Genomic DNA, 113481 nt, shown 5'->3' with positions numbered 1-113481 from the left:
AGGTCGGGGTGGGCCCCGGGTCCATCTGCACCACGCGGGTGGTCGCCGGCGTCGGCGCCCCGCAGATCACCGCGATCCTGGAGGCGGTGGCGGTGTGCGGCCCGGCGGGTGTGCCGGTGATCGCCGACGGCGGGCTGCAGTACTCCGGCGACATCGCCAAGGCGCTGGCCGCCGGTGCGTCGACGACCATGCTCGGGTCGCTGCTGGCCGGCACCGCCGAGGCGCCCGGCGAGCTGATCTTCGTCAACGGCAAGCAGTACAAGAGCTACCGCGGGATGGGGTCAATCGGCGCCATGCAGGGCCGCGGCGAGGGCAAGTCGTACTCCAAGGACCGCTACTTCGCCGACGACGCGCTCTCCGAGGACAAGCTGGTGCCCGAGGGCATCGAAGGCCGCGTGCCGTTCCGCGGGCCGCTGGCGACGGTGATCCACCAGCTCACCGGCGGGCTGCGCGCCGCGATGGGCTACACCGGGTCAGCCACCATCGAAATGCTTCAGCAGGCGCAATTCGTCCGGATCACCGCGGCGGGCCTCAAGGAAAGCCACCCGCACGACATCACCATGACCGCCGAAGCGCCCAACTACTACGTGCGGTGACCGGGTCCCTTAGCGCCGAGATCGACGTTTCGCAGGTCGCTTCTCGGACTTCTCCTGCAAAATGTCGATCTCGCAAAGAAACGAGGGTGACGTCCGATGCGTGACATGGTCGAGATCGGCTTGGGCCGCACCGCCCGCCGCACCTACGAGCTCGCCGACATCAACATCGTGCCGTCTCGGCGCACCCGCTCGTCGCAAGACGTGTCGACCGCCTGGCAGCTGGATGCCTACCGGTTCGAGATCCCCGTCATCGCCCATCCCACCGACGCGCTGGTGTCCCCGGAGTTCGCCATCGAGCTCGGCCGGCTCGGGGGGCTCGGCGTGCTCAACGGCGAGGGCTTGATCGGCCGGCACGCCGACGTGCAGGCCAAGATCGCGCAGGTCATCGAGGCGGCGGAAAAGGAGCCCGAGCCGTCGGCAGCGATCCGGCTGCTGCAGCAGCTGCACGCCGCGCCGCTGGACCCCGAGCTGCTGGGCGCCGCGATCGCCCGCATCCGCGAGGCCGGGGTGACCACGGCGGTGCGGGTCAGCCCGCAAAACGCCCAGACATTGACCCCGTCGCTGCTGACCGCCGGGGTTGACCTGCTGGTCATCCAGGGCACGATCGTCTCCGCCGAACGCGTCGCGAGCGACGGCGAGCCGCTCAACCTCAAGACGTTCATCGCCGAGCTCGACGTGCCGGTGGTGGCCGGCGGGGTGCTCGACCATCGCACCGCGCTGCACCTGATGCGCACCGGCGCGGCCGGCGTCATCGTCGGCTACGGATCGACGCGGGGGGTGACCACCAGCGACGAGGTGCTCGGCATCAGCGTGCCGATGGCCACCGCGATCGCCGACGCCGCCGCCGCCCGGCGCGAGTACCTCGACGAGACCGGTGGGCGGTACGTGCACGTGCTGGCCGACGGCGACATCCACACCTCAGGCGAGCTGGCCAAGGCCATCGCCTGCGGCGCCGACGCGGTGGTGCTGGGTACACCGCTGGCCGAGGCGGCCGAGGCGCTCGGCGACGGCTGGTTCTGGCCGGCCGCCGCCGCGCACCCGTCGCTGCCGCGGGGTGCTTTGCTGCAGGTCGCGTTCGGCGAACGGCCGCCGCTGCGGAAGGTGCTGAGCGGCCCGTCCGACGACCCGTTCGGCTCGCTGAACCTGGTCGGCGGCCTACGGCGCTCGATGGCCAAGGCCGGGTACTGCGACCTCAAGGAATTCCAGAAGGTCGGCCTGACCGTCGGCAGCTGACCCCGGCGCGGCCCGCCGAGAGTGAACCTAGGTTCACGTTGGGGCCCGTGTGTGAACCTAACTTCACGCTCGAGCGCGTGGGCTGAGAGCTAGGCTGGCCGGGTGGAACCGGATTACGACGTCCTGATTATCGGTTCGGGTTTCGGGGGCAGCGTCACGGCGTTGCGGCTGACGGAAAAGGGATACCGGGTCGGCGTGCTTGAGGCCGGCCGCCGCTTCGCCGACCACGAGTTCGCCAAGAATTCCTGGCACCTGCGCGAGTTCCTGTGGGCACCGAAGCTCGGCTGCTACGGCATTCAGCGCATCCACCTCCTGCAGAACTGCATGATCCTGGCCGGCGCCGGGGTCGGCGGTGGGTCGCTGAACTACGCCAACACGCTCTACGTGCCGCCGGATCCGTTCTTCAACGACAAGCAGTGGAGCCCCATCACCGACTGGCGCGCCGAGTTGATGCCGCACTACCGCCAGGCGCAACGGATGCTCGGCGTTGTCACGAACCCGACCTTCACCGACGCCGACCGCGTGGTCAAAGAGGTCGCCGACGAGATGGGGGTGGGTGACACGTTCGTGCCCACACCGGTCGGGGTGTTCTTCGGGCCCGACGGCACCAAAGCGCCGGGCAAGACGGTGCCCGACCCGTACTTCGGCGGCGTCGGGCCGGACCGCACGGGCTGCCTCGAATGCGGGTCCTGCATGACCGGATGCCGCTACGGCGCCAAGAACACCCTGGTGAAGAACTACCTCGGCCTCGCGGAAACTGCTGGGGCACAAGTCATTCCGATGACGACGGTGACCGGCTTCGAGCAGCGGCCCGACGGTATGTGGGAAGTCCGCACCGTGCACACCGGGCGCTGGGTGCGCCGCAAGAGGCGCACCTTCACCGCTAAATATCTGGTGCTGGCCGCCGGCACGTACAACACCCAGAAGCTGCTGTTCAAGATGCGCGACAAGGGGAAGCTGCCCAAGCTGTCGGATCGGCTGGGCGAGTTGACCCGGACCAACTCCGAATCGATCGTCGGCGCCGGGCGCCTGGAGGTCAGCCCCGACCTGGACCTGACGCACGGGGTGGCGATCACGTCGTCGATCCATCCCACGTCGGACACCCACATCGAACCGGTCCGCTACGGCAAGGGCTCCAACGCGATGGGCCTGTTGCAGACGCTGATGACCGACGGACCCGGCCCCGAAGGCACCGACGTGCCGCGGTGGAAACAGCTGCTGGAAAACGCCCGGGAAGACCCGCGCGGCACATTACGGCTGCTCAATCCGCGGCGGTGGAGCGAGCGCACGGTGATCGCTTTGGTCATGCAGCATCTGGACAATTCGATCACCACGTTCACCAAGCGCAACCGGCTCGGCATCCGTCGCTATGCCAGCAAGCAGGGCCACGGCCAGCCCAACCCGACCTGGATCCCGGTCGGCAACGAGGTCACCCGCCGCATCGCCAAGAAGATCGACGGCGTGGCCGGCGGCACCTGGGGCGAGCTGTTCAACATCCCGCTGACCGCGCACTTCCTGGGCGGCGCGGTCATCGGCGAGGACCCCGAACACGGCGTCATCGACCCGTATCAGCGGGTGTACAACTACCCGACGCTCTCGGTGCACGACGGCGCCGCCATCTCGGCGAACCTCGGCGTCAACCCGTCGCTGTCGATCACCGCGCAGGCCGAGCGGGCCGCGTCGCTCTGGCCGAACAAGGGCGAGGACGACCTGCGGCCGCGCCAGGGCGAACCGTATCGCCGGCTGGACCCGATCGCGCCGAAGAACCCCGTGGTGCCTGCCGACGCTCCCGGTGCGCTGCGGTGGGAGCCGAGCGAGCCGACCCGTTCGGCCGGCTAGCTTGCGGCGACGGTCTCCAACGGCGCGCCGCTGACCACCCGGCTGCGCTGCCCGTGCACGTCGACGGGCACATCGCCCATCAGGGTGACCCGGTGCATGAGGCGGTGCTGGTCGTCGTAGTCGTCGACGGCGCGGTGCTGGGTCGCCCGGTTGTCCCAGATCGCGACGTCGCCTGGTTCCCAGTTCCAGCGAATGGTGTTCTCCGGCACGGTGATTCGCCGTTGCAGCAACTCCAGCAGCACGTGTGACTCATAGCTGTCCACGTCGACGAAGCCGCGCACGAAATCGCCCGCGACCAGAGTCCGTTCACCGGTCTCCGGGTGTACCCGCACCACGGGATGTTCGGTGCGAAAGTCGTTCTGCTCGAACGCCTCTCGCAGCGCACGCTGCTGGTCGGTGAGCGTGTCGGCATTGGCGGCGACATAGTCATAGCGATTGCTGTGCAGCGCCCATAGATTCTCGGCCAGGTGCTTGAGTGGTTCGGGCAGCGCCGTGTAGGCGGCCGCGGTCGAGGCCCACAGCGTCGAGCCACCGTAGCTGGGCAGGGTGACGGCGCGCAGGATCGACGCCGCCGGGTAGTTCGCCACAAATGTCACGTCGGTATGCCAGCGGTTCGCCTTGCCGTATTCGGAATCGATCGGCGTGATGACCGGTGCGTTGTCCGCCTTGATGGCCGGGTGGCCGATCGGAGTGCCCAGTAGCCGCGCGAAGGCCAGCTGTTCGGCATCGTCGAGGTGGTGCTGGCCACGGAAGAAGATCACCTTGTGGCGCAGCAGTGCCCGATGAATCGCGTCGGCCGCGGCGGCGTCGAGGTCGCCGCGCAGCCGCACCCCGTCGATCCGCGCCCCGATGCGGCTGCCCAGCCTGGTCACGGTCAGCGTCATTGAAGTCGTCCTCTCGATCCGATGTGTAGTCAACTGACTACACCAACGATGTACGCTACTGTAGTCGCATGACTACAGCCGGGTCAAGGGCCAAGCGCAAGCGGTCGCCAGTCGGCCGGGAGCAGGTGGTGCCCGCCATCCTGGACGCCGCGTCGGACCTGTTCGCCGAGCGCGGTCCGGCCGCGACGTCGATCCGCGACATCGCTGCCCGGTCGAAGGTCAACCACGGCTTGGTGTTTCGCCACTTCGGGACCAAGGAACGACTGGTCGGCGCCGTACTCGACCACCTGGGCGCAAGTCTGACCGAGTTAGTGGCAGACCGGGCCTCGGCCGAGGAGGTCGACCGCGCCGTCGACCGGCATCTGCGGGTGATGGCCCGCACACTGCTCGACGGCTACCCCGCGGGCCAGCTGCAGACCCGCTTTCCCAACGTGGCGTTACTGCTCGAGCAGGTGCAGCCGCGACACGACAGCGACCGCAGCGCGCGCCTGGCGGTGGCCAATGCCGTTGCAATGCAACTGGGTTGGCGTCTGTTCGAGCCGTTCCTGCGTTCGGCGGCCGGCATCGACGACATGTCCGACGACAGCTTGAAGCAGGCCGTCGGCGCCGAGATCGCGCGGATTCTCGAACCGCACTGACTCGCGTTACGGTCCCATAGGCGGGCTGGCCACCTGCACCCGGGCCAGTGTGCGTCGGTGGGTGGGCTCGCGGCCCGGCGGCTGAGAAGGCGGCGGCAGCAGCGGCTCGCAGGGATGCAACTCGATCGTCGTCGGCGACTCCGTGCTGAGCTCGAGCTCCTCGCCGGCGTGCCGGATGGTCAATGTCCCGTCGGGCCCGTCGCGCAGGGTGTAGGTGACGTCGTGGTGGGTGATGCTCACGGTGAGCCGAGATCCTCTCCAGCGCACCCGAAACCGCAGACAAGCGATTCCATCGGGCAGGTGCGGGTCCAGCGACAGCACGCCCTCGTCGTCGCGCAGGCCGCCGAAGCCCGCCACCAGCGCCGTCCAGGCGCCTGCCATTGACGCCATGTGCAGGCCGTCACGGGTGTTCGCGTGTAAGTCGCGTAAGTCGATCAGCGCCGCCTCGTAGGCGTAGTCGTGGGCCAGCTCGAGGTGTCCGACGTCGGCGCACATCACCGCCTGGGTGCACGCCGAGAGCGACGAGTCACGCACCATGCGCCGCTCGTAATAGTCGACGTTGCGCGCCTTCTGCTCGCGGGTGAACGCGTGGCTTTGCCATTGCATGGCCAGTACCACGTCGGCCTGCTTGATCACCTGGGCCGGGTACAGCCGCACATAGGGCGCGTGCAACAACAACGGATAGCTGGTGTGCGCCTCAAAGTCCCACTCCGCCAACGTGGTAAAGCCTTCGCACTGCTGGTGCACGCCCAGTTCCTCGTCGTAGGGGATGTGCGCGTCGTCGGCCGCGGCTCGCCACGCGGCCATCTCCTCGGTGCTGACGCCCATATCGTGCGCGGCCAACGGGTGACGGGCGCACGCATCGGCGGCGACCCGCAGATTGTGCGCCGCCATCAAATTCGTGAAGACATTGTCGCGGACCACCGCGGTGTATTCGTCCGGTCCGGTGACCCCGTCGAGATGCCAAACACCGTGCCGGTCATGGTGTCCCAGTGACAGCCACAGCCGGGCGGTTTCGACCAGCACCCTCAGCCCGCACTCCTCCTCCAGCGAATCGTCGCCGGTGACGATTCGGTACCGCTCGAACGCCATCGCAATGTCGGCGTTGACGTGCCAGGCCGCCGTGCCGGCCGGCCAGTAACCCGAGCACTCCTGGCCGCGGATCGTGCGCCACGGAAACGTCGCCCCCTCCAGGCCGAGTTCTTCCGCCCGCTCCTTGGCCAGATCCATGGTGGATGCGCGCCATCGCAGCGCGTCGGCCGCCGCGTACGGCGCGGTGTAGGTGAGCACTGGGAGAACGAAACCCTCGGTGTCCCAAAACGTGTGGCCGTCGTAGCCGCTGCCGGTCAGACCCTTGCCGGGAATCGCGCGACGTTCGGCACGCGCGCTGGCCTGCAGCACGTGGAACAGCCCGAAGCGCACGGCCTGCTGGATCGCCGGATCGCCCTCGACCTCGACGTCGGCGCTGTCCCAGAACTCGTCGAGATACTTGCGCTGGGCGTCCAGCAGCCCCTGCCATCCGCTGTAGCGGGCGCCGGTCAACGCGGCCGCCGCCTGATCGCGCAGCGCGGGCCGCGAGCGCAGACTCGACCATCCGTAGGCCAGGTACTTGACGATGCGCAGCTTCTGGCCGGGGCGCAGCCCGCAGATCACCGTGGTGCGGGCCACGTCCGCCCGGGCCTCCGTGGAGACCTCGACCCGGCCCGGCACGTCGACCTCGTGGTCCATCACCGCGGCCATCATCAGTTCGCTTGCCTTGGTCCGGTGCATCAGCAGCGAGCGGTGTTCGGTGTGCTCGTGCTCGACCGGTTCCAGCGGGTGCTCCAGGATGGCCGCCACCCGCGGATCCCCGGATGTCTGCGGTTGGTCTTCGTTGGCCACGAGTTCGGATTGCACTGTGACACGGACGAATTCGTCGAGCGCCTCGACGACGTACTCGATGGCCGCGACGCTGCGCTGGGCCAGCGACACCAGCCGGGTCGACGTCACTTTCACCTGCTTGTCCGCCGGCGAGCGCCAGTGCGCGCGGCGGGTCAGCGTGCCGGCGCGCAGGTCGAGGCAGCGCTCGTGGTCGATCAGCTGGCCGTAGCGGACGTCGAACGGCTCGTCGTCGACCATCAACCGGATGAGCTTGCCGTTGGTGACGTCGACGACGGTCTGGCCGGCCTCGGGGTAGCCGTAGCCGGCCTCGGCGTAGGGCAGCGGCCGCACCTCGTAGAACGAGTTCAAGTAGGTGCCCGGCAGCCCGTACGGCTCGCCTTCGTCGAGATTCCCGCGCAGCCCGATGTGGCCGTTGGACAGCGCGAACAGCGACTCCGATTGCGCCAGCACGTTGAGGTCGAGGCGGGTTTCGCGTACCTGCCAGGGTTCGACGGGGAAGGCTTCCTCGGTGATCATTTGAGCAACTCGGCCAGGTCGGTGACGACGACGTCGGCGCCGTTGCGGCGCAAGTCCTCGGCTTGGCCAACCCGGTCGACGCCCACCACGAAGCCGAAGTTACCCGCCCGCCCGGCCGCCACCCCCGACAGGGCGTCCTCGAACACCGCCGCGGCGGCCGGCTCGACCTCGAGCAGCTGCGCTGCCCGCAGAAACGAGTCGGGCGCCGGCTTGCCGGCGATGTGCTCCTCGCGCAGCGTCACCCCGTCGACCCGCTGGCTGATGAACCGGTCCAGCCCGGTGATCTCCAGCACGTCGCGGGTGTTGGCGCTCGACGACACCACCGCGGTGGCCAGCCCCGCGTCGGCCACCGCCTCGAGATAGCGCCGCGACCCGTCGAACACCTGGACGCCGTCGTCGTGCAGCGTCTGCTGGAACGCGTCGTTCTTGCGGTTGCCCAGGCCGTGCACGGTCTCGGCGTCGGGCGGGTCGTCGGGATCGCCGTCGGGCAGCTCGATGCCGCGGCTGGCCAGAAACGACCGCACACCGTCCTCGCGTTTCTTGCCGTCGACGTATTGGCGGTAGTCGCTTTCGGGATCGAACGGGACGAACGGCTCACCGGTGCGTTCGGCTCGCTGCTTCAGATACGCGTCGAACATGGCCTTCCAGGCCTTGGTGTGCACGCTCGCGGTGTCGGTGAGAACACCGTCGAGGTCGAACAGACACGCGTGCACCGTTTCCGGCAAACCCAGCACAGCAGACCCCCTCGTTTTTTGGCAGTACTACTCCACCATGTCCGTTGTCGGCTCGCCAATAGACTGTTCCGGTGGACTCAGCATCGCCCCGCCCCGTGCTGGTTGTCGATTTCGGCGCGCAGTACGCCCAGTTGATCGCCCGCCGGGTGCGCGAGGCCCGGGTATTCTCCGAGGTGATACCGCACACCGCGTCGATCGAGGAGATCAAGGCCCGTGATCCGCAGGCGCTGGTGCTCTCGGGCGGCCCGGCCAGTGTTTACGCCGACGGCGCGCCCCAGCTTGATCCGGCGCTGTTCGACCTGGGTGTGCCGGTGTTCGGCATCTGCTACGGGTTTCAGGCCATGGCCCAGGCGCTCGGCGGCACCGTCGCGCCCACCGGCACCAGCGAGTACGGCCGGACCGAGCTGAAAGTCCTTGGCGGCGAACTGCATTCGGGTCTACCGGAGACCCAGCCGGTGTGGATGAGCCACCGCGACGCCGTCACCGCCGCGCCGCAGGAGTTCGAGGTGGTGGCCGCCAGTGCGGCCTCTCCGGTGGCCGCCTTCGAGGATCAGGCCCGACGGCTGGCCGGCGTGCAGTACCACCCCGAGGTGATGCACACCCCGCACGGCCAGCAGGTGCTCAGCCGGTTCCTGCACGACTTCGCCGGCATCGGTGCGGAGTGGACGCCGGCCAACATCGCCGGTGTGCTGGTCGAGCAGGTGCGCGAGCAGATCGGCGACGGCCACGCGATCTGTGGCCTGTCGGGCGGGGTGGATTCGGCGGTGGCCGCCGCGCTGGTGCAGCGCGCCATCGGCGATCGGTTGACGTGTGTGTTCGTCGACCACGGGCTGTTGCGTGCCGGTGAGCGCGCGCAGGTGCAGCGCGACTTCGTGGCGGCGACCGGAGCCCATTTGGTGACGGTCGACGCGGCGGAGCGGTTCCTCGAGGCGCTGTCGGGGGTGACCAATCCCGAGGGCAAGCGCAAGATCATCGGGCGGCAGTTCATCCGCGCGTTCGAGGGCGCGGTGCGGGATGTCATGGGCGACAACGACGTTGACTTCCTGGTGCAGGGCACGCTGTACCCGGACGTGGTGGAGTCCGGCGGCGGCACGGGTGCGGCGAACATCAAGAGCCACCACAATGTCGGCGGCCTGCCCGGCGACCTGAAGTTCAAGCTCGTCGAGCCGCTGCGGCTGCTGTTCAAGGACGAGGTGCGCGCGGTCGGGCGGGAATTGGGATTGCCGGAGGAAATCGTTGCGCGCCAACCGTTTCCGGGTCCGGGCCTGGCGATCCGGATCGTCGGCGAGGTCACCGCGGCCCGGCTGGAGACGCTGCGGCGCGCTGACGCGATCGCTCGCGAGGAGTTGACCGCGGCGGGTATGGACCACCAGATCTGGCAGTGCCCCGTGGTGCTGCTGGCCGACATCCGCTCGGTGGGCGTGCAGGGCGACGGCCGCACCTACGGCCACCCGATCGTGCTGCGACCGGTGTCCAGCGAAGACGCGATGACCGCCGACTGGACCCGGGTGCCCTACGAGGTGCTGGAGCGCATCTCCACCCGGATCACCAACGAGGTCGCCGAGGTCAACCGGGTGGTGCTGGACGTCACCAGCAAACCGCCCGGCACCATCGAGTGGGAGTAGTTGCGGCGGCTTTTGCGCGACACTGAACCAGTTGCGAAGACACGCCGACGGGGGTCGCACTGTTTTAAGTCTGGGCGAATCTGGGCGTCGTCCGGAGGCCACAGAAGCACCATTTGCCCCAGCTGTATCCGTTGCTTGACGGTTGTCGGTGGGTAGGTGTTGACTCACGAGTATCGAACATATATTCGAGAACTAGGTGAGAAGACGGATGACGGCGGCAGCACTCCAAGGGCGCGCTGAGCAGCTCAAACAGCTGCGACGGCAGATGGCTGTGTTGTCCGGAAAAGTATCCGGGGCGGTCGGCTCGCGGGGGCCGTTGCCGGAGCCGCAGGCCGGCCTGCCGATCCCGCCGATGCTTGCCGAGGTGTTGCCCGGAGCGTTGCCCCGGGGGACGGTGGCGGTGCTGTCGGGAGCCCGCTCGCTGCCGGTGAGCATGGTGGCGGCGGTGACGGCGGCGGGCGGCAACGCGGCAATCGTCGGCCAGCCGGACATCGGGTTACTGGCCGCCGCGGAGATGGGGGCGGACCTGAGCCGTCTCGCGGTGATACCGGACGCCGGAACGGACCCGGTCGAGGTGGCCGCGGTGCTCATGGACGGCATGGATCTGGTGGTGCTCGGGCTTGGTGGACGCTCGGTGCCGCAGAGCCGGGCGCGGGCGGTGGTGGCCCGCGCGCACCAGAAGGGCTGCACTCTGCTGGTCACCGACGGCGACTGGCAGGGGGCGTCGATGCGGCTGGAGGCCCGGGTCAGCGGTTATGAGACCGGCGCACCCGGCTTCGGGCGGATCCGTCAAGTGCGGCTTGACGTTTGTGCGCGCGGACGGGCGATGGCCCGGACGGGATGAGCCATGGCCTCCCGCGTGCTGGCGATCTGGTGTATGGACTGGCCGGGGGTCGCCGCGGCGGCGGCCGCCGGCCTGCCCGCGACGGCTCCGGTCGCGGTCACGCTGGCCAACCGGGTGATCGCCTGTTCGTCGGCCGCCCGCGCGGCGGGAGTGCGGCGCGCGCTGCGGCGACGGGAGGCGGCTGCGCGCTGCCCGCAACTGCACGTCGTGGCCGCGGACGCCGACCGCGACGCCCGGTTCTTCGAAGGCGTTCTCGTGGCGGTCGACGATCTGGTGCCCCGCGCCGAGGTGCTGCGGCCCGGGCTGATCGTGTTGCCGGTGCGCGGGGCGGCCCGCTTTTTCGGATCCGAGCAGCAGGCGGCCGAACGGTTGATCGACGCGGTGGCCGCCGCCGGCGCCGAGTGTCAGGTCGGGATCGCCGATCAGCTGTCCACCGCCGTCTTCGCGGCCCGTGCGGCCCGGGTCGTGGCCCCAGGCGACGACGCGCGGTTCCTGTCGGCGTTGTCGATCCGCCAACTGGCCACCGAGCCCAGCCTGTCCGGTCCCGGCCGGGAGGAGCTGGCGGACCTGTTGTGGCGGATGGGGATTCGCACGATCGGGCAGTTCGCCGCGCTGTCCCGCAGCGACGTGGCGTCGAGGTTCGGCGCCGACGCGGTGACCGCGCACCGGTTCGCCCGCGGCGAGCCGGAGCGCGGGCCGTCCGGGCGTGAGCCGCCGACCGAACTCGACGCGGTGCTGCACCCCGACCCCCCGATCGACCGGGTGGATGCCGCGGCCTTCGCCGGGCGCTCGCTGGCCAGCTCGTTGCATCAGACGTTGATGGCCGCCGGGGTGGGATGCACCCGGCTGGCCATTCACGCCGTCACCGCCAACGGCGAAGAGCTCCAACGGGTTTGGCGATGTTCCGAGCCGTTGACCGAAGACGGCACCGCCGACCGGGTGCGCTGGCAGCTGGACGGCTGGTTGAACAAGCGGACCGCCGACGAGCGGCCCACTTCGCCGGTGACGTTGCTGCGACTACAGGCGGTAGAGGTGGTCTCCGCGGGAGCGCTGCAGCTCCCGCTGTGGGGCGGCCTCGGCGACGACGACCGGCTGCGGGCCCGTCGGGCGTTGGTGCGGGTGCAGGGCCTGCTCGGTCCCGAGGCGGTGCAGGTGCCGGTGCTGTCCGGCGGTCGCGGTCCGGCCGAGCGCATCACGCTGACGCCGCTGGGCGACGAGCCGGTGCCGCAGTCGGACCCGCGTCAACCGTGGCCGGGCCGATTGCCCGAGCCGTCGCCGACGGTGCTGGCCGACGACCCGGTGGAATTGCTTGACGTCCAAGGAAATCCGATACGGGTAACCAGCCGGGGCCTGTTTTCCGCCGACCCGGCGCGGCTGACCGCCCGCGGTCGTGACAACCCGTTGCGCTGGTGGGCCGGGCCATGGCCGGTCGACGAGCGATGGTGGGATCCGGACCGGGCCAAAGGTCGCACCGCGCGGGCTCAGGTGCTGGTGGACGGCGATCCCGGTAAGGCGCTGCTGCTGTGCTACCGCCAGCGGCGGTGGTATCTGGAGGGCATCTACGAATGACGGCTACCGCTCTGGTGTAGCGAGCAATTTGAACAACGTGTTGTTGACGTGGTGAGCGCCTGAACATCGACGTGCCGAACCTGCTCGGCCCTCGCCTTGCGCATGCTAACAACCTTTTCTGGCAGACGGTCTCCGAAATCTTTGATGCCTGTGGATATCGCAGTTGCCGAGCGTGTACTCAGGGCGAGAAAATCGCGAAAATTCCGCCCTGATTACACGTTCGGCGAACTAGCCCAGTCGCTGCGCGAACGCACCGACCCGGTCGATGAACCGCTCGAAGAATGCCTCAGGGTCAACGCCAACGCCGATGAGCGCGTTGGGCTTTCGGCCCCAGTGTCCCGACCAGTCGGTCACCGTCATGCCGCGGGTCAGCGCGCCGGTCAGTTCCACGTCCACGGTCGCCGGCCGGGTATCCACCAGTTGCGGATCCAACGCCACCGCGGCGGCCAGCGGGTCATGCAAGTGCGCCAGATATCCGTGGCCGGCGTCGCGGTGGGCCTCGAAGTAGAACCGCATCGCGTCGTCGATGAACCGGGTCAGCACCGTCGTTCCCAAGCGTTCCAAATGTGCCGGTGTCATTGCGATGTGCTGGGTCAGATCCAACCCGCACAGGATTGGAAGGGGCTCAGTCCAAGCCCCGAACACCTCGGCCGCCGCCTCGGGATCCACGTGGATATTCCATTCGGCCACGGGATTGGTGTTGCCGCGATAGTCGTAGGCGCCGCCCATGATCACCAGCCGGCGCAGCAGCGTCGGCAGCGCGGGTTCGGCGCGCAACGCCAGCGCCAGGTTGGTCAGCGGGCCGGTGGCCACTCCGATCAGCTCTCCGGCATGGGCGCGTGCCGCCTGCACCCAGGCCGTCGCAGCGTCATACCCGACCAACTGCCGATCACTGACGGGCAGCTCGGCATACCCTAAACCCTTGGGCCCGTGAGCTTTTCCGGGCGGACACATCGGGCAGCTCAGCGGCTGTCCGGCACCCTTGGCGACCGGGATGTCGGGCGCCCCGCACAGGTCGAGCAGGGCGAGGTTGTTCTCGCAAACCTGTTCTACCCCAACGTTTCCCCCGGTCGAGGCGATGCCTACCAGTTCGGCCTCCGGGCTAGCCAGCAGGTACACCAGCGCCAGGGCGTCGTCGACACCGGTGTCGACATCGACGAAAGTCGGTGACGTGTTCATGCGAACGTGATTACCAGAACGTCGCGCACAGCGGGCGCCGACTCGTCAAGTGGCCGGATCGGTGAGACGCCGTGCACGGTGCGACGATCGTCGCCCAACAGCAGCGTGCCCCGCTCGGACAGTGTCGTCGCCAGCAGCCGTCGACCGTCCATATCGAACACTGTGCTTTCGCCGCCGACCGCATTGCGCCGGCCGATCAGCAGCGAGGTGACCAGCGTGACCCCGTCGCGATGCAGTCCCTCGGGGGTGGGCCGGCCGTCGCTGTCCGCCGATGCGAGGACCCGGAACGGATGCACCTTGACGGTCCACTCCGCAACGTCGTCAAGGGCCGTCGCGAACCGGACCAGCAGCCTCAGCAGGCCGTCGAGAAGTGGATCACTGGCGAACGTGTCGGTCAGCGGCTCGAAGTGGCGATCCCGCTCCACGTAGAGCGGGTTGGAGTCTTGCGGCTGCACGAACGCACCGATGGGCACCGGCTCGAACAAGCCGTCGGCGAATCTGTAATGGCCGTAGCGCCGCAGCCGCTGAATGCCCAACTCCGCCGCATAGGGATCCGGGGCCAGCTCGTCCCAATGTGCGCCGAACCGGGTCCAGACGTCCTCGTCGACGCCGAGGCTGCGCGCCACGTCGATGGGGGGCATCACGCACACGCCGGCCGCGGCGAAGGTATCAGCGTCCACTCGAAGGGGATTACCAATGCACCCCGGGTACCAAACGCGCCACCCGCCGGACCGGCCGGAGCACGCGCACGGAAGTGACGGCGCGAACCGGGCGTTTCGGCCGTCGCCGCGACGACGGCTGCGGCGCAACAGAATCCGCGGGCTCGATGCCCAGCGCGGCCGGTGAATCCGGGTAGCCGAGATACAGCTGGTGCAGGATCCGCCGCGACAGCTTGGGCGTGAAATAGTTGCCGGCCTCGGCCAGCGTGCCCAGCGGGGTGTCGATCCGCGCCGGCTTCTCGATCAGGCCGCGCACCACCATGGCCGCCGCATGTTCGGGGCTGATCGCCCGCATCGGGTTGAGCCGCCGCGACGGCGCGATCATCGGGGTGCGCACCAACGGCATGTGGATGTTGGTGAACGTGATGTGGTCCGACAGCGTCTCCGACGCCACCACCTCGGCGAACGCGTCCAGCGCCGCCTTGGACGGCAGATACGAGCTGTACTTGGGGCTGCGGGCTTGCACCCCGGCGCTGGAGACGTTGACGACGTGCCCGAACCGCCGCTCCCGCCAGTGCGGCAGCAGCGCCAGCACCATCCGCACCGCGCCGAAGTAGTTGACCGCCATCACCCGCTCGTAGTCGTGTAGCCGGTCAACGGAGTTCACCACCGAGCGGCGAATCGAGCGGCCGGCGTTGTTGACCAGATAGTCGACATGGTCGAACCGACCCAGGATGTCCTTGACGGTGTGCTCCACCGACGCCGAATCGGTGACGTCGCAGGTGAACGCGTAGGCCCGGCCGCCGGCCGCGCGGATCTCGGCGACCAGGTCGTCGAGCGCCTCGCCGCTGCGGGCCAGCGCGAACACCGTCGCGCCGCGCTCGGCCACCGCGATCGCCGACGCACGGCCGATGCCGCTGGACGCCCCGGTGATGATCACGTGCTTGCCGACCAGCGGACCGGCGGGATCGGCGCGACGGGCCCGGTCCGGGTCCAGATGCTCGGCCCAGTACCGCCACAACTTCGGCGCGTACGACGCGAACTCGGGGACTTCAATACCCGTGCCCTGCAAGGCCTTCCGCGTCTCGTCGGACACAAACGTGGGCGCCAGGTCGACGACGTCGAGGACCTCGGCGGGAATGCCCAGCTGGGTGGCCGCCATGTTGCGCCACACCTTGGCCCGGCCGCGCACCCGCAGCACCGGCGCGGCCACCGAACGCGGCAGCGATCCGCGCAGCGGCGGCAGGCCCGCCTCGGCGGCGATACCGCGGTAAATGCCGCGCAGCCCAATGGTTTTCGGCGCGGTCAGGTGGAACGTCTGGCCGTCGCGACCATCGGCGTGCATCAGCCACACCAGCGCGTTGACCACATAGTCGACCGGCACGATGTTGGTGCGTCCGGTGTCGGGCAACATGATCGGGGTGAATCGCGGCAGGACAGCCAACCGAGCGAGCACCCCGAAGAAGTAGTAGGGGCCGTCGACCTTGTCCATCTCTCCGGTGCGCGAATCGCCCACCACCACCGCCGGCCGGTAGATCCGGTAACGCAGCCCCGGCGTCGAGCGCACCAGCGACTCGGCTTCGAACTTGGTCTGGTGATATGGCGTGGGCAGCTCCTGGCCGACGTCGAAATCGGCCTCGGTGTACTCGCCGCGGAAGTCGCCGGCCACCGCGATCGACGACACGTGGTGCAGCGTCGCGTCGAGCCGTCGTGCCAGCTCGATCACCGCACGGGTGCCGTCGACGTTGGCGGTGCGCTGCTCGGCGTCGGAGGCAGTGATGTCGTAGATCGCCGCGCAGTGCACCACATGAGTGACGTCGCCGAGCTCGGCCACCGCCTCGTCGGTCAACCCCAGATCCGTCGCGGTCAGGTCACCGACCAGCGGCTTTGCCCGTTCACCCCACTCGGCGGCCAGCCGTTCGAAGCGGCCGAGCGACCCGCGGCGGACCAACACCCACACTTCGGCGTCGGGTTCTACGGCCAGCAGGCGTGAGACGACACGCCGCCCGATAAACCCGGTACCGCCGGTAACGACATAGCGCATGCCAGCAATCGTGACCGCTGGTACCGGCAACCGTCAATGCCGTGTGACGCGATCGACGTGGCGATCGCAAGCGCGGCGAAGCCGGGCGCGGCGGGTCGCCACTATGGCCCCGTGGCGATCGCAAGCGTGGCGAAGCCGGGCGCGGCGGGTCGCCACTATGGCCCCGTGGCTAGTGGCGGAAGTCGCGGATGCCGTCCCAGTCCACCAGCGTCCATCCCATCGCGGGGCTCCCAGTGATCACGACGCGCCCGGTGTTGGGCAGCGGATGGGACTTGGCCAGGCTCTCGTTGGGGTTCTTCACGTTCATCAGCGTCCAGTACGCGATCGCGGTGCCGTGCGAGAACGCGATCGGCTTGTTGTCGCCGCTGTCGTAAATCTTCTGGACGGCGGCACTGAACTGGTCGTTGAACTGTTTTCCGCTGACCGAGCCCGGGATGGCGTCCTGGATGTCGCCGTTGAGCCAATCGGCGGGAGCCAGCAGATAGGTCTGGCCGGCACGGTCCGAGCGGGTGTTGTCGTACCAGCCGGCGTCGATCTCGCGCAGGCCGGGCAGGATCTGCACCTGCTCGTGGAGTTCTCTGGCCAACGGCGCGGCGGTCTGCTGGGTGCGGACCATTGTCGAGGCGTACACGCCGTCGTATTTGTTGCGAGCCAGCTGGCGGGCGAGCTGCTCGGCCTGACCCTCGCCTTGTTCGGTGAGACCCGGCCCGGGCACCTCGGTGTTGATCATCCCGTCGGCGTTGGCCTCGGATTCGGCGTGCCGGACGAAGGTCAGGGTGATGCTGCGCACGTGCGGTGTGCCGCCCGAGCAGGCGCCGACGGTTATCCCCACGACGAGCGCGGCCAGAGCCTTCCAGATAAGGGTGCGGTTCGGCATGGCGATAGCCTGCCTTGTCGGAGGCTTCAGTGTGGTGAATTTGGCTGGAATGGCCACGCCGCTGAGCCCGATCGAGAGGAGACCTGGATGGCGATCGACCCCAAGGCGATCGGCGCGACGACCGAGCCGATGCTGTTCGAGTGGACCGACCGCGACACCATGCTGTATGCGCTCGGTGTCGGGGCCGGGACCGAGGATCTGTCCTTCACGACCGAGAACAGCCACGGCATCACCCAGCAGGTACTCCCGACCTATGCGGTGATCTGCTGTCCCGCATTCGGGGCGGCCGCCAAGATCGGAACGTTCAACTGGGCCATGCTCTTACACGGTTCGCAGGGCATTCGGCTGCATAGGCCGCTGCCGCCGGCGGGGAAGCTGTCGGTGGTTTCGGAGGTGGCCGACATCCAGGACAAGGGCGAGGGCAAGAACGCCATCGTCATGCTGCGCGGCCGCGGCACCGACCCCGATTCGGGGACGCTGGTCGCCGAGACGCTCACGACGCTCGTCATCCGCGGCGAAGGCGGCTTCGGCGGCGAGCCGGGCCAGCGGCCGGTCGCACCGGAAATCCCTGACCGCGAGCCCGACGCTCGAATTCCGTTGCCCACCCGGGAAGATCAGCCGCTGATCTATCGGCTGTCCGGCGACCGCAACCCACTGCACAGCGACCCGTGGTTCGCCCGGGAGTTGGCGGGCTTTCCCAAGCCGATCATGCACGGGTTGTGCACGTACGGGGTGTCGGGTCGCGCCCTGGTCGCCGAGCTCGGTAAGGGCGACGCGGCCGCCATCACCTCGATCAGCGCACGATTCACCAAGCCGGTCTTTCCAGGGGAGACGCTGACCACCTTGATCTGGCGCACCGGGCCCGGCAAGGCGGTGTTCCGCACGGAAGCTTCTGGGGTCGACGGCAGCGACGCGCGGCTGGTGCTCGAGGACGGCGCGGTGGAATACACCGAGGTTTAACGGGGCCGCCATTGCGGCACTCTGCGGCCATGGCGTTCAAACTCACCTACAGCGACGGTCAAGAGACCGACTACGACGACAGCACCAAGTGGGAAGTCGAAAACGGCGTGCTCAAGATGGGGCGCGAGGCGGGTAAGTGGTCCGTCCTCATCTCGCCGAGTCACTGGGCCACCATCGAGGTAGGCCAGGCCGGCGACGGCGACAAGCCCAAGGACAAGGACAAGGACAAGGACAAGGACAGCTGACTTAGCCCGCGGGCGGCACCGGCGGGGCGTCGTTGGGGGCCAACTCGGCGCCGATCTTCTGGAACAGCGTGTCGGCCTCGTTGCGGTAGTTGCCCTGGTCGTCAAATGCCGTGGGGTGGTAGGTGACTGCAACCGCGACCGCGATCTTCTGCGACGGCAGATAGGCTTCGACCGCGGACTCGCCGGCGAACATCGAATTTTGCAGCAGCCAATTGCCGGAGACGACGATTCCCATTCCGTAGGTGCCGCCCTGCACGCTGCCGCGCAGATCGTTGGAAACCATCGCCTTGTACGACCCGGGCGATAGCAGCTTGCCCGAGCCGATGCCCACCGCGGTGGCCTCGAGGTCGTAGATGTTGGTGGTCTGCACAGCGCCGCGGGGCATCGTCCAGGACGGGTTCCAGAACGTGGCGTCTTCGTAAAACGGTGTGCCGGCGGGGATCTTGAGCGCCCGGCGGCGCTCCGAGGTGAAGGCATGCAGGGTCGGCACCGGGATCTGCGGCGTGTACGAATTGGCGGTGTTGATCAGCGCCAGCGGCCCAAGCACCTTGTCCTGCAAAAGCTTCGGTAGCTCAGCGCCGGTGGCCTTCTCCAACGCCAGGCTGAGCAGCACGTAGTTGGTTCGGGCATAGTTCCAATTGGTTCCGGGCTCGTAGAGCAATGGTTTGTGCACCGCGTAACCGAGCAGTTCGTCGGGATTCCACTGCCGGAAGGGATCGGCATCGCGGGCCGCAGTGAACTCGGCGTTCACGTAGTCCTGGTAGCCCGACGTCATGTGCGCGAGCTGACCCAGCGTGACCCGGTCGGCGTTGGGGATATCCGGCAGCCAGGTGGACAGCTTGTCCTCCAGGCGCACCTTTTTCTCGTCGACCAGTTTGAGCAGCAGCGTCGAGACGTAGGACGTCGCCACCGCGCCGTTGCGGAAGAACATGCTCGTCGTCGCGGGCACCCCCGTCATCGAGTCGCCGACCGCCTGGGTGACAATCTCCTTGCCATCCACCGTGATTCGGACGAGCGCCGCTTTCAGATGAGCCTGCGCCATCGTGTCGCGGACGATTTTCAGCACCGCCCGGGCCTTGGCCGGATCGGCCGACGACGAGGGGGGAGGAGTCTCGGCAGTCGACGTGCAGCCGGTCGCGACCACCCCAAATGCGCACAGCAGGGAACCCAACCGCCGGAAGAATGTCGTCATCGATGGTGTCCTATCTGCCTCGCCAGTTGCTCGGTGAATGCGACGACCGCGGCAGGGCTGTCCAGCGCGTAGCGCGCGGCGGTGGCGCGATCGCCATCTTCGGTGTGGCGCACCACAATTCCGATGCCGTCGTCGTGCACGGCGTCGAACGCGTCCTCGTCGGTGATGTCGTCGCCGAGGTAGATCGGTAGCAAGCGACCGTCTGCGACGTCGCTGATGTGGTCGAGCACCCAGCGCAGCGTCTTTCCCTTGTCCCAGTCCACGTTGGGCCGAAGCTCGATGACCTCACGCCCGGTGGTCACTCGAAGCCCGGTGCGCTGACCTGCCGCCCGCACTGCCGCGGTCACCTCGCCGACCCTGTCCCGTTCGGCGTTGCGGTAGTGTATGGCCACACCAAATCGCTTGTGCTCCACCGCAACACCGGTAATCTGGTGAAGCTGGTCGCGCAGCTGTCCGGCGGCCTGCTCCAGGGTGGGAATCGCCGCCGCGGCGTCCTCGTTGTGGTGGTGTTCGCCGTCGGGTCCGGTCAGCTCGAAACCGTGGCTGCCCGCATACCAGATGCCGGGCAGGCCGATCCGCTGCCGGACGTCGGCGAGGTCGCGGCCGGACAGTATCGCGATCGGGCACCGCGCCGCCAGCGACGTCAGCGCGTCGGCCGCACCGTCGGCCAGCCGGGCCGAGTCTGGGTCGTCGACGATCTCCGAAAGCGTGCCGTCGAAGTCGAAGAACACCGCGGGCTGGCGGCCGGCCGCGACGTCGTGGGCCGCAACGGCGTCGGGCAACTCCGACATGCGCCGATCCCCGGTGCGCACCTGCACGTCGCGCAGATCGGCGACGACGGCGTCGGCACCGCTGCGGCGCAACTCGTCGCCTGATCCCGTCGCGTCGACACCGATCACCAGCGCGAATCCGCCGGCCCGAGCTTTCGCGACGCCGTCCGCGCTGGCGGTGACGACGGCGCAGCGGCCCGGCCGCACCGAAGCCCCGATGCGCTCGGCGCCGACACCGGCGTCGCGGAGTCGCTGGGTCAGTGCGTCGGTCGACGGATCGTCCAGGTCGAACAGCACCGCGTCGTGGCGGCGCGGGTCGATGATGACCGACATGCCAATGACATTAAGTGCGTCGGCGATTTAGCGTGGGAGCAGGTGAGGAGATGCATCGCGGAATCGTGGTCGGTGTGGACGGATCACCGTCGTCGAAAGTGGCGGTGGACTGGGCGGCCCGCGATGCGGCCATGCGTGGCGTTGCGCTCACCTTGGTCCACGTGCTCGCCCCGCCCGTCGTGATGACATTTCCCGAGACCCCGATACCGCCGGGATACATGCAGTGGCAGGAGGAACAGGGTCAGCGGCATCTGCAGGAGGCGTTCGCGATCGTCGAGCAGAGCACGGCCGACCCGCCGCAGGTGGGCGCAGAGACCGTCGTCGGGCACACCGTTCCCACCCTGGTGGACCTGAGCAAGCAAGCCGCGATGGTCGTGGTCGGCTGCCGCGGGCATGGCTGGTTGCGGCGCACACTGCTGGGTTCGGTCAGCGCCAACCTGGTCCGGCATGCGCATTGCCCGGTGGCGGTCATCCACGACGAAGACCCGGCAACGCACTCTGCCGGCTCGCCGGTGGTTGTGGGTGTCGACGGTTCGCCGGTCTCCGATGCCGCGACGGAGCTGGCCTTCGAGGAAGCGTCGTTGCGGGGTGTGGAGCTCGTCGCCGTCCACGCCTGGCACGACACGGGCCTGTTCGACGTGCCCGGAATCGACCTCGCCACGATGCAGTCCGACGGCGAGCGGGTGCTCGCGGAGCAGCTGGCGGGCTGGCAGGAGCGCTACCCCGATGTCGCGGTGCGCCGGGTGGTCGTGGGCGATCGGCCGGCCGACCAGCTGATCGAGCAGTCGCGCGCGGCGCAGCTGGTTGTGGTGGGCAGTCACGGCCGGGGCGGCTTCGCGGGGATGCTGCTGGGGTCGGTCAGCCTGGCGGTCGTGCAGGCGTCGCGCACGCCGGTGATCGTGGCGCGGACCTGATCCTCGCCCGCCATAGTCGAACACAAGTTCGATATGCTTGGCTGGTGGGCTGGGGAAACGGGCCGCCGAGCTGGGCGGAGATGGAGCGGGTGCTCGACGGCAAGCCGCGCCGTTCCGGCACGCCCGCGGGCGGGCCGGCCGATGATGCTCCGTGGTCTCGCAAGCGTGTGGCATACCAGCCGGCTGGGGAGCGCCGGTCGGTTGGCTCGTCGGTCGCCTATGCCGAGTTGCACGCGCACTCGGCGTACAGCTTCCTCGACGGCGCCAGCACGCCCGAGGAGCTGGTGGAGGAGGCGGCGCGGCTGGATCTGCGCGCTATTGCGCTGACCGACCACAACGGCCTGTACGGGGCGGTGCGGTTCGCCGAGGCCGCCGCGGAATTGGACATGGCCACCGTGTTCGGCGCCGAGCTGTCCATGGGCGCAGGCGCACGCACCGAGGAGCCCGATCCGCCGGGCCCGCATCTGCTGGTGCTGGCCCGCGGCGCGGAGGGCTATCGGCGATTGTCACGGCAGCTGGCCGCCGCGCACCTGGCCGGCGGCGAGAAGGGCAAGCCGCGCTTCGACTTCGACGCTCTGACCGAAGCGGCGGGCGGGCACTGGCACATCCTGACTGGCTGCCGCAAAGGCCATGTGCGGCAGGCTCTTTACGCTCAAGGACCGGAAGCCGCCGCCGACGCGCTGGCCGATCTGGTGGACCGGTTCGGTGCCGACCGGGTCAGTATCGAGCTGACCCATCACGGCCACCCGCTCGACCACGAGCGCAACGCCACGTTGGCGGAGCTGGCGCCGCGATTTGGCGTCAGCGTGGTCGCCACCACCGGCGCGCATTTCGCCGAGCCGTCGCGTGCCCGGCTGGCGATGGCGATGGGCGCAATCCGGGCCCGCCAGTCCCTGGACGACGCCGCCGGATGGCTTGCCCCGCTGGGAGGTTCGCACCTGCGCTTCGGTGAGGAGATGGCCAGGCTGTTCGCCTGGCATCCCCAGGCGGTGAGCGCCGCGGCCGAACTCGGCGAGCAGTGCGCGTTCGGCCTGGCGCTGATCGCCCCGCAGCTGCCGCCGTTCGACGTGCCGTCCGGGCACACGGAAGACAGCTGGCTGCGGCACCTCGCCATGGCGGGCGCCCGCAACCGCTACGGCCCGCCGTCTCAGGCGCGAAAGGCCTATGCGCAGATCGAGCACGAGCTGAAAGTCATTGAGCAACTGAAGTTCCCGGGCTATTTCCTGGTGGTGCACGACATCACCCGGTTCTGCCACGAAAACAACATCTTGTGTCAGGGCCGCGGCTCGGCGGCCAACTCGGCGGTCTGCTACGCGCTCGGTGTCACTGCCGTCGACCCGGTGGCCAACGAGTTGCTGTTCGAGCGCTTCCTGTCGCCGGTGCGCGACGGGCCGCCGGACATCGACATCGACATCGAGTCGGATCAGCGCGAAAAAGTCATCCAGTACGTCTACGACAAATACGGCCGTGACTACGCCGCGCAGGTCGCCAACGTCATCACCTATCGAGGGCGAATCGCGGTGCGCGACATGGCCCGTGCGCTCGGGTTTTCGCAAGGCCAGCAGGACGCGTGGAGTAAGCAGATCAGCCGCTGGAACGGGTTGGCCGATTCCCCGGATGTGGAAGATATCCCCGAGCAGGTGATCGACCTGGCCACCCAGATTGCCAATCTGCCGCGGCACATGGGTATTCACTCGGGCGGCATGGTGATCTGCGATCGCCCGATCGCCGACGTGTGCCCGGTGGAGTGGGCCCGGATGGAAAACCGCAGCGTGTTGCAGTGGGACAAAGACGACTGTGCGGCAATCGGTTTGGTGAAGTTCGACCTGCTCGGCCTGGGCATGCTCTCCGCGCTGCACTACGCGATCGACCTGGTGGCCGAGCACAAGGGCGTCGAGGTGGACCTGGCCAAGCTGGACCTGACAGAGCCCGCGGTCTACGAGATGCTGGCCCGCGCCGATTCCGTCGGGGTGTTCCAGGTGGAGTCGCGCGCACAGATGGCCACCCTGCCGAGACTGAAACCGCGCGAGTTCTACGACCTGGTGGTCGAGGTCGCGCTGATCCGCCCCGGGCCCATCCAGGGCGGCTCGGTGCATCCCTACATCCGCCGGCGCAACGACGTCGACCCGGTCGTCTACGACCATCCCTCGATGGAGACGGCGTTGCGGAAAACCCTTGGCGTGCCGCTGTTTCAGGAGCAGCTGATGCAGCTCGCGGTGGACTGCGCCGGGTTCTCCGCCGCCGAGGCCGACCAGCTGCGCCGGGCCATGGGCTCCAAGCGCTCGGCCGAACGGATGCGACGGCTGCGCGGCCGGTTCTACGACGGCATGCGCGCGCTGCACGGCGCACCCGACGAAGTGATCGACCGGGTGTACGAAAAGCTGGAAGCCTTCGCCAATTTCGGTTTTCCGGAAAGCCACGCGCTGAGTTTCGCGTCGCTGGTGTTCTACTCGTCGTGGTTCAAGCTGCACCACCCGGCGGCGTTCTGCGCGGCGCTGCTACGGGCCCAGCCGATGGGTTTCTATTCGCCGCAGTCGCTGGTGGCCGATGCCCGCCGGCACGGGGTGGCGGTGCACGGTCCCGACGTCAACGCCAGCCTGGCGCACGCCACCCTGGAGAACGCGGGAACAGAGGTGCGGCTCGGGCTGGGCAGTGTGCGTCATATCGGCGACGACCTGGCCGAGAAACTGGTCGAGGAGCGAAAAGCCAATGGGCCGTTCGCTTCTCTGCTGGATCTGACGAGTCGGGTGCAGCTGAGCGTGCCCCAGACCGAGGCGCTGGCCACCGCGGGGGCGCTGTCCTGCTTCGGGATGTCGCGGCGGGAGGCGCTGTGGGCGGCGGGGGCGGCGGCCACCCAACGGCCGGACCGGTTACCCGGGGTGGGCTCGTCGTCGCACATCCCGGAACTCCCGGGGATGAGCGAGCTGGAGCTGGCCGCCGCCGACGTGTGGGCCACCGGCATCTCCCCGGACAGCTACCCGACCCAGTTCCTGCGCGAGGACCTGGACGCGATGGGGGTGCTGGCCGCCGAGAAGCTGACCAGCGTGCCCGACGGCGACAGGGTGCTGATCGCCGGCGCGGTGACCCATCGGCAGCGGCCGGCGACGGCTCAGGGAGTGACGTTTCTCAACCTCGAGGACGAGACCGGCATGGTCAACGTGCTCTGCACGCCGGGGGTGTGGGCGCGGCACCGCAAGCTGGCGCAGACGGCATCGGCGCTACTGGTCCGCGGCCAGGTCCAAAACGCCAGCGGCGCAGTCACTGTCGTGGCCGAGCGGCTGGGCAAGCTCACCCTGAGAATGGCCTCGAAGTCCCGCGACTTCCGCTGACGCCTTTTGCGCCGAGCGTGCGCAAAACCGGGTTTCGACCCGGCGTGTCGACCGGGAACACGCACGCTCGCGGCAGAAAGATAGTCTCGCTACATGACCCTGAATTTGTCCTTCGACGAAGTCCTCACCACCACCCGCTCGGTCCGGAAACGGCTTGACCTGGAGAAGCCGGTGCCGCGGGAGGTGTTGATGGAATGCCTCGAATTGGCTCTGCAGGCACCGACGGGTTCCAACGCCCAGGGCTGGCAGTGGGTGTTCGTCGACGACCCTGACAAGAAGAAGGCGCTGGCCGATATCTACCGCGCCAACGCGACCGCGTACCTCGACCTGCCCAAGCCTCAGTACGGCGACAGTCGCGACGAACGCCGGCCGCTGGTGTACGAGTCGGCCAAGTATCTCAACGAGCACTTCCACGAGGTGCCGGTGATGCTCGTCCCGTGTCTGCAAGGGCGGCCGGACAATTCGCCCGCCGGGATGAGCGCGTCGTTCTGGGGATCGCTCCTACCCGCGGTGTGGAGTTTCATGCTGGCGTTGCGCTCGCGCGGACTGGGTTCGGCGTGGACGACGCTGCATCTGGTCGGCGACGGCGAAAAGCAGGCCGCCGAGGTGCTCGGCATCCCCTTCGACGAGTACAGCCAAGGCGGGTTGTTCCCGATCGCCTACACCAAGGGCACCGACTTCAAGCCGGCCAAGCGGCTGCCCGCCGAGCAGCTCACACACTGGAACAGCTGGTAAACCTCTCGCCGAGTGGCCAGTTATGTCACGGTTCGGGACACAAAGCGTGCATTAAGTGGCCACACGACGCTCACGCCCCACTGAACCCGTGCTGGCGCCACGCTTCGTAGACGGCGATCGCGGCGGCATTCGACAGGTTCAATGACCGTCGCCCTGCCAGCATCGGGATGCGGACCGGCTCGGTGATGTGCGCGTCGGCCAGCGTCGCGGCATCCAGCCCGGTGGGCTCCGGCCCGAACATCAACACGTCGCCGGCCTGATACCGCACGTCGGTGAACAACGTCGTCGCGTGGGCGGTGAACGCGAACACCCGCCGCGGCGCCAACGCGTCCCAGGCCGCGTCCAACGACGCGTGCACGGTGACCGACGCCAGGTCGTGATAATCCAGCCCGGCTCGGCGCAGCTTGGGTTCGGACAGGTCGAAGCCCAGCGGCTCGACCAGATGGAGCTCGCAGCCGGTGGCCGCCGCGGTACGGATCGCATTGCCGGTGTTAGGCGCTATCCGCGGCGAGTAAAACAACAGCCGGAACATCTGACGATCATCGCAGTTGTCCGTCACCAATTTGCTCAGCTATCCTTTGCGGCGTCTGGCACGGTCCGGCGAACTCTGTCTGTTCAGTAAGAATTATGGTCACTGTGGCCGCAGGCTGTCATACTCGTCGAATTGCCAGGCGCATATCGCTCGCCCGTCTGCCCTCGGCACGGGTGCAATTAGCAGGAAGCCTTATGAACGACGCGCGAACACTGCATATCAGCGGAGCGGTCGGTAGCACGACCGCGGTCCGGTGACCATGTTTGCCCGCCCGACTCGGGCGGTGTCGCCGGCTATAGACGAAACCCCGGAAGCCCCTGCCGCACCGGCGAAACGGCCCCCGACATGGTCGTTGCGCAATTGGCCGGTCCGATGGAAAGTCGTCGCGATTGTCGCGGTGCCGCTGATACTGGCAATGGTTTTCGGCGGATTGCGCATCTATGGCGCGCTGAACGAGGCCAGCCAGCTTCGGTTGGCCGCCGACCGCGCCGAAGTCGTTCCGGCCATTACCAAATACATGTCGGCCCTCGATGTGGCGTTGTTGTCGGCGTCCAACGGCGGCGACGTCGAGGGTGCGAAGAAAAACTACGAGGCCCGCAAATACGAGCTGCAGTCGCGGCTGGCGGACACCGACGTCGCCCCCGACGTGCGCAACGGGCTCGGCGTGCTGCTCAACGGGGGCCAGGCGTTGCTGGACAAGGTCGCCTCGAACGGCATCGGTTTGCGCGACCGGGTGACCAGCTACGCGCCCATCCTGCTCACTGCTGAGAACGCCATCGACGGGTCGGTGCGCGTCGACAACGAGAAGATCCGCGCCGCCGCACAGGGATTGAGCCGGGCTATCGGGGCCCGCGGCCAGATGATGATGCAGCAGCTGCTGGTGACCCGCGGCGGGGACCTGCCCGAGCCGGAGCTGCGCACCTCGATGATGACCCTGGCGGGCACCGAGCCGTCGACGCTGTTCGGGATGGCGGAGGTCCTGGGGGTCGGCTCGCCGGAGGCCAAGAAGCTGCAGCAGCAGATGGTGACCCGGATGGCGGTCATGTCCGACCCGGCCAGCCTGCTGGTGAACAACCCGGCGCTGCTGCGGTCGATCCAGACCACCGACGCGATCGCCGCGCAAATCATCAAGGACACCACCTCGTCGGTGACCAAGGCAGTCGAGGACCGGGCCAAGGACCGACGCGACGCCGCGATCCGCGACACCGTGCTGGTGCTGGCCGCCATCGTGGCCGCACTGGTGATCGTGCTGCTGGTGGCGCGCTCGCTGATCCAGCCGCTGCGGGTGCTGCGCGACGGCGCCCTCAAGGTCGCCCACCAAGACCTCGAGCGTGAGATCGCCCGGGTGCGGGCCGGCGACGAGCGCGCCCCCGAACCGCTGCCGGTCTACACCAGCGAGGAGATCGGCCAGGTCGCCCACGCGGTCGACGAACTACACACCCAGGCGCTGCTGCTGGCCGGCGACGAGGCCCGGCTGCGGCTGCTGGTCAACGACATGTTCGAGACCATGTCGCGGCGCAACCGCTCGCTGGTCGACCAGCAGCTGTCGCTGATCGACCGTCTGGAGCGCAACGAGCAGGACCCGGAGCGGCTGGACAGCCTGTTCCGGCTCGACCACCTGGCCGCCCGGATGCGCCGCATCGGGGCCAACCTGCTGGTACTGGCCGGCGCGCAGTCCTCCCGGGGCGACCAGCGCGCACCTCAGCCACTGTCGACGGTGATCAACGCCGCCACCTCCGAGGTGGAGGACTATCGCCGGGTCGAGACGCCGACCGTGCCCGACAGCACGGTCCGCGGTACCGCTGCCGGCGACATCGTCCACTTGCTCGCCGAGCTGATCGACAATGCGCTGCGCTATTCGCCGCCGATGTCACCGGTGCGGGTGTCCGCCACGCGGCGCAACGACGGCGGCGTGCTCATCCAGGTCGTCGACGCCGGCCTGGGCATGACCGGGGGGGACCGGCGCATCGCCAACATGCGGCTGCGCGCCGGTGGCGAGGTCACCCCGGACAACGCGCGCCACATGGGCCTGTTCGTGGTCGGCCGGCTGGCCGACCGGCACGGGATCCGGGTGCGGCTGCGCAGTTCCTCGCGCGACGGGCACCGTCCGGGTACGACGGCCGAGGTGTACCTGCCGCCGGCGGTGCTGGCGGGCGCAGACGACCACGCCGGGCCGCGACCGGCCCCGGCGCAGCGGCGGATGGCCACGGTCGAGGAGGCGGTGGTAGCCGCGGACTACGACGACTCCGCCGAGTTCGCCGCCCCGCCCGAACCCGCCGAGCGCAACGGGTCGCACCCGCCCGAAGCACCGGCCAGCTTGTTGCCGCGGCGCACCCCGGGCTCCAGCGGCATCACCGGCGCTCCGGTCCGTCCGGTCCAACCGCCGCCACCCGAGCAGCCCCAGCCGTGGCGGGAGAAGCAGGACCAGTCGTACGCCGAACCGCCTGCGGCACAACCGGTTTCGAATACGTCGTCGTTCTTCTCGTCGCGGTCGCGGGTTGAGCCCGACGCTGCCGAGCCCGCCACCGCGGAGACCGACGAGTACTGGCCTGCCGAGCCGCCCGCGCCGTCAAGCAAGCCAGCCGAACCCGAGGATTTGATCTACCAGCGAATGCTCTCCGAGTGGCTGGTCGACCCGCACGAGTTGGCGCACAGCGCCGACCTGGACTGGCAGACGGTGTGGGACCGCGGCTGGTCGGCTGCCGCCGAGGTGGAGAACGTGCCGGTCTCCGCGCATACCGAAACGGGTCTGCCGGTGCGTGAACCCGGCGCGCGACTGGTACCCGGCGGCGCAACCCCCGAGCCGTCCGGCGACCGCGTCAACGGTGCAGCGCACCGCCGGGCCGACGAGGACAACGGGGTAGCATCGAACGGCGGATTTGGTTCCGGCCGGCACCAAGCCCCGGACCCCGAAGCGATCCGCGCTTCCATCAGCAGCCACTTCGGCGGCGTGCGGGCCGGACGGTCGCACGCCCGCGAGACAAATCAAGGACCTGATCACGAATGAGCTCGCCCTTTCCGCCCGAGCCGTCGCGCCAGTCACACGACAACTCGCTGGACTGGCTGGTGTCGAACTTCGCCCGTGACGTGCCCGGGGTGTCACATGCGGTGCTGGTGTCCGTGGACGGCCTGCTGATCGCCGCCAGCGAGCATCTGCCGCCCGACCGGGCCGACCAGTTGGCCGCGGTGGCGTCCGGCCTGGCCAGCCTGGCCACCGGCGCCGCGCAACTGTTCGATGGCGGCCAGGTGCTGCAGTCGGTGGTGGAAATGCAGAACGGCTACCTGCTGCTGATGCGGGTCGGCGACGGCTCGCATCTGGCCACACTGGCCTCGACGTCGTGCGATATCGGCCAGATCGGATACGAGATGGCGGTCCTTGTCGAACGGGTTGGCGGCGTCGTGCAGTCGTCCCGGCGAGCTCCCCAGCCCTCGTGAAGCAGTCGTGAGCCGCGATGGAAAGACCCGAGCCGCCGCCGCCCGCGACTGAGGCGAGCCTTGTCCGCCCGTACACCCTCACGGCCGGGCGGACCGACACCACCGTCGACCTTCCCATGGAAGCGCCGGTGCAGACGCTGCAGTCGGCATTGTTTCACAAATGGCCTGCCAGCGACTTGCGAGGCAAGATCGTCCAACTGTGCATCAAGAGTCCCTCGGTTGCGGAGATCTCTGCCCGGCTGGATTTGCCGCTCGGTGTCACGCGCGTCCTGGTCGGCGACTTGGTGACTTCGGGCTACCTTCAGGTGAGCCGGACCTTGAATGAGCGTTCCACCCGCGATGAACGCCGCGAACTCATAGGAAGGACGCTGCGTGGCTTACGAGCGCTCTGAGGCGCGGGAAACCGCCTCGACGAAGATCGTCATCGCGGGCGGGTTCGGCGCCGGCAAGACAACCTTTGTGGGCGCGGTGTCGGAAATCATGCCGCTGCGCACCGAGGCGATGGTCACCGACGCCTCGGCAGGGGTGGACATGCTGGAGGCCACCCCGGACAAGCGGACCACGACGGTGGCAATGGACTTCGGCCGGATCACCCTCTACGAGGATCTAGTGCTCTATCTGTTCGGCACTCCGGGGCAGCGGCGGTTCTGGTTCATGTGGGACGACCTGGTGCGCGGCGCCATCGGCGCGATCATCCTGGTCGACTGCCGCCGCCTGCAGGACAGCTTCGCCGCGGTCGACTTCTTCGAGCACCGCAACCTGCCGTTCCTCATCGCGGTCAACGAATTCGAGGGCGCCCCAAGGTATCCCGTTGCCGAGGTGCGCAAGGCGCTGACGTTGCCCGAGCACATCCCGATCATCAACATCGATGCCCGCGATCGCCGGTCGGCCACCGACGCGCTGATCGCCATCAGCGAGTACGCGCTGGCAACCCTGGAACCCGCAGGCGGCTGAGCGCTACTTCCGTTTGAGCCGGATGTGCCACCGGATATACACGGTGTAGGCAATCGACAACGCCGCCAGCATCGCCATGTCGATCACGTAGATGTGTTTCGTGTGCTGCCACCATCGGTCGTTCGTCGGGATCTGCGGAACCTTGACCAGGTGCGGGAAGTCGATCGACGACGCCCCGGCGGCGAATCCCCAGCGGCCGGGCGTCACGAACGACAGCTGGTTGAGCCCGAACCGGCCGGTCACCGGGATCCCCATCCCGCCGCAGAGCACCAACTGCGACATGATCGAGACCACCAGCAGCGGCATGATCTGCTCACTGGTCTGCGCTATCGCCGACAGCAGCAGGCCGAACATCGCCGACGCGACACAGGTTGCCGCGACGGTCAGGAACAGCGAGAACGTCGAGTTGTCGAAGAACGGCGGATGCGCGGTGGGCGCACCCTTGCCGATCCTGACGATGGCGGTTGCGATCGCCGCCTGGATGGTCGCGAAAGCGGAGAAAACGACGACCTTGGCCAGCAGGTAGGCCGTGGTGGACAGGCCGACCGCCTGCTCCCGGCGGAAGATCGGGCGCTCGCCGATCAGGTCGCGGATGGTCAGCGCGGTGCCCATGAACACCGCCCCGATGCACAGCAGGACCATGATGTACTGCGGCTGGGTAGGCGCGGGGCCCTGTGGGTCGGCGACACCGAGTCCTGGTTTCGGCCCTTTCACGGTCAGCGACAGCGCACCCATCAGGAACGGCAATATCGCCAGGAACACCGTGTAGCCACGGTCGGAAAGGACGAGCCGAACCTGCCGTCGGGCGATCGTGGAGAGCTGGCGCCATCTGTCGGTGTGGACCGGCTCACCCAAGTCCCCGGGCTCCGTGGTGGTGGCTCGCGCCGGCTGCTCGGGTCGGCGGCCCTCCCGTTCCATGAAGCGCCGGTTGGCTTCGTCGGGGTCCGCGCCCACGCTGGCGAAGATTTCCGCCCAGTTCCGTGTTCCGAACGCGGACTCGACCTTGGCGGGCGGACCGCAGAACGCCGTCTTGCCGCCGGGCGCCACCAGCAGGATCTGGTCGCAGACGTCCAGGTAGGACACGGAATGGGTGACGACCAGCACGGTGCGGCCGGCGTCGGCCAGCTGGCGCAGCATCAGCATGACCTGGCGGTCCAGCGCCGGGTCAAGGCCGGAGGTCGGCTCGTCGAGCAGCAGCAGCGACGGCTGGGTGAGCAGCTCCAGCGCGACCGACGCGCGTTTGCGTTGGCCGCCGGAGAGCTTGTCCACCCGGGTGTCGGCCTGCTTGGTCAGGTCGAGCTCCTCGAGCACCCCCGCCACGACCTGGGCGCGCTCTTCCTTGCTGGTGTCCGGTGGCAGCCGCAGCTCGGCGGCGTAGCCGAGTGCCTGGTTGACCGTCAGCTGGCGATGCACCACGTCGTCCTGCGGCACCATCCCGATCCGGCTGCGCATCGTCGCGTACTCGCGGTGGATGTCATGCCCTTCGAAGGTGATCGTGCCCTGGCTGGGGCGGGTGTATCCGGCGATGAGCCGCGACAGCGTGGTCTTGCCCGCGCCGGATCCGCCGATGATCGCGGTCAGCGTGCCGGGTCGGGCGGTCAGCGAAATGTTGTCGATCAGCTCCTTGCCGTCGACCTTGAAGTGCACGTTGCTGACCTCGAGACCGCCGGTGCGCGTCGCGGCCTCGGTGCGCCGGACCAGGGTGCCGTCGGTGAAGACCAGGTCGACGTTGCCGATCGTGACCACGTCGCCCTCGTTGAGCACCGCCGACCCGACCCGCACGCCGTTGACGAACGTTCCGTTGATGCTGCGTGCGTCGCGGATCTCGGTGCCCAGCGGCGACGGCACCAGGAATGCGTGATGGCGCGACGCCAGCACGTCCTGGATGACGATGTCGTTGTCGGTCGCGCGGCCTATCGTCAGCGAGCCGCTCGGCTTCTCCGGCGTCGCGGCCGACGGGCGCAAGACCTGGATCATCTTCGTCGCCAGGTTGCCGACCTCGGGCGGCTTGGCTTGGGCGGGCGCCATCCGCGTCTGTGGCTGGACGCTGGGCGGCGGTGCCGACGGCGGGGGGCTGCCCGGGTATGCGGCCGCGGGTCGCTGCCCGCCGCTGGGCGGATACATCGGCTGGGGTGGGGCCGGGGCGGTGTGCGGGTGGTTGCCGGGCGGATGGGGGCGCATCGGTGCCGACTGCGGAGGCCACGACCCGCCCGGCTGGCGCGCCGGCTGCGGGTGCGACGGGCGAGGGGCGCCGGACGGTTGGACGACGCGCATCGACGCGGTGCGGGGTGGCCGGCCGGCCATTCCGGCGTGCCGGCCGACTTCGAAGGTCAGCCGGGGCCCGTCGGGGTTGCCGATGTTGATGCTCTGGCCGTCGTGGATGTCGACCACCGGCACGCGGCGGCCGTTGACGAAGGTGCCGTTCAGCGAACCGTTGTCGATCGCCAGCCACCGGCCCTGGTCGAAGCGCAGCAACAGATGCGCGCGCGAAATCAGCGGATGGGTGATGCGCATGTCGGCGCGAAGGTCACGTCCGACAACCACGTCATGGCCCGGTGCGAACGTGCGTTGGGATCCGTCATACCGAACCGTCAGCGCCGGAGGTGCTGCTTGACTCATCGAGACAACTGTAGCTGGTTGGTTCACCGAACCGACTGTATCTATTGTGGCGCAGTCGGGTTTGACGCGCCCGTCAGGCAGCGCTGTCCGGTGCGCCCGTGACGACGCAGCGGGTGCGGCTGTAAATCGTCGGCATGCAGCGGTTGCAGTGGATGCACGCCGAGCGCACGTCGCGCTGGTCGCGAATCCGGTTGACCAGATCCGGTTCGGCCAGAAGCGCGCGGGCCATCGCGACGAAGTCGAAGCCCTCGGCCATCGCCAGCTCCATCGACTCGCGGTTGGTGATGCCGCCGAGCAGGATCAGCGGCATGGTGAGCTCGGCGCGGAACAACCGGGCGTCGCGCAACAGATAGGCGTCGCGGTAGGGGTATTCGCGCAGAAACTTGTGGCCGGTCATCCGGATGCCCCAGCGCAGTGGCGGCTTGAACGCGCCGGCGAACTCCTTGACCGGCGCGTCGCCGCGGAACAGATACATCGGGTTGACCAGCGAACTGCCGGCGGTCAATTCGATGGCGTCCAGCCCGCCGTCGTCCTGCAGCCATTTGGCGGTTTGGACCGCTTCTTCGACCGTGATACCGCCACGCACGCCGTCGGCCATGTTGAGCTTGGCGGTCACGGCGATCTGGCTGTCGACCGCGCGGCGCACCGCCTGCACCAGCCCGCGGGCGACCTTGGCCCGGTTCTGTAGCGACCCGCCGAACTCGTCGTCGCGGCGGTTGATCAGCGGACTGAGGAACGAACTGGCCAAATAGTTGTGGCCCAAATGGATTTCGACCGCGTCGAATCCGGCGTCGATCGCCAGCTTCGCCGCGTTGGCGTGCGCGGCGATCACGTCGTCGATGTCGTCGCGGGTGGCCCTGCGGGCGAACCGCATCCCGATCGGGTTGAAGAACCGCACCGGTGCCAGCGCGGTGGCCTTGTTGGAGCGGACGTCGGCGACCGGCCCGGCGTGGCCGATCTGTGCGCTGACCGCCGCGCCTTCGGCGTGCACGGCGTCGGTGAGCCGGCGCAGCCCGGCGACGGCTTCGGGGCGCATCCAAATCTGCTCGCCCGACGTGCGGCCGCCGGGGGAGACCGCGCAGTAGGCAACCGTCGTCATGCCGACACCACCGGCCGCCGGCAGCCGGTGGTATTCGATCAGGTCGTCGGTCACCAACGCGTCCGGTGTGCGTGCCTCGAACGTCGCGGCCTTGATCACGCGGTTGCGCAGCGTCACTGGACCGAGCTTGGCCGGGGCGAACACGTCGGTGGGCATATTCGGAGGGTACGCAGGCGTGCCAGACTGTCTGGCGTGGGTGCGATCACTTTGGACGGCAAGGCCACGCGCGACGAGATCTTCGTCGACCTCAAGCAACGGGTGGCCGCCCTGGCCGCGTCGGGCCGCACCCCCGGGCTGGGCACCATCCTGGTCGGCGACGATCCAGGGTCGCAGGCTTACGTCCGCGGCAAGCACGCGGACTGCGCCAAGGTCGGCATCACCTCGATCCGTCGCGACCTGCCCGCCGACATCAGCCAGGCCAAGCTCGACGAGACCATCGACGAGCTCAACGCGAACCCGGAGTGCACCGGTTACATCGTGCAGTTGCCGCTGCCCAAGCATCTGGACGAGAACGCCGCGCTGGAGCGCGTCGACCCGGATAAGGACGCCGACGGGCTGCACCCGACCAACCTGGGCCGGCTGGTACTGGGCACGCCGGGCCCGCTGCCATGCACCCCCCGCGGCATCGTGCACCTGCTGCGCCGCTACGACGTACCGATCGCCGGGGCGCACGTGGTGGTCATCGGCCGCGGTGTGACGGTGGGCCGGCCGTTAGGTCTGCTGCTCACCCGTCGCTCCGAAAACGCCACAGTGACGTTGTGCCACACGGCAACTCGCGATCTTCCCGCGTTGACTCGGCAAGCCGACATCATCGTAGCCGGCGTCGGTGTGCCGCACCTGTTGACCGCCGACATGGTGCGCGCGGGCGCGGACGTCGTCGACGTGGGTGTCAGCCGCACCGACGACGGGTTGGTCGGTGACGTGCACCCGGACGTCTGGGAGGTGGCCGGTCACGTGTCGCCGAACCCCGGCGGGGTCGGCCCGCTGACCCGGGCTTTTCTGCTGACCAACGTCGTCGAACTGGCCGAGGCCACCCGGTGAGTCTGCGCGCAAGGTTGCGGGCGCAGTGGCCGATCCTGTCGGTCGGGCTGATCTTCGTCGCCGCGTTCACGTTGGCGGGCTTGAACTTCTGGCGCCGCGGCGCGCTGCTGATCGGTATCGGGGTGGGCATGGCCGCCGTGCTGCGGTTAGTGCTGTCCGACGACCGGGCGGGTCTTCTGGTGGTGCGCAGCAAGGGAATTGACTTCGCCACGACGGCAGTGGTGGCGACGGCGATGGTCTACATCGCGTCGACGATCGACCCGCTGGGCACGCGTTAGAGTTAGATACTCGGCATCCCCGGCACTTGCGGCAGGTTCGGCATCTGACCGTTGGCGATCGACGCCATCATCGACGGGCAATACATCGAGATCGCGATGCTGGTGAACATCTGCGCCATGGCCGGCGACATGCCGTTGTGGCCGACCACGCTCGACGCGGCGGAGGCGAATGATCCGCCGGGCTGCGACAGCATCGGACAAATCGACTGGCCGAGTGCGGCCGTTCCGGCCGGATCCTGGTAGTTGACCCCGGCGCCGCCCAGCGCCGAAAGAAACGATTCGTCGATCGAATCTGCTTGCGCCGGCGCCGCGATGGCCGCAGCCGCCGCAAGCAGGCCAGCGGCAGCTGCTGGTGATGTCCAATTGCGACGCATGTCGCGCTCCTCATCTGTTAGGGGTTCCAACGAACACTGAGTCACGCGCATCACGTCTACGACACGGCGAGGTAAAGGTTCGCCTACGGTTGGCCCGAAACGCCTGACACGGTATGCGTCAGCCCGGTTTTTGCCAGTCCCGTGGTCGACAATGCGGCGGTGGCTCGTGAGTTCTCACGCAAGACATTTCTACGCGGTGCAGCCGGAGCGTTGGCCGCCGGTGCGGTATTCGGCCCGGTGCGGGCGCGAGCGGAACCGAATCCAGCTGGCTGGAACGGTCTTTCGTCCGCCATCGGCGGGCAGGTGCTCACGCCGGGCGACGGCGGCCAATTCGCCGCGGCCAAGCAGGTTTTCAACACCAACTACAACGACTCGACGCCGGCGGCCGTCGTTGTTCCTTCCTCGGCGGCCGACGTCCAGAAGGCCATGGCATTCGCCGCCGCCCACAACCTCAAGGTCGCGCCGCGCGGCGGCGGGCACTCCTATGTGGGAGCGTCGACGGCCAACGGCGCGATGGTTCTCGACTTACGTCAGCTGCCCGGCGGAATCAGCTACGACGCCGGCACCGGGCTCGTCACGGTGACACCGGCGACCAGCTTGTATGCGATGCACCAGGCGCTGGCGGCGGCGGGCCGTGGCATCCCGACCGGCACCTGCCCGTCGGTCGGCGCCTCGGGGCACGCCCTGGGCGGCGGGCTCGGTGCGCAGTCCCGCCACGCGGGCCTGATGTGCGACGCGCTGAGATCGGCGACGGTCGTGCTGCCCAACGGCCAGGCGGTCACCGCATCGCCCACCGATAACCCCGACCTGTTTTGGGCGTTGCGCGGTGGCGGCGGTGGAAACTTCGGCGTGACAACGTCGTTGACCTTCGCCACGTTCCCCGCCGGCGACGTCGACGCGGTGAACCTCAACTTCCCGCCGCAGTCGTTCGCGCAGGTTCTGGTCGGTTGGCAGAACTGGCTGCGGACCGCCGACCCGAGCAGTTGGGCGCTGGCCGACGCCACCGTCGACGCGATGGGCACACACTGTCGTATCCTCGCCACCTGCCCGGCCGGGTCGGGCAGCAGCGTGGCGGGCGCAATCACCAAAGCCGTTGGGATGCAACCAACCGGGACCGAGAACCACACCTTCAACTACTTGGACCTGGTCAACTACCTGGCCGTCGGGAACCTCAACCCGTCGCCGCTGGGATATGTCGGCGGGTCCGATGTTTTCACGACGATCACGCCGGCCGCCGCGCAGGGGATCGCGTCGGCGGTCGACGCGTTCCCGCGTGGCGCCGGCCGCATGTTGGCGATCATGCATGCCCTCGACGGCGCGCTCGCCAGTGTGGCGCCGACGGCCACCGCGTTCCCGTGGCGGCGGCAGTCCGCGCTGGTCCAGTGGTACGTCGAGACATCCGGTGACCCTTCGGCGGCCACCGGCTGGCTGGGCACCGCACACCAAGCGGTGCGGCCATATTCGGTTGGCGGCTACGTGAACTACCTCGAGGCGAACCAGCCCGCGTCGCGGTACTTCGGCCCGAATCTGGGCCGGCTGGCCGCTGTGCGGCAAAAGTACGACCCCGGTCGAATCATGTTCTCGGGCTTGAACTTCTAAGGTGCCGAGTGGCCACTTATGACACGCAAATCACCAAAAAGCGTGCAATAACTGGCCACTCGGCGCTACGAAAGTGTTGCCCGCACGCACACGGTGACGTACGGCAGGGCCAGGCCGTTGTTGTTGGCCAGCGCCGGGTGGGTGGCCAACAACTCACGCACCTGGTCCAGCGTCTTGGTGCGCACCTCGGTCGGTGAGGTGATGCAGTAGCTTCGCGACGCCACCAGGTCGATAAGCGCTTGCGGTGTCAGGTAATTCGTCCACTCGACCTGATGACGCTCGACGTCGGTGAACGGCGCCGGAAGGGTAGCCTCGCCGCGGGCGGGATCGCCGTCGCTGCCGATGATGCGGCCCAGCTCGCGCACCCAGCCGAGCCGCTCGTCGCGGGTGTTCCACACCAGGCCCAGTCGCCCGCCCGGCCGTAGCACCCGGGCCACTTCCGGAATCGCCCGCGACGGCTCGAACCAATGCCATGCCTGGGCAACCAGCACCGCATCAACACTGTTGTCGGCCAACGGAATCTCTTCGGCGGTCCCCAGCAGCGCCGGCGTGTCCGGCAGCGAGCTGCGCAGCACGTCGAGCATCTCGGGGATCGGGTCGACGGCCACCACATCCAGTCCGCGCTCCACCAGCCGGGTGGTCAGCTTGCCGGTTCCCGCACCCAGATCGAGCACATCGCGGGCGCCCGTCGGCAGGAGCCAGTCGATCGCTTCCGGCGGATACGACGGGCGTCCCCGCTCGTAGGCCGCCGCCTCCGCGCCGAACGACAGCGAGCGGTCTTGCCGGGAGCGAGTCACCGTGGCCGCACTCCGTCGGCGAGCGCCAGCGTCTGCCGCACCAATTCACCGACCGCCTCGGACTCCACCAAAAAGCCGTCGTGCCCGTAGATCGAGTCGACGACCTGCAGCCCGGAGCAGCCCGGCAACAACTCGGCGAGTTCCTCTTGTAGACGCAGCGGGTAAAGCCGGTCGGAAGTGATGCCGCCGACCACCACTGGAACCGGGCAACCGCGCAGCGCGGCGGCGACGCCACCACGGCCGCGACCGACGTCGTGTCGCGACAGCGCCTCCGTTAGCACCACGTAGCTGCCGGCGTCGAACCGCGACACCAGCTTGCTGCCCTGGTGCTCGAGGTAGCTCTGCACCGCGTAGCGGCCACCCGTCGTCGGATCCTCGTCGCCCTGAGGGTCATTGGCGAACCTGGTGTCCAGCTCGACCTCGCCGCGGTAGGTCAGATGCGCGAAGCGCCGGGCGATCTGCAGCCCGACGTCGGGCGTACGTCCCGTGTCGTAGTAGTCGCCGCCCTGCCAGTTCGGGTCCGCCTTGATGGCCGCGATCTGAGTGCTCTGCGTGCCGATCTGATCGGCGGTGGCGCGCGCGCCGACCGCCAGCAGCAACCCGGAACGGACGCGGTCGGGATGGCTGACGATCCATTCCAGCGCCCGGGCGCCGCCCATCGAGCCGCCGACCACGGCGGCCACCTCGGTGATGCCGAGTGCGGCCAGTGCGGCCACGTCGGCCTCCACCTGGTCGCGCACCGAGATCAGCGGAAACCTTGAGCCCCAGGGTTTTCCGTCGCGGGTCAGGGAGCTGGGGCCGGTCGAGCCGCGGCAGCCGCCCAGCACGTTGGTGGCCACCGCACACCAGCGGTCGGTGTCGATCGGTGCGCCCGGCCCGGCGATACCGTCCCACCAGCCCGGCGTCGGATGCCCGGGGCCGGCGGGTCCGGTGATGTGCGAATCACCGGTGAGCGCATGCAGCACCACTACGACGTTGTCGCGCGCCGGCGACAACTCGCCCCAGCGCTGCACGGCGATACAGACGTCGTCGATCACCTCGCCGCTTTCCAGCTTCAGCGAGCCGATGTCGACGACACCGACCTCGCCTTCGGCGGGCAGCGTCTGGGTCGGCACATCGGAGATCGTCACCTGTAGCCTCCTCAGAACGCCGCCACGGCTTGCGGATCGGCGGAGTCCCGGTGCGCACGGGCCGCGGCGAAACCGAGCTCGAGGTCGGCCAGGATGTCGTCGATGCCTTCGATGCCGACCGCCAGCCGCACCAACCCCGGGCTGACGCCGGTGGACAGCTGCTCTTCGGGGCTGAGCTGGGAATGCGTCGTCGAGGCCGGATGGATGACCAGCGACCGCACGTCGCCGATGTTGGCGACGTGGCTGTGCAGCTGCAGTGCGTTGACGAACGCCTTGCCGGCCGCCACCCCGCCGGCCAGTTCGAAGGCCAGCACCGCGCCAACGCCCTTGGGCGCCAACTTCTTTGCCCGCTCATGCCACGGCGAGCTGGGCAGCCCGGCGTAGTTGACCGACACCACGTCGTCGTGGCCGGCGAGGAACTCGGCCACCCGCTGGGCGTTGGCGACATGCCGCTCGATGCGCAGGCTCAACGTCTCCAGGCCCTGGGCCACCAGGAACGCGTTGAACGGCGAGGCGGCCGACCCGTAGTCGCGCAGCAGCTGCACCCGGGCCTTGAGCGCGAACGCCGGCGCACCCAGTTCGGCGTACACCACGCCGTGGTAGCTGGGGTCGGGGGTGGTGAAGCCGGGGAAGCGGCCGCTGGTCCAGTCGAAGGTGCCGCCGTCGACGATCACCCCGGCGATCGCCGAGCCGTGCCCGCCGAGGTACTTGGTGGCCGAATGCACCACGATGTCGGCGCCCTGCGCGATCGGCTGGATCAGGTACGGGGTGGCGATGGTGTTGTCGACGATCAGCGGCAGGCCGTGCTCGTGGGCCACCGCCGACACCGCAGGGGTGTCGAGGATGTCTATCTGCGGGTTGGAGATGGTCTCGGCGAAAAACGCCTTGGTGTTCGGCCGCACCGCCGAACGCCAGGATTCCAGGTCATCGGGGTCGTCGATGAACGTGACGTCGACGCCGAGCTTGGCCAGCGAATGGTGGAACAGGTTGTAGGTGCCGCCGTAGAGCCGCGGGCTGGACACGACGTGGTCGCCGGCGCCGGCCAGGTTCAGGATCGCGAATGTCGCGGCGGCCTGGCCGGAGGCCAGAAACAGCGCGGCCACCCCGCCCTCGAGCGCGGCAATGCGCTGCTCGACGACGTCGGTGGTCGGGTTCATGATCCGGGTGTAGATGTTGCCGGGCACCTCCAGCCCGAACAGCGCCGCGGCGTGCGCGGTGTCGTCGAAGGTGTAGGAGGTGGTCTGGTAGATCGGCAGCGCCCGGGCGTGGGTGACCGGGTCGGGCCGCTGGCCGGCGTGGATCTGCTTGGTCTCGAATGACCAGTGCGCGGCCGGGTCGCCGTCGGTGGTGTGCTCAGCGCTCATCTGGATGCTTTCTGCTGGGAGGTTCGGGTCGCTCGCAGGGCTGCGGGACGCCATCGCAAGACGACGTCAACCGGCAGGCCTGCGTTCAGCAACTGCGAGACACGATGGGCCGGCCCAAATAGGCGCGCATCAGGTTTCCCTGTCTACTCGGGGGGCCCGTCACGGCGGACCCGCGCTTGCCGCGTAACCGGTTCTCGGTTACATCAACCTGGTCATCACCCGGGGCACCCCACCGCGGTTGGAGGGTTGCCGGCCAGCAAGCCGGGGCTTAGCGCTGGCGCTCATGACCGATGTGCAGCTTATCGCACGTCGCCGACCTGATGCCACCGGGCTATTTGGTGGCGACCCGCGGTGACCCGCTGCGTCCCGTACGGGATACTGGCAACCACCGTCATCACCACCCAGACCCACTACCGACAGCGAGGCCGGGAGAAACCATGAGCGCCGAGCAGCCGACCATCATCTACACGCTGACCGACGAGGCGCCGCTGCTGGCGACCTACTCCTTCCTGCCGATCGTGCGTGCGTTCACCGAGCCGGCCGGCATCAAGGTGCGCACCAGCGACATCTCGGTGGCGACGCGCATCCTGGCCGAGTTTCCCGATCACCTGACCGAAGAGCAGCGCGTGCCGGACAACCTGGCCGAGCTGGGTCAGCTGACCCAGTCGCCGGACACCAACATCATCAAGCTGCCCAACATCAGCGCCTCGGTGCCGCAGCTTGTGGCCGCGATCCGGGAGCTGCAGGAAAAAGGGTTCAAGGTGCCGGACTATCCGGAGAACCCGAAGACCGATGCGGAACGAGAGGTTCGCAAGCGCTACGCCAACGTCTTGGGCAGCGCGGTGAATCCTGTTCTGCGGCAAGGCAACTCGGATCGCCGCGCGCCGAAGGCGGTCAAGGAGTACGCGCGCAAGCATCCACACAGCATGGGGGAGTGGTCGATGGCGTCGCGCACCCATGTGGCGACCATGAAGCACGGCGACTTCTACCACGGCGAGAAGTCGATGACGCTGGACCGTGCGCGCGGCGTGAAGATGGTCCTGGAGACCAAGAGCGGCGAGACGATCGTGCTCAAGCCCCAGGTGTCGCTGCTCGACGGCGACATCATCGACTCGATGTTCATGAGCAAAAAGGCGCTCTGCGAGTTCTACGAGGAGCAGATGGAGGACGCGCGCAAGACCGGCGTGATGTTCTCGCTGCACGTCAAGGCGACGATGATGAAGGTCAGCCACCCCATCGTGTTCGGTCACGCGGTCAAGGTGTTCTACAAGGACGCCTTCGCCAAGCACCAGAAGCTGTTCGACGAACTGGGTGTCAACGTCAACAACGGGTTGGTGGACCTCTACAGCAAGATCGAGTCGCTGCCGGCCTCACAACACGAGGAGATCATCCGCGACCTGCATGCCTGCCATGAGCACCGGCCCGAGCTGGCCATGGTGGATTCGGCCAAGGGGATTTCGAACTTCCATTCGCCCAGCGACGTGATCGTGGACGCGTCGATGCCCGCGATGATCCGCGCGGGCGGCAAGATGTACGGCGCCGACGGGCGGCAAAAGGACACCAAGGCGGTCAACCCCGAATCCACGTTCGCCCGGATCTACCAGGAGATCATCAACTTCTGCAAGACCAACGGCCAGTTCGACCCGGCGACCATGGGCACCGTTCCCAACGTCGGCCTGATGGCGCAGCAGGCCGAGGAGTACGGCAGCCACGACAAGACGTTCGAGATCCCCGAGGACGGCGTCGCCAACATCGTGGATCTCACCACCGGCGAAGTGCTGCTGAGCCAGAACGTGGAAGCCGGCGACATCTGGCGCATGCCGATCGTGCGGGATGCACCGATCCGGGACTGGGTCAAGCTGGCCGTCACCCGGGCGCGCAATTCCGGTATGCCGGTGGTGTTTTGGCTGGACGACGAGCGTCCGCACGAGAACGAACTGCGCAAAAAGGTCGAGGCCTATCTCAAGGACCACGACACCGAGGGTCTGGACATCCGCATCATGCCGCAGGTGTGGGCGATGCGGTACACGCTGGAGCGGCTGATCCGCGGCAAGGACACCATCGCCGCCACCGGCAACATCCTGCGCGACTACCTCACCGACCTGTTCCCGATTCTGGAGCTGGGCACCAGCGCCAAGATGCTGTCCATCGTGCCGCTGATGGCCGGCGGCGGCATGTACGAAACCGGGGCGGGCGGTTCGGCGCCCAAGCACGTCCACCAACTGGTGGAGGAAAACCACCTGCGCTGGGATTCGCTCGGCGAATTCCTCGCGCTGGGCGCCTGTTTCGAAGACATGGGGATCAAGACCGGTAACGAGCGGGCCAAGGTCCTGGGCAAGACACTGGATGCGGCGATCGGCAAGCTGCTGGACAACAACAAGAGCCCGTCGCGCAAGACCGGCGAGCTCGACAACCGCGGTAGCCAGTTCTACCTCGCCATGTACTGGGCGCAAGAACTCGCGGCCCAAACCGACGACCCGCAGCTGCGCGAACACTTCGCCGCTCTGGCCGATGCGCTGACCAAGAACGAAGACGACATCGTCGCCGAACTCAACGAGGCGCAGGGCAAACCGGTGGACATCGGCGGCTACTACGCGCCGGACGCCGCGATGACCACGGCGGTGATGCGGCCGAGTAAAACGTTCAACGCCGCGCTCGCCGCAGCCGGCTGACCGGGTTCCAGGGCGGTCCGGTTCAAACCGGTCGGTACGGGGCACCCGTACGAGTGATCACTCGTCGTCGTGCGTAGGAGGACTCGAACTCACATGTCCGGCAAATCCAAGATCAAGGTCGAAGGCACGGTTGTCGAGCTCGACGGTGACGAGATGACCCGCGTCATCTGGCAGTGGATCAAGGACTTGCTCATCTTTCCGCATCTGGACATCAACCTGGACTACTACGACCTGGGCATCGAGCACCGGGACGCCACCGACGACCAGGTGACGATCGACTCGGCGTACGCGATCAAGAAACACGGCGTCGGCGTCAAATGCGCCACGATCACTCCCGACGAGGCCCGGGTCAAGGAATTCGACCTCAAGCGCATGTGGTCCTCGCCCAACGGAACGATTCGAAACATCTTGGGCGGCACAATCTTTCGTGAGCCAATCATCATCTCGAACATTCCGCGGCTGGTGCCCGGCTGGAAGAAGCCGATCATCATCGGCCGCCACGCTTTCGGTGACCAGTATCGGGCGACCAACTTCGAGGTGGACAAGCCCGGGCATGTCACTTTGACCTTCACCCCGAACGACGGCAGCGAGCCGATCGTGCACGAGATGGTGTCGATCCCCGAAGACGGCGGCGTCGTGATGGGCATGTACAACTTCAAGCGATCCATCGAGGACTTCGCCCGGGCGTCGTTCGCCTATGGGCTGCAAGAGAACTACCCGGTGTATCTGTCGACGAAGAACACCATCCTCAAGACCTACGACGGCATGTTCAAAGACGAGTTCCAGCGCATCTACGACGAGGAGTTCAAAGACAAGTTCGAAGAAGCCGGGCTGACCTACGAGCACCGGCTGATCGACGACATGGTCGCGGCCTGCCTCAAGTGGGAGGGTGGCTACGTGTGGGCCTGCAAGAACTACGACGGCGACGTGCAATCGGACGCGGTGGCCCAGGGTTACGGTTCGCTGGGGCTGATGACGTCGGTGCTGATGACAGCGGACGGCCAGACGGTGGAGGCCGAAGCCGCCCACGGCACCGTCACCCGCCACTTCCGGCAATATCAGGAGGGCAAGCCGACCTCCACCAATCCGATCGCCTCGATCTACGCGTGGACCCGCGGATTGCAGCACCGCGGCAAGCTGGACGACACACCCGAGGTGATCGACTTCGCCAAGAAGCTGGAAGACGTCGTGGTTTCCACGGTCGAGGGCGGGCAGATGACCAAGGACCTCGCCCTGTTGATCGGCGACGAGCAGGAGTGGCAGACCAGCGAGGAATTCCTCAACACGATCGCCGACAACTTGGAAAAGACGCTCAGCGCGTAGCGCGAGAAGACGCAGAATCGCACGATTTCGAGACGAAATGTGCGATTCTGCGTCTTCTCGCGGGGTCAGGCCTCGATCGCCCGGGGCGGCCAGCTGTACTGGTCGAGGAAGTCGGTGATGACTTCGGTGATCCGGCCCGGCGCCTCGAACATCGGGATGTGCCCCAGGCCGTCGAGCTCGGTCACCTGCGTTCCTTTCGGCAGGTGGGCCCGGAAGTAGCGGTGGGACCTCGGCCCGGGGAAAACCCGATCCTTCTGGCAGATCACCAGGTGCGCCGGCACGGCGGTGTGCGCCAAGTCCACCAGGCCGGGCCCCAGCAGCGCCTTGAGCAGCAGCTGGAAGTAGGCCGGGCAGTGCGCCACGTCGTCGATGATCTCGACGAGCTCGCTTTCGCTGACCCCGTCGGGTGATGCGCTAATCGGCAGGGTGGCCAAGCGGCGTGCCAGCGGCAGCTGCAACGCATTCGGCCCCAGGAAGCGGGCCAGCGCCCAGACAGGCATGCCCAGGATGAACTTCGCGATCACCTCGAACTTTGTCGGGGTCCACCGGCTCCAGCCGCCGGCGGGGGCGATGCCGGTGACGGTTCGCGCCCGCCCACGGCTCTCGAGCTCGAAGGCCACCCAGCCGCCCAGCGAGTTGCCGACGATGTGCGCGGTGTTCCAGCCCAGCTCGTCGAGTTGCCGCTCGACGTGGTCGGCCAGCACCGACGAGCTCAGGAACCAGGTGCCCGCATAGGGGCCGCCGTTGTGGCCGGCCATCGTGGGTGCGAACACCTCGTAGCGGCCGGTGTCGGCGAGCTGCTGGGCCACCGTGTCCCACACGATCTGCGAGATCAGGAACGGGTGCAGCAGAACGACGGGTTCACCGGAGCCGAGGTGAATGGGCGCGCGAGACGTCACTCTGCCGACACTAAGGTGATACCGGCGGTACCGCAAGCACAGGGCATGCGGCCCTACGCAGGCGTGAAAAGATCGAGTCATCATGAGCACCGCTACCGGATTGCGCCGGGTCTTCTCCGGCGTGCAGCCCACCTCCGACTCGATGCACCTCGGCAACGCGTTGGGGGCGGTGGCCCACTGGGCTGACCTGCAGGACAACCACGACGCCTTCTTCTGCGTCGTCGACCTGCACGCCATCACCATCCCGCAGGATCCGGAGGTGCTGCGGCGCCGCACCCTGGTCACCGCCGCGCAGTACCTGGCGCTGGGTATCGATCCCGCTCGCAGCACGATCTTCGTGCAAAGCCACGTGCCCGCCCACACCCAACTGGCATGGGTGCTGGGCTGTTTCACCGGATTCGGCCAAGCCTCGCGGATGACCCAGTTCAAGGACAAGTCGACGCGACAAGGCAGCGAGTCGACGACGGTGGGCCTGTTCACCTATCCCGTGCTGCAGGCTGCCGACGTGCTGGCCTACGACGCCGAGTTGGTACCGGTAGGAGAGGACCAGCGCCAGCACCTCGAGCTGGCGCGCGACGTCGCCCAACGGTTCAACAGCCGGTTCCCGGACACCTTCGTGGTTCCCGAGCTGCTCATCCCCAAGGTCACCGCCAAGATCTACGACCTGGCCGACCCGTCGTCGAAGATGAGCAAATCGGCGGCCACCGCCGCCGGTCTGATCAACCTGCTCGACGATCCGGCCTTGTCGGCCAAGAAGATTCGCTCGGCCGTGACCGACAGCGAACGCGAAATCCGCTACGACCCCGACGCCAAGCCCGGCGTGTCGAACCTGCTGGTCATCCAGTCCGCGGTCACCAGCACCGACGTGGAGACCTTGGTTGAGCGTTACGCCGGGCGCGGCTACGGCGACCTGAAAAAGGACACCGCCGAGGCCGTAGTCGAATTCGTGACACCGATCAAGGCCCGCGTCGACGAATTGCTCGCCGATCCTGCCGAATTGGAATCCGTGTTGGGCAGCGGCGCGGCACGGGCCCAGGACGTCGCGGCAAAGACCGTCGATCGTGTCTACGACCGGTTAGGGTTCCTGCCCCATCGATGAGCGAGCCGGGCAGACCTGGAATCCTCGATCGGCTGCGAACGCGATACGGGTGGTTCGACCACGTCATGCTGGCCAACGAACGCTTCAACGAATGCAAGGGCAACTTCTTCGCCGCCGGCCTAACCTACTACACGATCTTCGCGTTATTCCCTTTGCTGATGGTAAGTTTCGCAGTCGGCGGGTTTGTGCTGTCGCGCAGGCCCGACGTATTGCACCAGATCGACAACAAGGTGAGGGCCAGCGTCCCGGGCAACCTGGGGCAGCAGGTGATCGACTTGATGAATTCGGCGATCGACTCGCGAGCGTCGGTCGGAATCATCGGCCTGGCCGCCGCTGGATGGGCCGGCCTGAGCTGGATGGCCAATCTGCGCGAAGCACTCAGTGGCATGTGGAAGCAGCGCGCCGAGCCGCCCGGTTTCATCCGCACCAAACTTTCGGATTTGTCGGTGATGGTGTCCTCATTCGTGGCAATCCTGGCCACCGTCACGCTCAGCGCGTTGGCCAGCGCCCGGCCGATGGCCAAACTGCTTGGCTGGCTTGGGATTCACAATGTCCCCGTGCTCGACGGGGTGTTGCGCGCTGTCTCGATGTTGATGTCGGTGCTGGTGTCGTGGCTGGTGTTCACCTGGATGATCGCCCGGTTGCCGCGGGAGTCGATCAGCTTCGCCAGCGCGGTGCGGGCCGGGCTGTTCGCGGCGGTGGGCTTCGAGTTGTTCAAATTCGTCGGATCGATCTATTTGCAGGCGGTCCTGCACACCCCGGCGGGTGCCACGTTCGGACCGGTGCTGGGCCTGATGGTGTTCGTCTACGTCACGTCACGGCTGCTGTTATTCGCCACGGCGTGGGCGGCGACGTCGCCGGAAAACCTGCTTGCGACACCTGTCGAGCCGCCCGCCCCGGCGGTCATCACCCCGCGGGTCCAGGTCGACGACGGGCTGAGTATGCGGCAGGCGTTGACCGCTGCCGCAGCGGGAGCCGTTGGCGCGCTGGGTATTTCCCGGCTCATTGGCGCGAGCAGACGCAAAAAGCTCTGACACGCCGAGCGCGCGAGGACTTTTGCGTCTGGTGTGTCCCGCACGTAGAAGGGAGTGTCGATGTAGGTAGAGCTGCTGGATGCGGTGCTGTGCAGGAGATGAAGGATTGTTGGCCCTTCGGAGTCGCCCTGCGGGGGGAGGCTTTAAACCGCCACATGCTGCGGGAGTGGTAACGCGACCGTGGTGAGCGATGTGGAAAAGGCGCGCGTGACGTGTCAGGTGGGGATCGGGAAGGCGAGCGCAAGCGAATCGCTGTTGACGTGTCGAAAAAAACAGATGGCATCGAAACCGGGGTGTCTACCCGATCCCGGGATGAGTCTGGCGGGTGCCCGTTGATTGGCCAGGTGGTGTCCGGCATGGAGGCGACGCGAGCCCGGTCTGCGGCTTTTGCATGGAACGGGAGAAGGCCGAATCCGACACCGCCCATTGCGGTTGAGGGTGGGCGAGAGGGAGTAGCCCGCGCCTGAGCGTGGGTGTGAGTACCGTCGCGGGTTCGGCTGGCGGACTGGCTCGTAGTAGTGGTGAAGCTCCTGTAATGGGGGTGGAGCGAAGGGGCTGGGTCATCTGTGACTGTGTTGGTGGGATCAACCGAAACCCGATGGGGTTCGGGAGGAGTCGCATGGGCGAGTTGAAGTCGCCGGGCAAGCCGTTCGAGATTTCGAAGTGGGCGGTTCGGGAGGCGTTCGAGAAGGTTAAGGCGAACAAGGGCGCCCCGGGCGTGGATGGAGTGTCGATCGAGGAGTTCGAGGCCGACCTACAGAACAATCTGTATAAGGTGTGGAATCGGATGTCGTCGGGCTCCTACTTTCCGCCTCCCACGCATCAACGCCTACCTGATGCGGTGGGTCCGCAAGAAATACCGGCGGTTTCGGGCCCGCGGGGCCTTCCAACAGGCGTGGCGGCGGGTCACCACCCAGCACCCGCGGTTCTTCGCCCACTGGGCATGGGCCACCGCTGTCCCGAAAGTCTGGTGATCAAGGTGACAAGAGCCGTATGAACCGAGAGGCTCACGTACGGATCTGTGGGAGCCGGAGGGTGAAATCCCCTCCGGCTACCCGACCTCGCGGGAGCTAACTGACCAGTTTCAGGCCGACGATGCAGCCGACCACCCCGGCGATCAGCACCACCTTCACCAATGACGCGGCCTCGTCGCCGGTCAACATGGCGTAGGCGACGGTGAGCACCGCACCGATGCCCACCCATACCGCGTAGCTGGTTCCGGTCGGCAGACTGCGCATCGCGAACGCCAGCCCGGTCATCGACAACGTCAGCGACACCGCGAAAACCAGCGACGGGCCCAGTTTCGAGAAGCCGTCGGAGCGGTTCAACGCAGTCGCCCACACCGCCTCCAGGATTCCCGACACCACCAGGGTCAGCCAGGCCATCGCGCACCTCCACCGCGCCGTCTTGTCGCTGGCCGGGTACGGCGGGCCTCGTCCGGTGTCAGTTGCTGACGGGTTTGACGTTAGCAAATGCCTCGCTCATCCTCGCGGCAAATACCCTGGCGGCCTTGAGCGGCCGGACCATCACGGTCAACACGTCGATCAAGCCGTCGTCGCGAATATGGATGAAGTCGCAGCCCTGGATGTCCAGCCCATCCACCGTCGCGCAGAACATCAAAGCCGTAGTGTCCGCGCTGATTTCCTTCTCGAAGTGAAACCCCTCCAACACGGTCGCGACGGCCGCGACGATGGTCGCGACCACGGCCCGGCCGGTATAGGGTCGGTGTGCGACGGGGCTGTGCAGCACCACATCGTCGGTGAACAGCCTTCCGATGGTATCGAATTGGCGAGATTCGACGGCGGCGCGGAACGGGTGTATGGGCATATCTTGTGGACCTCCGGATCGGCTGGTTCCTAGGTAAGACGTCGCACCGGAGGCAGATGTGACATCCCGTTCGTCACGTGCCGGTGAGGTAGCGCTGCAGGGTCGGTCCGATCCAGCCGACCAGGTCCTCGACGGACGCCGACGCGATCGGCTCTATTCGAAGCGGCCGTCACCGTGTCGGCGTGGCTGCTGGCCTGGTTCGCGGTCTTCCTGGTATTCCAGGCGAGCGCCATCCGGTTCGGGGAAGAGCCGCATCTCGCCGATCGCTACAGGGACGAATCTCGGGCTGGCACAACTCAACCGAGCCACTCGCCGCCCGCCATCACGGCGGTCACTTCTAGATCCCGGTCCAGCACCACGAGATCGGCGGTAAGACCCGCGCGCAAGCTGCCGACGTCGCCGAGTCCCAGCGTGCGGGCCGGCGTCGTCGCCGTCATCTGCACTGCTGCGGCCAGGCCGACCTCGGCCGCCACCGTACGGAAGAGCTGGTCCATGGTCGCCGTGCTGCCCGCGATGGTCGACGTCCCGCGCACCCGCGCCACCCCGGAGACGACGTCGACGTCGAGTGTTCCCAGGCGAAACGAGCCGTCGCCCCGGCCCGCCGCGGCGGTGGCGTCGGTGACCAACGCCACCCTTGCGGGACCTGCGGCCTCGATCACCGCATGCAGCACGGCGGGATGGACGTGCACGCCGTCGGCGATCAGCTCGACGGTCACCCGGGCATCCTGCAGCAGTGCCAGCGCCGGTCCCGGTTCGCGGTGGTGCAGCGGCCGCATCGCATTGAACAGATGGGTGGCGACCGTCGCGCCGAGCGCGACGGCATGCTGCGTCTGCTCGTAGCTGGCATCCGTATGTCCCACGGCCACAACCACTCCCGCGTCGGCAAAGCGCGCGATAGCGTCGTCCACACCGGGACGTTCCGGTGCCAGGGTCACCATGCGGATGGCGCCGTCACCGGCGGCAAGCAGCGCGTCGATCTCGGCGGGCTGCGGGTCGCGCAACTGCCGGGGGTCGTGTGCTCCGCAGTGCTGTGCGCTCAGCCACGGCCCCTCGAGGTGGATGCCCGCGACGGTGCCTGCCCGGGTCGCCTCCGTCAGCGCCCGCACTCCGGCGAGCAGTTCGGCCGGTGAGGCACTGAGCAGGCTGGCCAAAGTCGTGGTGGTGCCGTGGCGACGGTGAAACTCCGCCGCCCGCACGATGTCCGGGCCGCCGTAGGAGGCTCCGCCGCCGCCGTGCACGTGCATGTCGACGAAGCCCGGCACCACAACGGCGTCGGGCAGGTCGACGTCGGCTGGGCGCGGCGGCAACCCCGGCCCGCAGTCCCGGATGCGCGCGCCGGACACATCCACCCACCCGGGCCGGCAAACCTGCTGCCCGATAACCGTTGTGCCAGCGGCGATCAGGGGCATGGCCGGGCATCCGTCGGCACCGCGTCGGGCCAGCGCCCGCCGCATTCCCAGAAGTGCCGGATCTCCTCGAGTTGGCGGCCCTTGGTCTCCGGAGCGAACCGGTAGACAACGGCGAATGCGCACACCGCGAGAACGCCGAACACGGCGAAAGTTCCTGCGCCGCCCACTGACTGCAGCATCGTCAGGAAGGCGCCGACCACGACCGCGTTCGCCACATGGTTCGCGGTGAGCATTGCGCTGGAGCCCATCGACCGCAGCCGCGACGGAAAGCTCTCGCCGGCATACACCCACACGAGCGCCCCGAAGCCGAAGGTGAAGCCCATCGTGAACAGCAGCACGCCGACGAACCCGACTATCGCCGGGGCGTGGGTGGCGAACATACCGATGAGCAGTATGTCGGCGGCGATCATCATCGCGATACCCGACAACAGGATTGGGCGCCGGCCCAGCCGGTCGACCAGAACCAGCGAGACCAGCACTGCGGCCAGCGCCGCGGTCTGCACCAAGGCCGGCAGAATCAGCAGCGAGAAGTTTCCGGTGAAACCCATTGCCTCGAACAGCCTTGGGCTGTAGTACACGATCGCGTTGATGCCCGTGATCTGGATGAAGAAGCCGAGCGCGATCACGAAGAGGGTGGCACGCAAATAGGGCGCCCGCAGCATCTCGGCCAACACGCCGCCCTTGTCTTCCTGCAGCGCGCGTTCGATTTCCGCGAGTTCAGCCTCGACATCGCGGTCGGGCTCCACCCGTCGCAGCGCCCGACGAGCGTCGGCAGCCCTGCCCTTGAACGCATACCAGCGTGCGGTGTCCGGCATCCGGAGCAAGAGCGGTATCAGCAGGACGGCGGGCAGCGCGGCCAGGCCCAGCATCCATCGCCAACCCTGCGCGCCGGCCAGCAAGTAGGCGGCCAGATAACCGAGAATGAGGCCGACCACGGTGGCCACTTGGTAGGCGACCAGCAGCGCACCGCGCACTCTCGCCGGGGCGGACTCGGCAATGAAGACCGGAACCACCACCACCGACACCCCGATCGTCACGCCCAGTAAGAGCCGCGCCGCCAACAGCATCGGCACCGAAACCGCCGCCGCGCTCAGCAGCGCGAAAACGCCGTACCCTGCGGTTACCAGCACCATCGTGCGCTGGCGCCCGATCACGTTGGCCAGCGCGCCCCCGCTCAGGGCCCCGGCGATTTCGCCGAACACCACTGCCGTCGTCACCAGCTCCTGCTGCCGTGTGCTCAGACCGAAATCGTCGGTGATGAACAACAGCGCGCCGGCGATGTTGGACAGGTCGTAGCCGTAAATCACGCCCAGGCTTGCCGCGGTCAGACCCAACAGTCCTGCACGGCGCATACCGCTTTATAGCAGCGGGCGCCCGCCAGCCGGTTGACTCAAGGGCATCCTGTCGGACTGAGGCGACCAGCACTGTGGCAAGAGTCTCAGCGCGGTGGCGATGACGATGGCCAGTGGCAGCAAGCTGGTGCTCGTCGATATCAGCCACCAGCCGTAGGTTCCGAATCCATTGGCGCCGTTCCACTGCTCGGTCGAGGCAGAAAAACCCTGAACTGTCATGAGAACTCGCGCTGCGGTCGGCGGTTCAGCGACCGCGCGGCCATCATCAAGCCAAATACGATGATCGTGCCGATGACCGCCACGCCCACCCGCACCGGCAGCGCGTCGGCGGCCGGCACAATGGGTGCGGCCCGGTTGGCGGTGCCGTCCTCGGTGGCATCGGGTTTGGCGGCCACCAGCGCGGGGTCGGGTTCGATCAGTGTTCCCACCCGGGTGCCGGGGGAGGTGGCGAAGCCGTAGTCGAGCAGGTGCGCGGCCTGTTCCCACGGCGCAATCGGCTGGCGGGTGCCGTGCAGCAGCACCGCCATCAGCCGCCGCCCGTCCCGGTTTGCCGCTCCCACGAACGTCTGCCCGGCGTCGTCGGTGTAGCCGGTCTTGCCGCCCAACGCGCCTGGGTAGTGGTAGAGCAGCTGGTTGTCGTTCTCCAGCTGGTAACCCGGATGGTCGGCGTGGCCGGGGAAGTCGAAGGTGCGGGTGGCGACGATGTCAGCGAATGTCGGGTTCTGCCAGGCGTATCGGTAGAACAGCCCGATGTCGTACGCCGACGTGCTCATGCCGGGCCCGTCCAGCCCGGACGGTGTCGCGACGCGGGTGTCGCCGCCGCCGAGCTTGCGGGCCAGCGTGTTGATTTTCTCCAGCGCGACGGGCATGCCACCGAGCTGCATTGCCAGCGCGTGCGCGGCGTCGTTGCCGGAATGCATCAGCAGCCCGTGCAGCAATTGGTTGACCGTGTAGGTGCCGCCGGGCGCGACGCCGACCTTGGTGCCTTCCGCGGCCGCGTCCTCCGGGGTACCGGCGACGGTCTTGTTGAGGCTGAGTTCGTTGAGCGAGGCCATCGCGACCAGCACTTTGATGACGCTGGCCGGGCGGTGACGACCGTGCGGGTCTTTAGCCGCGAGGACGGCGCCGCTGTCCAGGTCGGCGACCAGCCATGCCTCGGCGGAGACGTCACCGGGAACCGGCGGCGTGTCGGGTGCCGCGATCACGCCGCAGCCGCCCAGCGTGTTGCCGCCGACCGGCGCGGCGGGCACCGGCAGCGGAACCGGGGGATCGCCGGCCTGCGGTACCTCCGAGGAGTCGACGGCGGGCGGGGTGGTCACCCGGTACGGGCAGGTGCCCGTCGCGACGTTGGGCTCGGCGACCGCGGCGGGCATGCTCGGTGCGGCCAGCAGGAAAACCGCCCCTGCCAGGCACAACGCAGATCGTAAGAGGGCCATCGTCTGTGCAGATTAGGCGATCGGCGACGGATTTCCGCGGAGCCGCGCTGTGACTGGTGTTGCAGAAGTTACTAAGATTTCGGCCTTACAGCCCGGTGGCCGCCAGGTCCACGTGCGCGACCGCCGGGTAGTTGATCGTGCCCATCCACAGCCTGCCGGCGCTCTCCACGAGCCCGGTGACGACGCCGAACTCCGGATGCTTGGTGCGCAGACCGGCGACGACGTGGCCGCTGCCGGGGTCGAAGGCGAGGGCCCACACCTCCGGCTTGATGTGCGGTTGCAGCCGCTCGGGCAGCCGCCACGCCAGCTTGCGCAGAACCGGCGCCCGTGGCACCAGCCATTCCAGGGCCGTGTTGACCTCGGCCACCATTGCAGTCCAGATCCGGCCGTCGGCGCCGGTGGAGATGTTGTCCGGCATGCCCGGCAGGTGCACCGCCAGCGGCGTCACCGATCCGGCTTGCGGGCCGGAAAGCCAGTACTTCGAGAGCCGTCGCGCCTGGGTTTCGGCGAAGACCAGTGCCGACTCGTCGGCCGTCGGCGTCACCCCGTTGGCGAAGTACAGCCCGTCGAGCAGCTGAGTAACGGTGCCGTCGGCGCCGAGCTTGAACAGGCCGCCGCGTCCCCGCGCCTCGATGACCGCGGCGGTGTAGTGCTCGAACCGGAAGTCGCACGTTGATTCGGTGAAATAGATTGTGCCGTCGGATGTTTCGGTGACATTGGAACAGAACATCAGTGGTCTGCCCGCCACGGATTCCGCCAGCGTCGTCAGCGTGCGGTCAGCCGGGTCCAACGCCAGCAGGCCGCGGTGGCTGTCGCAGATCAGCACTCGCCCGTCGCGCGCCACGTGCAGGCCCAGCGGCCGACCTCCGGTATCGGCGACAACGGCGGGCGCACCGCGGTCGGGCGAAATCCGCACGATACGACCGTCTTCCAGGCCGGTCCAGATGTGACCACTGGCGTCTGTCACGACGTCCTCGGGGCCGTTGCCCGGTAGCGGTACGACGGTGACGTCCGGCGAGGGGACCTCGGGCAGCGGGTCGACCGGCGGCGGTTGCCACCGAACCGGGTCGATACGTGGTTTCCTCACAAGGCGCATCTTGCCGCGAAAGTGCATTCCGCGACGGTGTTACTCGAGAAACGCGTCGCTAGTTGCACTTTCGTGGCCAGACAATACCGCGCGCAGGATGGCCTCGATCTCGTCGAACTCGGCCTGGCCGCTGATCAGCGGCGGGGCCAGTTGGATTGCCGGGTCGCCGCGGTCGTCGATGCGGCAGTACAGGCCCGCCTCGTACAGCGCCGACGACAAACCCGGGAGCAGCGTCCGGCGTTCGGCGGCGGTAAACGTTTGGCGGCTGGTCTGGTCTTTGACCAGTTCGATCGAGTAGAAGTAGCCCTCGCCGCGGACATCGCCGACGATGGGCAGGTCGTACAGCCGCTCCAGAGTGCTACGCAGTTGCGGCCCAAGGTGTTTGACGCGGTCGCCCAGGCCCTCACGCTCGAAGATGTCGAGGTTGACCAGCGCGACCGCCGCCGACACCGGGTGACCGCCGAAGGTGTAGCCGTGCGGGAAAGTCGTCGTGCCGTCGTTGAAGGGCTCGAACAACCTGTCGCTGGCGATCATCGCGCCGAGCGGCGAGTAGCCCGACGTCAATCCCTTGGCGCAGGTGATGATGTCCGGCACGTAACCGAAGTCATCACACGCGAACATCGACCCGATCCGGCCGAATGCGCAGATCACCTCGTCGGAGACCAGCAGCACGTCGTATTCGTCGCAGATCTGGCGGACCCGTTCGAAGTAGCCGGGCGGCGGCGGGATGCTGCCGCCGGCGTTCTGCACCGGTTCGAGGAAGACCGCGGCGACGGTGTCGGGTCCTTCGAATTCGATTGCCTCGGCGATGCGGTCGGCCGCCCACTGGCCGAACGCTTTGCGGTCTGTGTTGAACGGTTCGGGTGCGCGGTAGAAGTTGGTGTTCGGTACTTTCACCGCGCCCGGTGTCAGCGGCTCGAACGGTGCCTTTTGTGCCGGCACCCCGGTGATGGCCAGCGCACCCTGCGGCGTGCCGTGGTAGGCGACGGCCCGCGAAATCACTTTGTATTTCCCGGGTTTGCCGGTGAGCTTGAAGTACTGCTTGGCGAGTTTCCACGCGGTCTCGACGGCCTCGCCGCCACCGGTGGTGAAAAAGACCCGGTTCAGATCACCCGGCGCATACCGGGCGACCCGCTCGGCGAGTTCGATCGCGGTAGGCGTGGCATACGACCACAGGGGGAAGTAGGCCAGCGTGCGAGCCTGTCGGGCGGCAGCGTCGGCGAGCTCGTCGCGCCCGTGCCCGACTTGCACGACGAACAGCCCCGAGAGCGCGTCGAGGTAGCTTCTGCCGCGGTCGTCGAAGATCCGCACGCCCTCGCCCCGGGTGATGATCGGCGGAGTGATGCCGGGGCCGTGCCGGGCGAAGTGCAGCCAGAGGTTGTCGGTCATCGTGCCTGGGAACGTTACGCTCGGGCCATGACCTCCACGGAGCAGGTCAGCGAATTCGAAACCTTGCGTCCCCAACTGCTGGCCGTCGCCTACCGGCTGACGGGCACGTTCGCCGACGCCGAGGACATCGTGCAGGAAGCCTGGCTGCGCTGGGACAGCGTCGAGACCGAGATCGCCGATCTGCGAGCGTGGTTGACAACAGTGGTGAGCCGGCTCGGCCTGGACCGGCTGCGGTCGGCGGCGCGTCGTCGCGAGACCTACATCGGTGAATGGCTGCCCGAGCCCGTGGTGACCGGCTTCGAGGCGGCCGATCCGCTGGCGGCCGTCATCGCCGGAGAGGACGCACGGTTTGCCGCGATGGTGGTGCTGGAGCGGCTTTCCCCCGATCAGCGGGTGGCATTCGTGCTGCACGACGGGTTCTCCGTCCCGTTCTCCGAAGTCGCCGAGGTGCTGGGCACCAGTGCGGCGGCCGCGCGGCAGTTGGCGTCGCGGGCGCGCAAGGCCGTCGCCGACGCGCCGCCACCAGAACCGGACCCGACCCACAACGAAGTGGTGGGCAAGCTGATGGCCGCCATTGCCTCTGGCGACATGGCCGCCGCGGTCGCCTTGCTGCATCCCGACGTGGCGTTCACGGGCGACTCCAACGGCAAGGCGCCGACCGCCGCCCGGGTCATCCACGGCGCCGAGAAGGTGGCGCGCTTCCTGTTCGGGCTGGCACAACGCTACGGACCGTCGTTCGTCGCGGCCAATCAGCTGGCGCTGGTCAACGGCGAACTGGGCGCCTATACCCCGGGTGCGCCTGGCGACGGCGAGCACTGGGAGATGATGCCCCGCATCACTGCGCTGACCGTGCGCGACGGAAAGGTCTGCGCCATCTGGGATATCGCCAACCCGGACAAGTTCACCGGCTCTCCGATGCGTGCACAAGCGGCCCAATGTGGATTGGAGAACGACGATGGCCGATAACGCCGCCAAGAAGATGAGCGCGTGGATGTTCCGTGTGATGGACAAGATGCGCCATCGTGACGCCTTCGACATCGGTGCGAATCCCGAGGGGAGGGACTTCACCGGTTTCGACAAGGCGCGTCAGATTGTTCTGTTGACGTTCAAGCGCTCCGGCGAGGCGATGCCGAGCCCGATCAATCATGGTGTCGCCGACGGGAAGATCTATGTACGGACCGATGCCTCCACCGGGAAGGTCAAGCGGATCCGCAACAATCCGCGTGTCGTCGTCGCGCCGTGCAACCTCCGTGGCAAACCCAAGGGCCCAGCCGTCGCCGCGGTTGCCAAAATCCTGCCGGAGTCCGAACATGCGCACGCGAACCAGGTGATTGCGGCCAACTGGAGCATGCCGATGAAGCTACTGGAGCGCAGCCTCGACAAGAGTAGCGAAGCGCTCCGAATCCCGATGGCCTACATCGAGATCACGCCGGCGGGTTAGCCCACGGAACGCGGCACGCGTCACCGGAATTGAAGCCCTGCTCGGTGATGCCCAGCGCCGAATACATGCGCGCCCGCATGTTCTCCACACCGATCTGATACGTCAGCTCAATGACGCCGGCATCGCCGAAGCGGGCCCTTAGGTCGGCGACCTGCTCGTCGGTGACCGAATGCGGGTCGGTGGTCATCGCGTCGGCGTAGGCGATGGCGGCACGCTCGTCGTCGGTGTAGCGCGGTGAGGACGCGTAATTGTCGATCTCTTTCAGCCTTTCGACGTCGAGGCCGTCGAGGCGCTGCAGCATGGAGCCGAAGTCGACGCACCACGCGCAGCCGATGGTGCGGGCGGTCCAAAACACCGCCAGCTCACGCACGCTCGCCGGCAGGGCCTTCGAGCCGCGTTCCAGGAGAGACTCGTGGACTGCGTTGGCGGCCAGCAGTCGCGGGTGATGGGCCACGATCGTGAACGGCTCGGGCACTTCGCCGAACCGCCGCTTGGCGTAGCGGTAGGCGGCGCGGACCCACAGCGGTGCCTTCTTCGGGGACACGGGTTCGATACGGGTTTCCGGTGTCATACCGGTTAGACGAGACAGCCCGCCAAGGTGTGACACAAGCTGGTGTGGCGAGCGTGCGCAAACCAGGTTCAAATACGGAGTGTCGGTCGGGGACACGCACGCTCGCGCAAGAAGGCGAGTTAGCGCGCGAACATCAGGGCGCGCTTGACCTCTTGGATCGCCTTGGTCACCTCGATGCCGCGGGGGCAGGCCTCAGTGCAGTTGAACGTAGTGCGGCAGCGCCACACCCCGTCGGCCTCGTTGAGGATGTCCAGGCGCTCGGCCGCACCCTCGTCGCGGCTGTCGAAGATGAAGCGGTGCGCGTTGACGATCGCCGCCGGCCCGAAATACGAACCCTCGTGCCAGAACACCGGGCAGCTGGTCGTACACGCCGCGCACAGAATGCATTTCGTGGTGTCGTCGTAGCGGGCGCGGTCCGTTTGACTCTGGATACGCTCCCGGGTTGGCGGGTTGCCGCTGGTGATCAGGTAAGGCTTGACCGCCCGGTAGGCGTCGAAGAACGGCTCCATGTCGACCAGCAGGTCCTTTTCGACCGGCAGCCCGCGGATCGGCTCGACCGTGATGGTCAGCTGCTTACCAGGCTTTTTCGGCAGCAGGTCGCGCATCAGCACCTTGCAGGCCAACCGGTTGACCCCGTTGATCCGCATCGCATCCGACCCGCACACCCCGTGCGCGCAGGACCGCCGGAAGGTCAGCGTCCCGTCGAGGTAGCTCTTGACATAGATCAGCAGGTTGAGCAGCCGGTCGCTGGGCAGGCACGGCACCCGGAAGCTCTGCCACCCGGCGGCGTCCGGGTTCTCGGGATTGAACCGGGCGATCTTCAGGGTCACCATCACCGCGCCCTCGGGCACCGGCGGCAGCGGCGGGTCCCCGGGTTCCGCGGTCTCGATAACCTCGTCTGACGCCATCAGTACTTCCGTTCCTTCGGTTCGTAGCGGGTCTGCACGACGGGCTTGAAGTCCAGCCGGATGTCGGACAACAGATCGCTGCCCTGCTTGTAGGCCATGGTGTGGCGCATGTAGTTGGTGTCGTCGCGGTTGGGGTAGTCCTCGCGGGCATGCCCGCCGCGGGATTCCTTGCGGTTCAACGCGCCGACGACGGTGACCTCCGCGAGCTCCAGCAAAAAGCCCAGCTCGATGGCTTCGAGCAGGTCGCTGTTGTACCGCTTTCCCTTGTCGTGCACGGTGATTCGGGAGTAGCGCTCCTTCAGAGCATGGATGTCGGTCAAAGCCTGCTTGAGCGTCTCCTCGGTGCGGAACACCGCGGCGTTGTTGTCCATCGTCTGCTGCAACGCGCCGCGGATGTCGGCGACGCGCTCGTTGCCGTGCTCGGACAAAATGTCGCCCACCCAGCCGACCACCATCGCGGCGGGCTCAGGCGGCAGGTCGACGAAGTCGTGGCCCAGCGCGTAGTTGGCGGCGGCGATGCCAGCGCGGCGGCCAAACACGTTGATATCCAACAGCGAATTGGTACCCAGCCGGTTGGCGCCGTGCACTGAAACACACGCACACTCGCCAGCTGCGTACAAGCCCGGCACAGTATTGGTGTTGTCACGCAACACCTGTCCGGTGACCGTCGTCGGGATGCCACCCATCACGTAGTGACACGTCGGGTACACGGGCACCAGCTCGTTGACCGGGTCCACACCGAGGTAGGTGCGGGCGAATTCCGTGATATCGGGAAGCTTTGCGGCCAGAACGTCTTCGCCGAGGTGACGTACGTCGATGTAGACGTAGTCCTTGTTCGGGCCCGCGCCGCGGCCCTCGAGCACTTCGCGCACCATCGAGCGGGCGACGATGTCGCGCGGCGCCAGGTCGACGATCGTCGGCGCGTAGCGCTCCATGAAACGCTCGCCCTCGCCGTTGAGCAGCCGGCCGCCCTCGCCGCGCACGGCCTCGGAGATCAGGATGCCCAGCCCGGCCAGGCCGGTCGGGTGGAACTGGTGAAACTCCATGTCCTCCAACGGAAGTCCCTTGCGGAACACGATCCCGATGCCATCGCCGGTCAATGTGTGCGCGTTGGAGGTGGTTTTGTACATCCGCCCCGAGCCGCCGGTCGCGATCACCACGGCCTTGGCGTGGAAGACGTGAATGTCGCCGGTGGCCAGCTCGTAGGCGACTACGCCGGAAGTCACCGGGCCGCTGCCGGTTTCGGTAAGGAGCAGGTCGAGGACGTAGAACTCGTTGAAGAACTGCACGTCGTGCTTGACGCAGTTCTGGTAGAGCGTCTGCAGGATCATGTGACCGGTGCGGTCGGCGGCGTAACAGGACCGGCGCACCGGCGCTTTGCCGTGGTCGCGGGTGTGGCCGCCGAAGCGGCGCTGGTCGATGCGGCCCTCGGGGGTGCGGTTGAACGGCATCCCCATCTTTTCCAGGTCGAGCACCGCGTCGATGGCTTCCTTGCACATGATCTCCACCGCGTCCTGGTCGGCGAGATAGTCGCCGCCCTTGACGGTGTCGAAGGTGTGCCATTCCCAGTTGTCGTCCTCGACGTTGGCCAGCGCCGCGCACATGCCGCCCTGGGCGGCGCCGGTGTGGCTGCGGGTGGGGTAGAGCTTGGTCAGCACCGCGGTGCGTGCGCGGGGTCCGGCCTCGACGGCGGCCCGCATCCCGGCACCGCCGGCGCCGACGATCACTACGTCGTATCGATGTTGTTGGATCATGACTCGCCTATCCCGAGATGTTCGGGTCGAACGTCAGCAGCACATAGGTGCCCAGCACCAGCGTGAAGACCATCGACAACGCCAGCAGCGTGTTCAGCCAGAACCGGGTGGCGTCCTTGCGGGTGTAGTCGCCGATGATCGTGCGCAGGCCGTTGCCGCCGTGCAGCTGGGCCAGCCACAGCAGCAGCAGGTCCCAGGTCTGCCAGAACGGCGACGCCCAGCGCTGCGCCACGTAGTTGAAGTCGATGCGGTAGACGCCGTCGTCCCACATCAGCATCACGAACAGGTGCCCCAGTGCCAAGAACACCAGCACAATGCCGGAGAACCGCATGAACAGCCAGGCGTACTTCTCGAAGTTGGGCATCCCGGAGCGCCGCCGCGGTGCCCGCGGATTGTCCAGCCCGGCGGGGCGGTCATGGCTGCGCTGCCGCACCGGGGCGATGTCTCCGCGGCCGAGCTGTAGGTCGGGTGTGGTCATAGGAAGCGTCCCGCCATGTGGATGCCGACCACGACGGTCGCCGGAACCATCACCAGCAGCCAGACGATCGCGATCGTCCAGAACATCAGCCGCTGGTAGCGCGGGCCTTGCGCCCAGAAGTCGATCAGGACGACCCGCACGCCGTTGAGTGCGTGATACAGCACCGCGGCCACCAGGCCGAGTTCCATCAGCCCGACGATCGGCGCCTTGTAGGTGTCGATGACCTCGTTGTAGGTCTGCGGACTCACCCGCACCAGCGCGGTGTCCAGAACATGGACGAACAGGAAGAAGAAGATGGTCGCGCCGCTGATGCGATGCAGAACCCATGACCACATGCCCGGGTCGCCGCGATACAGGGTCCGGCGCGGCGGTCGGACGCGCGGTTCTTGCGCCGCCGCAGACGTCGTCGTCATCAGCCCCCTCACTGTCTGGTCGGCGACCCGCCGCGCCCGGCTTCGCCGCGCTTGCGATCGCCTCCAACATGGAACCGTCGGGTGGACTCTAAACCCATTTGTAGCTGCGGATGAACCACTTCGCGGCCGCCGCTGCCGGCGTTCGCCAGAAACCCTAGGGTGGCCTTGTGAATTGGCCAACAGTGGACGGGACCCGCTAATGCATTCCACACATGTCGGGTAGTGCCGTGACGGCAGATGCAATCAACTGGAATTCCCTGCGGGACAAAGCAATCCAAGCCGCTCGGCGCGCTTACGCGCCGTATTCACGACTGCGGGTCGGGGCGGCCGCGTTGGCCGACGATCGCCGCGTGGTCACCGGCTGCAATGTGGAGAATGTCTCATATGGCCTAGGTCTCTGCGCCGAGTGCGGTGTGGTGTGCGCCCTACATTCGAGCGGCGGCGGCCGGCTGCTGGCGCTGGTGTGCGTCGACGCCGACGGGTCACTGCTGATGCCCTGCGGGCGCTGTCGGCAAGTGTTGTTCGAGCACGGCGGGCCTGAGCTGCTGATCGATCACCCCGACGGGCCGCGGCGGCTCGGGGAGCTGCTGCCCGACGCGTTCGGCCCGGACAGCCTTCCGTGAGGTTCGACGCGCCGACGGTCATCAAGACCAAACGTGACGGCGGCCGGCTCCCCGACGCCGCGATCGACTGGGTGATCGACGCCTACAGCCGCGGTGAGGTCGCCGAGGAGCAGATGTCGGCCCTGCTGATGGCGATTTTTCTGCGCGGCATGGACGCCGGCGAGACCGCGCGGTGGACCGCGGCGATGGTGGCCTCGGGCGAGCGGCTGGACTTCGGCGACCTGGTGACCGTGGACAAGCACTCCACCGGCGGGGTCGGCGACAAGATCACCCTGCCGTTGGTGGCGGTCGTCGCGGCGTGCGGTGCGGCGGTGCCGCAGGCGTCGGGCCGCGGGCTGGGACACACCGGCGGCACCCTCGACAAGCTGGAATCCATCGCCGGCTTCACCGCTGACCTGTCGAATAACCAAGTGCGCCAACAACTTCGCGACGTCGGCGCAGCAATCTTCGCGGCCGGGCGGTTGGCGCCCGCCGACGCCAAGCTCTACGCGTTGCGCGACATCACCGGCACCGTCGAGTCGCTGCCGCTGATTGCCAGTTCGGTGATGAGCAAGAAACTGGCCGAGGGCGCGGGAGCGCTGGTGCTCGACGTCAAGGTCGGCTCGGGCGCGTTCATGAAGTCGGAAAGTCAGGCCCGAGAGTTGGCGCACACCATGGTTCGGCTGGGTGCGGCGCACGGCGTGCCGACGCACGCGCTGCTGACCGACATGAACCGTCCGCTGGGCTGCACAGCCGGCAACGCGCTGGAGGTCGCCGAAGCGCTGGACGTGCTGGCCGGCGGCGGACCGCCCGACGTGGTGGAGCTGACGGTGGCGCTGGCCGCCGAGATGCTGCGGCTCGCCGGGCTCGACGGCCGCGACCCTGCGCAGACGCTGCGCGACGGCACCGCGATGGACCGGTTCCGCGCGCTCATCGCCGCGCAGGGCGGTGACTTGTCGGTGCCGTTGCCCATCGGCGCGTGTTCGGAGAGCGTCACCGCCGATCGGGGCGGCACAATGGGCGACATCGACGCGATGGCAGTGGGTATGGCGGTATGGCGGCTCGGAGCGGGCAGGTCCCGGCCCGGTGAGCGGGTGCAGCCGGGCGCCGGTGTGCGCATCCACCGCCGGCCGGGGGAGCCGGTGACCGCCGGCGAGCCGCTGTTCACGCTGTACACCGACACCCCGGAGCGCTTTCCGGCGGCGATGGCCGAGCTCGACGGCGGCTGGAGCGTCGGGAACGCACCGCCCGCCCGGCGTCCCCTGATCATCGATCGGATCACCCCATGACGACGCCGCTGAACCTCGAGACCATCCAGCGGGCACCCAAGGCGCTGCTGCACGACCACCTCGACGGCGGGCTGCGCCCGGCCACCGTGCTGGACCTCGCCGGGCAACTCGGCTACGACGACCTGCCCGCCACCGACGTCGACGAGCTCGCCCGCTGGTTTCACACTCGGTCCTACAGCGGATCGCTGGAGCGCTACCTCGAGCCGTTCGCGCACACCGTTGCGGTGATGCAGACGCCCGAGGCGCTGCACCGGGTCGCCACCGAGTGCGTGGAGGACCTGGCCGCCGACAACGTCGTGTACGCGGAGGTACGGTTCGCCCCCGAGCTGCACATCAACCGCGGGCTGTCCTTCGACGAGGTCGTGGACACTGTACTGGCCGGTTTCGCCGATGGTGAGAAGGCGGCGGGGGCGGCGGGCCGCCCGATCACCGTGCGCTGCCTGGTCACCGCGATGCGGCACGCCGCGCTGTCCCGGGAGATCGCCGAACTCGCGATACGGTTCCGGGACAAGGGCGTGGTCGGTTTCGACATCGCCGGCGCGGAGGCCGGCTACCCGCCGACCCGGCACCTGGACGCTTTCGAATACATGCGAGACCACAACGCGCGCTTTACGATTCACGCCGGCGAGGCATTCGGGCTGCCGTCGATTCACGAGGCGATCGCGTTCTGCAGTGCCGACCGGCTCGGTCACGGGGTGCGCATCGTCGACGACATCGACGTGGACGAGGACGGCACGGTGCGGCTCGGCCAGCAGGCATCGATCTTGCGGGACAAGCGCATTCCCCTGGAGCTGTGCCCCAGCTCCAACGTGCATTCCGGTGTGGTAGCCAGCATCGCCGAGCACCCGTTCGACCTGCTGGCCCGGGCCCGGTTCCGGGTGACCATCAACACCGATAACCGGCTGATGAGCGACACGTCGATGAGCCGCGAAATGCACCGGCTGGTAGAAGCTTTCGGCTATGGCTGGAGTGACCTCGAGCGGTTCACCATCAACGCGATGAAGTCGGCGTTCATTCCGTTCGACGAACGGCTGGCGATCATCGACGAGGTGATCAAGCCGCGGTTCGCTGTGCTGATCGGCTAGCGCGGTGGCAACGACCGACTCGGTGTTCGACTTCGTCGACGTCGTGGTGGAGCGGGGCGGAATCCGCGCGCTGGACGGATTCACCGCCGCCGTTCCGCAGCAGGGCGTCACAGTGGTGTTCGGGCCGTCCGGCTCCGGCAAGTCGACGCTGCTGCGGTTGTGCAATCGACTGGAAATACCGACAAGCGGTCGAGTGTCGTTCTGCGGCAAGGACATTGCCGGGATCGATCCGTTGTGGTTGCGGCGCCGGGTCGGCATGTGCTTTCAGCGTCCGACCCCGTTTCCGGGGACGGTGGCCGACAATTTGCGCGTCGCCGACCCAGAGGTCTCCGAGTCTCAGATGGCCGAGACCCTGACCCGGGTGGCGCTGACCGGATCGTGGCTGGACCGCGACGCGACCGCGCTGTCCGGCGGTGAAGCGCAGCGAATGTGCCTGGCCCGCACACTAATTGCCCGACCGCAGGTGCTGCTGCTCGACGAGCCCACCTCCGCAGTGGACGCCGCGGCCGCGGGAGTGATCGAGGCCGCGGTGCGCGAACTGGCCCACGACGACGGGATACCGGCGTTGTGGGTCACTCACGACGCGGCGCAGGTCGAGCGGATCGCCGACCGGGTGCTGCGTATCGAACGGGGCCGCTGCATCGGGCTGGGACCGGAGGTGACGAGGTGAACGGTGAAGTCGGCTGGGTGGGCCTGACGACGTCGCTGGCGTTGGTGGCGTTCGCGGCGGCGATCTCGCTGTGGCAGCGGCTCGGTCTGGAGCGCCAAGTGCTGTGGGCGGCCGCCCGCGCGCTGGCCCAGCTGCTGATGGTGGGCGGCGCGCTGACGTTGCTGTTCGCGCCGGGCCGCTCGCTGTGGTGGTCGTGGGCGTGGACTGTGGGCATGGTCGGCTACGCAGGCGACGTCGCACGCCGGCGCGCGCCGGAGGTGCCGCGGCTGGGTCCGCTGGCCGTCGCCGCGTTCAGCGCTGCGGCGGTGGTTACGCTGGGAGTGATCTTCGGGCTGCGGGTATTTCCGCTGCGGCCCCAGACCCTGGTGCCGATCGCCGGGATGATGATCGGCAACTCGATGACGGCCACCGTGCTGGTGGCCCGCCGGCTGGTCGACGAGCTGCGCGACAAACGCGCCGAGGTCGAGGCGCGGTTGGCGCTCGGGCAACCCTACCGGCAGGCCGCCTCGCCGTATCTGCGGATCGCACTGCGATCGGCGCTGTCCCCGCAGATCGAAACCACCAAGGCGACCGGGCTGGTGTTCCTGCCCGGCGCGATGACCGGGCTCATTCTCGCCGGGGTGTCGCCGGTGCAGGCCGTGCTCGTGCAGGCCGTGGTGATGTTTTTGATCCTGGGTTCGGTCGCGGTCACCACGGTGGTGGTCGCGCTCGGTCTGGTGCGACGGGTATTCACCCGCGATCACCGGCTGCTGCCGCTCGGCACCTGACGGCGAGCAGACGCAAAATCGCACGATCCGGGACGGATCCGTGCGATTTTGCGTCTGCTCGCCGGGCCTACTCGCGGCGCTACTCGCGCCTTAGCCGCGACTCCACGAAGCGGTCCAGCTCCTCCCACTCCCGCACCGCCTCGGCGTACGGCGGGGTGGGCTTGGCGACCGAGCCGGGGTCGAGAACGTATGCGATCAGCTGGCCCAGCGGGCGTTCGGTGGCCAGCGCCTTGTCGACGGTGTTGTCCTCGGCGTAGTCGCCGACGTCGCGGAGAAACTCGACGGCCAGCTCGAGCTGGTCGCTGTCCACCGCGTCGGGCCCCTCGGCGAAGTCGTCGGCCAGCCCGGTGAGTACGTAGACGTTGTCGTCGGTGATGTCGACCTGCAGGGAGCCGTCGGTGGCGGCGGTGCGGATGTCGTCGTAGGTGCTCAGGTCCGACAGATCGTGGTCGTGCTCGTCTGCCAGATAGCGGGCCAGGGCCCGCTCGGAGCTGAACACGCTGATCCGCCCGTTGCGGCCCAAGAAGATCGGTCGGTCGTCGAAATAGCAGCGCAGCGTGTAGAACGTGCCGGCGCCGGTCATGATCCGGATCGGGTCGATGCCCACCTTCAGCCAGAAGTCCTCGTCGCCGCCGAGGACTGCGTTGTCGCCGGCCGCACGGGTTTCCTCTTCGGCGTCGTCAGTTGGTTCTTCTTCGGCGACCTCGTCGTCGGTCAGTGGTTCTTCCTCCGGCGGTTCCGCCAATTCGTCGGCGGCCTTCATCGATGCGGCGGCGTCGACCTCCGGTGTGCTGACGATGCCGTCGACGGCGGCGAGCACGTCGTCCCAGCCGCGCCCGATGATTTCGGCGATTGCGTTCCAGCGTTTGAGGCCCGCCTTGCCGGCGAAGTGCTCGACGCCGCCGGCGACGGTGCCCAGGGTCGGGTTGCCGTTGAAGAACTTCGTCACCGCCGGCAGCTCGCACACCGATCCGATGGACGACACGATCGCCAGCGTGCCCGCCAGCGCCGCGACCGACTCCTCGGTCGGCTTTTCGGCGAGAAGTTCCTCGACCGCGATCAAGTCGAATCGCTGGTCCTCGGCGGGTTCCAACTTGTGCGCGTTGGCCTCAGTGAGCTCCTGCCAGCCCGGGTGGTCGGCCAGGTCGTGGTCGGTGTTCGTCCGCACGAAAGCAACCAGGTCGGCGACTGTTTCGAAGCCGTACAGGTCTTCGTCGCGGCCCAGGAAGGCCTCCCACTCGTCGCCGGCGTCGCGCCAGCGGGGCGCCCACACGGTGTAGCGGTCACCGGTGGTCAGGCTCAGGCGGATAGGCACGAGGTCAGCAGCCATCGGCACAGAATAACGACGACCGCCTCCGCTGCCCGCGCGGGCTAGCCGGCCCAAATGTCGGTGATGGCCGGGGCCCGGGCGGCCAGACCGAGCTTGGGCAGTCCGTACATCTGCTCCAGCGTCGACAACACGTTGTAGTGGCTGATCGGCTCGGCATAGGTGCCCGGCCTGATGTGGGCGCCGTAGAAGACGGTCGGGATCTGGTTGTGTTGGCTGTTGTCGTCCTCGTCCCACGTGAGGATCAGCAGGCTGTTGTTGGCCTTCGCCCACTCCGCGTATGGCGACAGGTTGCGGTACAGCCAGGTGTCGCCTTGCGCGATCGAGCCGTCGTGCATGTCGTTGTCGACGTTGGGGATGACGAACGAGACCGTCGGCAGGCTGGCGTAGTTGGCCGGGAAAGCCGAGAACGGTAGCGAGTAGGCGGGCGGGATGTTGGTGAAGTTGACCCACGGCGCGTGCTTGCGGGCATATTTGGCGGAGCTGCAGGCCGGCGAGCCGACGGCCGGCAGGCTTTCGGCATAGCCCGCGAAAGTGCGTCCGGTGGAAAGCAACTGCGAACCGAGGTTCGGGGTGGTGCCACCGTTGACCGGGCAGCTGTTCTCCTTGACCCCGAGTGTGCTGCCGGCGAACAGTGCGAAGTAGTTCGGTTGGCTGGGATGCACTTCGGCGAAGGACTGGGTCATCGACGCGCCGCCGGCGGCCAGCGAGTTGATGTACGGAGCAGCCGGGTTGCCGATGATGTTGGCGTAGGAGCGGTTCTCTTCCACGACGACGACGACGTGCGCGGGCGTCGGAATAGCGGCGGCGGTGTTCACCGGCGGCGCGGTCGGCCCGAAATGTGCTGGCGGCCAAGACATCACCGCGGTCAAGACCGCCAATACGCCGAATAGGCTGACGGCCCGCTGTGGTCTGCCGTGTCGCCGGCTGCGGCGGCGCATGCCGGGAGTATAGGAGCTGGTCTCCCCGCAGATGGACATGAATGCACGCGTGTCCTGGCCGAAAATACTAGGGTCGGTTGCCGTGGAAGTGCGTGTCGTTGACCATCCGCTGGCCGCGGCCCGCCTGACCACACTGCGCGACGAGCGCACCGACAACGTCGCGTTCCGCGCGGCGCTGCGCGACCTGACCCTGATGCTGGTCTACGAGGCCACCCGTGACGCGCCGTGCGAAAAAGTCCCGGTGCGCACGCCGCTGGCCGAGACAGCCGGGGCGCGGCTGGCCACGCCGCCGCTGCTGGTGCCGGTGCTGCGGGCCGGACTGGGCATGGTCGACCAGGCGCACGCCCTGCTGCCGGAGGCCCGAGTGGGTTTCGTCGGCGTTGTCCGCGACGAGGAAACCTTTTCGCCCGTCCCCTATCTCGAAGCGTTACCCGACGATTTGAGCGCCCAGCCGGTGATGGTTCTCGACCCGATGCTGGCTACCGGCGGATCGATGACTCACACCATCGGCTTGCTGCGCCGCCGCGGCGCGCGCGATATCACCGTGCTGTGCGTGGTGGCGGCACCGGAAGGCCTTGCGGCGCTGGAGAAGGCAGCAACCTTCGTGCGGGTGTTCACCGCCGCAGTCGACGAGCGGCTCAACGAAAACGCCTACATTGTGCCGGGTCTCGGCGACGCCGGAGATCGCCAGTTCGGGCCGCGCTGAGCTACCAGCGGCGTACCTGCTGCACCAGCTCGTCGAGCAACCCGGCTGCGCGGCCGCGATCCGTGCAGCGAACCTCCAAGTAGCACTTGAGTTTCGGTTCGGTGCCCGACGGCCGCACCACCGCCCGTACCGACGCTTCGGCGTCGCCGCCCGTGAAGATCAGTGCGTCGGTGCGGGGCCGCAGATCGGTTGTGGTCGCGGCGAATCCGGCGATCCGGCCCGGTGGCCGTGCGCGTAGCCGGCCCATCAGGGCGGCCGCCTCCTCGGCGTCGGACACGGGTCGTGACACGGCGTCGACCATGTGCACGCCGTGCCGGCGGGCGAGGTCGTCGAGCATGTCGAGCAGCGAACGGCCCTGCTGCTTGAGCGATGCCACCAGGTCGCAGACGAGTACGGCGGCGCTGATTCCGTCCTTGTCGCGGACCGCTTCCGGGTCGACGCAGTGCCCGATCGCCTCCTCGTAGGCATAGACCAGTGTTTTGCCGGGCAGGTCGGCGTCGGCGCGGGCCAGCCATTTGAAACCGGTCAGGGTTTCGACGTGGCGCGCGCCGTACTGCGCGGCGATCGCGGCCAGCATCCGCGAGGACACCACGGTGCTGGCCACCACGCTGGTCTCGGGGCTTTCGGTGTGAGAGAGGATGTAATCGCCTAGTAGCCAACCGGTTTCGTCGCCGGAGAGCATCCGCCACGAGCCGTCCGGGTTTCGAATCCCGACCGCGCAGCGGTCGGCGTCGGGATCCAGCGCGATAGCGACGTCCGCGGCCACGTCCGCCGCCAGGGCCAGCAGCGCGTCGGTGGCGCCCGGCTCTTCGGGGTTGGGAAACGCGACGGTGGGGAAGCCGGGATCCGGAGCGAACTGGGCCGCCACCGTGTGCACGTCGTCGAAGCCGGCACGCCGCAACGTCTCGACCGCCACCGCGCCGCCCACCCCGTGCAGCGGTGTCAGCGCCACCCGCACCGAACCCTGTGAGCGTCGCACCGCCGCGGCCCGCTCTATATAACGGTCCACGAGATCGGTGTCGGCCGGCTTGACCGGCTGTCTGGGTATCTGGTCGGCGAATGGTGCTGTGGCCATAGCGTTTTCGATGTCGCGGTCGGTGGGCGAGACGATCTGGATGCCGCCGTCGAAATACACCTTGTAGCCGTTGTCGGCGGGCGGGTTGTGCGACGCGGTGATCTGGATGCCGGCGGCCGCGCCGAGATGGCGCACCGAAAACGCCAGCACCGGTGTGGGTACGGGATCGGGCAGCAATACCACCGAAAACCCCTTTGCGGCAAGGACTTCGGCTGCTGCCACCGCGAACTCGGCCGACCCGTGCCGCGCGTCCCGGCCGACGACGACGGTGCCGGCTTGGCGGACCTGCGCCACCGCCCACGTCGCGCGGAGCACCACGGCGAGGTTCATGGCGTCGGGACCGCCGCGCACCGGCCCGCGCAAACCGGCGGTGCCGAACCTCAGCGGCCGGGCGAACCGTGCCGCCAGCTCGTCGGCGTCACAGGCGGCGAGCTCGGCCGCCGTCACCGGATCGGGGTCGTGCGCAATCCACTCCTGCGGGTTCACACGCGCGCGACCACATCGGCCAGCAGCGACCCCATCCGGGTCGCCGACGCCGCGCCGGCCGCCAGCACCTCGGCGTGGCTGAGCGGCTCGCCAGTGATCCCGGCCGCTAGGTTGGTCACCAGCGACACCCCCAGCACCTCGGCGCCGGCCGCGCGGGCTGCGATCGTCTCGTGCACGGTCGACATGCCCACCAGGTCGGCGCCCAGCACCCGCAGCATCCGGATCTCGGCCGGCGTCTCGTAGTGCGGGCCCGGCAACCCCGCGTACACGCCTTCCACCAGCGCCGGATCGACCTCGCGGGCCAGCGCGCGCAGCCGCGGCGCGTACGCGTCGACCAGGTCCACGAACTGCGGCCCGACCAGCGGAGAGCGCGCGGTGAGGTTGAGGTGGTCGCTGATCAGGACCGGCTGGCCGACCTCGAAGTCGTCGCGCAGCCCGCCGGCCGCGTTGGTCAGCACGACGAGGCGCGCCCCGGCCGCACACGCCGCTCGCACCGGATGCACCACGTGCAGCAGGTCGTGGCCCTCGTAGGCGTGAATGCGGCCGGCCAGCACCAGCACCCGGTGTTCACCGACCGGCACCGACAGCACCTGACCGGTGTGCCCGACGGCGGTGGGCGGAGTGAACCCGGGCAGCTCGGCCATCGGCAACACCGCGGTCGGCGAGCCCAGCGCGGCGACGGCCGGCGCCCACCCCGACCCGAGCACGACCGCGACGTCGTGTTCGGCGACGCCGGTGCCGTCGGCGATGAGCTCGGCCGCCCGTCGCGCAAGGGCCTCGGGACCAGTCACAATGCCGCAGCCTAGCCGGTGAGATACTGCGAGAATGCCCACAGCCACCGCGTTGGACGCCGTCGAGGACGCGGTGCGGCGCCGTGGCAGCGACTTGGTCGCGTTGTCCCACGCGATCCACGCCGAACCGGAGCTGGCGTTCGACGAGCACCTCAGCTGCGCCAAGGCGCAATCGCTGGTCGGCGAGCGCGGTTTCGAGATCACCGCTGCCGCCGGTGGTTTGGACACCGCGTTTCGCGCCGACTTCGGCAGCGGCCCGCTGGTCGTCGGTGTGTGCGCCGAATACGACGCGTTGCCCGAAATCGGACACGCCTGCGGCCACAACATCATCGCCGCGTCGGCGGTGGGCACCGCGCTGGCGCTGGCCGAGGTCGCCGATGAACTGGGCCTGACCGTCGCGCTGATCGGCACCCCCGCCGAGGAGTCGGGTGGCGGAAAAGTGTTGCTGCTGAACGCCGGAGTGTTCGACGACGTCGCGGTCGCGGTGATGATCCATCCCGGGCCGCTGGACATTGCCGCCGCCCGCTCGCTGGCGCTGGCGGGCGTCCGGGTGCGCTACGCCGGCCGGGAGGCGCACGCGTCGGCCGCGCCGTTTCTCGGCGTCAACGCCGCCGACGCCGCCACCGTCGCCCAAGTCGCCATCGGGTTGCTCCGCCAGCAGCTGGTGCCCGGACAGCAGGTTCATGGCATCGTCACCGACGGCGGGCAGGCCAGCAACGTCATCCCGGCGCGCACCGAACTGCAGTATGCGCTGCGCGCCCCCGACTCGTCGCTGCTGCGCGATCTGGAAGCGCGGGCGGGCGACTGCTTCCTGGCCGGCGCGGTGGCCACCGGCTGCGACTACGACGTCAGCCATTTCGAGCCGACGTATCAGGCGCTCAAGCCCGATCCCTGGCTGGCCGGCGCTATGCGCGACGAGATGGCCCGGCTGGGGCGTACCCCGGTTGACGAACAGCTCGAGGCGGCGCTTCCCGTGGGCAGCACCGACATGGGCAACGTCACCCAGCTGCTGCCGGGAATCCATCCGCTGGTGGCCGTCGACGCCGACGGTGCGGTCCTGCACCAGCCCGCCTTCACCGCCGCGGCGGCAGGGCCCAGCGCCGATCAGGCGGTGCTCGACGGCGCAATCATGTTGGCGCGCACGGTGGTTCACCTCGCCGAGTCGCCGGAGCAACGCGACCGGGTGCTTGCGGCGCGCGAGTTGCGGGCGGCGTCATGAGCCTGATCGATGCCGCCGAATCCTGGCTGGCCGCACACCACGACGACCTGGTCGAGTGGCGCCGGCACATCCATCGTTACCCGGAGCTGGGCCGCCAGGAGTTCGCCACCACGCAGTTCGTCGCCGAGCGGTTGGCCGACGCCGGGCTCAACCCGAAGGTGCTGCCCGGTGGGACGGGGTTGACCTGCGATTTCGGTCCGGACCACGAGCCGCGGATCGCGCTGCGGGCCGACATGGACGCCTTGCCGATGGCCGAGCGGACCGGCGCGCCGTATGCGTCGACGATGCCCAACGTCGCGCATGCCTGCGGCCACGACGCGCACACCGCGATCCTGCTGGGCACCGCGCTGGCGCTGGCTGCGGTACCCGAACTGCCGGTCGGCGTGCGGCTGATCTTCCAAGCCGCCGAGGAGCTGATGCCCGGCGGTGCGATCGACGCGATCGCCGCCGGGGCGCTGGCCGGGGTGACCCGGATCTTCGCGCTGCACTGTGACCCCCGGCTGGCGGTCGGGCGGGTCGCCGTCAAACCCGGCCCGATCACGTCGGCCGCCGACCGGCTGGAGATCACCCTGCACTCGCCCGGCGGGCACACCTCGCGGCCGCACCTGACCGCCGACCTGGTCTACGGCATCGGCACGCTGATCACGGGAGTGCCGGGGGTGTTGTCACGGCGCATCGACCCACGCAAGAGCACCGTGCTGGTGTGGGGGGCGGTCAACGCCGGCGTGGCGGCCAACGCGATCCCGCAGACCGGGGTGCTGGCCGGCACTGTGCGCACCGCCAGCCGGGAGACCTGGCAGAGCCTGGAGGGCATCATCCGCGAGGCGGTGTCGTCGCTGCTGGCGCCGCTCGGCATCGAGCACACGCTGGCCTACCACCGCGGGGTGCCGCCGGTGGTCAACGAGGAGGTGTCGACGCGGATCCTGGCGCACGCGATCGAGGCGGTCGGGCCCGACGTGCTGGCCGACACCCGCCAGTCCGGCGGCGGCGAGGACTTCTCCTGGTATCTGGAGGAAGTCCCCGGGGCGATGGCCCGGCTCGGCGTGTGGTCGGGTCACGGACCGCAGCTGGATCTGCACCAGCCGACATTCGACCTCGACGAGCGGGCCCTGGCGATCGGGGTGCGGGTGATGGTCAACATCGTCGAGCAGGCGGCCGCCTTCTAGCCTTCTAGCCCGCGAGCGTGCGCAAACCCGGTGATTTGGTTGGCGTGTCGGCCGGGAACACGCACGCTCGCGCCCACGAAAATCAATCGCCGTGGCCGGGGCCGATGTTGCGGGCCGGGCGGGTGCGCAGGTCGTGCACGTATTCTGGTGGCGCGCCGGCGATTTCGGCGGCGTCGGCCATCACACCCAGGTAGTGCGCCGACGGCAGCCCGCCCTCCCAGGCGTCCACCACATACAGCCACGCCAGCACCGGCTCAGGCGGAGCGTCCGTGGAAAAGCCGGTCAACCGCTCCACCCGACATCGGATCTTCTTGTGGATGCCCAGCTCGGACCCTTCCCAGCGGTCCAGGTTCTGCTCGTCGGCCGGCGTGACGTCGTAGAGCACGACGAACACCTTGGACCCAGGGTCTTCGACGACGGTAGCCAGCGCGCCCTCCCAGCCGATGTCCTCGCCGCCGAAGGTCAGCCGCCAGCCGTGCAACCAGCCGGTGCCGGCCATCGGCGAGTGTGGTGCCCGCTGCGCCATCTGCTCTGGATCCATGTTCGACCCGTACGCGGCGTAGAGCGGCACGGAGAAAAAGCTTAACCGGCGGCTGCTGATCCGGCGGTCATCCGAGCAGCGGGCTAGGTTAGGGATCGTGGCGACCCGCATCGTGATCATCGGCGGCGGCCCCGCCGGCTACGAGGCGGCGCTGGTCGCCGCGGCGCGCGACGCTGCGGTCACCGTCGTCGACTCCGACGGCATCGGCGGCGCCGCCGTACTGGCCGACTGCGTGCCGTCCAAGACGTTCATCGCCTCGACCGGCCTGCGCACCGAGCTGCGCCGCGCCGCCCGGCTCGGCTTCGACATCGACATCGAGGACGCCAAGATCTCGCTGCCGGAAATCCACCAGCGGGTCAAGACGCTGGCCGCCGAGCAGTCCGCCGACATCACCGCGCAGCTGCTGTCCATGGGTGTCGAGGTGATCGCCGGCAAAGGCGAGCTGGTCGACACCAGCCCGGGCCTGGCCCGGCACTGCATCAAGGTGACCGCCGGCAACGGTGCCACCAGCGAACTCGACGCCGACGTGGTGCTGATCGCCACCGGCGCGAGCCCGCGGATCCTGCCGTCGGCGCAGCCCGACGACGAGCGCATTCTGACCTGGCGCCAGCTCTACGACCTGGACTCGCTGCCCGACCACCTGATAGTGGTCGGCTCCGGGGTGACCGGCGCCGAATTCGTCAACGCCTACACCGAACTCGGTGTCGAGGTGACGGTGGTGGCCAGCCGGGACCGGGTGCTGCCCTACGAAGACGCCGACGCCGCGCTGGTGCTCGAGGAGTCGTTCGCCGAACGCGGCGTCAAGCTGGTCAAGAATGCCCGCGCCGACTCGGTCACCCGCACCGACGGCGGTGTCCTGGTGACGATGACCGACGGCCGCACGGTCGAGGGCAGCCATGCGCTGATGACGATCGGGTCGACACCCAACACCGCCGGCCTGGGCCTGGACCGGGTGGGCATCGAGCTCGGTCGCGGCAACTACCTGCCCGTCGACCGGGTGTCACGCACGGCCGTGCCAGGCATCTACGCCGCCGGCGACTGCACAGGTTTGCTGCCGCTGGCGTCGGTCGCGGCGATGCAGGGCCGGATCGCGATGTGGCACGCGCTTGGCGAGGCCGTCACACCCATCCGGCTGCGCACGGTCGCCGCGGCGGTGTTCACCCGGCCCGAGATCGCCGCGGTCGGAGTGCCGCAATCGGCCATCGACAACGGATCCGTGCTGGCCCGCACGATCATGCTGCCGCTGCGGACCAACGCGCGGGCCAAGATGTCGGAGCTGCGGCACGGTTTCGTCAAGCTGTTCTGCCGGCAGGCCACCGGCGTGGTGATTGGCGGTGTGGTGGTGGCGCCGATCGCCTCGGAGCTGATCCTGCCGATCGCCGTGGCCGTACAGAACCGCATCACCGTCAACCAGTTGGCGCGCACGCTGGTGGTCTACCCGTCGCTGTCGGGCTCGATCACCGAGGCGGCCCGACGGTTGATGGCGCACGACGATCTGGACTAGCTGCCGGTAGCCTTAGGCCAGTGCTACCGACGAGTAACAGGAGTCCTGCGCCGTGAGCGATCAGTTCTGGCCGGCTTCGTCGCTGGGGCCGGCGCAACGCGCCTCGGCCTGGGAGCGCCTCGGCACCGAGCAATTCGACGTCGTGGTCATCGGCGGCGGCGTGGTGGGCGCCGGCTGCGCACTGGACGCCGCCACCCGCGGCCTGAAGGTCGCGATGGTCGAGGCCCGCGACTACGCCTCGGGCACCTCGAGCCGCTCGTCGAAGATGTTTCACGGCGGGCTGCGTTACCTCGAGCAGTTGGAATTCGGGCTGGTCCGCGAGGCGCTCTACGAGCGCGAGCTGTCGCTGACGACGCTGGCGCCGCATCTGGTCAAGCCGTTGCCGTTCCTGTATCCGCTGACCAAGCGGTGGTGGGAGCGGCCATACGTGGCGGCCGGCATCTTCCTCTACGACCAGCTCGGTGGCGCGAAATCGGTTCCGCCGCAAAAGCATTTGACGCGTGCGGGCGCTTTGAGGCTGTGCCCGGGGCTGAAGCGCAGCTCGCTGATCGGCGGGATCCGCTACTACGACACCGTGGTCGACGACGCCCGGCACACCATGACCGTGGCGCGCACCGCCGCGCATTACGGCGCGGTGGTGCGCTCGTCCACTCAGGTGATCTCGTTGCTGCGCGAAGGCGACCGGGTGACCGGCGTGCAGGTTCGCGATTCCGAGGACGGCGCGGTCACCGATGTGCGCGGTCACGTCGTGGTCAACGCGACCGGGGTGTGGACCGACGAGATTCAGGCATTGTCCAAGCAGCGCGGGCGATTTCAGGTCCGCGCCTCCAAGGGTGTGCACGTCGTGGTGCCCCGCGACCGGATCGTCAGCGACGTCGCGATCATCCTGCGCACCGAGAAGTCGGTGATGTTCGTCATCCCGTGGGGCAGCCACTGGATCATCGGCACCACCGACACCGACTGGAATCTCGACCTGGCCCACCCGGCGGCCACCAAGGCCGACATCGACTACATCCTCGGCACGGTCAACACCGTCCTGGCGACCCCGCTGACCCACGCCGACATCGACGGGGTGTACGCCGGGTTGCGGCCGCTGCTGGCCGGGGAGAGCGAGGAAACCTCCAAGCTGTCCCGCGAACACGCCGTCGCCGTGCCCGCGCCCGGGCTTGTCGCCATCGCCGGCGGTAAGTACACCACCTACCGGGTGATGGCGGCCGACGCGATTGACGCTGCGGCGCAATACGTTCCGGCCCGGGTGGCGCCGTCGATCACCGAGAAGGTGCGGCTGCTAGGCGCCGACGGCTACTTCGCGCTGATCAACCAGACCGAACACGTCGGCGAGCTGCACGGCCTGCACCCGTATCGGGTGCGCCACCTGCTGGACCGCTACGGGTCGCTGATCGGCGAGGTGCTGGCGACGGCGGATGGCCGTCCGGACCTGCTGAACCCGATCACGGCCGCGCCCGTCTACTTGAAGGTGGAGGCTGCCTACGCCGCTGCCGCCGAGGGCGCGCTGCATCTCGAGGACATCCTGGCCCGCAGGATGCGGATCTCCATCGAATACCCGCACCGCGGCGTCGACTGCGCGCGCGAGGTGGCCGAGATCGTCGCGCCGATCCTCGGGTGGACGTCCGACGACATCGACCGCGAGGTCCAGACCTACACGGCGCGGGTAGAGGCCGAGATACTCTCGCAGGCCCAGCCCGACGACGAGTCCGCCGACGCGCTGCGGGCCACCGCACCGGAGGCGCGCGCCGAGATCCTCGAGCCGGTGCCGCTCACGTGAGGCCGGCTCCTTTGCCGGTGCGCGACGGGCTCGGGCCGGCGCGGGTGCGGCTGCGCGGCGGACCGGTACTGGCCGAGCTGAATTCGCGATTCGGTGTGCGGCCGCGGGAGGTCGTCGACGCCGACGGCACCCCGGTCGACGAGACGACGGCGCTGCCGGCGGGTTCCTTCGTGTACCTGTACCGCGAACTGCGGGAAGAAGTTCCGGTGCCGTTCGACATCCCGGTGCTTTACCGCGACGACGACATCGTGGTGGTCGACAAGCCGCACTTTCTCGCTACCATGCCGCGCGGCCGGCACGTCGCGCAGACCGCGCTGGTGCGGTTGCGCCGGGAACTGGGGCTGCCCGAGCTTTCACCGGCCCACCGGCTGGACCGGTTGACCGCCGGGGTGCTGCTGTTCACGACCCGTCGCGAGCTGCGCGGCGCCTACCAGACTCTCTTCGCCCGCCGCGCGGTGCGCAAGACATATCTGGCCCGGGCGGCCGGGGTGCCTTGTGCAAGGCTGCCGTATACAGTGCGCAGCCGAATCGTTAAGCGCCGCGGCTGTTTACAGGCCGTCGAGGAACCCGGTGTGCCCAACGCCGAAACGTTGGTGGAGGCGCTGAGTGACGGGCTCTACCGGCTGACCCCGAAAACCGGGCGCACTCATCAGCTGCGGGTACACATGGCGTCGCTGGGTGTGCCCATTCTGGGTGACCCGCTCTATCCCGACGTGATCGACGTCGCGCCGGGGGACTTTTCGACACCGTTGCATCTGCTGGCGCGCACGCTCGAATTCGACGATCCGATCACGGCGACACGCCGCCGGTTCGTCAGCAGCGCTCGAGACCTCGCGGCAGGATTCGCACCGGTGCAGAATTCTGCGTCGCTGCTCTAGCCGTACCGTGTACGCCGTCGCGTACCGGCCTGCGGGTGACGCCGTGCGTCATGGCGTGCGCCACGGTGCGCAATGTGCCCGTGATGCTGACGCGGTTCTGCAGTGGTAGCACGCTCATATCCTTCACATCACGACCCGGCCCACACAGGCCAGTCAGCGGTGGCCAACCGCCACCGCGCGCTATTTATTCCCGCAAGATGGACAGCGTGAGCTCGGCTGCTGGCCTCGAGGGTGTGCTGCGGGTGGCCGACGAGGTCGCCGAGGCGCTGTCGTCGGGCCACCCGGTCGTGGCGCTGGAAACGACGCTGGTCTCGCACGGCTTCTCACAGGGACGCGGCCTATTGGCCGCCCAGCAGGCCGAGCAGCGAGTTCGCGCCGCCGGGGCCGTGCCGTGCGCCGTCGGCATTGCGGACGGCCTGGTCCGGGCCGGGCTGGATGCCGCGGAACTTCAGCGGTTCGCCGAGGCGGGGACGACGGCGCGCAAGGCGGGCGCCCGCGACATCGCGGCCTGTGTGGCCCAGGGCGTCCTGGGCGCCACCACGGTCGGCGGCACCCTGGCCGTCTGCCGCGTCCTCGGCATCCGGTTCATGGGCACCGGCGGGATCGGCGGCGTGCACCGCGGCTTCGCCGAAAGCCTCGATATCTCCAGTGATCTGGTGGAGCTGGCCCGCACACCGGCCATGGTGGTGTGCTCGGGTGCCAAGGCCATCCTGGACATATCCGCGACCGCCGAGCTGCTCGAGACACTCAGCGTGCCGGTGCTGGGTTGGCGGACGGACACTCTTCCGGTCTTCTACCGAGGAGAGGGCGGCCCGCCCGTGGCTGCACGCGTCGACGGCGTCGCCGACGCCGCGCGAATCGCTGCCCTTCACTGGCAGCTGGGCCGTTCGTCCGGGCTGCTGCTGGGCCGACCGCCCCAGCCCGAACTGGACATCGAGCCGGTGCTCGCCGAGGCGGTCGGCCGCGTCGCGCAGGCCGGGGTGACCGGGCAGGCCGTGACACCGGCGGTCTTGGCGCTGGTCGAAGAGCTCACCGGTGGCCGCAGCGTCGCGGTCAACCAGCAGCTGATCGCCGATAACGCCGCGCTGGCGGCCGAGGTTGCGGTGGCCTACGGAGCCGTAGCCAGGTAGCAAACAGTAGCTGAACCTTGAGTAGGGCGATGCCCAGCGACAGGCGGTCTTAATATCATCGGCGCATCAATCGTTTTGGTGTCGCGATCTGCGTGCTGGCCACTGGTGTGGCGATGGTGTCGGCATGCAGCGCGGACAACCACGCGGCTGAAGGAAAGGCGGGCTGCGGCGGCAAGCCGACCCTGACGGCCAGTGGGTCCACTGCCCAGGAAAACGCCATGGCAACGTTTGTCGCGGCTTTCGAACGGTCCTGTCCGGGACAGTCGTTGACATACACGGCCAACGGATCCGGCGCTGGGATCACCGAATTCCTAGGTGGCCGAACAGATTTCGGCGGCTCCGACTCGCCCCTGAGCAAAGACGAGTACGCCAAGGCGCAGCAGCGCTGCGGCTCGGCGGCGTGGAACCTGCCGATGGTGTTCGGCCCGATTGCGATCGCTTACAACGTCGACGGCTTGACTTCGTTGAACCTCGACGGTCCGACGGCGGCCCAGATCTTCAACGGTCAGATCACGGCCTGGAACGACGCCGCGATCCAGATGTTGAACCTAGGGGTCGCGTTGCCCGCAGAGCCTATTCGGATCGTGTTCCGCAGCGACGAGTCCGGCACCACGGACAACTTCCAGAGGTACCTCGACACCGCGTCCAACGGCACCTGGGGTAACGGCGCCGGAAAGAAGTTCAACGGCGGTGTGGGCGAGGGCGCTGTTGGTAGCGACGGCGCCGCCGCGGCCGTCAAAGGCACCGAAGGGTCGATCACGTACATCGAATGGTCGGTTGCCCAGACCCAACACCTCAACGTGGCCAAGGTCGTCACGTCGGCCGGCCCCGAGCCGGTAGCGATCGGCCCGGAGTCGGTAGGGAAGACGATCTCAGCAGCCTGGTTCATCAAGGAGGGCAACGACTTGGCCCTCGACACGATCTCGTTCTACCGGCCAAACCAGCCCGGCTCGTATCCCATCGTGCAGGCGACCTATGAGATCGTCTGCTCAAAGTACTCGGATTCGCGGGCCGGTACGGCTGTCAGGGCGTTCCTGCAAAGTGCGCTCGGCCCGGGCCAGAATGATGTGGCGGACAAGGGCTACATCCCGATTCCCGACGAGTTCAAGTCGCGATTGTCGACGGCGGTCAACGCCGTCTCGTGATTGCTGGCCCCGGCGCGCAATGTTCCAGGGTTCTTTTCACTCCCGTCAACGCAATGTTCCGAAAGTTTTTCCGCGGTAGCTGAGGTTTTGCGTCATGGAGTTCGTGACGGCGCCCCCCGAAGTCACCTCTGCGCTGATCCACTCCGGGCCGGGTGCGCAATCACTGGTGGAGGCCTCCGCTGCGTGGCAACACCTCGGCGCCCACTTGGAAGAGTCCGCCGAAAACTACGCTGCCGCAGTATCGTCCCTGACCTCGGCGTGGCACGGTCCGTCCTCGACCGCGATGATCGGAGCTGTCGAACCGTACCTGGGCTGGCTTCGCACCACCGCGCAGCAATGTCGGCAATTGTCCTCTTCGGCGCAAGCCGCGGCGACGGCATACACCTCCGTCCGCGCGGCGGTGGTTCCCACCGCACAGGTCAGTGCCAACAGGACGCGCCTGGCGGAGTTGTTGGCCACCAACAGGTTCGGGACCAACCTGCCGGCGATCGCCGAGACCGAAGACCACTACCAGGCGATGTGGGCGAACAACTCGGCGGCGATCATTCGCTATCAGGCGGCCTCGGCGCAAGCCACCGCGTTGCCACAATTCGCGTCGCCGCCCTCGGTTACCGACTTCGACCCCAACAGCGGCTGGTTCGGGCTGGCGAACACCTATGCTAACCAATTCATCTCGTCCGGATTTCCTATCAACCTGCTCAGCTACCTGGCGCAGAACACATCGGCGCAGGCGCTGCAGGGCATGGGCAGCGAAATCGGGCAGGGCCTGGCGGAGGGCGAGGCCGCTCTGGTGCCGTCGCTGGGTGCACTGGGTGCGGCCGGACTCTCGGCGGAGCCCACCGCGGCGATCGGTGTCGGAGTATCGATGGGCAAGCTGACCGCCCCGCCCGCTGTGGTGGGGCTGTTGCCGGCCTCCCAGGCGCCCGTGCAACTTGCGTCAGCCGTATCACCGCTTCCTGCAGGCGAATCCGGGTTGTCCATGCTGCCGCCGATCATGCCGCCGCCGGTGTCGGCGGGCAGCGGCTGGCGCAAACGCAAGCAGCAGAAGTATGACGATCTCGAATACGGCTTGGAGCTCAAGGGCACGGTGATCCATCGACCGCCCTCGGCGGGGTGAGCGGTCGGCTCTACCCCGCATGCCTCGGGCAGAACGCACCGACGCTGGCGCCGACGAAAAACCCGGCGTGATAGCCGTCGAGATTGCTGTTGTTCATCACGTCCGATGCGACATCGCTTTTCTGCCTGCCGAGATCAAGCTCATCGCACACCTCGTGACCGGCGATGATCGCGGCTTGCGATGACGCGAAGTTGATGCCCTTGGACTTCAGCGCCGACAGGAAGTTGACGTCGACGGCGTCGGCATGCGCGGTCGGGGCCGCCAGGACCCCAAGGCTGATCAGCGCAACCACGACGACCAGCCCGAACAGGTGTGATCGCGCGAGGGGTGGCGAACGCACGGGCCGATCATCGCATGCCCGGACCGCGTGGGCGACTTGGTCATTCAGCGTTGGCAGGCTGGACACCAGTAGGCAACCCGGTCGCCCGTGTCGTCATAGGCGATCGGGGTGCCGCAGCGACGGCAGCCTAACCCTTGGCGCCCGTACACCCAGAGCTGGCGCCCCGGGCGGGTGTCGCCGGTGGTGCAGCGCGCCCATTGGAAACGATTGGCCCACAACATGTCCCGCGTCCGGGCCACCAGCCGATGCGGGTTGGCGACGGCGCTGACCGGAGACGTGGGCCGAAGTCCGGTGACAAAACACAGTTCGTTGCAGTAGACGTTGCCGATGCCCGCCATCACCCGCTGGTCGAGCAGCGCCTCGGCAAGCGGCCGCGCCGGCTCGACCGTCAGATTGGCCGTCGCGACCGCCGGATCCCAATCGTCGCCCAGCAGGTCGGGGCCCAAGTGCGCCACCACGTCCTGGTCGTGTTCCCGGTCGAGAATCTCCAGCACGCCGAGATCGATACCCAACACGCGAACACCGCTAGCTTCCAAGATGATTCGCACCCGGTGATCGACACGATGGCGGCCGACCCGCCAGCTGCCGTCCATCTTCAGATGCGAGTGGATGCTGGCCGACCCGACGCGGATGAACAGATGCTTGCCGCGGCTGAGCACTTCGTCGACCATCCACCCGGACAGGTTGACGGTCGCATACCGCGATACGCGGATGTCGCAGCGGGTCAGTGTCTTTCCGGCCAGCGCGTCTCGCAGCATGGCGGCGGTGTGCCAGACGGTGTCACCTTCGGGCATTACCGCAGCCGCAACCCGCGGGGAGTACGCGCAAACCCGGCGGCGCTCAGCGCCGTATGCACCGGCGAATCCTGCAACTGCAGCACCGGCACGCCGTTGACCCGCTCGACGAGTATCGACTCGACGCGGCCGGCGCTGACCAGGTCGGCGAGCGCCGCCGCCGCGGCGCGGCCGGCCTCGGGGTCGTCGGTGAAGCTCAGCAGCGTTCGGCCGCCGCGTTCCACAAACCAGGCCAGGGCGCCGTCGACCAGCACGACCAGCGCCCCGGCCTTGCGTCCGGGCCGGGCCGCGCCGTCGGTGGGCGGCCAGGGCAGCGCCGCGCCGTACGGATTGGCCGGGTCGGCGGCGGCCAGCGCCACGGCCTGGTAGGCGGGCCGCTCCGGGTCGACGCCGTCGAGGTAGCTACGCAGCCGGTCGACGGTGGAGGCGACGGCAAATTGCGCGCCGCCCAGCGACTCCACGAAGTAGCCCCGCTGGCAGCGACCGGCGTCCTCGAAGGCCGTCAGCACTTTGTAGAGGGTGGCGAACCCGCCGGGGACCGCCTCGGCGGCGACCGCGCCCCGGGTCAGCACGCCGTGGCGCCCCAGCAGCAGCTCGGCCTGGTAGTGGGCGCGCAGCGTGGAATCCGGCTCGGGAGCCGGCAGCGCCGACCAGCGGCCGGCCACCGTCGCGTCGGTGGCGCGCGTGGCCGCGTGCGCGACGCTGTAGCGGCTCAACCGCGGGGCGCGGCGATGCCGATGCGCCGGGCTGGACCGCTTGCGGGCGCCCGGCCCGCCGCCGAGCACCGCGCGCACCGGCGCGAACGTGTCGCCGGTGACCCAGCCGGCCCAAATCAGTTCCCACAGCGCCGTTTTGAGCTCACTATCGGGGATGCCGGTCGCCAGTTGCCGGAAGAAGAACGCGCCGCCGCCGGACAGGGTGTCCAGGATCGCGCGGTGGGCGTCGGTGAACTCGATCTCGGTCCCGCCGGCCAACGTCAACGGCGCCGGGTCGGCGGCGTGGAACGCGATCCAGCCGTCCGAACCCGAGATCGACCCGGCGCCGGACCAGATCACCTCACCGGAAGCCAGCAGCTCGTCGAGCATCGCTGGCGAGTAGTCCCGCACCCGCGGCGCCAGCACCAGCCGCTCGATCGCCGAGGCAGGCAGCGGCACACCGGCGAGTTGCTCGACGACGCCGGCCAGCCCGTCGATGCCGGCGTTGGTCGCGGACCCGACGTGCTGCCACGCCGGCAGGAAGCGCGCGTAGGCGGCGGTGCTGACCGGTTCGACCTGCGCCCGCAGCGCCGCCAGCGAGCGGCGCCGCAAAATCCGCAGCACGTCGACGTCGCACCACTGGTCGTCGCCGGTGAATTCGCCCCGCACCAGCCGCCCGTCGGCGGCCAGCCGGCCCAGCACGTCGCCCGCCACTCGCAGGCCAAGACCGAACCGGGCGGTGGCCTCGGCGGTGGTGAACGGACCATGCGTGCGCGCGTAGCGGCCGAGCAACTCGCCCAGCGGGTCGGCGACCGCCTCGGTGAAGCTCGCAGGCACCCCGACCGGCACCGCCACCCCGACGCCGTCGCGCAGCCGGCCGATGTCCTCGACGGCCACCCACCAGGTCTGTCCGGCGAAGGACACCGTCAGCGCGCGTTTGGCGGCGCGCAGCCCCTCCAACCAGCCGCCGACTTCGGCGCCGCCGGCCCGGGCGGCAACCTCCTGGGCGGTCAGCGGGCCCAGCAGCCGCAGCAGGTCGGCGACGGCCTCGGCGTCGCGGGCCGCCCGGTCCTCCGAGAGGTGCTGCAACTGCCGGGCTGTGGCGGCCACGACCTCCGGGTCGAGCAGCTCGCGCAGCTCAACCCGGCCCAGCAGCTCGGCCAGCAGCGTCGCATCCAAAGACAGTGCGGCCGCGCGGCGTTCGGCCAGCGGGCTGTCGCCTTCGTACATGAACGCCCCGACGTAGCCGAACAGCAGCGAGGCCGCAAACGGCGACGGCGTCGCGGTCTCTGCCTCCAGCACCCGCACCCGGCGCTGGGCGATCCTGGCCATGAGCTCGGCCAGCATCGGCACGTCGTAGACGTCCTGCAGGCATTCCCGGATGGTCTCCAGCACGATCGGAAAGTCGGGGTATTTGCGTGCCACGTCGAGCAATTGCGCTGCGCGCTGCCGTTGGTGCCACAGCGGCGAGCGGCGGCCGGGATGGCGGCGCGGCAGCAGCAGCGCACGCGCCGCGCATTCCCGGAACCGCGACGCGAACAGCGCCGAGCCACCGACTTCCGCGGTGACGAGCGGGTCGATCTCGTCGGCGTCGAACACGAAGAGCTCGGCGCCCGGCGGCTCGGCGGCGTCGGTGTCGGGCAGCCGCACCACGATGCCGTCGTCGGACGCGGTCGGTTTCTCGTCGATGCCATAGCGCTCGGCCAGCCGGCGGCCCACCGCCAGCGCCAGCGGGCCGTGCACCCGCAGCCCGTAGGGCGAGTGCAGGATCACCCGCCAGTCGCCCAGCTCGTCGCGGAACCGCTCGACCACCAGGGTGGCGTCGGTGGGCACGACGACCGTGGCGGCGCGCTGATCCTCCAACAGCCGCCGCAGGTTCTCCGTTGCGTAGTCGTTGAAACCCAGTTCGGCGCAACGCTTTCCGAACGCATCCGGGTCCAGGCCGGCCAGCTCACCGGTGAACGCGCCGAGCGCGGCGCCCAGCTCGGCCGGGCGCCCGACGTCGTCGCCGCGCCAGAACGGCAGCCGGGCCGGTTGGCCCGGCGCCGGGATCACCAGTACCCGGTCGTGGGTGATCTCGGTGATCCGCCAGCTGGTGGCTCCCAGCGAGATGACATCGCCGGGCCGTGACTCGTAGACCATCTCCTCGTCGAGTTCCCCGACGCGCGAAGGCTTTTCGGTGGCGAGCCACACGGTGAACAGCCCGCGGTCGGGGATCGAGCCGCCGGAGGTGACCGCCAGCCGCTGCGCGCCCGGCCGCGCGGTCAAGGTGCCGGTGTCGCGGTCGTAGACCAGCCGCGGCCGCAGCTCGGCGAACTCGGTGGACGGGTATTTGCCGGCCAGCAGGTCCAGCACCGCCTCGAACGCGCTGCGCGGCAGCGTCGCGAACGGCGCACTGCGCCTTACGGTGTCGAACCAGCGGTCGGCGTCGAGCGGCTCGAGCGCGGCCGCGGCCACGGTGTGCTGGGCGAGGATGTCCAGCGGGTTGGTGGGCACCCGCATTGTCTCGATCTGGCCGTCGAGCATGCGCTGCACGGTCACCGCGCAGCCGATCAAATCGGTGCGGTGCTTGGGAAACACCACTCCGCGGGAGATTTCGCCGACCTGGTGGCCGGCCCGACCGATGCGTTGCAGGCCGCTGGCCACTGACGGCGGCGCCTCCACCTGGATCACCAGGTCGACCGCGCCCATGTCGATGCCCAGCTCCAGGCTCGACGTCGCGACCACCGCTTTGAGCCGACCGCTCTTCAGCTCTTCCTCGACCGCAGCGCGCTGCTCCTTGCTCACTGAGCCGTGGTGTGCGCGGGCCAAAACCGTTGGCGCGCCGTAGCTTTGGCCGCTACCCAACAAGTGCGCGGGCGCGCCCCCGGCCACCTGCGGGTTCCCTGCGGCGTCCAGTTCGATACCACCGCGTTCGGCGTGAATCTCGTTGAGCCGCGCGGTAAGCCGCTCCGCCAGGCGCCGCGAGTTGGCGAACACGATTGTCGAATTGTGCGCCTCGATCAGGTCGACCAGCCGCGCCTCCACGTCGGGCCAGATCGTGTTGTCGGCCAGGTTGGTCATGTCGGGGACCGGCACCTGGACGGACAGCTCGAAAGTCTTGGCGGCCGGCGGAGACACGACGGTCGTCGGGGCCACGCCGGCCAGGAACCGGGCGACCTCCTCGGGCGGGCGCACGGTGGCCGACAGCCCGATCCGCTGCGCCGGCCGCTCGGTCAGTGAGTCCAGCCGTTCCAGCGACAGCGCCAGGTGGGCGCCGCGCTTGCTGCCGGCGATGGCGTGCACCTCGTCCACGATCACGGTCTGCACCCCGGTCAGGGTTTCCCGCGCCGCCGACGTCAGCATCAAAAACAGCGACTCCGGGGTGGTGATCAGCACGTCGGGCGGCGTGCTGACGAGCTGGCGACGGCGTGCGGGCGGGGTGTCGCCCGATCGCAGCCCGACGCTGATCTGCGGGACGGGAAGGCCCCGTCGCTCGGCCACCCGGGTTATCCCGGCCAGCGGGGCGCGCAGGTTGCGCTCGACGTCGACGGCCAGCGCCTTCAGCGGCGACACGTAGAGCACCCTGGTACCCGCTCCCGGGTCCGCGGCCAGCCCGTCGATCGCCCACAGGAACGCGGCCAGCGTCTTGCCGGAGCCCGTCGGCGCGATCACCAGGGTGTGGTGGCCGTCGGCAATGGCCGCCCAGGCCTCGGCCTGCGCGGGCGTCGGCGCCGCGAAGGTGCCGGCGAACCATTCGCGGGTGACGGCGCTGAACCGAGCCAGTGGGTCAGGCGGGACGGAGCTCATCTGGCCATGGTGCCAACGGGCACCGACATCATCGGCGATCGGGCGCGACCGCCGCGGCCAGCCCGGCGGGAATGTCGGGCACCCGGCCGATCGCGTCCAGCAGCGCATGCGCGCAGGTGTCGCCGAGGTAGTTCGCGTCGATCGAGGGGTCCATGATGCGTTGCCGGCACATCTCGAAGGTGAACGACAGCCAGCCGAACACTGCTGCCCGCAGGTCGCGCTCGACCGCCGGGGGGAAACCGTTGCTCATGCCTCCGGGCACCAACGCGCTGGCGGCGCCCATGATGCGCTGCATCTGGCGGTTCTTGGCCTCGTCGTCGATTTCGACCAGGACGGGGTCGTAGCGGCCGGCGCGCACGTACACCGCCCAGGCCGCGTGCGGATGGTTCTGGTGGTAGGCCACATACGCCAGCACGCCGGCGCGCACCCGCTCGAACAACGTGCCACCCGGGTCGGGCGGATTCTCGGTCGCCGCGTAAAGCTGCTCGGCCTCGTGTTTGACGACGGCGGCGAAGAAGGCCCGCTTGTCGGGGAAGTAGTGGTACATCAGAGCACGGGAGACTCCCGCGCGTTCGGCGATCTCGTCGATGCGGACCTCGTCGTAGGGCCGCTCGCCGAAGGCCTGCGACCCCAGCGCCAGCAACTCCGAGCGCCGGTCATCCGGGGATAACCGCCGCCTGCGCCCTGCCATATTTCGATGCTACGTCGAAGCTGTTGAACGTTTGCCAAATTAGCGTGGCGTCGGCTGGCAAACGTCGGGCCGGCAGTCAGCGCTGGTCGGGGGCCACCGCCTTGGCGAGCTGCTCGGGGATCCCGGGCACCCGGGCAACCGCGTCGAGCAGCGCGTGCGCGCACGAGTCCGCGAGGTGACCGGCGTCGGTCGACGGGTGCATGATCCGCTGCCGGCACACCTCGAACGTCAGGGCCAACCAGCCGTGGACCATTACCCGCAGATCCCGCTCGACGTCAGGGTCGAGCTTGTTGTCCCCCTCGACCTCGAGGATGCGCCTCATGATGTGCTCCATCTGGCGATCCTTGGCCTCGTCGTCGATGCCCAGCAGCACGGGGTCGGAGCGACCGAGGCCGACATAGGCGGCCCACGCGGCGTGCGGATGCTCCTGGTGGTACTTCATGTACGCCAGCACGCCGGTCCGCACCTCTTCGAACAGCGACTGGCCGGGCGACGGCAGGTTATGGCTGGTCTCGAACAGCTGATCGGCCTGCCCCTTGACGACCGCCGCGAAGAACGCGCGCTTGTCCGGGAAGTAGTGGTACATCAGCGCGCGCGACACCCCGGCGCGTTCGGCGATCTCGTCGATGCGGACCTCGTCATAGGGTCGCTGGCCGAAAACCTCCGCACCGAGCGCCAGCAACTCTGATCGCCGATCGTCAGGAGATAACCGGCGCCTAGGCGTTCGCATGCGCTCGATGGTACTTCCACAAGAAATTCGCTGCCTTTAAACGCTCAGCAAGGCGAGGCCCATTTGCTCGAGCGACGCTTCCGTCAATAAGGCAGGTCCCGTGAGCAAACCGGCCCGCGGGCGGCACGCGTGCGCCGTTTGGCGAAGGCCCACTTGGGTACTCAGGCCTGGAATTCCTATCTGGGAAGGGACGCAATGGCTGACAAGAACGCAAATCCAAAGCAGCAGCAGCTCGACCAGTACCGCGTCGAGCGGGACACCGGCTACCTGACGACACAGCAAGGTGTTCGGGTCGACCACACCGACGATGCGCTGAGTATCGGCGAACGCGGACCCACCCTGCTGGAGGATTTCCATGCCCGGGAGAAGATCACCCATTTCGACCACGAGCGCATACCAGAACGCGTGGTGCACGCCCGCGGCGCGGGCGCGTACGGGTATTTCGAGCCGTACGACGACTCGCTTGCCGACTACACCGTCGCGAAATTCCTGACCAACCCCGGCAAGCAGACGCCGGTGTTCGTGCGGTTCTCGACGGTCGCGGGCTCGCGCGGATCCGCCGACACGGTGCGCGACGTGCGCGGTTTCGCCACCAAGTTCTACACCGACCAGGGCAACTACGACCTCGTCGGCAACAACTTTCCGGTGTTTTTCATCCAGGACGGGATCAAGTTCCCCGACTTCGTGCATGCGGTCAAACCCGAGCCGCACAACGAGATTCCGCAGGCCCAGTCCGCCCATGACACGCTGTGGGATTTCGTGTCGCTGCAGCCGGAGACACTGCACACGATCATGTGGCTGATGTCGGATCGGTCGTTGCCGCGCAGCTACCGGATGATGCAGGGCTTCGGCGTGCACACCTTCCGGCTGGTCAACGCCAAAGGCGAAGGCACTTTCGTGAAATTCCACTGGAAGCCGCGCCTCGGTGTGCACTCGCTGGTCTGGGACGAATGCCAGAAGGTCGCCGGCAAGGACCCCGACTTCAACCGCCGCGACCTGTGGGACTCCATCGAGGCCGGCCAATACCCCGAATGGGAACTCGGTGTGCAGTTGGTGCCGGAAGCCGACGAGTTCAACTTCGAGTTCGATTTGCTCGACGCCACGAAAATCATTCCGGAGGAACAGGTTCCGGTCCGCCCGGTGGGCAAGATGGTGCTCAACCGCAACCCGGACAACTTCTTCGCCGAAACCGAACAGGTGGCCTTCCACACCGCCAACGTGGTGCCCGGCATCGACTTCACCAACGACCCGCTGCTGCAGTTCCGCAATTTCTCGTACCTGGACACTCAGCTGATCCGCCTGGGCGGCCCGAACTTCGCCCAGTTGCCGGTCAACCGGCCCGTCGCCGAGGTCCGCACCAACCAGCACGACGGCTACGGCCAAATCGCCATTCCCAAAGGCAAATCGAGTTACTACAAGAACTCACTGGGCGGCGGTTGCCCCGCGCTCGCAGACGAGGATGTATTCCGCCACTACACCCAAAAGGTAGACGGGCACAAGATCCGCCAGCGCGCCAAGAGCTTCCAGGACTATTACAGCCAGGCCCGGATGTTCTGGAAGAGCATGTCGCCGGTCGAGGCCAAACACATCGTGGCCGCCTACGCGTTCGAACTCGGCCACGTGGAAACCGTCGAGATCCGGTCGCGGGTGGTCGAACAACTGAACCTGGTCGACCACGACCTGGCCGCGCAGGTCGCGGGACAACTCGGGCTGCCGGTGCCCGACGAACAGCCCGTCGACGACAAAATGCCGGCCTCGCCGGCGCTTTCCCAACTCAACACCGCCACCGACAGCATCGAGAGCCGCAAGATCGCGGTGCTGGCCGCCGACGGTGTCGACGTGCAGGGCACCGAGCGGTTCGTCGAGGCGATGCGCAAACGCGGCGCGTTCGCGGAGGTGCTGGCGCCCACCGGCGGTGGGACGCTGTCCGGGGGATCGGGCGGTGAGATCGCGGTGGACCGGTCGTTCACCAGCATGGCGTCGGTGCTTTACGACGCGGTGGTGCTGCCCTGCGGACCGGATGCCATCCAGACACTGGCCGCCGACGGGTACGCGATGCACTTCGTCACCGAGGCGTACAAGCACTACAAGCCGGTGGGCGCATTCGGCGCGGGTGTCAAGCTGCTGCCGAAAGCAGGGATCGCCGAGAAAACCGCCGACAGCACGAAAGTCGTTGACTCCCATGGCGTCGTGACGACGACGGCGGCCGCCGGCGACCTTTCCGACGACTTCTTCGAGGCGTTCGCGGCCGCGCTGGCCAAGCACCGCGCCTGGAACCGCGAAACCGATTCGGTCCCGGCCTGATGGCGCTGTCCGACTTTGTCACCACGCCCTTCCGGTGGGCGTCAGCGCTCCGCGGCCGGCGTATCTTTCACCCCAACGGGGTGCTGGCCGGCGGCGTGCTCGAGCGGCTGGCCCCGCAAGACCAGGGGTTGCCAGTCACCTCGTGCGACGTGGTCGCGCGGGTCTCCAAAGCTGCCGGGACGCCCGGTGCGTTCCCCGACATCGTCGGGCTGGCCTGGAAGATGCCGCCGTCGAAGTACCCGCCGACCGGCTGGGATGTGCTGTTGGCGTCCACCGGCGCCGGGCTGTTGACCCGGATCGGCTTGCGGCCGGTGACGTCGTGGTCCGGTGTGACGATGTCGAGCCTGGTGCCGGTGCGCTATCAGCAGCAGTTGTGGTGGATCCGCGCCAAGCTGATCACCGAAATCCCAGACCGCGGCGTGACACTGGAAAGCATCCGCAACCACATCGACGACGGCGGCATCGTGTTTGCTATCGAACAAGCCGGTCCGACAGGCGCTTTCGGGATGCTGGGCCAGCTGACGCTCAACCGGGTGCTGGCCGGCGACGAGGCTCGCGACCTCGTCTTCGACCCCACCATCCACAGCCCTGCCGACGTCGCGCTGGCGCCGGGCTGGTTGACCGAGTTGCGGCGCGGCGCCTACGGCCGCAGCCGGCAGGGCCGCGACGCACAGTAGCTAGGTGAACCGAACGCCCTGGGCCAGCGGCAGCTCGTCGGAGTAGTTGATCGTGTTGGTGGCGCGGCGCATGTAGCCCTTCCACGCGTCCGACCCGGACTCCCTGCCGCCGCCGGTGTTCTTCTCGCCGCCGAACGCGCCGCCGATCTCCGCGCCGGAGGTGCCGATGTTGATGTTGGTGATGCCGCAGTCCGAGCCGTCGATGAAGCGTTGCGCCTCGCGGAGGTCGGTGGTGAAGATCGCCGACGAAAGCCCCTGCGGCACATCATTGTTCAACGCTATCGCCTCGTCGAGGTCGTCGTAGGTCAGCACGTAGAGAATCGGCGCAAAGGTCTCGGTGGCGACGATCGCCGTCTGCGCCGGCATCCGCACCAGCGCCGGGGCGACGTAGTAGGCGCTTTCCGGGCCGAGGTGGTGCCGCTCGCCGCCGATGACCTGCCCGCCGTCGGTGCGAGCCTGCTCCAGTGCGCCCACCATGTCGCGGTACGCGGTCTCATGGATCAGCGGGCCGACCAGTGTGCCGTGCGCCGACGGGTCGCCGATCGGCAACTGTCGATAGGCGGCGGCGATGCGCACCACCACGTCGTCGGCCACCGAGCGGTGGGCGATTAGCCGGCGCAACGTGGTGCAGCGCTGCCCTGCGGTACCGGCGGCGGCAAACACGATGGCGCGCAATGCCAAATCCAGGTCCGCCGACGGCGTCAGGACCGCCGCGTTGTTGCCTCCCAGCTCCAGCAGCACCCGGCCGAACCGCGACGCCACCCGCGGCCCGACCTCGCGGCCCATCCTCACCGAGCCGGTCGCCGACACCAGCGCGACCCGCTGGTCGTCGACCAGCTGCCCGCCGGCCTGGCGGTCACCCAGTACCAGGCCGCTCACCCCGCGCGGCGCCCCGACGTCGTCGGCCGCCCGTACGATCAGCGCCTGGCATGCCAGCGCGGTCAACGGCGTCAACTCCGACGGCTTCCACACCACGGTGTCGCCGCACACCAGCGCCACCGCGGTGTTCCACGCCCACACCGCGACCGGAAAGTTGAACGCGGTGATCACGCCCACCACACCCAGCGGATGCCAGGTCTCCATCAGCCGGTGCCCCGGCCGCTCGGAGGCGATGACGCGCCCGTAGAGCTGACGGGACAGCCCGACGGCGAACTGGCAGACGTCGATCATCTCCTGCACCTCGCCCAGCGCCTCCGCCGCGATCTTTCCGACCTCGACGGTCACCAGCGTGGCCAGCTCCTCCTTGTGCGCGGTGAGCAGCTCGCCGAGCCGGGCCACCAGAGCGCCGCGCACCGGTGCCGGGGTGGCGCGCCACGTCGAAAACGCCTGCGATGCAGCGCTGATCGCGGCGTCGGGGTCGGCAACCGAGCCCACGGTGAATAGCACGTCGCCGGTGATCGGCGTGCCGGCCGGCAGGCCGTGTCCGCCCGGCTCGCCGAGTGTGGCGTGAGCGCCGACGGCGTCCAGCGCGCGGCGCACCCGGTCGCGCAGTTCGTCAGCGGTGGGCAAGCTCATGCGGCGGTCTCCTGGGCTTCGTAGAGCGCATACGGATCGTGGATGTGACGGCCGATGGCCCCGGCCATCCAGTCCATGCTGTAGCCGGAGTTGTCGTCGGCGTCGCAGGTCGAAGCGTCGCGGTCCAGGTTGGACCGGAAGATGCCGGCCGCCGACGTCGGCAGAAAGTCTTCGTAGACAACGGGTTTGGCAGGGTCGCCGCCGCGGTAGTAAGCCAGCCCCTGGGCGGCCATCTCCGCATCCGTCGACGGGAAATACTCGTCCCACACCGCCGCTGGGTCGTCGGTGGCCATTGCGGCGTCGTAGCGTTCCCGGCCTTTCCGTGTCAGCGCCACGCCGCGTGCCTCGACCTCGCCGAAGCGGACCCGCACGGTGCCCTCGACAACAGAGCCGTCGTCGCAGCGGAACTGCCGTGGCTCGGCAAGTGCGCGAAACGACGTCTGGCGCAACAACACTGCCGGCCCGTCGGTGCGCGGCGGTCCCTGGATCGCGTCGATCATCGCGATGCCGCGCGCCGTCATCCGGCGGTACAACTCGTCGATGTCGAGCACCCGCGGCGTGAGGTGGTTGATGTGGGTGGAGCTCAGCCCGGCGATGTCGGCGGCCACCGCCGAGATCCGGGAAAGCTCGTCGTACCACGACTTGTCGATCGGGTCGCGTGACAGCGCGAACGCCGCCACTGCCCGCCCGACGAACGCGTCCGCCTCACCTGCCGGGCACCCGCCGTCGGCGGCGATCACCCGCGCGTCGGCGATCAGCGCCGGGTCGAACAACTGCCGCCGCGCCAGGAACGTCTGGACCCTCGCGCGCAGGTCCGCCTCGAAGAACCGCGCATCCCGCAGCGCCAGCATCGACGTGAACACCCGAAACGGATTGCGCGCCAGCTCATCTGCGGCGACGGGCCGGAACGCGGTGGATACCACCGGAACCGGTGACGTCGCCTCACGCAGGTCGTAGTAGCCGACCGGGACCATGCCGAACGCGCCGAACAGCTCGGCGACCGCCGCCAACTCGGCCGGCGTGCCGACCCGGATCGCGCCGTGTCGCTCGGCGGTTACGCGGTCGAACGACCCCAGACGTTCGGCATCCGGATGGCGCTGCACGTACTCGCCGTTGACCTCGGTGCTGATTTGGACCAACGTCGGGTAGGCCGGTACCTCGCCGCCGTACATCGCCGACAGCCCGGCGGCGAAGCGCTCCCGCAGCTGCCAGGGCGCAAGCTTTTTCGCAGCACTCATCGTCGGCTATCGTCCGGCCATGGCTCTCGACGACATCGACCGGACCCTGGTGCGCGAACTGGTCGCCGACGGCCGCGCGACGTTGTCGGACTTAGCGGCCAGCGCCGGCCTGTCGGTGTCGGCGGTCCAGTCGAGGGTGCGTCGCCTCCAGGAGCGCGGCGTGGTGACCGGATATTCGGCGCGGATCGACCCCGAAGCGGTGGGGCATTTGCTGTCGGCGTTCGTGGCCATCACTCCTCTCGATCCCTCCCAACCCGATGATGCGCCTGCCCGCCTCGCGCACATCGAGGCGATCGAATCGTGCCACTCGGTGGCCGGCGAGGAGAGCTACATCCTGCTGGTCCGTGTCGAGTCCGCGCGGGCGCTGGAGGACCTGCTGCAGCGGATCCGGACAACGGCCAACGTTCGGACGCGAAGCACGATCATTCTACGCACTTTTTACAGCGGCAGGCAGTTTGTGCCGTAATTCCTACGGTGTCGCGTCGATTAGAGCGTAAACATGTTGCTAAAATCGGGGCATGACTGTGCTGGAGGCCACCGGCGAACAGCTGCACCCCGACCGCGTCCTCGACGTGCTGGGCCGCAGCATTGCGCTCGGCGGTTTCGACCTGGTGCTCGACCTGGAGCGCTCGGCCGGCTCGTACCTGGTCGACGCCCGCACTGGCCGGCGCTACCTGGACATGTTCACGTTCGTCTCCTCGTCGGCGCTGGGCATGAACCACCCGGCGCTGACCGGCGACGACGACTTCCTCGCCGAACTCGCCCACGCCGCGGTCAACAAGCCGAGCAACTCCGACGTGTATTCGGTGCCGATGGCCCGCTTCGTCGAAACCTTCGTGCGAGTGCTGGGCGATCCGGCGCTGCCGCACCTGTTCTTCATCGACGGCGGCGCCCTGGCGGTGGAGAACGCGCTGAAAATCGCGTTCGACTGGAAAAGCCGGCACAACGAGGAGCGCGGCGTCGACCCCGCGCTGGGCACCCGGGTGTTGCACCTGCGCGGAGCATTTCACGGTCGCAGCGGCTACACGCTGTCGCTGACGAACACACACAACCCGCTCAACGTGGCGCGCTTCCCGAAATTCGACTGGCCGCGCATCGACGCGCCCTATCTGCGGCCCGGGGCGGACATGGACGCGCTGGAAGCCGAGTCGCTGCGGCAGGCCCGGGCGGCGTTCGACGCCCACCCGCACGACATCGCGTGTTTCATCGCCGAACCGATCCAGGGTGAAGGCGGCGACCGCCACTTCCGCCCGGAGTTCTTCGCCGCCATGCGCGCACTGTGCGACGAGCACGACGCCCTGCTGATTTTCGACGAGGTGCAGACCGGGTGCGGGCTGACCGGAACCGCTTGGGCTTACCAGCAATTGGGCGTCGCCCCGGACGTCGTCGCGTTCGGCAAGAAGACCCAGGTGTGCGGCGTGATGGCGGGACGGCGCGTCGACGAGATCGCCGACAACGTGTTCGCCGTCAACTCCCGGCTCAACTCGACGTGGGGCGGCAACCTGACCGACATGGTCCGAGCGCGCCGCGTGCTGGAAGTGATCGAATCCGAGCAGTTGTTCGCCAATGCGGCCGCCCAGGGCCGCTACCTGCGCAGCGGGCTCGAAGAACTCGCCGCCGACTTCCCGGCGGTGATGCTCGACGTCCGCGGCCGCGGCCTGATGTGCGCCTTCAGCCTGCCCGGCAGCGCCGAGCGCGACGAGGTCATCCGCGAGCTGTGGCAACGCGGGGTGATCGTGCTGCCCACCGGGGCCGACGGCGTGCGTTTCCGGCCGGCGCTGACCGTCTCACGCACCGAGATCGATGTGGCGCTGGACGCGGTCCGCGATGTGTTTACCGCGTCCTACCACCGGGTATACCGTTGTCAACCTCACTGAGGTCGGGGTCTAGTCACGGGCTCCGCGACAGGCTCGCGACGGCGGTGTAACTGAAGTCGCCGATTTGCCGATGCAACAAGAAGCCGAAAGCAAGATAGAGGTTCGCGGATGCAAAAACCACGTCAGCGCTCAGGTGGCGACCGCCTGGGGCAGGAGGACCGCGACGTCCAGTCGGCCGTCCGGTTCGCAGTGCTGGCTGGCGTCGCCGGAGTGGCGTTCTTGATTGTTGCCGCGCTATGGGTCAGCACGTGCAACGGCGCGATGGCTGTCGACACCGTGGCCTGCGGCGCGCCGCAGCGCACTTTGCTGGCATTCGGCGCTCCGGTCATCTTGTTCGCCAGCGGGGTGTGGGCGTTCCTGCGCACGTACCGCATTTGGCGCGACGAGGGCACCTGGTGGGCATGGCAGGGCGCGGGATGGTTCCTGTTGATGCTGATGCTGCTCACCCTGACGATGGGTGCCCCGCCGATCGCGGGTCCGGCATTAGCGGGCTGACGACTGCCGGGACTCCCACTGCGCTTCTATGCGAGCCACCCGGCGCAGTTCGATGACAAACCACATCGCACCGGCGATGGTTCCGAGCACGGCGATGGCGACGGTCGCGGAGAGCCACTCGTAATGCCGGTAGGCGGCGACGGCCACCGTGCTGATCATCCCGGCCACTGCGACGGCCAGCAGGATGAACCCGGGCCAGAACAAGTTGTCCTTCATCGTGATGCCGGCGTGCGGCTGCGTGGTCCGGAATGGATCCGTCGGATTGTGATGCGTGTCGCCCATCAGCTCCCCTCCGTCATCGGACCAGGTAATGCAAATGCTACTCACTGACTTCTCAAACCGGGCCGGCCTCGCTGCGGGCGAAGATCTCCGGCAGGCAAATAGCGCCGATCGTGGTCACCAGCCACACCACCACCGTCGCCGCGACCCACGAAGCGATGTCGCGCAAGAACAGGCCGTCGGTCCACGCCGAGGCCAGAGCCAGCGCAACCACCGTCAATACCAGGCCGCTGCCCCCGAGCACCAGCGACGCATAGGCATGGGGCAACTTCAAGATCAGCGCCGACAGCAGCGCGTGCGCAATCGAGAACAGCGCTACGGCGACAACGAATCCCGACGCCGAGATGGACACGCCGGGCACAACCCACGCCGCCACCAGCACTCCGATCGCCCACGATGCCATGACCACCACAGCCCGCACCAGAATTTGCGTCATGGCACAAGCCTAGGTTTCGCCGCGCTCACTCGCGGTATAAGTCGCGGTCGTCTTCGTCGTCGCCGACAATCTCCTGACGCTGCTCCTGCCAGTCCGAGGCGTTCGCCTCCACCGGTGGGATCTCCCGGTCGGGAACGTCCGGGACGGGGGTGGTTTCCTGCTCCTGCTCGACGGCGTCGGCGACGGGAACCTCGTCGGACAGGGGGTCGCGGTTGTCCATCGCACTCTCCTGGGTTTCGCTCGCCGCGGCGAGGGGGTATCAGGTCTACACCATGATGACTTCAACAGCAGCCAGCAACGGCGCAGCATCCCGGCTAGCCGAGCATCGGGGCCAGAATCACAAACGCGATCACGTAGATCCCGATCGCCGCCAGAATCACGACCAGCAGCGTGATCACCGCGATCACCGCGGTGCGCCGAAGTCGCCGTGTGCGGCGAACTTCCGTGGCGTCGGCCTTCTCCATGGCGGGTGGAATACCCGGCGCGTGGCGATCGTAAGCGCGGCGAAGCCGGCCGCAACGGGTCGCCACCGGGCCAACCGCTCATGACTAACCGGCTCCAGCGCGGGGGTAGTCTCAGTCAAATATTGCCGGGAGGCCAGATGACCGCTACCGAAGTGTCAGGTAACGCCCAGCAACGAGGCGACCGTGCCATCGAGTTCAGGGTCGCCGCCCGGTTGGAGAATCTGGCGATGCTGCGCACCCTGGTCGGCGCGGTCGGCGCCTTCGAGGACCTCGACTTCGACGCGGTGGCCGACCTGCGGCTGGCGGTCGACGAAGTGTGCACCCGGCTGATCCGCTCCGCGGCCCCCGACGCGACGCTGGTAATAGTGGTCGATCCACGCGACACCGAATTGGTCGTGCAGGCGTCGGCGGCCTGCCAGACCTCCGACGTGGTGATGCCCGGCAGTTTCAGCTGGCATGTGCTGACCTCGCTGACCGACGACGTCCAGACGTTCCACGACGGTCGCGGCCCCGAAGGGTCCGGCGGCGTATTCGGCATCACCTTGACGACGCGACGGGCGGGCTCCGCCCGGTGACATCGCGAGCTGTCGGCGGTTCGGGGTCGCGGCCCAATGAATACGCCGACGTTCCGGATATGTTCCGTGAGTTGGCCAGCCTGTCGGCCGATTCACCGGAATTCCAGCGTCAGCGCGACAAGATCGTGGAACGCTGCCTGCCGCTGGCCGATCACATCGCCCGCCGCTTCGAGGGCCGCGGCGAACCGCGCGACGACTTGGTCCAGGTAGCCCGGGTCGGGCTGGTCAACGCCGTCGTGCGCTTCGACGTCGACGCGGGTTCGGACTTCGTCTCGTTCGCGGTGCCCACGATCATGGGGGAGGTTCGCCGCCACTTCCGGGACAACAGCTGGTCGGTCAAGGTGCCGCGCCGGCTCAAGGAACTGCATCTGCGGCTGGGCACTGCCACGGCCGACCTGTCCCAGCGGCTCGGCCGGGCGCCGACGGCGTCGGAGCTGGCCGACGAGCTCGACATGGACCGGACTGAGGTGATCGAGGGTCTGGTGGCGGGCAGCTCCTACAACACCTTGTCCATCGACAGCGGTGGCGGCGGCGGCGACGAAGACGCCCGCGCCATCGCCGACACGCTCGGTGATGTGGACGCCGGCCTGGAGCGGATCGAGAACCGCGAGGCGCTGCGCCCGCTGCTGGACGCGCTGTCCGAGCGCGAGCGAACGGTGTTGGTGCTCAGGTTCTTCGAGTCGATGACGCAGACGCAGATTGCCGAGCGGGTTGGCATCTCACAGATGCATGTGTCTCGCCTGTTGGCGAAATCGCTAACGCGACTGCGCGATCAGCTGGCGTAGGCGACGCGGCTCCTCGGCGTCGGCCAAGCCCTCGGCCACCGACTCCGCGATCGGGAGCGTCTTGTCCGGATCGCAGATGCGCAGCAACCGGGAAACCGCGTGACTGGGCACCACCGCCCAGCGCACGTCGGCGCCGGCGCACCGGACATTGATCGTGTGCAACGCCGAAAAACCGGCGGTGCCAAAGAATTCCACGCCGCTCAAATCCACGACCAGCGACTTGGAATGAGCCGCGCAGCGCGCCACATAGTCGGCGAGCGCACCCGAGTTGGACGCGTCGAACTCGCCGTTCGCGCTGATTACGGTGGCCGACGGCCCGCGACGAGCGTTGAAACGGGCGGTGTGGCTTTCCCACGGTTGAGGCGGAAATGCGGCGGCCGCAGATCCTGCAGTATTGGCGACAGACATTGGTGACTCCATCAGTCAACGAACATCGTGCTGTGGATCACGTCAAGTGGTGGCCCCTCACGGCGGGGGAGCTGGTTGGCAGCCTCCCCCGCACGTCATTGACGTTGTTCCGGGCGGCTGTGAACTCAACCTGGTTTGACCTTACTCCTGAGCCGGCGCGGTTCGCACCCCCATTGCGGCAGCAAATCGTTGCACCGCCTCAGCGGCGGCGGCCGCGGCGTCGTCGTGCCCGTCCTGGGCCCGGGTCACGATGGCTCCGCTGACCGGGTCGAGCGTCACGTCGGCCTGCGGTTCACCCGTCGTCGCCTCGCATACCGACCAGCCGCAGCAGTCAGCGTCGTCGCGCGGCAGCAAATACCACCCGCCCGCGTTGATCTGAACCGGCTCCACAATGATTGTCCGGCTCCTCCTCGTCGCTGCGCTCGGCATCGTCGCCGGACGGACGCCGTTACTTGATCTCTGCGAGGACCGTGCCCTGGGTGATCGCGGCGCCGGCCTCCACGGCCAGCCCGGTGATGACGCCGTCCTTGTGGGCCGTGACCGGGTTCTCCATCTTCATCGCCTCCAGGACCACCACCAGGTCGCCGGCGGTGACCTCCTGGCCCTCTTCGACGGCAACCTTCACCACGGTGCCCTGCATGGGCGCGGTCACCGCGTCACCCGACGCGGCGAGGCCGGCCAGCGCGCCCCGCTTGCGCGGCTTGGGCTTCTTGCGGATGACGCCGGCCGCGTCGCCGCCGCTGCCGTTGGACAACGCAAGGTCGGCGGGCAGCGACACCTCGAGTCGGCGGCCGCCGACCTCGACGACCACCTTCTGCCGCGGGCGGGTGTCCTCCTCGTCAAGCGGCTGGCCTCCTGTGAACGGCTCGATCGTGTTGTTCCACTCGGTTTCGATCCAGCGGGTGTGCACCGAGAAGCCGTTGCCGTCGCCGATGAACGCCGGGTCGGACACCACGGCGCGGTGGAACGGGATGACGGTGGCCAGGCCTTCGACGTGGAATTCGTCAAGAGCACGGCGCGCGCGTCGCAGTGCCTCGTCGCGATCGGCACCGTAGACGATCAGCTTGGCCAGCATCGAGTCGAACTGTCCGCCGATGACCGAACCGGTTTCCACACCGGAGTCCAGCCGCACACCCGGCCCGGCCGGCGGCTCGAACTTGGTGACCGGTCCGGGTGCCGGCAGGAAGCCGCGGCCGGCGTCCTCGCCGTTGATCCGGAACTCGATCGCGTGCCCGCGCGGGGTCGGGTCCTCGGTGATGTCGAGCTTCTCGCCGTTGGCGATCTTGAACTGCTGCAGCACCAGGTCGATGCCGGCGGTCTCCTCGGTGACCGGGTGCTCGACCTGCAGCCGGGTGTTGACCTCGAGGAAGGAGATCAGGCCGTCCTGGCCGACCAGGTATTCGACGGTCCCGGCGCCGTAGTAGTGCGCCTCTTTGCAGATCCGCTTGGCGGACTCGTGGATCTCCTTGCGCTGCGCGTCGGTCAGGAACGGCGCCGGCGCCTCTTCGACGAGCTTCTGGAAACGGCGCTGCAGCGAGCAGTCGCGGGTGCCGGCGACGACGACGTTGCCGTGCTGGTCGGCGATCACCTGCGCCTCGACGTGGCGGGGCTTGTCGAGGTAGCGCTCGACGAAGCACTCGCCGCGGCCGAACGCGGCGACGGCCTCGCGCACCGCCGACTCGTACAGCTCGGGGATCTCCTCAAGGGTGCGGGCGACCTTCATGCCCTTGCCGCCGCCGCCGAACGCGGCCTTGATCGCGATCGGCACGCCGTACTCCTTGGCGAAGGCCACCACCTCGTCGGCGTCCTTGACCGGGTCGGGGGTGCCGGGGACCAGCGGAGCCTGCGCGCGGGCGGCGATGTGCCGAGCGGTGACCTTGTCACCGAGGTCGCGGATCGACTGCGGGCTGGGCCCGATCCAGATCAGCCCGGCGTCGATGACGGCCTGGGCGAAGTCGGCGTTCTCGGACAGGAAGCCGTAGCCGGGATGGATGGCGTTGGCGCCGGACTTCTCGGCGGCCTCGAGGAGCTTACCGAAGTCCAGGTAGGACTCGGCCGAAGTTTGGCCGCCCAGCGCGAACGCCTCGTCGGCCAGCCGGACGTGCGGCGCGTCGGCGTCGGGTTCGGCGTACACCGCCACGCTGGGGTAGCCGGCGTCCCTGGCCGCCCGGATCACCCGCACCGCGATCTCACCGCGATTGGCGACGAGAACCTTGGCGATCTTCGAGCTGGCGTGACTAGGCACTGCGCCTCCCTTGGTGGCTTTCTCTAAGAAATTCTCTTACAAGTCTGTCGGTGAGAGTCTAAGGCTCGCGTAGGTGTCGTTTGATCCGGGCCAGGATCGCCGACATGCCGCGCAGCCGCAGCGGGCTGATCAGCGCCGCCAGCCCGAGATCGGTGTAGAAGTCCTCCGGCACCGCGAGGATGTCGGCGGCGGGTTGTTCGTCGAGCCCGGTGGCCAGGATCGAGGCGAATCCGCGGGTGGTGGGGGATTCGGCCGGCGCGGAAAAGTGCAGCCGCACCCGCTGCCGATCGCTGGCGTCGACGTGCAAAAACAGCGGAGTCTGGCATTCGGGTACCGGCTCCATCGCTGCTTCTTGCAGGTCGGCCGGCAGCGGCGGCAGCTCGTTGGCGAACTCCAGCAGCAGCTGCAGCTTGTCCTGGCCTTCGACTTCAGCGAAGTCGGACACCACCTCGGCCAGCGGTGCGGGCATGCTCATACGGTTCCCGGCTGGTCACCTGCCGCGATCGGCACCCGCACGGTGTTGCCCCACTCCGTCCACGAGCCGTCGTAGTTGCGCACACCCGGTATCCCGAGCAGATGGGTCAGCACGAACCAGGTGTGGCTGGAACGTTCGCCGATACGGCAGTACACGACGGTCTTGTCGTCCGGCTTGATGAACCCGTAGAGCTGCTCGAGTTCGTCACGGCTGCGGAACCTGCCGCTGTCGTCGGCGGCCTTGCCCCACGGGATGTGCACCGCCGTCGGGATGTGCCCGGCGCGCAGCGCACCCTCCTCGGGGTAGTCGGGCATGTGGGTGCGCTTGCCGGTGTACTCGTCGGGGGAGCGCACGTCGATCAACGGCTCGGAGCCCAGGATGGCCAGTACGTCGTCCTTGAACGCACGGATCGGCGCGTCGTTGCGCTCGACGACGGGGTAGCCGGTCGTGGTCTTGGTCGGGACGTCGAGCGTCGTCTCCCTACCCTCCGAGAGCCACAGGTCGCGACCGCCGTTGAGCAGCCGGACATCCGGGTGACCGAACAGCGTGAACACCCACAGCGCATAGGCGGCCCACCAGTTGCTCTTGTCGCCGTAGATCACGACGGTGTCGTCGCGCGAGATGCCCTTGCGGTTCATCAGGTCGGCGAATTGCTCACCGTTGATGTAGTCGCGCACGCGCGGGTCGTTGAGGTCGGTATGCCAGTCGATCTTGACCGCGCCGGGGATGTGGCCGACGTCGTAAAGCAGTACGTCCTCGTCGGATTCGACGATAGCAAGTCCGGGCTTGCCCATATTGCTGGCCAGCCAGTCGGCGGTGACCAGTCGTTCCGGGTGGGCGTAGGCGGCCAGTGTGGGGCTGGGATCTGCTGGTAGCGGCACGGTATCGAGCGTACCGCCAGGAGCGCGTCAGATGCCCAGCGCGACCTCGTAAGCCACCGCGAACCGCCGGGTGCCCGGCTTGGGCCGGAACAGTGCGCCGCCGTTGGGGCTCCAGGCGACCACTCGCAGCAGCCGCTTGCCCGGTGACAGGTGCTGCCGGACGACCTCTGCGAACACTGCGCGAAGGCGTTCGGTGTCGTAGCGGTCGATGTCGCGCGGGACGCCGACGTCCCACATGGTTTCTTCGACTGGCATCGGCCCAGTGTGCGGGTGCTTTGCGGCCGAACCCGACAACCGCGGCGGGCGCGCCAGATTGCAGTTAGATCACGATCCGCAGGCTCGGCGAGATCGACGTTTTGCGGGTCTGCACTCGCACTTTCGCTGCAAAACGTCGATCTCGGTCGCTGTCGGAGGCTGATGCCACGATGCGGGTATGGGGGAAGTCTTTGTGGGCAGTCAGGCTCTGGCGGCGGGCCGGCTGACCAGACACGAATTGCAGCGCTGGTACCGCCCGATCTACCGCGGGGTGTATGTACCCAAGCGGCACGTGCCGTCGCTGCGTGATCGGACCGTCGGTGCGTTGTTGACATGCCGGCGGCAGGCAGTGGTCAGCGGGATCGCGGCCTCTGCACTGCACGGCGCCAAATGGGTCGACGCGGACACGCCCGTCGAGTTGCTTGCGCCAAATGCACGCCCCCAAAGTGGGCTGCTGGTGCGCAACGAGAGCCTGGCCGAGGACGAAATCACCTGGGTGGCGGGAATACCCGTCACAACGCCGGCACGCACGGCGTTTGACATCGGCCGGCATCTGCAGCGCGACGACGCGGTGGCGCGGCTCGACGCGTTGATGTACGCGACACCGTTTTCGGTGGAGGATGTGCTGCTGGTGGCCAAGCGTTACCCGGGCGCCCGAGGGCTACGGCGGCTGCGGGCGGCGCTGGAACTGGTCGACGGCGGTGCTGCGTCGCCGAAGGAGACTTGGCTGCGGCTGTTGTTGATCGACGCGGGATTTCCCCGGCCCGCCACGCAGATACCGGTTTTCGAGGGGTGGCGACTCTTCCGCACCCTCGACATGGGTTGGGAGGACCTGAAGGTGGCCGCTGAGTATGACGGCGACCAACACCGCACCAACCGCGCCCAATACGTGAAAGACGTTCGGTGCCAGCGAAAACTGCAGCGGCTGGGCTGGATCGTTGTGCGCGTCATCGCCGAAGATCGCAACGCCGATGTCATCAGCCGAGTAGACGACGCGTTGAGCCAACGCGGCTACCGCCGAGGTTGACGTTTTGCCGCGTTCTTCTCGCTCTTCTCCTGCAAAAAGCCGATTTCGGTAAGTGACAGCCCGATGCGCTCTAGGAGTCGACGGGTCAGCGGCAGGCTCAGACCGATCACATTCGACGGGTCACCCTCGATGCCGTCGACGAACCAGCCGCCCAGCCCGTCGATGGTAAACCCGCCCGCCACCTGCAGCGGTTCACCGCTGGCGACGTATGCCTCCAGGTCTGCTGCTGTCGGATTGGCGAAATACACTGTGGTAGTGGCTGATTCGGCTTGACACTCGGTGACCGTGCCGTCGCTCACCCGCAGCAGACAATGGCCGGTGTAGAGCTGCCCGGCCTTGCCGCCCATCGAAAGCCATTGCCGCCGCGCGGCATCGGCCGACCCCGGCTTGCCCACCAGCGCGCCGTCGACCTCCAGCATCGAATCACAGCCGATGACAACACAATCCGCCGCGACCGACCGGTCAAGCCCGGCCACCACCTCGTTGGCTTTGGCTTGCGCCAGCGTGCAAACGACTTCGGCGGGTGCGGCGCCCGGCCCCAGTGTTGCGATGACCGCATCCTCGTCGACGCCGGAGACCACGACCAGTGGGTCGACACCGGCTTGGCGCAGCACCCGCAGGCGGCCCTGGGAGGCCGACGCCAGCACCAGGCGGGTCATCGCCGCATGTGCGTCCGTTCCTGCAGCGTGATCCGCTGCCAGCTGAACACGGGGTAGCGCAGCCGGTCGACGGGCAGACCCCAGCGTGTGCGCTCGGTGTGCCCGGTTTCGCTCGCACCGCCGCTGGCGCTGCCGAGCACCGCGATCAGTGCCGCCAGCTCCTCGTCGGTCGGGTTGCCTTTGAGCACCTCGATGTGGGGTTCGTGGACTTCGTGCTCGCTCACAGCGGAATGTTCCCGTGCTTCTTCGGCGGCAGCTGAGCGATCTTGCGCTCCAGCAGCCGCAGCGCCGTCCCGACGTAGCCGCGGGTGTGCGACGGCGGGATAACCGCGTCGACGTACCCGCGCTCGGCGGCGATGTACGGGTTGACCAGGGTGTCCTCGTACTCCTGCTGCAGCTGCAGCCGCAGCGCGTCCACGTCCTCGCCCTTCTTGGCGGCCTCGGCGAGCTGCTGGCGGTACACGAACCCGACCGCGCCGGAGGCACCCATCACCGCGATCTGCGCCGTCGGCCACGCCACGCACACGTCGGCGCCCATGTCCTTGGAGCCCATCACGCAGTACGCGCCGCCGTAGGCCTTGCGGGTGATGACGGTGATCTTGGGGACCGTCGCCTCGCCGTAGGCGTAGAGCAGTTTCGCGCCGCGCCGGATGATGCCGTTGTACTCCTGGTCGGTGCCCGGCAGGAAGCCCGGCACGTCGACCAGCATGACGATCGGGATGTTGAAGCAGTCGCAGGTCCGCACGAAGCGGGCCGCCTTCTCCGAAGCATTGATGTCCAGGCAGCCGGCGAAGTGGGTGGGCTGGTTTGCGACGATGCCGACCGGCCGGCCGTCGATACGGCCGAACCCGATCACCACGTTCTGGGCGTAGCCCGCCTGCACCTCGAGGAACTCGTCGTCGTCGAGGATGCGGGTGATCACCTCGTGCATGTCGTAGGGCTGGTTCGCCGAGTCCGGAATCAGCGTGTCCAGCTCGAGGTCTTCCTCGGTGAGGTTGTCCTCGATGGCGCCCTCCGGGACCGGCACGGGGTAGCGCGGCGGGTCGGTGAAGTTGTTGGGCGGCAGGTAGCTCAGCAGCTCGCGGACGTACTCGAACGCGTCCTGCTCGCCGGACGCAACGTAGTGCGCGGTGCCGGACTTGGCCATGTGGGTGTGCGCCCCGCCGAGCTCCTCCATCGTGACGTCCTCACCGGTGACGGTCTTGATCACGTCGGGGCCGGTGATGAACATCTGGCTGGTCTGGTCGACCATCACCACGAAGTCGGTCAGCGCGGGGGAGTAGACGTGCCCGCCGGCCGCGGCGCCCATGATCAGCGAGATCTGCGGGATCACCCCGGACGCCAGGATGTTGTTGTGGAAGATCTTGCTGTAGAGGCCCAGCGAGACCACGCCCTCCTGGATGCGGGCGCCGGCGCCGTCGTTGATGCCGATCAGCGGGCGGCCGGTCTTGATCGCCAGATCCTGCACCTTGACGATCTTTTCGCCGTATACCTCGCCCAGGCTGCCGCCGAACACGGTGACGTCCTGGCTGAAGATGCACACGTCGCGACCGTCGATGGTGCCGTAGCCGGTGACCACGCCGTCGCCCAGCGGGCGCTTTTGGTCCAGCCCGAAGTTGGTGCTGCGGTGGCGGGCCAGCGCGTCGAGTTCGACGAACGAGTCCTCGTCGAGCAGCGCGTAGATGCGCTCGCGGGCGGTCAGCTTGCCCTTGGCGTGCACCTTCTCGACGGCGGCCTCACCGACCGGGTGCAGCGTCTCCTCGGTCCGCTTGCGCAGTTCCGCCAGCTTGCCCGCGGTGGTGTGAATGTCGATCTCGTGCTCGGCCTTGGCTTCGACATGGGCATCGGAAACGCTTGTCATGGCTGGAGAGCTTAGCGGTTCCTTAGATTCCGATCCCAATCCAGTACGTCGTCTTAGGCTGAGTGTCCATGGGTCCCAGGGTGCCGTTAGACGCGGCGGTCATCAGCGACGGGCTGATCGGGCCAGGACTGCCGTGGCGTCGGCTCGACGTGGTCGACGAGACCGGCTCCACCAACGCCGACCTACTGGCCCGGGCGAGCGACGGCGAGGACATCGACGGCGTCGTGCTCATGGCGGAGTACCAGACCACCGGACGCGGGCGCCACGGTCGGCACTGGCTGGCGCCGCCGCGGGCACAGATCGCGTTGTCCGTCGGCGTGGGCGGAGCGTCGGTGCCGCGGTCGGGATGGGGCTGGTTGCCGCTGGCCACCGGTGTCGCCGTGGTCGACGCGCTGGCCGCGGTCACCGGCGTCAACGCCGGGCTGAAGTGGCCCAATGACGTGGTGGTCGGCGGCGGGAAGCTGGCAGGCATCCTCGCCGAAGTTGCCGCGCCGGCACCGGTGATCGTCATCGGCCTGGGACTCAACGTGACGCTGACCGCCGACGAAGCACCCGACCCGGCGGCCACCTCCCTGCTCATGCTGGGATCGTCGGCAACCGATCGAAATGCGTTGGCGCACCGTATCCTTCGCGAATTGGCAGCCCGCATCGACGCGTGGCGCACCGCGGGAGGCGCCGACCCGGCGCTGTTCGCCGACTACCAGCATCGCAGCCTGACGCTGGGCACCCGGGTGCGAGCGATCCTGCCCGGCGACCACGAGGTCGTCGGCGTCGCGCAGGCCATCGACGAACTGGGCCGGTTGTGCATCGACACCGGCGGGCAGGTCGAGACTGTCTCGGCCGGAGACATCACGCATCTGCGGCCCGGCGTTTAGAGTGCTGCCGTGCCCTATCCCGACAACGTGCTGGCCGGCGACGAACAGGTTGTCCTGCATCGCCACCCGCACTGGAAGCGGCTGATCGGTGCGGTGGTCGTCCTCATATTGGCGACCGGGCTGGCGTCCTTCGCGTCGGCCGTCGTCAACACCACCGACTGGGATCCGACTACCAAAAACGTGGTCTACGGGGTGATCTCGGCCGTCTGGCTCGTCGTCGTCGGCTGGCTGACGCTGTGGCCGTTCCTGGACTGGCTCACAACGCATTTCGTGATCACCGACCGCCGGGTGATGTTTCGGCACGGACTGCTGACCCGCAGCGGTATCGACATCCCGCTGGCCCGGATCTTTCACGTCGAGTTCCGGCACCGCATCGTCGACCGGATCTTGCGGACCGGGACGCTGATCATCGAGTCGGCGTCACAAGACCCGTTGGAATTCAACGATATTCCGCGCGTGGAGCAAGTCCACGCGCTGCTGTATCACGAGGTTTTCCACACCCTGGGCTCGGAGGAGTCGTCCAGCTGAGACCGGCGTGACCGCCACGCCCGCATCAGCGTGACGGTGCCGCCGCCTTCGATGTTGTCCTCCATGGCTTCGGCGATTCCGCCGGCGGTCAGCGCCGACTCCAGCGCCTTCTCCGAAGTGCGGCCGAACTCGTCAGGGAACACCCAGCGGCGGAACGCCCAGAACCGGAACGCCATCTGCAGCAGGTTGCCGATGATGTAGGCCGAGATGAAGTCGGCGATGTTCTCCACGGTCAGCGACACCGTCGGCACCCGCAGCTGCAGGATGTAGCTGGAGAACCACAGCGGCGCCATGGACAGCAGCACGCCGACTCCGCTGAACGCGAAGAACAGCAGTGCCTCGTGGTGGCGCTCGCGACCGCCGCGGTGCCGGAAGCTCCATTCCCGGTTCAGGATGTAGGACGCGATGACGGCGACGATGCCGGCGATGACTTTGGCGGTCACCGGCTTGGGCTCGAGGATGGTCAGCTTGAGCGTGTAGAAGATCGCCGAGTCGATGACGAAGGTGGTGGCGCCGACGATGGCGAACTTGATGAGTTCGTGGTGGCGTTCCGCATAAGGCCGGATCAGCGAGGGCAGTCGCTCGATCGTGGCATCGGCAAAGGACACAATGTCGCAGTGTACGTATTGACGCTTGCCTCCGCGAAGCATCGGTGTCACCGCCGCTAAATACCCCGGTCGGCGGGCCATGACACCATATTTGGCGTGACGAGTACACCCACCGCTGCTCCCCAGGTCGCAATGGTCGGCGGCGGCCAACTCGCCCGGATGACCCACCAGGCCGCGATTGCGCTGGGCCAAACCCTTCGGGTGCTGGCCGCCAACGCCGACGATCCGGCCGCCCAAGTCAGCCCGGACGTCGTGATCGGTTCGCACACCAACCTCGACGACTTGCGCCGTGTCGCGGCCGGGGCGGACGCGCTGACCTTCGACCACGAACACGTTCCGGTCGAGCTGCTCGAGAAGCTGGTCGCCGAAGGTGTCAACGTGGCGCCGCCGCCGCAGGCCCTGGTGCATGCCCAAGACAAGCTGGTGATGCGGCGACGGCTGGAGGCGCTAGGCGCCCCGGTGCCGCGCTACGCGGCCGTCATTGCGCCCGACGACGTGGACGCGTTCGCCCGCCGCGTCGAGGGTTCGCTGGCGGTCAAGGCGGCCCGGGGCGGGTACGACGGCCGCGGCGTGCGGATGGCCGACGACCTTGTGCAGGCCCGCGAAATTGCCGCGGGTTTTCTGGGTTCCGGCGTGCCGGTGCTGGTCGAGGAGCGGGTGGCGATTCGCCGTGAGTTGTCCGCGCTGGTGGCACGCTCGCCGTTCGGGCAGGGGGCGGCGTGGCCTGTGGTGGAAACGGTGCAACGCGAGGGCATCTGTGTGGAGGTGATCGCGCCGGCGCCGGAGGTGCCCGACCACGTCGGCGCCGGGGCCCAGCAGCTGGCGTTGCAATTGGCGGGGGAGCTGGGCGTCGTGGGCGTGCTGGCGGTCGAGTTGTTCGAAACGGTCGACGGCGACCTCATGGTCAACGAGCTGGCGATGCGGCCGCACAACTCCGGACACTGGACCATGGACGGCGCCCGGACCAGCCAATTCGAACAGCATCTGCGCGCGGTGCTCGACTACCCGCTCGGCGACACGGACGCCACCGTGCCGGTGACGGTGATGGCCAACGTGCTGGGCGCCGCGCAGACGCCGACGATGACAGTCGACGAGCGGCTGCACCACCTGTTCGCGCGGATGCCCGAGGCCCGCGTCCATCTCTACGGCAAGGGCGAACGGCCGGGCCGCAAGATCGGGCACGTCAACTTCCTCGGGCATTTCCCGGCCGAGGATCGCGAGCAGCTCGCGAAGCTGCGTGAGCGAGCCGCGCTGGCTGCACACTGGTTGTCGCATGGGCAGTGGACCGACGGATGGGACCCGCATGGCTGAACCGAGAGTCGGCGTGATCATGGGCAGCGACAGCGACTGGTCGGTGATGCAGGACGCCGCCCATGCGCTGGCCGAATTCGACGTTCCGTTCGAGGTCGGGGTGGTCTCGGCGCACCGCACGCCGGGCCGGATGCTCGACTATGCGCGGGGGGCGGCCAACCGCGGCATCGAGGTGATCATCGCCGGGGCCGGTGGGGCCGCTCACTTGCCCGGAATGGTCGCCTCGGCCACGCCGCTGCCGGTGATCGGGGTTCCGGTGCCGTTGGCCCGGCTCGACGGGCTGGACTCGCTGCTGTCGATCGTGCAGATGCCGGCCGGGGTGCCGGTGGCCACGGTGTCGATCGGCGGGGCCCGCAACGCCGGCCTGCTGGCGGTGCGGATCCTGGGCGCATCCGACTCGGCGCTGCGGAGCCGGGTGGTGGCCTTCCAGGATCAGCTGGCCGAGTCGGTGCTGGCCAAGGACGAGGCGCTGCGCGGTAAAGTTACCGGCGAGTAATAGGAGGAGGCCGAGATGGCGGGGTGGGGCGGAAATCCGTCGTTTGATCTGTTCAAGCTGCCCGAGGAGCACGAGGAGCTGCGGGCGGCGATTCGGGCGCTGGCGGAAAAAGAAATCGCTCCGTATGCCGCGGAGGTAGACGAGACGCCGCGCTTTCCCGAGGAGGCGTTGGCGGCGCTGAACGCGTCGGGATTCAACGCGGTGCATGTGCCCGAGGAGTATGGGGGTCAGGGCGCCGACTCGGTGGCGACCTGCATCGTCATCGAGGAAGTGGCACGCGTCGACGCGTCCGCGTCGTTGATTCCGGCCGTGAACAAGCTGGGCACCATGGGCCTGATCATGCGGGGGTCGGAGGAGCTCAAGAAACAGGTACTGCCGACGCTGGCCACCGAGGGGGCGATGGCGTCGTATGCGCTCTCGGAGCGGGAGTCCGGCAGCGACGCGGCGTCGATGCGCACGCGGGCCGTCGCCGACGGTGACGACTGGATTCTCAACGGCGCCAAGAGCTGGATCACCAACGGCGGCAAGTCGACCTGGTACACGGTGATGGCGGTGACCGATCCGGACAAGGGCGCTAACGGGATTTCGGCGTTCGTGGTGCACAAGGACGACGAGGGGTTCTCGGTGGGGCCCAAGGAAAAGAAGTTGGGCATCAAGGGCTCGCCGACCACCGAGCTGTATTTCGAGAACTGCCGCATTCCGGGTGACCGCATCATCGGCGAGCCCGGAACCGGGTTCAAGACCGCGCTGGCGACGTTGGACCACACCCGCCCGACGATCGGCGCGCAGGCGGTCGGTATCGCGCAGGGTGCGTTGGACGCGGCGATCGAATACACCAAGGGACGCAAACAGTTCGGCGAGTCGATCAGCACATTCCAGGGTGTGCAGTTCATGTTGGCCGACATGGCGATGAAGGTGGAGGCGGCCCGGCTGATGGTGTACACCGCGGCGGCCCGCGCCGAGCGCGGCGAGCCCGACCTCGGTTTCATCTCCGCGGCGTCGAAATGCTTTGCGTCCGATGTGGCGATGGAGGTCACCGTCGACGCGGTGCAGCTTTTCGGCGGCGCCGGTTACACGATCGACTTCCCGGTCGAACGCTTCATGCGCGACGCCAAGATCACTCAGATCTACGAGGGCACCAACCAGATTCAGCGTGTGGTGATGGCACGCGCGTTATTGCGCTGAGTCCTCGACATCTGCGGCCAGGCCGAGTCCGTCGGTCAGAGTTAGCCAATCAGCCGCCGAGACCGCGTAGGCAGGGGGCTCATTGGTTATCGCCACGTTGGCGGGCCACGAAAATCGCCGCTCCAGTCCCCTGAAGTCACGGCATCCGATGGTCAGTGGTTGCATGCCGGGAACGGACACGGCCATCGCCGGCATTGTCGAAAAGTATTGGCCCGCATCGTCGCCCGTAAGGCGGTAGGTAGCCGACGTCGTGGTTACCTGCTGAACCGATGCCGAGGCTCTAAGCACGTTGCTGTCCGGGTCGATCACCCGGATCGCGTCATTGTCGACGTCGATGAACAGCTGCGGTTGCGTGAGTGACCGCATCAGTCGTCTTTTCTTTCGCAGTGCAAGCGGCCCCAGCTGTTGAATCACAAGGGGATTCGGAAACAGCAGGCACCGAGTCGGTTCGCCGGATGCGGGTCCGCGCGCAGCAGACCGGCCGCCCAGAACGAGCAGCTCGTCGAAGTCCGCCTCCGACAACCACGCGTCGACGTAGTGCACAGGCGGCACGTCGAGCGGCGTCGCCGGGCTAACGCGCCGATCTCGTCCGCCCAGGACAAAGCGGTGACGGCCGGAGTGCAGGTGAAGCGCGACCCCCATGTCTACCCAGAGGCCCAGCTGCGCGTCGACGAGTGAATAGGGATCGCGCCGTCGATCGATGACGAGCCCATCGGTGACGACGGAAATGAGGTACTTGTGGCGCCATCGCAAAAAGACGTGCACGGCGATTGAAGTGCCCTGGTTTTGATGGAGGCTCGGCTCATTGGATTTCGACCAGGGGTTGGTCGGTCCGGTTTGTAGCGTAG

General features: G+C 68.1%; 108 protein-coding genes, 2 pseudogenes and 2 riboswitches (1 of these 112 only partly in view). Of the genes and pseudogenes, 53 read left to right on the top strand and 57 right to left on the bottom strand.

The genetic code is table 11. The features are described 5' to 3' along the window. From guaB to AWB95_RS08440, 3 genes are all read left to right on the top strand, one after another. On the top strand, positions 1–596 hold the 3' portion of the coding sequence (gene guaB / locus AWB95_RS08450) for an IMP dehydrogenase (protein WP_085168002.1). It extends 970 nt beyond the left edge of the window; 596 of the gene's 1566 nt are visible here — the last part of the coding sequence; its start codon lies beyond the left edge, outside the window; the stop codon is at positions 594–596. A 105-nt stretch (positions 597–701) separates the two neighbouring features. After that, positions 702–1829 carry a GuaB3 family IMP dehydrogenase-related protein gene (locus tag AWB95_RS08445; protein WP_099539728.1) on the top strand — a complete coding sequence of 376 codons (1128 nt, stop codon included), beginning with the start codon at positions 702–704 and terminating at the stop codon, positions 1827–1829. 102 nt (positions 1830–1931) lie between these two features. After that, positions 1932–3668 (top strand): GMC family oxidoreductase N-terminal domain-containing protein, encoded by a 1737-nt coding sequence (locus AWB95_RS08440; RefSeq protein WP_062540227.1) that lies wholly within the window; start codon positions 1932–1934, stop codon positions 3666–3668. Here the strand turns inward: AWB95_RS08440 and AWB95_RS08435 are convergent. Next, positions 3665–4552: a TauD/TfdA dioxygenase family protein gene (locus AWB95_RS08435; RefSeq protein ID WP_062540228.1), complete on the bottom strand. Its 888-nt coding sequence runs from the start codon at positions 4550–4552 to the stop codon at positions 3665–3667. The genes AWB95_RS08440 and AWB95_RS08435 overlap by 4 nt on opposite strands. 68 nt (positions 4553–4620) lie before the next feature. On the opposite strand from AWB95_RS08435, the gene AWB95_RS08430 reads away from it, so the two are divergent. Next, the gene (locus tag AWB95_RS08430; protein WP_084707138.1) at positions 4621–5190 is read left to right on the top strand and encodes a TetR/AcrR family transcriptional regulator; all 570 of its coding nucleotides are present in this window, start codon (positions 4621–4623) and stop codon (positions 5188–5190) included. A 6-nt stretch (positions 5191–5196) separates the two neighbouring features. On the opposite strand, the gene AWB95_RS08425 is transcribed toward AWB95_RS08430, so the two are convergent. Then, complete coding sequence (locus tag AWB95_RS08425) at positions 5197–7587, bottom strand: glycoside hydrolase family 65 protein (protein ID WP_062540229.1); 2391 nt, start codon at positions 7585–7587, stop codon at positions 5197–5199. Then, the gene (locus AWB95_RS08420; protein WP_062540230.1) at positions 7584–8321 is read right to left on the bottom strand and encodes a beta-phosphoglucomutase family hydrolase; all 738 of its coding nucleotides are present in this window, start codon (positions 8319–8321) and stop codon (positions 7584–7586) included. Before AWB95_RS08420 ends, AWB95_RS08425 begins: the two co-directional genes overlap by 4 nt. 71 nt (positions 8322–8392) lie before the next feature. Between AWB95_RS08420 and guaA the strand changes: the two genes are divergently transcribed. From guaA to AWB95_RS08405, 3 genes are all read left to right on the top strand, one after another. Beyond that, positions 8393–9946: a glutamine-hydrolyzing GMP synthase gene (gene guaA, locus AWB95_RS08415; protein WP_062540231.1), complete on the top strand. Its 1554-nt coding sequence runs from the start codon at positions 8393–8395 to the stop codon at positions 9944–9946. Between the two features lie 208 nt (positions 9947–10154). Continuing rightward, entirely contained in the window at positions 10155–10790 is a 636-nt protein-coding gene (locus AWB95_RS08410; RefSeq protein ID WP_062540232.1) for a hypothetical protein, read from the top strand. A 3-nt stretch (positions 10791–10793) separates the two neighbouring features. Further along, entirely contained in the window at positions 10794–12359 is a 1566-nt protein-coding gene (locus tag AWB95_RS08405) for a DNA polymerase Y family protein (protein WP_085167998.1), read from the top strand. A gap of 228 nt (positions 12360–12587) precedes the next feature. Here AWB95_RS08405 and AWB95_RS08400 read toward each other — a convergent pair whose 3' ends face one another. The 4 genes from AWB95_RS08400 to AWB95_RS08385 form a co-directional block, all read right to left on the bottom strand. Continuing rightward, positions 12588–13538, bottom strand: coding sequence for a nucleoside hydrolase (locus AWB95_RS08400; RefSeq protein ID WP_062540300.1), 951 nt, complete (start codon positions 13536–13538; stop codon positions 12588–12590). Next, positions 13535–14179 (bottom strand): 2OG-Fe dioxygenase family protein, encoded by a 645-nt coding sequence (locus AWB95_RS08395; RefSeq protein ID WP_084707154.1) that lies wholly within the window; start codon positions 14177–14179, stop codon positions 13535–13537. The genes AWB95_RS08400 and AWB95_RS08395 overlap by 4 nt, the downstream gene beginning before the upstream one ends. 49 nt (positions 14180–14228) lie before the next feature. Further along, positions 14229–16241, bottom strand: a complete 2013-nt coding sequence (locus AWB95_RS08390) for an SDR family oxidoreductase (protein ID WP_085167996.1) — start codon at positions 16239–16241, stop codon at positions 14229–14231. A gap of 169 nt (positions 16242–16410) precedes the next feature. Continuing rightward, positions 16411–17118 (bottom strand): histidine phosphatase family protein, encoded by a 708-nt coding sequence (locus AWB95_RS08385; RefSeq protein WP_062541642.1) that lies wholly within the window; start codon positions 17116–17118, stop codon positions 16411–16413. An 87-nt stretch (positions 17119–17205) separates the two neighbouring features. Between AWB95_RS08385 and AWB95_RS08380 the strand changes: the two genes are divergently transcribed. Next, positions 17206–18078 (top strand): MaoC/PaaZ C-terminal domain-containing protein, encoded by an 873-nt coding sequence (locus AWB95_RS08380; protein ID WP_062541641.1) that lies wholly within the window; start codon positions 17206–17208, stop codon positions 18076–18078. A gap of 29 nt (positions 18079–18107) precedes the next feature. Further along, positions 18108–18323: a hypothetical protein gene (locus tag AWB95_RS08375; protein ID WP_062541640.1), complete on the top strand. Its 216-nt coding sequence runs from the start codon at positions 18108–18110 to the stop codon at positions 18321–18323. A 1-nt stretch (position 18324) separates the two neighbouring features. Here AWB95_RS08375 and AWB95_RS08370 read toward each other — a convergent pair whose 3' ends face one another. Continuing rightward, entirely contained in the window at positions 18325–19515 is a 1191-nt protein-coding gene (locus AWB95_RS08370; protein ID WP_062541639.1) for a serine hydrolase domain-containing protein, read from the bottom strand. Next, a complete protein-coding gene (gene otsB / locus AWB95_RS08365) occupies positions 19512–20618 on the bottom strand; it encodes a trehalose-phosphatase (protein ID WP_085167994.1) in 1107 nt (368 codons plus the stop codon). The genes AWB95_RS08370 and otsB overlap by 4 nt, the downstream gene beginning before the upstream one ends. 50 nt (positions 20619–20668) lie before the next feature. On the opposite strand from otsB, the gene AWB95_RS08360 reads away from it, so the two are divergent. The 3 genes from AWB95_RS08360 (at position 20669) to AWB95_RS08350 (ending at position 25596) form a co-directional block, all read left to right on the top strand. Then, positions 20669–21532, top strand: a complete 864-nt coding sequence (locus AWB95_RS08360) for a universal stress protein (RefSeq protein WP_062541728.1) — start codon at positions 20669–20671, stop codon at positions 21530–21532. Positions 21533–21576: 44 nt separating this feature from the next. Then, positions 21577–24861, top strand: coding sequence for an error-prone DNA polymerase (locus tag AWB95_RS08355; RefSeq protein ID WP_062541729.1), 3285 nt, complete (start codon positions 21577–21579; stop codon positions 24859–24861). A gap of 93 nt (positions 24862–24954) precedes the next feature. After that, complete coding sequence (locus AWB95_RS08350) at positions 24955–25596, top strand: nitroreductase family protein (RefSeq protein ID WP_062541730.1); 642 nt, start codon at positions 24955–24957, stop codon at positions 25594–25596. Between the two features lie 70 nt (positions 25597–25666). Here the strand turns inward: AWB95_RS08350 and AWB95_RS08345 are convergent, their stop codons facing one another. Then, complete coding sequence (locus AWB95_RS08345; RefSeq protein ID WP_062541731.1) at positions 25667–26128, bottom strand: tRNA (cytidine(34)-2'-O)-methyltransferase; 462 nt, start codon at positions 26126–26128, stop codon at positions 25667–25669. A 253-nt stretch (positions 26129–26381) separates the two neighbouring features. On the opposite strand from AWB95_RS08345, the gene AWB95_RS08340 reads away from it, so the two are divergent. The 4 genes from AWB95_RS08340 to AWB95_RS08325 are packed head-to-tail and all read left to right on the top strand — an operon-like array spanning position 26382 to position 30517. Beyond that, entirely contained in the window at positions 26382–29135 is a 2754-nt protein-coding gene (locus AWB95_RS08340) for an ATP-binding protein (protein WP_085167992.1), read from the top strand. Continuing rightward, positions 29132–29563, top strand: a complete 432-nt coding sequence (locus AWB95_RS08335; RefSeq protein ID WP_085167990.1) for a roadblock/LC7 domain-containing protein — start codon at positions 29132–29134, stop codon at positions 29561–29563. The genes AWB95_RS08340 and AWB95_RS08335 overlap by 4 nt, the downstream gene beginning before the upstream one ends. 17 nt (positions 29564–29580) lie before the next feature. Further along, positions 29581–29955: a DUF742 domain-containing protein gene (locus tag AWB95_RS08330; protein ID WP_062540260.1), complete on the top strand. Its 375-nt coding sequence runs from the start codon at positions 29581–29583 to the stop codon at positions 29953–29955. Next, on the top strand, positions 29936–30517 hold the full coding sequence (locus AWB95_RS08325; protein WP_062540259.1) for a GTP-binding protein: 582 nt from the start codon (positions 29936–29938) through the stop codon (positions 30515–30517). The genes AWB95_RS08330 and AWB95_RS08325 overlap by 20 nt, the downstream gene beginning before the upstream one ends. A 3-nt stretch (positions 30518–30520) precedes the next feature. Here the strand turns inward: AWB95_RS08325 and AWB95_RS08320 are convergent, their stop codons facing one another. Together AWB95_RS08320 and AWB95_RS08315 are read right to left on the bottom strand one after the other, a co-directional pair. After that, entirely contained in the window at positions 30521–33136 is a 2616-nt protein-coding gene (locus AWB95_RS08320) for an ATP-binding cassette domain-containing protein (RefSeq protein WP_085167989.1), read from the bottom strand. 73 nt (positions 33137–33209) lie between these two features. Continuing rightward, positions 33210–34391, bottom strand: coding sequence for an NADH:flavin oxidoreductase (locus tag AWB95_RS08315; protein WP_062538746.1), 1182 nt, complete (start codon positions 34389–34391; stop codon positions 33210–33212). 36 nt (positions 34392–34427) lie between these two features. Between AWB95_RS08315 and AWB95_RS08310 the strand changes: the two genes are divergently transcribed. After that, positions 34428–35276 (top strand): bifunctional methylenetetrahydrofolate dehydrogenase/methenyltetrahydrofolate cyclohydrolase, encoded by an 849-nt coding sequence (locus AWB95_RS08310; RefSeq protein WP_062538745.1) that lies wholly within the window; start codon positions 34428–34430, stop codon positions 35274–35276. Beyond that, on the top strand, positions 35273–35554 hold the full coding sequence (locus tag AWB95_RS08305; protein ID WP_062538744.1) for a DUF3017 domain-containing protein: 282 nt from the start codon (positions 35273–35275) through the stop codon (positions 35552–35554). Before AWB95_RS08310 ends, AWB95_RS08305 begins: the two co-directional genes overlap by 4 nt. Before the next feature lie 2 nt (positions 35555–35556). Here the strand turns inward: AWB95_RS08305 and AWB95_RS08300 are convergent, their stop codons facing one another. Continuing rightward, positions 35557–35928, bottom strand: a complete 372-nt coding sequence (locus AWB95_RS08300; RefSeq protein WP_062538743.1) for a DUF732 domain-containing protein — start codon at positions 35926–35928, stop codon at positions 35557–35559. A 159-nt stretch (positions 35929–36087) separates the two neighbouring features. Here AWB95_RS08300 and AWB95_RS08295 point away from each other — a divergent pair, with 159 nt between their 5' ends. Beyond that, a complete protein-coding gene (locus tag AWB95_RS08295) occupies positions 36088–37527 on the top strand; it encodes an FAD-binding oxidoreductase (RefSeq protein WP_062538749.1) in 1440 nt (479 codons plus the stop codon). Positions 37528–37592: 65 nt separating this feature from the next. Here AWB95_RS08295 and AWB95_RS08290 read toward each other — a convergent pair whose 3' ends face one another. Genes AWB95_RS08290 through AWB95_RS08280 form a run of 3 tightly spaced genes read right to left on the bottom strand, consistent with a single transcriptional unit; the run spans position 37593 to position 40818 of the window. Further along, positions 37593–38324: a class I SAM-dependent methyltransferase gene (locus AWB95_RS08290; RefSeq protein WP_062538742.1), complete on the bottom strand. Its 732-nt coding sequence runs from the start codon at positions 38322–38324 to the stop codon at positions 37593–37595. Beyond that, a complete protein-coding gene (gene metX / locus AWB95_RS08285) occupies positions 38321–39454 on the bottom strand; it encodes a homoserine O-acetyltransferase MetX (protein ID WP_062538741.1) in 1134 nt (377 codons plus the stop codon). Before metX ends, AWB95_RS08290 begins: the two co-directional genes overlap by 4 nt. A gap of 11 nt (positions 39455–39465) precedes the next feature. Then, positions 39466–40818 carry a bifunctional o-acetylhomoserine/o-acetylserine sulfhydrylase gene (locus tag AWB95_RS08280; protein WP_062538740.1) on the bottom strand — a complete coding sequence of 451 codons (1353 nt, stop codon included), beginning with the start codon at positions 40816–40818 and terminating at the stop codon, positions 39466–39468. 167 nt (positions 40819–40985) lie between these two features. Further along, positions 40986–41107: riboswitch (SAM riboswitch) on the bottom strand. 148 nt (positions 41108–41255) lie between these two features. Between AWB95_RS08280 and AWB95_RS08275 the strand changes: the two genes are divergently transcribed. Together AWB95_RS08275 and AWB95_RS08270 are read left to right on the top strand one after the other, a co-directional pair. Then, positions 41256–43490, top strand: a complete 2235-nt coding sequence (locus AWB95_RS08275; protein WP_062538739.1) for an NADP-dependent isocitrate dehydrogenase — start codon at positions 41256–41258, stop codon at positions 43488–43490. A gap of 93 nt (positions 43491–43583) precedes the next feature. Then, positions 43584–44813: an NADP-dependent isocitrate dehydrogenase gene (locus AWB95_RS08270; RefSeq protein ID WP_062538738.1), complete on the top strand. Its 1230-nt coding sequence runs from the start codon at positions 43584–43586 to the stop codon at positions 44811–44813. A gap of 65 nt (positions 44814–44878) precedes the next feature. Here the strand turns inward: AWB95_RS08270 and AWB95_RS08265 are convergent, their stop codons facing one another. Beyond that, positions 44879–45712, bottom strand: a complete 834-nt coding sequence (locus AWB95_RS08265) for an alpha/beta fold hydrolase (RefSeq protein WP_062538737.1) — start codon at positions 45710–45712, stop codon at positions 44879–44881. 82 nt (positions 45713–45794) lie between these two features. On the opposite strand from AWB95_RS08265, the gene trpS reads away from it, so the two are divergent. The 3 genes from trpS (at position 45795) to AWB95_RS23655 (ending at position 48842) form a co-directional block, all read left to right on the top strand. Next, positions 45795–46811, top strand: coding sequence for a tryptophan--tRNA ligase (gene trpS / locus AWB95_RS08260; protein WP_062538736.1), 1017 nt, complete (start codon positions 45795–45797; stop codon positions 46809–46811). After that, a complete protein-coding gene (yhjD, locus tag AWB95_RS08255; protein WP_062538735.1) occupies positions 46808–47845 on the top strand; it encodes an inner membrane protein YhjD in 1038 nt (345 codons plus the stop codon). The genes trpS and yhjD overlap by 4 nt, the downstream gene beginning before the upstream one ends. A gap of 619 nt (positions 47846–48464) precedes the next feature. Then, on the top strand, positions 48465–48842 hold the full coding sequence (locus AWB95_RS23655; protein WP_062538734.1) for a hypothetical protein: 378 nt from the start codon (positions 48465–48467) through the stop codon (positions 48840–48842). A 73-nt stretch (positions 48843–48915) separates the two neighbouring features. On the opposite strand, the gene AWB95_RS08240 is transcribed toward AWB95_RS23655, so the two are convergent. The 8 genes from AWB95_RS08240 to AWB95_RS08210 form a co-directional block, all read right to left on the bottom strand. Further along, on the bottom strand, positions 48916–49230 hold the full coding sequence (locus AWB95_RS08240; protein ID WP_085167987.1) for a DMT family transporter: 315 nt from the start codon (positions 49228–49230) through the stop codon (positions 48916–48918). Between the two features lie 11 nt (positions 49231–49241). Then, positions 49242–49305: riboswitch (guanidine-III (ykkC-III) riboswitch) on the bottom strand. Then, entirely contained in the window at positions 49289–49672 is a 384-nt protein-coding gene (locus tag AWB95_RS08235; RefSeq protein ID WP_238600929.1) for a nuclear transport factor 2 family protein, read from the bottom strand. Its footprint overlaps the riboswitch before it by 17 nt. A gap of 73 nt (positions 49673–49745) precedes the next feature. Beyond that, positions 49746–49820, bottom strand: coding sequence for a hypothetical protein (locus tag AWB95_RS22935; protein WP_232315815.1), 75 nt, complete (start codon positions 49818–49820; stop codon positions 49746–49748). A gap of 148 nt (positions 49821–49968) precedes the next feature. Further along, positions 49969–51081 (bottom strand): N-acetylglucosamine-6-phosphate deacetylase, encoded by a 1113-nt coding sequence (gene nagA / locus AWB95_RS08230; protein WP_085168089.1) that lies wholly within the window; start codon positions 51079–51081, stop codon positions 49969–49971. Continuing rightward, positions 51072–52433 (bottom strand): sugar porter family MFS transporter, encoded by a 1362-nt coding sequence (locus AWB95_RS08225; RefSeq protein WP_062541206.1) that lies wholly within the window; start codon positions 52431–52433, stop codon positions 51072–51074. The genes nagA and AWB95_RS08225 overlap by 10 nt, the downstream gene beginning before the upstream one ends. A 215-nt stretch (positions 52434–52648) precedes the next feature. Further along, the gene (gene dacB1 / locus AWB95_RS08220) at positions 52649–53869 is read right to left on the bottom strand and encodes a D-alanyl-D-alanine carboxypeptidase DacB1 (protein ID WP_085167985.1); all 1221 of its coding nucleotides are present in this window, start codon (positions 53867–53869) and stop codon (positions 52649–52651) included. Between the two features lie 85 nt (positions 53870–53954). Beyond that, the gene (locus tag AWB95_RS08215) at positions 53955–54965 is read right to left on the bottom strand and encodes an SMP-30/gluconolactonase/LRE family protein (RefSeq protein WP_062541604.1); all 1011 of its coding nucleotides are present in this window, start codon (positions 54963–54965) and stop codon (positions 53955–53957) included. Positions 54966–54995: 30 nt separating this feature from the next. Next, a complete protein-coding gene (locus AWB95_RS08210) occupies positions 54996–56345 on the bottom strand; it encodes an aspartate aminotransferase family protein (RefSeq protein ID WP_062541231.1) in 1350 nt (449 codons plus the stop codon). Positions 56346–56372: 27 nt separating this feature from the next. Between AWB95_RS08210 and AWB95_RS08205 the strand changes: the two genes are divergently transcribed. Further along, on the top strand, positions 56373–57311 hold the full coding sequence (locus AWB95_RS08205; RefSeq protein WP_062541230.1) for a sigma-70 family RNA polymerase sigma factor: 939 nt from the start codon (positions 56373–56375) through the stop codon (positions 57309–57311). Beyond that, positions 57301–57786, top strand: coding sequence for a PPOX class F420-dependent oxidoreductase (locus tag AWB95_RS08200; protein WP_062541229.1), 486 nt, complete (start codon positions 57301–57303; stop codon positions 57784–57786). Before AWB95_RS08205 ends, AWB95_RS08200 begins: the two co-directional genes overlap by 11 nt. On the opposite strand, the pseudogene AWB95_RS08195 reads toward AWB95_RS08200, so the two are convergent. From AWB95_RS08195 to sdhC, 5 genes and pseudogenes are all read right to left on the bottom strand, one after another. Continuing rightward, a pseudogene (locus AWB95_RS08195) lies at positions 57770–58393 on the bottom strand (carboxymuconolactone decarboxylase family protein); the annotation flags it as partial. The gene AWB95_RS08200 and the pseudogene AWB95_RS08195 overlap by 17 nt on opposite strands. 83 nt (positions 58394–58476) lie before the next feature. Beyond that, positions 58477–59265, bottom strand: a complete 789-nt coding sequence (locus AWB95_RS08190; RefSeq protein ID WP_062541227.1) for a succinate dehydrogenase iron-sulfur subunit — start codon at positions 59263–59265, stop codon at positions 58477–58479. Then, positions 59265–61019 carry a succinate dehydrogenase flavoprotein subunit gene (gene sdhA, locus AWB95_RS08185; protein WP_062541226.1) on the bottom strand — a complete coding sequence of 585 codons (1755 nt, stop codon included), beginning with the start codon at positions 61017–61019 and terminating at the stop codon, positions 59265–59267. Before sdhA ends, AWB95_RS08190 begins: the two co-directional genes overlap by 1 nt. Positions 61020–61026: 7 nt before the next feature. Further along, on the bottom strand, positions 61027–61497 hold the full coding sequence (locus AWB95_RS08180) for a succinate dehydrogenase hydrophobic membrane anchor subunit (protein ID WP_062541225.1): 471 nt from the start codon (positions 61495–61497) through the stop codon (positions 61027–61029). After that, positions 61494–61832: a succinate dehydrogenase, cytochrome b556 subunit gene (sdhC, locus tag AWB95_RS08175; RefSeq protein ID WP_062541232.1), complete on the bottom strand. Its 339-nt coding sequence runs from the start codon at positions 61830–61832 to the stop codon at positions 61494–61496. The genes AWB95_RS08180 and sdhC overlap by 4 nt, the downstream gene beginning before the upstream one ends. Before the next feature lie 320 nt (positions 61833–62152). Here sdhC and AWB95_RS08170 point away from each other — a divergent pair, with 320 nt between their 5' ends. The 5 genes from AWB95_RS08170 to AWB95_RS08150 are packed head-to-tail and all read left to right on the top strand — an operon-like array spanning position 62153 to position 66323. Further along, a complete protein-coding gene (locus AWB95_RS08170) occupies positions 62153–62533 on the top strand; it encodes a cytidine deaminase (protein ID WP_373280803.1) in 381 nt (126 codons plus the stop codon). Continuing rightward, the gene (locus AWB95_RS08165) at positions 62530–63801 is read left to right on the top strand and encodes a thymidine phosphorylase (protein ID WP_062541223.1); all 1272 of its coding nucleotides are present in this window, start codon (positions 62530–62532) and stop codon (positions 63799–63801) included. The genes AWB95_RS08170 and AWB95_RS08165 overlap by 4 nt, the downstream gene beginning before the upstream one ends. Beyond that, positions 63798–64886, top strand: coding sequence for an adenosine deaminase (locus AWB95_RS08160; protein WP_062541222.1), 1089 nt, complete (start codon positions 63798–63800; stop codon positions 64884–64886). Before AWB95_RS08165 ends, AWB95_RS08160 begins: the two co-directional genes overlap by 4 nt. A 4-nt stretch (positions 64887–64890) precedes the next feature. Then, positions 64891–65556: an ABC transporter ATP-binding protein gene (locus AWB95_RS08155; protein WP_085167983.1), complete on the top strand. Its 666-nt coding sequence runs from the start codon at positions 64891–64893 to the stop codon at positions 65554–65556. Beyond that, positions 65553–66323, top strand: a complete 771-nt coding sequence (locus AWB95_RS08150; protein WP_085167981.1) for an ABC transporter permease — start codon at positions 65553–65555, stop codon at positions 66321–66323. The genes AWB95_RS08155 and AWB95_RS08150 overlap by 4 nt, the downstream gene beginning before the upstream one ends. 79 nt (positions 66324–66402) lie before the next feature. Here AWB95_RS08150 and satS read toward each other — a convergent pair whose 3' ends face one another. Further along, positions 66403–67653, bottom strand: coding sequence for a protein export chaperone SatS (satS, locus tag AWB95_RS08145; protein WP_062541136.1), 1251 nt, complete (start codon positions 67651–67653; stop codon positions 66403–66405). A 41-nt stretch (positions 67654–67694) separates the two neighbouring features. Next, entirely contained in the window at positions 67695–68591 is an 897-nt protein-coding gene (locus AWB95_RS08140; protein ID WP_084707259.1) for an alkaline phosphatase family protein, read from the bottom strand. 82 nt (positions 68592–68673) lie between these two features. Between AWB95_RS08140 and upp the strand changes: the two genes are divergently transcribed. Next, entirely contained in the window at positions 68674–69297 is a 624-nt protein-coding gene (upp, locus tag AWB95_RS08135; RefSeq protein WP_062541135.1) for a uracil phosphoribosyltransferase, read from the top strand. Position 69298: 1 nt separating this feature from the next. Here upp and AWB95_RS08130 read toward each other — a convergent pair whose 3' ends face one another. Together AWB95_RS08130 and AWB95_RS08125 are read right to left on the bottom strand one after the other, a co-directional pair. Continuing rightward, complete coding sequence (locus tag AWB95_RS08130; RefSeq protein ID WP_085167979.1) at positions 69299–70858, bottom strand: phospho-sugar mutase; 1560 nt, start codon at positions 70856–70858, stop codon at positions 69299–69301. Beyond that, positions 70855–71649, bottom strand: a complete 795-nt coding sequence (locus AWB95_RS08125) for a purine-nucleoside phosphorylase (protein ID WP_085167977.1) — start codon at positions 71647–71649, stop codon at positions 70855–70857. Before AWB95_RS08125 ends, AWB95_RS08130 begins: the two co-directional genes overlap by 4 nt. 34 nt (positions 71650–71683) lie before the next feature. Here AWB95_RS08125 and AWB95_RS08120 point away from each other — a divergent pair, with 34 nt between their 5' ends. Both AWB95_RS08120 and AWB95_RS08115 read left to right on the top strand, forming a co-directional pair. Then, entirely contained in the window at positions 71684–72868 is a 1185-nt protein-coding gene (locus AWB95_RS08120; RefSeq protein WP_085167975.1) for a M20 family metallopeptidase, read from the top strand. Further along, entirely contained in the window at positions 72865–74034 is a 1170-nt protein-coding gene (locus tag AWB95_RS08115) for an amidohydrolase (protein ID WP_085167973.1), read from the top strand. The genes AWB95_RS08120 and AWB95_RS08115 overlap by 4 nt, the downstream gene beginning before the upstream one ends. Positions 74035–74116: 82 nt before the next feature. Here the strand turns inward: AWB95_RS08115 and AWB95_RS08110 are convergent, their stop codons facing one another. Then, positions 74117–74605 (bottom strand): gamma-glutamylcyclotransferase family protein, encoded by a 489-nt coding sequence (locus AWB95_RS08110; RefSeq protein WP_085167971.1) that lies wholly within the window; start codon positions 74603–74605, stop codon positions 74117–74119. 67 nt (positions 74606–74672) lie between these two features. Here AWB95_RS08110 and AWB95_RS08105 point away from each other — a divergent pair, with 67 nt between their 5' ends. The 6 genes from AWB95_RS08105 (at position 74673) to AWB95_RS08080 (ending at position 82135) form a co-directional block, all read left to right on the top strand. Continuing rightward, positions 74673–76079, top strand: coding sequence for an NAD(P)H-quinone dehydrogenase (locus AWB95_RS08105; RefSeq protein ID WP_085167969.1), 1407 nt, complete (start codon positions 74673–74675; stop codon positions 76077–76079). Between the two features lie 52 nt (positions 76080–76131). Further along, entirely contained in the window at positions 76132–77865 is a 1734-nt protein-coding gene (locus tag AWB95_RS08100; protein WP_062541408.1) for a glycerol-3-phosphate dehydrogenase/oxidase, read from the top strand. Further along, positions 77862–78743, top strand: a complete 882-nt coding sequence (locus AWB95_RS08095) for a pseudouridine synthase (RefSeq protein WP_099539692.1) — start codon at positions 77862–77864, stop codon at positions 78741–78743. Before AWB95_RS08100 ends, AWB95_RS08095 begins: the two co-directional genes overlap by 4 nt. A gap of 206 nt (positions 78744–78949) precedes the next feature. Beyond that, positions 78950–79873 (top strand): pseudouridine-5'-phosphate glycosidase, encoded by a 924-nt coding sequence (locus tag AWB95_RS08090; protein WP_169714650.1) that lies wholly within the window; start codon positions 78950–78952, stop codon positions 79871–79873. 113 nt (positions 79874–79986) lie between these two features. Continuing rightward, entirely contained in the window at positions 79987–81018 is a 1032-nt protein-coding gene (gene pstS, locus AWB95_RS08085) for a phosphate ABC transporter substrate-binding protein PstS (protein WP_062541445.1), read from the top strand. Between the two features lie 94 nt (positions 81019–81112). Further along, positions 81113–82135 carry a PPE family protein gene (locus AWB95_RS08080; RefSeq protein WP_062541443.1) on the top strand — a complete coding sequence of 341 codons (1023 nt, stop codon included), beginning with the start codon at positions 81113–81115 and terminating at the stop codon, positions 82133–82135. Positions 82136–82145: 10 nt separating this feature from the next. Here AWB95_RS08080 and AWB95_RS08075 read toward each other — a convergent pair whose 3' ends face one another. The 5 genes from AWB95_RS08075 to AWB95_RS08055 all read right to left on the bottom strand — a co-directional run bounded on the left by AWB95_RS08075 (position 82146) and on the right by AWB95_RS08055 (position 89174). Next, positions 82146–82475: a DUF732 domain-containing protein gene (locus AWB95_RS08075; protein ID WP_169714649.1), complete on the bottom strand. Its 330-nt coding sequence runs from the start codon at positions 82473–82475 to the stop codon at positions 82146–82148. A 44-nt stretch (positions 82476–82519) separates the two neighbouring features. Next, on the bottom strand, positions 82520–83269 hold the full coding sequence (gene nei2, locus AWB95_RS08070) for an endonuclease VIII Nei2 (protein ID WP_062541444.1): 750 nt from the start codon (positions 83267–83269) through the stop codon (positions 82520–82522). Further along, positions 83269–87753 carry an ATP-dependent helicase gene (locus AWB95_RS08065; RefSeq protein ID WP_085168087.1) on the bottom strand — a complete coding sequence of 1495 codons (4485 nt, stop codon included), beginning with the start codon at positions 87751–87753 and terminating at the stop codon, positions 83269–83271. Before AWB95_RS08065 ends, nei2 begins: the two co-directional genes overlap by 1 nt. 28 nt (positions 87754–87781) lie before the next feature. Then, on the bottom strand, positions 87782–88444 hold the full coding sequence (locus tag AWB95_RS08060; RefSeq protein WP_085167965.1) for a TetR/AcrR family transcriptional regulator: 663 nt from the start codon (positions 88442–88444) through the stop codon (positions 87782–87784). Between the two features lie 76 nt (positions 88445–88520). Beyond that, positions 88521–89174 (bottom strand): TetR/AcrR family transcriptional regulator, encoded by a 654-nt coding sequence (locus AWB95_RS08055; RefSeq protein ID WP_085167963.1) that lies wholly within the window; start codon positions 89172–89174, stop codon positions 88521–88523. Positions 89175–89369: 195 nt separating this feature from the next. Here AWB95_RS08055 and AWB95_RS08050 point away from each other — a divergent pair, with 195 nt between their 5' ends. After that, on the top strand, positions 89370–91478 hold the full coding sequence (locus tag AWB95_RS08050; RefSeq protein WP_062541778.1) for a catalase: 2109 nt from the start codon (positions 89370–89372) through the stop codon (positions 91476–91478). Beyond that, on the top strand, positions 91478–92155 hold the full coding sequence (locus tag AWB95_RS08045) for a hypothetical protein (RefSeq protein WP_062541777.1): 678 nt from the start codon (positions 91478–91480) through the stop codon (positions 92153–92155). Before AWB95_RS08050 ends, AWB95_RS08045 begins: the two co-directional genes overlap by 1 nt. Here AWB95_RS08045 and amaB read toward each other — a convergent pair whose 3' ends face one another. Both amaB and hglS read right to left on the bottom strand, forming a co-directional pair. Then, a complete protein-coding gene (amaB, locus tag AWB95_RS08040; protein WP_085167961.1) occupies positions 92156–93670 on the bottom strand; it encodes an L-piperidine-6-carboxylate dehydrogenase in 1515 nt (504 codons plus the stop codon). Continuing rightward, on the bottom strand, positions 93667–94908 hold the full coding sequence (hglS, locus tag AWB95_RS08035) for a 2-oxoadipate dioxygenase/decarboxylase (protein ID WP_062539170.1): 1242 nt from the start codon (positions 94906–94908) through the stop codon (positions 93667–93669). Before hglS ends, amaB begins: the two co-directional genes overlap by 4 nt. Before the next feature lie 19 nt (positions 94909–94927). Here hglS and AWB95_RS08030 point away from each other — a divergent pair, with 19 nt between their 5' ends. The 3 genes from AWB95_RS08030 to AWB95_RS08020 all read left to right on the top strand — a co-directional run bounded on the left by AWB95_RS08030 (position 94928) and on the right by AWB95_RS08020 (position 97280). Next, positions 94928–95374 (top strand): Lrp/AsnC family transcriptional regulator, encoded by a 447-nt coding sequence (locus AWB95_RS08030; RefSeq protein ID WP_062539171.1) that lies wholly within the window; start codon positions 94928–94930, stop codon positions 95372–95374. A 52-nt stretch (positions 95375–95426) separates the two neighbouring features. Further along, complete coding sequence (gene lat, locus AWB95_RS08025; protein WP_062539172.1) at positions 95427–96785, top strand: L-lysine 6-transaminase; 1359 nt, start codon at positions 95427–95429, stop codon at positions 96783–96785. A 108-nt stretch (positions 96786–96893) separates the two neighbouring features. After that, positions 96894–97280 (top strand): hypothetical protein, encoded by a 387-nt coding sequence (locus AWB95_RS08020; protein ID WP_062539173.1) that lies wholly within the window; start codon positions 96894–96896, stop codon positions 97278–97280. Here AWB95_RS08020 and usfY read toward each other — a convergent pair. The 4 genes from usfY to AWB95_RS23240 form a co-directional block, all read right to left on the bottom strand. Beyond that, complete coding sequence (gene usfY, locus AWB95_RS08015; RefSeq protein WP_180276015.1) at positions 97269–97562, bottom strand: protein UsfY; 294 nt, start codon at positions 97560–97562, stop codon at positions 97269–97271. The two genes, AWB95_RS08020 and usfY, sit on opposite strands and share 12 nt — an antisense overlap. 52 nt (positions 97563–97614) lie before the next feature. After that, positions 97615–97995 carry a phage holin family protein gene (locus AWB95_RS08010; protein WP_062539174.1) on the bottom strand — a complete coding sequence of 127 codons (381 nt, stop codon included), beginning with the start codon at positions 97993–97995 and terminating at the stop codon, positions 97615–97617. A 25-nt stretch (positions 97996–98020) separates the two neighbouring features. Next, positions 98021–98215 (bottom strand): hypothetical protein, encoded by a 195-nt coding sequence (locus AWB95_RS08005; protein WP_062539175.1) that lies wholly within the window; start codon positions 98213–98215, stop codon positions 98021–98023. A gap of 94 nt (positions 98216–98309) precedes the next feature. Next, positions 98310–98459 (bottom strand): hypothetical protein, encoded by a 150-nt coding sequence (locus AWB95_RS23240; protein WP_169714648.1) that lies wholly within the window; start codon positions 98457–98459, stop codon positions 98310–98312. Between the two features lie 137 nt (positions 98460–98596). Between AWB95_RS23240 and AWB95_RS08000 the strand changes: the two genes are divergently transcribed. Then, complete coding sequence (locus AWB95_RS08000) at positions 98597–99034, top strand: ATP-binding protein (protein WP_062539176.1); 438 nt, start codon at positions 98597–98599, stop codon at positions 99032–99034. Further along, the gene (locus AWB95_RS07995; protein ID WP_062539177.1) at positions 99031–99819 is read left to right on the top strand and encodes an RNA polymerase sigma factor SigF; all 789 of its coding nucleotides are present in this window, start codon (positions 99031–99033) and stop codon (positions 99817–99819) included. Before AWB95_RS08000 ends, AWB95_RS07995 begins: the two co-directional genes overlap by 4 nt. On the opposite strand, the gene AWB95_RS07990 is transcribed toward AWB95_RS07995, so the two are convergent. The 6 genes from AWB95_RS07990 to AWB95_RS07965 all read right to left on the bottom strand — a co-directional run bounded on the left by AWB95_RS07990 (position 99790) and on the right by AWB95_RS07965 (position 104083). Further along, the gene (locus AWB95_RS07990) at positions 99790–100239 is read right to left on the bottom strand and encodes an STAS domain-containing protein (RefSeq protein ID WP_084706996.1); all 450 of its coding nucleotides are present in this window, start codon (positions 100237–100239) and stop codon (positions 99790–99792) included. The two genes, AWB95_RS07995 and AWB95_RS07990, sit on opposite strands and share 30 nt — an antisense overlap. 129 nt (positions 100240–100368) lie before the next feature. After that, positions 100369–100617, bottom strand: a complete 249-nt coding sequence (locus tag AWB95_RS07985) for a hypothetical protein (protein WP_062539179.1) — start codon at positions 100615–100617, stop codon at positions 100369–100371. 58 nt (positions 100618–100675) lie between these two features. Continuing rightward, complete coding sequence (locus AWB95_RS07980) at positions 100676–102472, bottom strand: acetyl/propionyl/methylcrotonyl-CoA carboxylase subunit alpha (protein WP_062539180.1); 1797 nt, start codon at positions 102470–102472, stop codon at positions 100676–100678. A gap of 58 nt (positions 102473–102530) precedes the next feature. Next, positions 102531–102947, bottom strand: a complete 417-nt coding sequence (locus AWB95_RS07975) for a SufE family protein (RefSeq protein ID WP_062539181.1) — start codon at positions 102945–102947, stop codon at positions 102531–102533. Next, the gene (locus tag AWB95_RS07970) at positions 102944–103828 is read right to left on the bottom strand and encodes a sulfurtransferase (protein WP_062539182.1); all 885 of its coding nucleotides are present in this window, start codon (positions 103826–103828) and stop codon (positions 102944–102946) included. Before AWB95_RS07970 ends, AWB95_RS07975 begins: the two co-directional genes overlap by 4 nt. 27 nt (positions 103829–103855) lie before the next feature. After that, complete coding sequence (locus AWB95_RS07965; RefSeq protein WP_232315574.1) at positions 103856–104083, bottom strand: hypothetical protein; 228 nt, start codon at positions 104081–104083, stop codon at positions 103856–103858. 178 nt (positions 104084–104261) lie between these two features. Here AWB95_RS07965 and AWB95_RS07960 point away from each other — a divergent pair, with 178 nt between their 5' ends. Continuing rightward, positions 104262–105110: a type IV toxin-antitoxin system AbiEi family antitoxin gene (locus tag AWB95_RS07960; protein ID WP_062539183.1), complete on the top strand. Its 849-nt coding sequence runs from the start codon at positions 104262–104264 to the stop codon at positions 105108–105110. On the opposite strand, the gene AWB95_RS07955 is transcribed toward AWB95_RS07960, so the two are convergent. From AWB95_RS07955 to AWB95_RS07945, 3 genes and pseudogenes are all read right to left on the bottom strand, one after another. After that, a complete protein-coding gene (locus AWB95_RS07955) occupies positions 105095–105769 on the bottom strand; it encodes a Maf family protein (RefSeq protein ID WP_062539184.1) in 675 nt (224 codons plus the stop codon). The genes AWB95_RS07960 and AWB95_RS07955 overlap by 16 nt on opposite strands. Then, positions 105766–105975: pseudogene (locus AWB95_RS07950) on the bottom strand (acyl-CoA carboxylase subunit epsilon); the annotation flags it as partial. The pseudogene AWB95_RS07950 and the gene AWB95_RS07955, both read right to left, overlap by 4 nt. Positions 105976–105989: 14 nt before the next feature. Further along, complete coding sequence (locus AWB95_RS07945; RefSeq protein WP_062539186.1) at positions 105990–107630, bottom strand: acyl-CoA carboxylase subunit beta; 1641 nt, start codon at positions 107628–107630, stop codon at positions 105990–105992. Between the two features lie 68 nt (positions 107631–107698). Here AWB95_RS07945 and AWB95_RS07940 point away from each other — a divergent pair, with 68 nt between their 5' ends. Continuing rightward, entirely contained in the window at positions 107699–108505 is an 807-nt protein-coding gene (locus AWB95_RS07940; protein WP_062539187.1) for a biotin--[acetyl-CoA-carboxylase] ligase, read from the top strand. A 9-nt stretch (positions 108506–108514) separates the two neighbouring features. Further along, entirely contained in the window at positions 108515–109033 is a 519-nt protein-coding gene (locus tag AWB95_RS07935) for a PH domain-containing protein (RefSeq protein ID WP_062539188.1), read from the top strand. Here the strand turns inward: AWB95_RS07935 and AWB95_RS07930 are convergent. Then, positions 108988–109641 (bottom strand): GtrA family protein, encoded by a 654-nt coding sequence (locus tag AWB95_RS07930; RefSeq protein WP_062539189.1) that lies wholly within the window; start codon positions 109639–109641, stop codon positions 108988–108990. The two genes, AWB95_RS07935 and AWB95_RS07930, sit on opposite strands and share 46 nt — an antisense overlap. Before the next feature lie 132 nt (positions 109642–109773). Here AWB95_RS07930 and AWB95_RS07925 point away from each other — a divergent pair, with 132 nt between their 5' ends. Genes AWB95_RS07925 through AWB95_RS07915 form a run of 3 tightly spaced genes read left to right on the top strand, consistent with a single transcriptional unit; the run spans position 109774 to position 112633 of the window. Then, complete coding sequence (locus AWB95_RS07925) at positions 109774–110952, top strand: 5-(carboxyamino)imidazole ribonucleotide synthase (RefSeq protein WP_062539190.1); 1179 nt, start codon at positions 109774–109776, stop codon at positions 110950–110952. Next, positions 110945–111448, top strand: coding sequence for a 5-(carboxyamino)imidazole ribonucleotide mutase (purE, locus tag AWB95_RS07920; RefSeq protein ID WP_062539191.1), 504 nt, complete (start codon positions 110945–110947; stop codon positions 111446–111448). Before AWB95_RS07925 ends, purE begins: the two co-directional genes overlap by 8 nt. Before the next feature lie 15 nt (positions 111449–111463). Then, a complete protein-coding gene (locus AWB95_RS07915) occupies positions 111464–112633 on the top strand; it encodes an acyl-CoA dehydrogenase (RefSeq protein WP_062539192.1) in 1170 nt (389 codons plus the stop codon). Here AWB95_RS07915 and AWB95_RS23470 read toward each other — a convergent pair. Beyond that, positions 112622–113481: hypothetical protein (locus AWB95_RS23470; protein WP_085167959.1), on the bottom strand; the 860-nt coding region annotated here is incomplete at its 5' end. The two genes, AWB95_RS07915 and AWB95_RS23470, sit on opposite strands and share 12 nt — an antisense overlap.

The sequence above is a fragment of the Mycobacterium celatum genome (genome assembly GCF_002101595.1).
In the GTDB taxonomy this organism is placed as follows: Bacteria; Actinomycetota; Actinomycetes; order Mycobacteriales; family Mycobacteriaceae; genus Mycobacterium; species Mycobacterium celatum.
This window is presented reverse-complemented; position numbering and strand designations above follow the sequence as displayed.

Coding starts and splice junctions, on each gene's coding strand:
- AWB95_RS08425 (WP_062540229.1), bottom strand. CDS start 7,587: ATGATCACCGAGGAAGCCTTCCCCGTCGAACCCTGGCAGGTACGCGAA.
- AWB95_RS08160 (WP_062541222.1), top strand. CDS start 63,798: ATGACGACGCCGCTGAACCTCGAGACCATCCAGCGGGCACCCAAGGCG.
- AWB95_RS23655 (WP_062538734.1), top strand. CDS start 48,465: ATGGGCGAGTTGAAGTCGCCGGGCAAGCCGTTCGAGATTTCGAAGTGG.
- AWB95_RS08060 (WP_085167965.1), bottom strand. CDS start 88,444: ATGGCAGGGCGCAGGCGGCGGTTATCCCCGGATGACCGGCGCTCGGAG.
- sdhA (WP_062541226.1), bottom strand. CDS start 61,019: ATGATCCAACAACATCGATACGACGTAGTGATCGTCGGCGCCGGCGGT.
- nagA (WP_085168089.1), bottom strand. CDS start 51,081: ATGCCCCTGATCGCCGCTGGCACAACGGTTATCGGGCAGCAGGTTTGC.
- AWB95_RS08375 (WP_062541640.1), top strand. CDS start 18,108: ATGGCGTTCAAACTCACCTACAGCGACGGTCAAGAGACCGACTACGAC.
- lat (WP_062539172.1), top strand. CDS start 95,427: ATGACTGTGCTGGAGGCCACCGGCGAACAGCTGCACCCCGACCGCGTC.
- AWB95_RS08270 (WP_062538738.1), top strand. CDS start 43,584: ATGTCCGGCAAATCCAAGATCAAGGTCGAAGGCACGGTTGTCGAGCTC.
- AWB95_RS07960 (WP_062539183.1), top strand. CDS start 104,262: ATGGGGGAAGTCTTTGTGGGCAGTCAGGCTCTGGCGGCGGGCCGGCTG.
- AWB95_RS08435 (WP_062540228.1), bottom strand. CDS start 4,552: ATGACGCTGACCGTGACCAGGCTGGGCAGCCGCATCGGGGCGCGGATC.
- AWB95_RS08410 (WP_062540232.1), top strand. CDS start 10,155: ATGACGGCGGCAGCACTCCAAGGGCGCGCTGAGCAGCTCAAACAGCTG.
- amaB (WP_085167961.1), bottom strand. CDS start 93,670: ATGAGCTTGCCCACCGCTGACGAACTGCGCGACCGGGTGCGCCGCGCG.
- AWB95_RS08020 (WP_062539173.1), top strand. CDS start 96,894: ATGCAAAAACCACGTCAGCGCTCAGGTGGCGACCGCCTGGGGCAGGAG.
- AWB95_RS07945 (WP_062539186.1), bottom strand. CDS start 107,630: ATGACAAGCGTTTCCGATGCCCATGTCGAAGCCAAGGCCGAGCACGAG.
- AWB95_RS08280 (WP_062538740.1), bottom strand. CDS start 40,818: ATGAGCGCTGAGCACACCACCGACGGCGACCCGGCCGCGCACTGGTCA.
- AWB95_RS08115 (WP_085167973.1), top strand. CDS start 72,865: ATGAGCCTGATCGATGCCGCCGAATCCTGGCTGGCCGCACACCACGAC.
- nei2 (WP_062541444.1), bottom strand. CDS start 83,269: ATGCCCGAAGGTGACACCGTCTGGCACACCGCCGCCATGCTGCGAGAC.
- sdhC (WP_062541232.1), bottom strand. CDS start 61,832: ATGTGGTCATGGGTTCTGCATCGCATCAGCGGCGCGACCATCTTCTTC.
- otsB (WP_085167994.1), bottom strand. CDS start 20,618: ATGTCGGTCATCATCGACCCGCGCCGCCACGACGCGGTGCTGTTCGAC.
- AWB95_RS08330 (WP_062540260.1), top strand. CDS start 29,581: ATGGAAAGACCCGAGCCGCCGCCGCCCGCGACTGAGGCGAGCCTTGTC.
- AWB95_RS08215 (WP_062541604.1), bottom strand. CDS start 54,965: ATGCGCCTTGTGAGGAAACCACGTATCGACCCGGTTCGGTGGCAACCG.
- AWB95_RS08010 (WP_062539174.1), bottom strand. CDS start 97,995: ATGACGCAAATTCTGGTGCGGGCTGTGGTGGTCATGGCATCGTGGGCG.
- dacB1 (WP_085167985.1), bottom strand. CDS start 53,869: ATGGCCCTCTTACGATCTGCGTTGTGCCTGGCAGGGGCGGTTTTCCTG.
- AWB95_RS08065 (WP_085168087.1), bottom strand. CDS start 87,753: ATGAGCTCCGTCCCGCCTGACCCACTGGCTCGGTTCAGCGCCGTCACC.
- AWB95_RS08400 (WP_062540300.1), bottom strand. CDS start 13,538: ATGAACACGTCACCGACTTTCGTCGATGTCGACACCGGTGTCGACGAC.
- trpS (WP_062538736.1), top strand. CDS start 45,795: ATGAGCACCGCTACCGGATTGCGCCGGGTCTTCTCCGGCGTGCAGCCC.
- hglS (WP_062539170.1), bottom strand. CDS start 94,908: ATGAGTGCTGCGAAAAAGCTTGCGCCCTGGCAGCTGCGGGAGCGCTTC.
- AWB95_RS08370 (WP_062541639.1), bottom strand. CDS start 19,515: ATGACGACATTCTTCCGGCGGTTGGGTTCCCTGCTGTGCGCATTTGGG.
- AWB95_RS08210 (WP_062541231.1), bottom strand. CDS start 56,345: ATGACCGACAACCTCTGGCTGCACTTCGCCCGGCACGGCCCCGGCATC.
- AWB95_RS07990 (WP_084706996.1), bottom strand. CDS start 100,239: ATGGAGTCACCAATGTCTGTCGCCAATACTGCAGGATCTGCGGCCGCC.
- AWB95_RS07955 (WP_062539184.1), bottom strand. CDS start 105,769: ATGACCCGCCTGGTGCTGGCGTCGGCCTCCCAGGGCCGCCTGCGGGTG.
- AWB95_RS08385 (WP_062541642.1), bottom strand. CDS start 17,118: ATGCCGAACCGCACCCTTATCTGGAAGGCTCTGGCCGCGCTCGTCGTG.
- AWB95_RS23240 (WP_169714648.1), bottom strand. CDS start 98,459: ATGGAGAAGGCCGACGCCACGGAAGTTCGCCGCACACGGCGACTTCGG.
- AWB95_RS08445 (WP_099539728.1), top strand. CDS start 702: ATGGTCGAGATCGGCTTGGGCCGCACCGCCCGCCGCACCTACGAGCTC.
- AWB95_RS07940 (WP_062539187.1), top strand. CDS start 107,699: ATGGGTCCCAGGGTGCCGTTAGACGCGGCGGTCATCAGCGACGGGCTG.
- AWB95_RS07915 (WP_062539192.1), top strand. CDS start 111,464: ATGGCGGGGTGGGGCGGAAATCCGTCGTTTGATCTGTTCAAGCTGCCC.
- AWB95_RS08275 (WP_062538739.1), top strand. CDS start 41,256: ATGAGCGCCGAGCAGCCGACCATCATCTACACGCTGACCGACGAGGCG.
- AWB95_RS08080 (WP_062541443.1), top strand. CDS start 81,113: ATGGAGTTCGTGACGGCGCCCCCCGAAGTCACCTCTGCGCTGATCCAC.
- AWB95_RS08380 (WP_062541641.1), top strand. CDS start 17,206: ATGGCGATCGACCCCAAGGCGATCGGCGCGACGACCGAGCCGATGCTG.
- AWB95_RS08345 (WP_062541731.1), bottom strand. CDS start 26,128: ATGTTCCGGCTGTTGTTTTACTCGCCGCGGATAGCGCCTAACACCGGC.
- AWB95_RS08430 (WP_084707138.1), top strand. CDS start 4,621: ATGACTACAGCCGGGTCAAGGGCCAAGCGCAAGCGGTCGCCAGTCGGC.
- AWB95_RS08405 (WP_085167998.1), top strand. CDS start 10,794: ATGGCCTCCCGCGTGCTGGCGATCTGGTGTATGGACTGGCCGGGGGTC.
- AWB95_RS08005 (WP_062539175.1), bottom strand. CDS start 98,215: ATGGACAACCGCGACCCCCTGTCCGACGAGGTTCCCGTCGCCGACGCC.
- AWB95_RS08030 (WP_062539171.1), top strand. CDS start 94,928: ATGGCTCTCGACGACATCGACCGGACCCTGGTGCGCGAACTGGTCGCC.
- AWB95_RS07965 (WP_232315574.1), bottom strand. CDS start 104,083: ATGCCAGTCGAAGAAACCATGTGGGACGTCGGCGTCCCGCGCGACATC.
- AWB95_RS08180 (WP_062541225.1), bottom strand. CDS start 61,497: ATGACCACACCCGACCTACAGCTCGGCCGCGGAGACATCGCCCCGGTG.
- AWB95_RS08000 (WP_062539176.1), top strand. CDS start 98,597: ATGACCGCTACCGAAGTGTCAGGTAACGCCCAGCAACGAGGCGACCGT.
- satS (WP_062541136.1), bottom strand. CDS start 67,653: ATGGCTGCTGACCTCGTGCCTATCCGCCTGAGCCTGACCACCGGTGAC.
- AWB95_RS08200 (WP_062541229.1), top strand. CDS start 57,301: ATGGCCGATAACGCCGCCAAGAAGATGAGCGCGTGGATGTTCCGTGTG.
- AWB95_RS08205 (WP_062541230.1), top strand. CDS start 56,373: ATGACCTCCACGGAGCAGGTCAGCGAATTCGAAACCTTGCGTCCCCAA.
- AWB95_RS08140 (WP_084707259.1), bottom strand. CDS start 68,591: ATGCGCCGCCGCAGCCGGCGACACGGCAGACCACAGCGGGCCGTCAGC.
- AWB95_RS08390 (WP_085167996.1), bottom strand. CDS start 16,241: ATGCGCTATGTCGTTACCGGCGGTACCGGGTTTATCGGGCGGCGTGTC.
- pstS (WP_062541445.1), top strand. CDS start 79,987: ATGGTGTCGGCATGCAGCGCGGACAACCACGCGGCTGAAGGAAAGGCG.
- AWB95_RS08050 (WP_062541778.1), top strand. CDS start 89,370: ATGGCTGACAAGAACGCAAATCCAAAGCAGCAGCAGCTCGACCAGTAC.
- AWB95_RS08320 (WP_085167989.1), bottom strand. CDS start 33,136: ATGAGTCAAGCAGCACCTCCGGCGCTGACGGTTCGGTATGACGGATCC.
- usfY (WP_180276015.1), bottom strand. CDS start 97,562: ATGGGCGACACGCATCACAATCCGACGGATCCATTCCGGACCACGCAG.
- AWB95_RS08300 (WP_062538743.1), bottom strand. CDS start 35,928: ATGCGTCGCAATTGGACATCACCAGCAGCTGCCGCTGGCCTGCTTGCG.
- AWB95_RS08315 (WP_062538746.1), bottom strand. CDS start 34,391: ATGCCCACCGACGTGTTCGCCCCGGCCAAGCTCGGTCCAGTGACGCTG.
- yhjD (WP_062538735.1), top strand. CDS start 46,808: ATGAGCGAGCCGGGCAGACCTGGAATCCTCGATCGGCTGCGAACGCGA.
- AWB95_RS08350 (WP_062541730.1), top strand. CDS start 24,955: ATGACCCTGAATTTGTCCTTCGACGAAGTCCTCACCACCACCCGCTCG.
- AWB95_RS08190 (WP_062541227.1), bottom strand. CDS start 59,265: ATGGCGTCAGACGAGGTTATCGAGACCGCGGAACCCGGGGACCCGCCG.
- AWB95_RS07925 (WP_062539190.1), top strand. CDS start 109,774: ATGGTCGGCGGCGGCCAACTCGCCCGGATGACCCACCAGGCCGCGATT.
- AWB95_RS08395 (WP_084707154.1), bottom strand. CDS start 14,179: ATGCCCCCCATCGACGTGGCGCGCAGCCTCGGCGTCGACGAGGACGTC.
- AWB95_RS08335 (WP_085167990.1), top strand. CDS start 29,132: ATGAGCTCGCCCTTTCCGCCCGAGCCGTCGCGCCAGTCACACGACAAC.
- AWB95_RS07975 (WP_062539181.1), bottom strand. CDS start 102,947: ATGAGCATGCCCGCACCGCTGGCCGAGGTGGTGTCCGACTTCGCTGAA.
- AWB95_RS08240 (WP_085167987.1), bottom strand. CDS start 49,230: ATGGCCTGGCTGACCCTGGTGGTGTCGGGAATCCTGGAGGCGGTGTGG.
- AWB95_RS08055 (WP_085167963.1), bottom strand. CDS start 89,174: ATGCGAACGCCTAGGCGCCGGTTATCTCCTGACGATCGGCGATCAGAG.
- AWB95_RS08235 (WP_238600929.1), bottom strand. CDS start 49,672: ATGCCCATACACCCGTTCCGCGCCGCCGTCGAATCTCGCCAATTCGAT.
- AWB95_RS08120 (WP_085167975.1), top strand. CDS start 71,684: ATGCCCACAGCCACCGCGTTGGACGCCGTCGAGGACGCGGTGCGGCGC.
- purE (WP_062539191.1), top strand. CDS start 110,945: ATGGCTGAACCGAGAGTCGGCGTGATCATGGGCAGCGACAGCGACTGG.
- AWB95_RS08045 (WP_062541777.1), top strand. CDS start 91,478: ATGGCGCTGTCCGACTTTGTCACCACGCCCTTCCGGTGGGCGTCAGCG.
- AWB95_RS08360 (WP_062541728.1), top strand. CDS start 20,669: ATGCATCGCGGAATCGTGGTCGGTGTGGACGGATCACCGTCGTCGAAA.
- AWB95_RS08225 (WP_062541206.1), bottom strand. CDS start 52,433: ATGCGCCGTGCAGGACTGTTGGGTCTGACCGCGGCAAGCCTGGGCGTG.